The organism is Ferdinandcohnia sp. FSL W7-1320 (genome assembly GCF_038050315.1).
GTDB lineage: Bacteria > Bacillota > Bacilli > Bacillales > Bacillaceae_L > Ferdinandcohnia > Ferdinandcohnia aciditolerans.
The window spans coordinates 1-115,343 of sequence record NZ_JBBPAM010000001.1; the positions used below are offsets into that span (position 1 = coordinate 1).

A 115,343-nucleotide genomic window follows, 5' to 3' on the forward strand; every position below is an offset into this window, starting at 1 on the left:
ATGCTCAATCAAAAATACACATTTGATACATTTGTAATAGGCTCTGGAAATCGCTTTGCACATGCTGCATCCTTAGCAGTTGCAGAAGCACCAGCAAAAGCATATAACCCACTCTTCTTATATGGTGGTGTTGGATTAGGTAAAACTCATTTAATGCATTCAATTGGTCATTATGTTCAAGAGCACAACCCAAATGCAAAGGTTGTCTACTTATCATCTGAGAAATTTACGAATGAGTTCATAAACTCTATAAGGGATAACAAAGCGGTTGAATTTAGAAATAAATACAGAAATGTCGACATCTTACTTATAGATGATATTCAGTTTTTAGCTGGAAAAGAATCAACTCAAGAAGAATTTTTCCATACGTTCAATACCTTGCATGAGGAAAGTAAGCAAATTGTCATTTCTAGTGACAGACCGCCTAAGGAGATTCCTACTTTAGAAGATCGTCTTCGTTCACGCTTTGAATGGGGATTAATTACCGATATTACTCCACCTGACCTTGAAACAAGAATTGCAATTCTACGCAAAAAAGCCAAGGCAGAGGGACTTGATATTCCAAATGAAGTTATGCTATATATCGCGAACCAAATCAACACGAACATTCGTGAGCTTGAAGGTGCGCTTATTCGTATCGTTGCATATTCTTCTTTAATAAATAAAGATATAAATGCAGACCTTGCTGCAGAAGCTTTAAAGGATATCATTCCAAGTTCTAGACCGAAAGTAATTACAATTTTTGAGATTCAAAAGGTTGTTGGGCAGCATTATAGTGTAAAACTTGAGGATTTCAAGGCGAAAAAGCGAACTAAATCCATTGCATTCCCTCGTCAAATTGCGATGTATTTATCAAGGGAATTAACAGATTCCTCACTGCCTAAAATTGGAGAAGAGTTTGGAGGCCGTGACCATACAACAGTCATTCATGCTCATGAAAAAATCACAAAACTATTAAATACAGACACTCAATTACAAAAACAAATAAATGAAATCATTACACAATTAAAGGGCTAATGTACATTGATGGTTTCATCTTTTTAATTTGGACAAGTACTTGTAACGTGAATACTGTGAATAACTTCTTTGTTGTTGCGCACAGTCTGTCCACATGTGGATAGACTGTTTTCATTTGTTTCTTTCCAGTTATCCACATATTCACAGGACCTACTAGTACTTCTACGATTTTTCTTTTAAAAAATAAATATATATAAACTAAAAGTGTATTCACACGAAATCAAAAATAGAACTATCTTTAGGAGGATTTTTGATGAAATTTATTATTCAAAGAGACCATCTTGTTCAAAGTGTACAAGATGTAATGAAAGCTGTATCTTCTCGAACAACCATTCCGATCTTAACAGGGATTAAAATAGTTGCAACAAATGAAGGAGTAACACTTACAGGTAGTGATTCCGATGTCTCCATAGAATCTTTTATTCCTAATGAAGAAGCTGGAGATGAAATTGTTGAAATTAAAGAAACTGGAAGTATTGTTTTACAAGCTCGTTTCTTCAGTGAAATTGTTAAAAAACTTCCTAAGGATACAGTAGAAATCGAGGTTCATTCAAATTTATTAACTATTATTCGTTCCGGAAAAGCGGAATTTAACTTAAACGGACTTGATGCTGAAGAATATCCACAGTTGCCTCAAATTGAAGGAAACCAAGGATTTAAAATTCCTGCTGATTTACTAAAAAACATGATTCGACAAACCGTATTTGCTGTTTCCACTTCTGAAACTCGTCCTATCTTAACAGGTGTAAATTGGAAGGTTGAAAATAACACTCTCAATTGTATTGCTACAGATAGTCATCGTCTTGCAATGAGAACAGCACATATTGAAACAGAAAATGATGGATCCTATAGTGCAGTCATTCCAGGTAAAAGTTTAAATGAATTAAGTAAAATTCTTGATGACACTACAGATTTAGTTGATATTGTCATTACCGAAAACCAAGTTCTTTTTAAAACAAAACATCTTTTATTCTTCTCTCGTTTATTAGATGGCAGCTATCCAGATACGACTAGACTAATCCCTACAGAAAGTAAAACTGAAGTCGTACTAGCGACGAAAGAATTTTTACAATCGATTGATCGTGCCTCTCTACTAGCAAGAGAAGCAAATAATAATGTCGTTAAATTTACAACTTTACCTGATGGAGTGGTCGAAATATCGTCCATATCCCCTGAAATTGGGAAAGTAAATGAAGAAATTCAAAGTAAATCCATTGAAGGTGAAGAATTAAAGATTTCTTTTAGTGCAAAATATATGATGGATGCATTGAAAGCATTGGAAAGTTCTGAAATTCGTATTAGCTTCACAGGCGCAATGAGACCGTTCTATATCAAAGCACTTGATGACGATACAGTCTTTCATTTGATTCTCCCAGTGCGTACTTATTAAGAAACGAATGAACTACTAGGTCGTAAAAACCTAGTAGTTTTCTTTTCTAGTTGGATTTTCTTTAGTAAAATAAAAAGAAAGAAGGCGAAAAGATGGCGAAAGAAATACAAGTTTCGACAGACTTTATTACATTGGGACAGTTTTTAAAGCTAGCCGATATCATCCAGTCAGGTGGAATGGCAAAATGGTTTCTTGGTGAACATGAAGTCTATGTAAATGGAGAGCTAGAGAATCGCCGCGGTAAAAAGCTAGTAAATAAGGATGTAGTAGACATTCCTGGCTTTGGAACGTTTGTCATATCAAATGCTTAAGCTGCGGGGGATTGCCCTCGCGCTTGTGCGCAAAGGGTGAGTCCATTTGTTCATAGAAGAAATAGAACTGACGAATTATCGTAATTATGAAAAATTATCCATATTATTTGAAGATAAAGTTAATGTTATCTTAGGTGAAAATGCACAGGGCAAGACAAATGTGATGGAATCTATCTATGTTTTAGCGATGGCAAAATCACATCGGACCTCAAATGATAAAGAATTGATTCGCTGGGATGAAGAATATGCTAAAATAGAGGGTAGGGTTCAAAAACGGAACGGCCCCTTATCCTTGCAGCTCGTTATCTCTAAAAAGGGCAAAAAAGCAAAAAGTAATCATTTGGAACAGCAAAAGCTAAGCCAATATGTTGGAAATATGAACGTGGTTATGTTTGCCCCAGAAGATCTAAATCTTGTAAAGGGGAGCCCACAGATAAGAAGACGATTTATTGATATGGAAATTGGGCAAGTATCTGCAGTGTATTTGCATGACCTAAGTCAATATCAAAAAATCCTCCACCAGCGGAACCACTACCTAAAGCAGCTTCAAACAAAGAGACAACATGATCAAACCATGCTTGATGTTTTAACTTCACAATTAATTCAAGCGGCCGTTAAAATTGTTAAAAAACGATTTGAATTCCTTATTTTATTACAAAAGTGGGCTGAGCCTATTCATCATGGAATCAGTAGAGGACTAGAACGGCTTCAAATTGAATATAAACCTTCAATTGAGGTATTAGAAACAGCAGATTTGTCGAAAATGGTAGATGTATATGACGAAAAATTTGCTAAAATAAAAGAGAGGGAAATTGAAAGAGGCGTTACATTAGCGGGGCCACATCGGGATGACCTTGCATTTTTTGTGAATGGAAAGGATGTTCAAACATTCGGATCCCAGGGCCAGCAACGTACGACCGCCCTATCATTAAAGCTTGCAGAAATAGAATTAATTCATTCAGAAATTGGGGAGTACCCGATTTTATTATTAGATGATGTTCTATCGGAACTGGATGATTTTAGACAGTCGCATTTATTAAATACAATTCAAGGCAAGGTACAAACCTTCGTTACAACAACGAGCGTTGAAGGGATCAATCATGAAACGTTAGAGCAGGCTGCGACCTATGAAGTGTCTGCAGGACTCATAAAAAAGCTTAAATGAGGTGATGAGTTTGTTCATACATTTGGGAGACAATGTAATGGTTCGTTCATCAGATGTGATTACGATATTAGATCGACAGCTTTTAAAATCCTCCTCTATCGTTAATGAATTTTTAGATGTACAAAAAGACAGAGTGGTAGAATTGTCTAATGGGAATACAAAATCAGTCGTAGTTACTGTTGATAAAGTTTATTATTCACCTTTATCCTCTAGTACATTAAAAAAACGATCACAACATGTTTCCGATTTTGAAACAATTTTAGATGAAATATAAGCATAATAGTAACTCAAAACTTGTTCTTTTTTCGTTAATATAAAGTGTAGGTGATATTGGTGGCAATGGAAGAAAAAGAATTGCAACAACAAGAATATGATGAGAATCAAATACAGGTATTAGAAGGTTTAGAGGCAGTAAGAAAGCGCCCTGGTATGTATATTGGTTCAACTTCTGGAAAAGGTCTGCACCATTTAGTATGGGAAATTGTCGACAATAGTATTGATGAAGCATTGGCTGGTTATTGTGACGAGATTAATGTCATCATCGAAGAAGATAATAGTATCACTGTAATAGACAACGGACGTGGAATTCCGGTTGGTATCCATGAAAAAATGGGTCGTCCTGCGGTTGAAGTAATCATGACTGTCCTTCATGCAGGAGGAAAATTTGACGGCGGTGGGTACAAGGTTTCAGGTGGCTTACACGGGGTTGGTGCATCGGTTGTTAACGCACTTTCAACAAACTTAGAAGTAGAAGTTCACCGTGATGGCAAGGTTCACCGAATTGAATTTGAACGTGGCCATGTTTCATCTGAACTAAAAGTGATAGGTGAAACGGATCATACTGGTACAATTACACACTTTAAGCCGGATGGTGAAATCTTTACTGAAACGCTTGAGTATGATTTTGATATACTTGCGACTCGCCTTCGCGAACTCGCCTTCTTAACAAGAGGCGTTAAAATTACGATCGAGGACAAACGGGAAGAGAATAAACGTAAAGAATACCATTACGAAGGTGGAATCAAGTCATACGTTGAGCACCTCAACCGTACAAAAGAAGTAATTCATGAAGAACCTGTTTTCGTCGAAGGGGAAAAAGAAGGAATTTCAATCGAAATTGCCCTTCAATACAATGATAGTTATACAAGCAATATTTATTCATTCGCAAATAATATCCACACATATGAAGGTGGAACACATGAATCTGGTTTTAAAACGGCATTAACACGGATTATCAATGATTATGCACGTAAAAATAATATATTCAAAGATAATGATGCAAATTTAACTGGAGATGATGTTCGTGAAGGGCTAACCGCGATCATTTCTGTTAAGCATCCAGATCCACAATTTGAGGGGCAAACAAAGACAAAGCTCGGAAATAGTGAAGCAAGGACAGTGACTGAATCTGTCTTCTCAGAGAAATTTGAGGCTTTTCTATTAGAAAATCCGTCAGTTGCTCGTAAAGTTGTCGAAAAAGGAACAATGGCGGCTAGAGCACGAATGGCTGCGAAAAAGGCACGTGAATTAACAAGAAGGAAAAGTGCACTAGAGGTTTCAAGCTTACCAGGAAAACTTGCTGATTGTTCATCGAAGGACCCTTCCATTAGTGAGCTTTACATTGTTGAGGGTGATTCAGCGGGTGGTTCTGCAAAACAAGGTCGTGATCGTCATTTCCAGGCGATTCTTCCACTTAGAGGAAAGATTCTTAACGTTGAGAAAGCAAGACTTGATCGAATTCTATCCAATAACGAGGTACGTTCAATGATCACTGCATTAGGAACGGGTATTGGAGAAGATTTTGATATCACAAAGGCCCGTTATCATAAAGTCGTCATCATGACAGATGCAGATGTAGACGGTGCACATATTCGGACTTTATTATTAACGTTCTTTTATCGATTTATGCGCAAGATTATCGAACATGGATTTATCTATATAGCACAACCGCCATTATATAAAATCCAACAAGGTAAACGTGTTGAATACGCATATAACGACCGCGAGCTAGAGAAATATTTAGCAGAATTGCCAAGTAATCCAAAACCTGGTATCCAACGATATAAAGGTCTTGGTGAAATGAATCCTGAACAGCTTTGGGAAACCACAATGGACCCTAACAACCGAACAATGCTTCAGGTTACCCTTCAGGATGCAATTGATGCTGATGAAACATTCGAAATGCTAATGGGTGACAAGGTTGAACCTAGACGTAATTTCATTGAAGAGAATGCACAGTACGTGAAAAACTTGGATGTTTAACGATATTTTACAGGATAGTTTTGAAACCTAGCTCTAGGCATTTATCGTCCCGAGTCTTAAGCCTTAATGCTTATGCTTGTTTTCGATAAATGGATGCCTTGCGCTTTTCGTTACTATCCTGTGTTTTAGTTATTTATTTGAATGGGTTAAAATAAGAATCCAAATTTATTTTATACCCCTGATAAAGGGAGGTTTCTTTTTATGTCTGAAAATCAAAACTCGCATATTCACGAGATAAATATTAGCCATGAAATGAGAACATCATTTCTAGATTATGCGATGAGCGTTATTGTGTCACGTGCCCTACCAGATGTTCGTGATGGTCTAAAGCCAGTTCACCGTAGAATTTTGTATGCCATGAACGACTTAGGGATGACATCTGATAAAGCCTATAAGAAATCTGCTCGTATCGTAGGTGAAGTAATAGGTAAATACCACCCACACGGTGACTCTGCAGTTTACGATACGATGGTTCGAATGGCACAGGATTTTAACTTTCGCTATATGCTTGTTGATGGCCATGGAAACTTTGGTTCAGTAGATGGTGATGCGGCAGCAGCGATGCGTTATACGGAAGCACGTATGTCCAAAATATCAATGGAACTTCTGCGTGATATTAATAAGGATACGATTGATTATCAAGATAACTATGATGGTTCAGAAAAAGAACCAGCTGTTCTTCCTGCTCGTTTCCCTAACCTTTTAGTCAATGGTGCAGCGGGAATTGCAGTAGGTATGGCAACGAATGTTCCACCACATCAATTAGGTGAAGTTATTGATGGTGTTCTAGCAGTAAGTAAGGATCCCGAGATAACCATTGCTGAGTTAATGGATATCATACCTGGACCGGACTTCCCTACAGCTGGACATATTCTAGGTAGAAGCGGAATTAGAAAAGCTTATGAAACTGGAAAAGGCTCCATTACCTTACGTGCAAAAGTTGAAATTGAAGAGATGAAGAATGGCAAGGAAGTTATCCTTGTAACAGAACTTCCTTACCAAGTAAATAAAGCTAAATTAATCGAAAAAATTGCAGAATTAGTTCGTGATAAAAAGATTGACGGCATAACAGACCTTCGTGATGAATCAGACCGAAATGGTATGAGAATCGTGATGGAAGTTAGAAGAGATGCAAATGCGAATGTTCTTTTAAATAATTTATATAAACATACTGCATTGCAAACGACTTTTGGAATCAACATGCTAGCACTAGTGAATGGACATCCAAGAGTCCTAAACTTAAAGCAATGCTTACAATATTACTTAGACCATCAAGTTGTTGTAATTAAACGCAGAACAGCATTCGAACTTCGAAAAGCTGAAGCAAGAGCCCATATTTTAGAAGGTTTACGAATTGCGTTGGATCATATTGATGAAATTATTACGTTAATTCGTGGCTCACAAAATACGGATATCGCTCGTGAAGGCTTAATGACAAGATTTAACTTATCTGAAAAACAAGCACAAGCGATCTTAGATATGCGTTTACAACGTTTAACAGGTTTAGAACGTGACAAAATTGAAGCAGAATATCAAGAGCTTGTTGCACTAATTGCAGAATTAAAGGCAATTTTGGCGGATGAGGAAAAAGTTCTAGAAATTATTCGTGAAGAGCTATTAGAAGTGAAAGAACGTTTTAATGATAAAAGACGTACTGAAATTCTAGCAGGCGGGCTTGAAATGATTGAAGATGAAGACTTAATTCCTAGAGAGAATATCATTATTACTCTCACAAACAAAGGATATATTAAGCGTCTTCCAGTTTCAACATACCGAAGTCAAAAGCGTGGAGGCCGAGGCATTCAAGGAATGGGAACAAATGAAGATGACTTCGTCGAACATCTTCTATCAACATCAACCCATGATACAATCCTATTCTTCACAAATAAGGGAAAGGTCTATCGTTTAAAAGGCTATGAAATTCCTGAATTCAGTAGGACAGCAAAAGGAATTCCAATTATTAACCTACTAGAAATCGATAAAGAAGAATGGATTAATGCCATTATTCCTGTATCTGAACTAGTTGATGATTGGTTCCTGTTCTTTACAACAAGAAAGGGTATTTCAAAACGCACTCCATTATCTTCATTTGCAAATATTCGTAAGGGTGGATTAATAGCTGTTGGCTTGCATGAAGGTGACGAACTTATTTCTGTCCGACTAACCGACGGATCGAAAGACATTATCATTGGTACAAAGGATGGTATGCTCATTCGTTTCCCTGAATCAGACGTAAGATCTATGGGTCGTACGGCTGCAGGTGTTAAAGGTATTAACATTTCTGAAGGTGACGAAGTAGTAGGAATGGAAATACTAGAAGACAATCTAGATGTCTTAATTGTTACTGAACATGGTTATGGAAAGCGTACACCAGCAGGTGAGTACCGCATCCAAAGCCGTGGTGGTAAGGGGCTCAAAACTGTTAATATTACCGAAAAGAACGGTAAAGTAATCGCGGTAAAAGCTGTTACAGAAGAGAATGACCTTATGCTTATCACGGCTGCGGGTGTCTTAATTAGAATGTCAATCAATGATATTTCACAAATTGGCCGTACAACCCAAGGTGTTAAGCTCATTCGTCTAGACGAAAATGAACATGTAGCAACTGTTGCAGTTGTAGAAAAAGAAGAAGTAGAGGAACTTGAAGATGAATCAGTAGAGGCTGTAGAAGAGACAGTCACTGATGAACAACCAAGTAACGAAGAGGAAACTGAATAAACTTTATGAAAAGAGAAATGCTGCAAGTGCAGTATTTCTCTTTTTTTGGTAAAATGGTACCAGTATTCAACGAAAGATGAGGGCGAATTAAAATGCGTGTAAGGACAAGCCAGTTACAAGAAGGATGCATTGTCTCAGATGACATTTTTTCTTTAACAAATACACCGATTATTCCTAAAAACACAGTATTAACAAATGAACATATACAAGTACTTCACGTATTCTTGGTTCAAGATGTACAAGTTGAAGCATTTTTGATCAATGGTGAGCCTTTCACTCCTACTGAAATAGTAGAAGAAGTAGAAGTTGTAAAAAAGGAAAGCTCGATTGCGGAGGATTATCTCAAATCTGTAGGAGAATATAAACAATTGTTTCAAAGCTGGCAAGCGGGGGCTCTCTTGGATATCACTAAAGTACGTCAAATTATACTCCCCCTCTTTAAAAGAATACTAGAACAACCAAAAGAAATATTCTCATTATATAAATATATAACCCGAGATGACTATATGTACCATCATGCTGTCACAGTAGGAGTGCTCTCTGGATATCTGGGAAAAAGGTTGGAATTCAATATTGTTGATTGCTATCATCTAGCCATTGCGGGATTACTTAGTGACTGCGGAATGTCTAAAATTGATCCAAAAATTCTAACAAAGGCTACGTCACTTACTTATGGAGAGTATAAAGAGGTAAAAAAACACCCTTTATATAGCTACCGAATCATTGAAAAGATCCCACTTATAAAAGATAGTGTTAAATTAGCAGTTCTCCAACACCATGAACGGATTGATGGAACAGGCTACCTACTCGGGGTTACCGGGGAGAGACTGCATCCATTTGGAAAGATTGTTGCAGTAGCTGATGTGTACTCGGCCATGACCTCAGAAAGACCTTACAGTAACCGCCAGTCTCCTTTTGAAGTCCTTGAAGAGATGAGAAGGGAATCGTTCGGTAAACTAGATTTAAATGTAGTAGAAGCCTTAACAAATAGTGTCGGAATTATATCAATAGGAACAAAAGTAAAACTCTCAAATGGGCAAACTGGAGAAATTGTGTTTATTGATAAATCCCAGCCCACTAGACCCTTACTAAAAATTGAAGAAAATGAATTTTTGGATTTAAAAGTGGTTCGTGAAGTTAATGTAGAGGAAATTATCTAATCACTTCCAAATTCGGAGGTTTTATTTTTGCTGAATAGGAAGTAGAAAAACATTTTTCATTAAATACTTGATTAAAAAGCCTTTTGCATTTATACTAGTAAAAGTCTTATCCCTTCAACATTATTATTTTAAAAAAGTAATTGACTTTAATAATGATAATGTGATATATTAATAAAGTCGCTTCGGGGCGACAAACAAGTTCTTTGAAAACTAAACATAATACAAGCGTCAACGTTTAATTCTAAAGTAACAAACTATTGAGCAATCAATACTCTTATTGGAGAGTTTGATCCTGGCTCAGGATGAACGCTGGCGGCGTGCCTAATACATGCAAGTCGAGCGAACCAGAGGGAGCTTGCTCCCAAAGGTTAGCGGCGGACGGGTGAGTAACACGTGGGCAACCTGCCTATAAGACTGGGATAACTTCGGGAAACCGGAGCTAATACCGGATAACATATGAGACCACATGGTCTCATATTGAAAGATGGCTTTTAGCTATCACTTATAGATGGGCCCGCGGCGCATTAGCTAGTTGGTGAGGTAATGGCTCACCAAGGCAACGATGCGTAGCCGACCTGAGAGGGTGATCGGCCACACTGGGACTGAGACACGGCCCAGACTCCTACGGGAGGCAGCAGTAGGGAATCTTCCGCAATGGACGAAAGTCTGACGGAGCAACGCCGCGTGAGCGAAGAAGGTCTTCGGATCGTAAAGCTCTGTTGTTAGGGAAGAACAAGTACCGTTCGAATAGGGCGGTACCTTGACGGTACCTAACCAGAAAGCCACGGCTAACTACGTGCCAGCAGCCGCGGTAATACGTAGGTGGCAAGCGTTATCCGGAATTATTGGGCGTAAAGCGCGCGCAGGCGGTCCTTTAAGTCTGATGTGAAAGCCCACGGCTCAACCGTGGAGGGTCATTGGAAACTGGGGGACTTGAGTGCAGAAGAGGAGAGCGGAATTCCACGTGTAGCGGTGAAATGCGTAGAGATGTGGAGGAACACCAGTGGCGAAGGCGGCTCTCTGGTCTGTAACTGACGCTGAGGCGCGAAAGCGTGGGGAGCGAACAGGATTAGATACCCTGGTAGTCCACGCCGTAAACGATGAGTGCTAAGTGTTAGAGGGTTTCCGCCCTTTAGTGCTGCAGCAAACGCATTAAGCACTCCGCCTGGGGAGTACGGTCGCAAGACTGAAACTCAAAGGAATTGACGGGGGCCCGCACAAGCGGTGGAGCATGTGGTTTAATTCGAAGCAACGCGAAGAACCTTACCAGGTCTTGACATCCTTATGCCATCTCTAGAGATAGAGCTTTCCCTTCGGGGACATAAGTGACAGGTGGTGCATGGTTGTCGTCAGCTCGTGTCGTGAGATGTTGGGTTAAGTCCCGCAACGAGCGCAACCCTTGATCTTAGTTGCCAGCATTCAGTTGGGCACTCTAAGGTGACTGCCGGTGACAAACCGGAGGAAGGTGGGGATGACGTCAAATCATCATGCCCCTTATGACCTGGGCTACACACGTGCTACAATGGATGGTACAAAGGGCAGCGAAACCGCGAGGTTAAGCAAATCCCATAAAACCATTCTCAGTTCGGATTGCAGGCTGCAACTCGCCTGCATGAAGCCGGAATCGCTAGTAATCGCGGATCAGCATGCCGCGGTGAATACGTTCCCGGGCCTTGTACACACCGCCCGTCACACCACGAGAGTTTGTAACACCCGAAGTCGGTGGGGTAACCGCAAGGAGCCAGCCGCCTAAGGTGGGACAGATGATTGGGGTGAAGTCGTAACAAGGTAGCCGTATCGGAAGGTGCGGCTGGATCACCTCCTTTCTAAGGAAACTGAAGTTCTACGAACTTCATAAAAAGACGCTTTGTATTGTGTTTAGTTTTGAGAGAACTAACTTTTCTCATAATCTAATATGAATGGGCCTATAGCTCAGCTGGTTAGAGCGCACGCCTGATAAGCGTGAGGTCGATGGTTCGAGTCCATTTAGGCCCACCATTCATTCTATATATCCCTTGGGGCCTTAGCTCAGCTGGGAGAGCGCCTGCTTTGCACGCAGGAGGTCAGCGGTTCGATCCCGCTAGGCTCCACCATTTATTTGCCGACGGTTTTTTTGTTTGCAAATATTTATTTTGCGCTTGTGTCTGCAAGATTAATCGAAGATGATTGATTCCTTAGCGCAAAGCTGCATGAAGATTACTCACTGATGTAAATCACGATGTGATTCAAGTCAGTAGCTTCGTTCCTTGAAAACTAGATAACGTAACAAAACATTCATTGAAGTAGTAAAAGTTCTTATAACTTTAGGCGCGTGAGAAGCGAGAAGTTCAAGGAACCGATTGAGGAAGCACCGGAACGTACTTAAAGGTACGTGAGGATGCTGACGAATGAGGTGACGAAGAAATTCGAAGCTTATCAAAGCCGAATAGGTTAAGTTATGAAGGGCGCACGGTGGATGCCTTGGCACTAGGAGCCGATGAAGGACGGTACTAACACCGATATGCTTCGGGGAGCTGTAAGTAAGCATTGATCCGAAGATTTCCGAATGGGGAAACCCACTGCTCGTAATGGGGCAGTATCCTTACCTGAATACATAGGGTAAGAGAAGGTAGACCCGGGGAACTGAAACATCTTAGTACCCGGAGGAAGAGAAAGCAAACGCGATTTCCTGAGTAGCGGCGAGCGAAACGGAAGATAGCCCAAACCAAGAGGCTTGCCTCTTGGGGTTGTAGGACACTCTATACGGAGTTACAAAAGAGCGAAGTAGACGAAGCGACCTGGAAAGGTCCGTCAGAGAAGGTAACAACCCTGTAGTCGAAACTTCGTTCTCTCTTGAGTGGATCCTGAGTACGGCGGGACACGAGAAATCCCGTCGGAAGCTGGGAGGACCATCTCCCAAGGCTAAATACTCCCTAGTGACCGATAGTGAACCAGTACCGTGAGGGAAAGGTGAAAAGCACCCCGGGAGGGGAGTGAAATAGAACCTGAAACCGTGTGCCTACAAGTAGTCAAAGCACATTTATGTGTGATGGCGTGCCTTTTGTAGAATGAACCGGCGAGTTACGATCCCGTGCAAGGTTAAGTTGAAGAGACGGAGCCGCAGCGAAAGCGAGTCTGAATAGGGCGAAATAGTACGTGGTCGTAGACCCGAAACCAGGTGATCTACCCATGTCCAGGGTGAAGTTCAGGTAACACTGAATGGAGGCCCGAACCCACGCACGTTGAAAAGTGCGGGGATGAGGTGTGGGTAGCGGAGAAATTCCAATCGAACTTGGAGATAGCTGGTTCTCTCCGAAATAGCTTTAGGGCTAGCCTCGAGTATAGAGTCTTGGAGGTAGAGCACTGATTGGACTAGGGGCCCTCATCGGGTTACCGAATTCAGTCAAACTCCGAATGCCAAAGACTTGATTCTCGGGAGTCAGACTGCGAGTGATAAGATCCGTAGTCAAGAGGGAAACAGCCCAGACCACCAGCTAAGGTCCCAAAGTATACGTTAAGTGGAAAAGGATGTGGAGTTGCTTAGACAACCAGGATGTTGGCTTAGAAGCAGCCACCATTTAAAGAGTGCGTAATAGCTCACTGGTCGAGTGACTCTGCGCCGAAAATGTACCGGGGCTAAACGTATCACCGAAGCTGTGGATTGTTCTTACGAACAATGGTAGGAGAGCGTTCTAAGTGCCGTGAAGTCAGACCGTGAGGACTGGTGGAGCGCTTAGAAGTGAGAATGCCGGTATGAGTAGCGAAAGATGGGTGAGAATCCCATCCACCGAATGCCTAAGGTTTCCTGAGGAAGGCTCGTCCGCTCAGGGTTAGTCGGGACCTAAGCCGAGGCTGAAAAGCGTAGGCGATGGACAACAGGTTGATATTCCTGTACCACCTCTTTACCGTTTGAGCGATGGAGGGACGCAGGAGGATAGGGTAAGCGCACTGTTGGATATGTGCGTCCAAGCAGTTAGACTGGTAAGTAGGCAAATCCGCTTACCGTAAGGTTGAGCTGTGATGGCGAGGGAAATATAGTACCGAAGTTCCTGATTCCACACTGCCAAGAAAAGCTTCTAGCGAGGTAAATGGTGCCCGTACCGCAAACCGACACAGGTAGGCGAGGAGAGAATCCTAAGGTGATCGAGAGAACTCTCGTTAAGGAACTCGGCAAAATGACCCCGTAACTTCGGGAGAAGGGGTGCTTTTTAGGGTGCATAGCCCTGAAGAGCCGCAGTGAATAGGCCCAGGCGACTGTTTAGCAAAAACACAGGTCTCTGCGAAGCCGCAAGGCGAAGTATAGGGGCTGACACCTGCCCGGTGCTGGAAGGTTAAGAGGAGGGGTTAGCGCAAGCGAAGCTCTGAATCGAAGCCCCAGTAAACGGCGGCCGTAACTATAACGGTCCTAAGGTAGCGAAATTCCTTGTCAGGTAAGTTCTGACCCGCACGAAAGGTGTAACGATCTGGGCACTGTCTCAACGAGAGACTCGGTGAAATTATAGTACCTGTGAAGATGCAGGTTACCCGCGACAGGACGGAAAGACCCCGTGGAGCTTTACTGCAGCCTGATATTGAATTTTGGTACAGCTTGTACAGGATAGGTAGGAGCCTTGGAAGCCGGAGCGCCAGCTTCGGTGGAGGCATCGGTGGGATACTACCCTGGCTGTATTGAAATTCTAACCCGAAGGCCTTATCGGCCTTGGAGACAGTGTCAGGTGGGCAGTTTGACTGGGGCGGTCGCCTCCTAAAAAGTAACGGAGGCGCCCAAAGGTTCCCTCAGAATGGTTGGAAATCATTCGTAGAGTGTAAAGGCACAAGGGAGCTTGACTGCGAGACCTACAAGTCGAGCAGGGACGAAAGTCGGGCTTAGTGATCCGGTGGTTCCGCATGGAAGGGCCATCGCTCAACGGATAAAAGCTACCCCGGGGATAACAGGCTTATCTCCCCCAAGAGTCCACATCGACGGGGAGGTTTGGCACCTCGATGTCGGCTCATCGCATCCTGGGGCTGTAGTCGGTCCCAAGGGTTGGGCTGTTCGCCCATTAAAGCGGTACGCGAGCTGGGTTCAGAACGTCGTGAGACAGTTCGGTCCCTATCCGTCGTGGGCGTAGGAAATTTGAGAGGAGCTGTCCTTAGTACGAGAGGACCGGGATGGACACACCGCTGGTGTACCAGTTGTTCTGCCAAGGGCATAGCTGGGTAGCTATGTGTGGAAGGGATAAGTGCTGAAAGCATCTAAGCATGAAGCCCCCCTCAAGATGAGATTTCCCATAGTGTTAAACTAGTAAGATCCCTCGAAGATGACGAGGTTGATAGGTCAGAGGTGGAAGCATGGTGACATGTGCAGCTGACTGATACTAATCGATCGAGGACTTAACCAAAATACTTCGATGATGAATGAAAATACGTTATCTAGTTTTGAAGGAATGAATCCTTCAACATAGTCTAGTGGCGATAGCGAAGAGGTCACACCCGTTCCCATACCGAACACGGAAGTTAAGCTCTTCAGCGCCGATGGTAGTTGGGACTTTGTCCCTGTGAGAGTAGGACGTCGCTAGGCAAACGAAAGATCAACTGTTATGGTTGGTCTTTTTTGTTTTTTCAAAACCGAAAGGTTTTGTGGAGTAAAAGAAGCTATTTACAGAAATAAAGACTATAAAATTAAATAGGTCGGGTTTCGAGGAGCAAAGAGTTCAAGGAAGAAGGGAGCGACAACCGGAATGTACTATGTACATGAGGATTGGAGTGAGCGCAGCTGACGCAGAAATCTGCCGCTCATCGGAAGCCGACCACCGAACACGGAAGTTAAGCTCTTGCGCCGATGGTAGTTGGGGCATTGCCCCTGTGAGAGTAGGACGTCGCTAGGCAATTAAAAGATCAACCGTTATGGTTGGTCTTTTTTGTTTTTTCAAAACCGAAAGGTTTATGGTGTTAAAGGCACTTTTGACGGGAATAAGAATAAAAAAACAGGATAGGTCGGATTTCGAGGAGCAAAGAGTTCAAGGAAGCAAGGGAGCGACAACCGGAATGTACTATGTACATGAGGATTGGAGTGAGTGCAGCTGACGCAGAAATCTGCCGCTCATCGGAAGCCGACCACCGAACACGGAAGTTAAGCTCTTGCGCCGATGGTAGTTGGGGCATTGCCCCTGTGAGAGTAGGACGTCGCTAGGCAAACGAAAGATCAACCATTATGGTTGGTCTTTTTTTATTTTTCAAAACCGAGAGGTTTTGTGGTGTAAAAGAAGTTTTTACGGAAATAAGGCTATCAATTAGAATAAGTCGGATTTCGAGGAGCAAAGAGTTCAAGGAAGCAAGGGAGCGACAACCGGAATGTACTATGTACATGAGGATTGGAGTGAGTGCAGCTGACGCAGAAATCTGCCGCTCATCGGAAGCCGACCACCGAACACGGAAGTTAAGCTCTTGCGCCGATGGTAGTTGGGACTTTGTCCCTGTGAGAGTAGGACGTCGCTAGGCAAACGAAAGATCAACCGTTATGGTTGGTCTTTTTTGTTTTTTCAAAACCCCAAGGTTTTGTGGTGTAAAAGAATAGGAATATAAAATAGAATAGGTCGCCTTTCGAGGAGGAAAGGTTCGAGGATGCAAGGGAGCGACAACCAGAATGTTCTTTGTAGAAGTTGAAGCAGCTGATGCACAAAATCTGACACTCTTTAGAAGCTGACCACCGAATAATGAAGGTAAGACCTTGCACCGGTGGTAGCTGGGAAATTTTCTTTGTGAGGGTCTAAGACCAACCAGTGTGGTTGGTCTTTTTGTGCTTTAAAGATTAATTTTAGTACAGTTGATATAGGGACATAAGTGTTAATCGTGTAACCCAGAAGGTTGGAAAGTGATAATGATTTAATGGAAAGACATTAAAGCCCCTACACCCCATCAATTTTTTCCTTTAAAAACAAATAAAGCAAAAAGGGAACTTTATCTGCGGATATCGCAAGGAACTGTCTGATAAATGGATAGTCGTTACTAGAGTATGAATGAAGCAGTTCACTCCACCACTCAGTCTCATATCTAGATATCATACTTAAATTATAGAGGAGTAAGTAATGTGTCATGATTTCAGGAAAAAATGATAGAAGCTCCCTTTCTTTTGGCAGATAGTAGCTGTCTTCATATAGATGATATAGAAGCGGTGAACTTGCCAGTGGTAGAAGATAATTATCCTTTTTAATTTGTAATGTTATTGGCCCGCAGTCTTTTCCTTCTGTTGGTTCTTTAATAAGAGTTGTTGAAAATGGCAGTGTGTTTTCAATAAAATCTACAAATCTCCGTGAGGTCATATGATAGCTGTCTAAAGCTTCAGTTGGGATTGATAATATATTCTGAGTTGTGATTGGTGTTTCAATATATAAGCTTTGTTGAAAATGCAGAGTAAATAAATTTTGTAATTCGGGAATCCTTTTAAATAACTGCTCCATTGTAAACTTTTCACCTTCCATTTGTTTCACATGAAACATACGTTCAGAAAAGTGAGAAAATAATCCGTTTTTTTGCACCTTTACTTCATCATGAAAAAACTCGTAGCTCTGTTTTTTTCGTTTTCTAGTTGAAACTCCATGTGCAAGTACCGAAGTTGATTCTGGGTACTGGGGATCAACAGTTAGTAAACATGCTTTTAACAATTGTACCATTCCATAAAAGAGAAGAACCGGCTTAATGGATAATGGAGCATTTTGGGATAATTGGTAGTAATTTTGACCATGTTCTAAATAATAGATAAACGGGTAACTGTTTTCATAGCTCTTTTTATCTGCGTCTGTAACTGCCGCTTTTTCATAGCATTTTTGTAGTAAGTGTTGTGTTGTATTTGCTGCATGAAGTGCATTAAATGATTGCCAAATAAAACGATAATCAAACAAATTACTAACCTCCAATAAAAACAAAGAAGTACAAAATATGGGTGAAAAGAGATAATAAAAAACTCTGAATTATTAAATATATCGTTCGATTCTTGACAGTAGTTTACCCAGTTGTTAATCTACTAATAATATTTTGCAATCGAAGGGGGATTTATTACATGTGGGAAACAAAGTTTGCCAAAGAAGGATTAACATTTGATGATGTATTGCTATTACCTGCTAAGTCAGAGGTACTACCTAAGGATGTAAATCTTAGGGTTGCGTTAACAGAAACACTTAAGTTAAATATCCCGATTGTTAGTGCGGGTATGGACACAGTAACAGAGCATGAAATGGCTATTGCAATGGCCCGTCAAGGCGGACTAGGGATCATTCATAAGAATATGTCTGTTGAGCAACAGGCTGAGCAGGTTGATAAAGTTAAACGTTCAGAAAGTGGCGTAATCACAGATCCATTTTTCTTAACTCCTAGTCATCAAGTATTTGATGCTGAACATTTAATGGGAAAATATCGTATTTCAGGTGTTCCAATTGTAAACAACCCACAAGAGCAAATCTTGGTTGGAATTATTACCAATCGTGACCTTCGTTTTATTCAAGACTATTCTATTCAAATTTCAGATGTAATGACAAAGGAAAATCTCGTGACTGCTCCTGTTGGTACAACTTTAGAACAGGCAGAAAAACTTCTACAGAAATATAAAATTGAAAAGCTTCCACTCGTTGATGAAGGTGGAGTATTAAAAGGACTTATTACAATAAAGGATATTGAAAAAGTAATTGAGTTCCCGAATTCAGCAAAGGATGCGCAGGGGCGTCTATTAGTAGGAGCCGCTGTTGGGGTAACAACAGATACAATGCTTCGGGTTGAAAAGCTAGTTAAAGCTGGAGTTGATGCAATTGTTGTTGATACAGCACACGGCCATTCAGCAGGAGTACTTGAAACAGTTAAAACAATTAGAGACGCATATCCAAAACTAAATATTATTGCTGGTAACGTAGCAACAGCAGAAGCAACACGTGCACTTATAGAAGCAGGCGCTAGCGTTGTGAAAGTAGGAATAGGGCCTGGTTCTATTTGTACAACTCGTGTTGTAGCAGGTGTTGGTGTTCCTCAAATAACAGCTGTTTACGATTGTGCAACAGAAGCAAGAAAACATGGAGTTTCGATTATTGCTGATGGCGGTATTAAATATTCTGGTGACATCGTTAAAGCATTAGCTGCGGGTGGACATGTCGTAATGCTAGGAAGCTTACTTGCAGGTGTATCTGAAAGCCCAGGGGAAACGGAGATCTTCCAAGGCCGTCGCTTTAAAGTATATCGTGGCATGGGCTCTGTTGCGGCAATGGAAAAAGGAAGTAAGGACCGTTATTTCCAGGAGGATGCGAAAAAGTTTGTTCCTGAAGGTATTGAAGGTCGTCTTCCATACAAAGGCCCACTAACAGACACAATATATCAATTAATTGGTGGTATTCGTTCTGGTATGGGTTACTGCGGCACAAAGAATTTAGAAGAGTTAAGAGAGAATGCACAATTCATTAAAATGACAGGTGCTGGATTACGTGAAAGTCATCCACATGATGTACAGATCACAAAGGAAGCACCGAACTACTCTACTCTCTAAGGTAAATTTAGACAGAACATAATCCATTGGTAGGATTTTTATATTGTGGTAGATAGAGTCATGTACTCTATCTATTTTTTTTGAAGCTGGTATGTTAAAATGTCTTTTGTGCGTATTATGAAAGTGGAGGTTTAAAACGTGAAAAAACAAACACAAAAAAGATTGATTATAAGTATTTTAGCAGTCTTTTTGCTAACGCTTTTTGTAGGACAAATACCTCCTGCAAAAGCAGCACCTGCTCTTGATATAAATGTAAAAAATGCGATATTAATTGATGCAGATACAGGTAAAATACTATATGAAAAAAGTGCCGATCAAGCGGCCCCAATTGCAAGTATGGTAAAAATGATGACTGAGTACCTGATAATGGAGGCTATCTCTGAAGGTAGAATATCTTGGGATCAAACTACTCAAATTAGCCAATATGCATATGATATATCTGCAAATAATAACTTTTCAGGTGTTGGCTTACGATTAAATCACGATTATACGGTTGAGGAACTTTATAAAGCAATGGCGATTTATTCTGATAATGCAACAACCATTACATTAGCAGAACTATTAGCCGGTACTGAAGGCGAATTCGTGAAACTTATGAATAAAAAGGCTGAAGAACTAGGTCTTCCAAACTATGAGTTTGTAAATAGTACAGGATTATCAAATTCAATGCTAGGTGATAATTATCCTGAAGGAACGAGTCCAGATGGGGATAATATGTTATCCGCAGAGTCTGTGGCTTTATTAGCCTACTCACTATTACGTGATTATCCAGAAGTATTGGAGATTTCAAGTATCCCACAATTGGAATTTTATGATGAGAAACTGGATAACTGGAACTGGATGTTGAAACACGATCCAAAGGTATCCCCATATCTTGCAGATTTCTATTATGAGGGAATGGATGGGTTAAAAACAGGTACAACACCAGCAGCTGGTTATTGCTTTACAGGAACTGCTGAACGTAACGGAAAAAGATTAATTTCAGTCGTGATGGGAGCAACAAGCGAACCAGAACGTTTCAAAGAGACTCGTAAACTATTAGATTATGGTTTTAATAATTTTGAACAAATTGAAGTTTACCCTGAAGGATATCAATTAAAGGGTAATAAAGAATTAAAGGTAGTCAAAGGAAAAGAAAAGAAAGTAAAAATTTCAACTAAAGCACCAGTAAAATTATTAGTTAAAAAGGGTGTAGATAAGTCAGCATTTAAAGCAGAATATGTATTTGATGACAAGGTTGTTTCTAAGGATAAAGAAATAACAGCGCCTTTTAAAGAAGGAACAAAAGTGGGCCATATGAATGTATCCTATGATGGTGATGACTTAGGCTATATTACCGCAAATGGTGATGATAAATTACAGGTACCACTTGTGACAGATACAGGTGTTGAAAAGACAAACTGGTTCGTGCTCATGATGAGAGGAATTGGTGGATTCTTTGGTGATATTTGGTCAAGTGTGGCAAACACTGTTAAGGGCTGGTTCTAATATAAAGGTCTCCTTCTCTGTAGAAGGAGGCCTTTTTGTTTCCATATTATACTATTTTGGTATAATTACTAGGAAAGTAGAAAATTATGAGTTAGAATATTCTTAGTTTATTTTCTATTGGGCATTCACTATACTTAAAAATATGATATGATTATGCCTATAAAATTAGATAACGAATCATTGGAGGAATCGTAATGGCAAATACAGGAACAGATCGAGTAAAACGTGGTATGGCTGAAATGCAAAAGGGCGGCGTAATTATGGACGTTGTCAATGCAGAACAAGCTAAAATTGCAGAAGAAGCAGGCGCTGTAGCAGTAATGGCTTTAGAGCGAGTACCTGCTGATATTCGAGCGGCTGGTGGAGTTGCTAGAATGGCGGACCCTACAATAGTCGAGCAAGTAATGGGTGCTGTTACTATTCCAGTTATGGCTAAAGCTCGTATTGGTCATATTGTAGAAGCTAGAGTATTAGAAGCTCTTGGCGTTGACTACATTGATGAGAGTGAAGTATTAACTCCAGCTGATGAAGAGTTCCACTTAAATAAACGTGATTTCACAGTTCCATTTGTTTGTGGCTGCCGTGACTTAGGCGAAGCAACTCGCCGAATTGCAGAAGGTGCATCTATGCTTCGTACAAAAGGTGAGCCTGGAACAGGAAATATTGTAGAAGCTGTTCGTCATATGAGAAAAGTGAATGCTCAAATTCGTAAAGTTGTTGGCATGAGTGAAGATGAGCTTATGACAGAAGCAAAAAATCTAGGAGCACCATTTGAATTATTGCTTCAAATCAAACAAGAAGGTCGCCTTCCAGTTGTTAACTTTGCAGCAGGTGGTGTAGCAACTCCAGCTGACGCAGCACTTATGATGCAACTTGGAGCAGATGGAGTATTTGTTGGATCTGGTATTTTCAAATCAGATAATCCTGCAAAATTTGCTCGTGCGATTGTAGAAGCTACTACACATTATCAAGATTATGAATTAATTGCACACCTTTCTAAAGGATTAGGAAATGCTATGAAAGGTATTGAAATTTCATCATTATTACCAGAACAACGTATGCAAGAAAGAGGCTGGTAAGTAAGAGGGTGTTCAGACGTGGTTAAAATCGGGGTATTAGGACTTCAAGGGGCTGTCAGAGAACATGTTCGTTCTGTAGAAGCCTCTGGAGCGGAAGCAGTCGTTGTAAAAAAAGTTGAACAACTTGAAGAAATTGACGGATTAATTATCCCTGGCGGGGAAAGTACTACAATGCGCCGATTAATTGATAAATATGAGTTTATGGAGCCACTTCGCTCATTTGCTGAGCAAGGTAAGCCGATGTTTGGAACATGTGCAGGGCTCATTCTACTTGCGAAGCAGCTTGTTGACTATAAGGAGTCACATCTTGGACTTATGGATATTAAAGTTGAGAGAAACTCATTTGGCCGTCAGCGTGAGAGCTTTGAGGCGGAGCTTATGATTCCTGGAATCGCTGAAGACTTTGTCGGAGTATTTATTCGCGCACCACATATTGTGGAAGCAGGAGAAAATGTCGAAATTCTTGCAAAGCATAATGGTAGAATAGTTGCAGCCCGTGAAGGACAATATTTAGGCTGCTCCTTCCATCCAGAATTAACAGATGATCACCGCTTTACAGCGTATTTTGTAAAAATGGTCGAAGAATCAAAAGCAAAAAACCTTGTATAAACAATTAAAACATGGTAAAACTTTATATAAATAATATAAAATGTGAAATCTATGATAGGAACTAGTAGCTCGTCTTTTTTCCTAAGAGAGTCGGTGGTTGGTGTGAACCGATGAAAAAAGCCTGTGAATCCATCCTTGAGTGAAATACTGAACGCATCATTCAAGTAGGTATTTTCGGTAAATCCGTTATCTTTTTCAAGAGGGGGATACTTGTATCCTCAACTAGGGTGGTAACGCGGGTTAACTCTCGTCCCTTTTTTAGGGGCGGGAGTTTTTTGTTTGCCGTAACTGCCGATAAGCGGCGTATTTCTGCGTTGGCTTGGTTCTCTGGTCCTCAAGTAGGTTAGCTACGCTCCGGTCCTCGAACCTGCGCCGCCTTGAAATACTTGCTTTTCGACAGTCACGAATGGTTACACATTGTTACTATAACTCATAGATTTTAGGAGGTTTAAGAGATGTTAGATATTAAATTTTTACGAAGCCATTTTGATGAAGTGAAGGAGAGACTCAAGTATCGTGGTGAGGATTTAACAGACCTGGGGCGTTTTGAGGAGTTAGATAAAAAGCGCCGCGAGCTCATTTTGAAGACCGAGGAGTTAAAAAGCCGTAGAAATGAAGTGTCAGGTCAAATCGCTGTTTTGAAACGAGAGAAAAAAGATGCAGATGCTCTCATTTTAGAAATGCGTGAGGTTGGTGATAAGGTCAAAGAATTAGATACGGAATTACGAGATGTGGAAGGACAATTAGAGCATCTAATGTTATCCATTCCGAATTTACCACATGAAAGTGTGCCAATTGGTGAATCTGAGGATGATAACGTTGAAATCCGTAAATGGGGAGAGCTCCCTGAGTTTGGATTTGAACCAAAGCCACATTGGGAAATTGCTGATCAACTTGAAATTTTAGACTTTGAACGTGCAGGAAAAGTAACAGGTAGCCGTTTTGTATTTTATAAGGGGCTTGGGGCAACACTTGAAAGAGCATTATTTAATTTTATGTTAGACCTACATGTAGAGGAACATGGATATGAAGAGGTTATTCCTCCATACCTAGTCAATCGTGCAAGCATGACAGGTACAGGACAGCTTCCAAAGTTTGAAGAAGATGCATTCCTCATTGAAAATGAGGATTACTTCTTAATTCCGACTGCCGAGGTTCCAGTTACAAACCTACACCGTGATGAGATTATAGGCGGAGAAGAGTTACCAATTAAATATGCGGCGTTTAGTGCTTGCTTCCGCTCTGAAGCTGGTTCAGCGGGAAGAGATACAAGAGGGTTGATCCGCCAGCATCAGTTTAATAAGGTAGAACTAGTGAAGTTTGTAAAACCAGAAGATTCTTATCAAGAATTAGAAAGTTTAACAGCAAATGCTGAAAAGGTACTTCAGTTACTAGGTCTTCCATATCGTGTCCTAAGCATGTGTAGTGCAGATTTAGGATTTACTGCAGCAAAAAAATATGACATTGAAGTGTGGATTCCAAGCTACGGAACATACCGTGAAATTTCTTCTTGTAGTAATTTTGAGGCATTCCAGGCAAGACGAGCCAATATTCGTTTCCGTCGTGATCGAGATTCAAAACCTGAGCACGTTCATACATTGAATGGTTCTGGGCTTGCAATTGGTCGAACAGTTGCGGCAATCCTAGAGAATTATCAACAAGAAGACGGTACAGTCATCATTCCGGAAGTATTACGTCCTTATATGAGAAATAAAGAAGTAATTGGTCCTAAGTAATCGATTAAAATATTGGCCAGGATTTTACCACTTTCCTGGCCTTATAAAAAAAGATAAAGATATTGTTGACATATAATTTAAAACTATGGTATATTATTTCTTGTCGATACGGAGGAATACCCAAGTCCGGCTGAAGGGATCGGTCTTGAAAACCGACAGGGGTGTTAAAGCCCGCGGGGGTTCGAATCCCTCTTCCTCCGCCATAATTTTTAAATAATACTAGCGCATAAAGTATTGGAGATGAACTCGTTGCTATTACAGTAACGAGTTTTTTGCTATTTACAAATAATTTATCAATAAAGAACCCCTTTTGAGTGATTATCTCAAAAGGGGTATTGTCGTTCTAGCTTTTTAAAAGTTCGGTTTGTCTGATAAACTTTGAGATTTTCTCGATAATTAGTTCGACTGAACCTTCATCTTGTAAAATATCGTATTCATTGATATTTAATCGAAGAACAGGGCAAGCAGTAAAATTATTGATCCATTTCTCATAACGTCCGTGCATTTCTTCCCAATAGGAAATAGGAGTTTGTTGCTCCATCGGTCTGCCGCGTTCTTGGATTCGATTAATGATATCATCAAGGCTGCCTTCAAGATAAATTAATAAATTCGGATGTGGGAAATAGGGTGTCATTACCATCGCATCAAAAAGGTTAGTATATGTCTCATAATCGACAGGCGCCATGGTTCCTTTTTCATAATGCATTCTCGCGAATATGCCTGTGTCCTCATAGATAGAACGATCTTGGACAAATCCTCCGCCATATTCAAAGATTTTCTTTTGCTCTTTAAAACGTTCTGCAAGGAAATAGATTTGAAGGTGGAAGCTCCATCTCTCAAAGTCTGCATAAAATCGATCTAAATATGGATTCGTATCCACTTTCTCAAAGGAGGTCCTAAATCCAAGTGCATTTGCAAGTGCATTTGTCATCGTAGACTTTCCAACACCAACTGTACCTGCAATGGTGATCACTGCATTACTAGGGATATCATATTTATTACGCAAATTCATTCTGTCTTACTCCTTTTTCAAGAATGGTGTCTTCTATTTTTGATAGGATTTGTTCAAGATCCTGTTTATTCTGTACAAAGTCTAGCTTGTCTCCGTTAAATCGTATAACAGGAATATTTGGGTGTGTCTTTTCGAACTTTGCCATTGATTGCTCATAATCAAGGCTTAATTGACTAAGATATGCTGGGTCAATACCTTTTTCGATGTCTCGACCACGCATCTTAATCCGTTCTAATAAAGTATCGAGGCTAGCGTGTAAATAGATGACGACATTCGGTACTGGCATATCAGCGGTTAGAATTTCATAAATCTGTAAGTATTTTTGAAATTGCTGAGTTTTCAATGTCCGCTCAGCGAAGATTAGGTTTTTGAATATATGATAATCCGCAACAACCGGTTGATTTTTTTGAAGGTAATTTTGATTTATGTCTTCAAGTTGTTTGTATCGGTTACAAAGGAAAAACATTTCTGTTTGAAAACTCCATTCATCAATATTCGTATAAAATTTACCCAAGAATGGATTTTCATCGACTATCTCTTTCAATAAGGCAAATTCGAATTGCTCTGAAATAGCCTTAGCGAGAGAGGTCTTCCCAACTCCGATCGGACCCTCTACTGTAATAAAGGGAATCCTACTACCCATCTCGTGTCCCCCTTTTTATATCAATCAAATGACAGATAAGCATTATTTTATCACAGGAAGATAGATGTTTGTTATTAATTGTCGAAAAAACAGACTGGGAAATATTATAGTTTTCTTATTGTGCACTAAATAGAAAAAGGAACTCGAAAAATCGAGTTCCTTTAAATGATGTCATCGTTTTACGACATTGAAATTATCTGTGATCAACAGCCAATTTTGAGGGAACGGTAGCCCCAGCTTCCAATAGCTGATTCCTCGTAGATTCAATTCTTTAATCAAATCAAACTTTGCCTGAATGCTTCTAGCATCCTCAAACCAAACCTTATGTTGCTTTCCAGCCGAGTCCGTATAATCAAAGTGAGGAGCTTGTGCCTTCGTATCGTATTGGATTGGTACATTATGTTGCTTTGCGAGTTCAATTGCTCGCTGTGGGCTTACTGCCTTTGCATATTCGCCCCCTTGCACAAAAGGCAATGTCCAATCATAGCCATAGAGGTTTTGCCCCATCATTATTTTTGACGCTGGCATCTCAGTGATGGCATATTCAAGAACCTCTCGAACAGGACCAATTGGTGATACTGCCATTGGTGGTCCGCCACTATATCCCCATTCATACGTCATGATGACAACAAAGTCCACGATTTCACCGTGTGCTTTATAATCGTGTGCTTCGTACCAAGCGCCCTTTTGTTCTGCACTTGTTTTAGGAGCTAGTGCAGTGGATAGTAGCCAGCCTTCTTGGCTAAAGCGCTGTTTTGCTTTACGCAAGAAGTTGTTATAGGCTTCGCGGTCTTCTGGTCGTAAAAACTCCATATCAAAATGAATATCACGGAACCCATATTTTTTTGCTGTTTCTACGATTGTATCTAACAGCTTATTTTGGACATTTTGGTCGTTAAGCACAATACGACCTAGTTCATTGCTAAATTGTCCTTCTTCTAAATTCGCTACGACCATCATAAGGGTTACGTTATTTGCACTTGCAATGCTTGGCAAATTGTTCAATGGTGGTTCTTTTAGAGTGCCATCTCGTTGGATTTGAAAGTTAAATGGGGCTAAGTATGTTAAGTATGGAGCTGCTTGTCGTGAACTTCTTTCAAGAGCGGGACTTACTGAAGTTCCTGATGGTTCCACATAAGCATTGGTTTCTACATTTCGTTTTGGGCGTGCAGGAATATAGAGTCTAAGACCTACATTTAATGGACGATTCGGTGGTATTTGGTTGATTTGTGCTAATTGCTGATAATTAAGTCCAAATTTATTTGCAATTGACCAGAGGCTATCGCCTGGTTGGACCCAGTAAAATTGTCCAACAATAGGAATAACGAGTGCCTGGCCAATCGCAAGATTACCGGGGTCTGGAATTTGGTTTGCACGAACGATTTCATCTACTGTAGTGCTGTACGCTTGAGCGATTCCAAATAAGGACTGACCTCGCTCTACAACATGAATTTGCATGTTTGACCTCCTCATTCTACAATCTAGGTAACACACCTTTATTACTCTATGAGAGAATAAGAAAGATGATGCTTGGATAAAATGTTTAACTTTATTTAGTCGGGGTCATACTCCGACTAAATAAAGTTAAAGCCTACGGTGGATGCCACAGATTTTCAAGGGTAACTTTTCTAAGATCAAAGACTAAGTACGCCACTTCCTGTGGCAACGTCTTTGTGACCGACCTCGTGTGGGCCTAAAAAATCTGGGCGCAAATACGCCAAGGCGCATTTGATTTATCTAGTGAGGGAGTATTTACTTTGATGAAATCTGACGAATATTATATGAAATTGGCGATTGAAGAAGCAAAAAAAGCAGCTGATATAGATGAAGTGCCTATTGGTGCTGTTCTTGTTATAAATGATGAAGTTATTGCAAAAGCCCATAACCTTCGTGAAACACAGCAACGTTCAATTGCCCATGCAGAACTATTGGCACTTGATGAAGCCTGTCGACGTTCAGGCACTTGGAGATTAGAGGATTCTACCTTGTATGTCACTCTTGAGCCCTGTGCAATGTGCTCGGGGGCTATCGTGCTATCGCGGGTAAAACGGGTCGTTTACGGGGCGAGTGATCCTAAGGGAGGATGTGCGGGAACCTTAATGAACCTGTTACAGGAACAACGATTTAATCATCAAACTGAGGTCGTTTCAGGTATTTGTGAGGAAGAATGCAGCGAACTCCTAAGTTCATTTTTTAGACAGCTTCGAAAGAGAAAAAAAGATGAAAAGAATCGCACTACTGGTTCTACTTGAAAAAACTTACAGTTTGAATACGTTGATTTTTTTTGACTGAGCCTTTATACTAAGAATGTGTCACAAAGACACCTAACAATTTGGTATCAATTTTGCCGTGCTAAGCGGGGAGGTAGCGGTGCCCTGTACTCGCAATCCGCTCTAGCGAGGCCGAATCCCTTCATAGAGGGTAGTTATTGTAGGGTCTGCCTCAAGTAAGTGGTGTTGACGTCTGGGTCCTACGCAATGGGAACCCGTGAATCCTGTCAGGTCCGGAAGGAAGCAGCAGTAAGCGGATTCTCCCATGTGCCGTAGGGTTGCCTGGACCGAGCTAACTGCTTGAGTAACGCCTGGGGTAACTATTCGACGGAAGGTGCACGGCAGTTATACTACATAAAACAACTCACTCATTCGGGTGGGTTTTTTTATTGTCTAGTTCAAGGCTCCATCGGCGCTCTGGGCTAAGTCAATTGCTTCGGAAGGTTGCGCTCGTCTTATGCTTGGCACCTAAAGTTGAGCTTCTTGAACTGTTCTTGTTTTTTCTAGATTTTTTCAGTGAATGATATAATCACTTTGTACAGAATATTCACTTCCTGTATAATAGGAAGTGGACAAAGAGAAGGAGGGGCAATATCAATGGCATATCAAGCATTATACCGTGTCTTTCGGCCACAAACCTTTCATGACGTGGTCGGACAAGAACATATAACCCAAACATTAAAGAATGCCCTTCTTCAAGAAAAATTTTCTCATGCTTACCTTTTCTCAGGACCAAGGGGAACAGGAAAAACGAGTGCTGCGAAAATCTTTGCAAAAGCCGTTAACTGTGAGCGTTCTCCAGTAGCTGAGCCTTGTAATGAGTGTGCCGCATGTCGGGGAATTACCGACGGCTCAATTTCTGATGTGATTGAAATTGATGCTGCATCAAACAATGGTGTCGATGAAATTAGAGATATTCGCGATAAAGTGAAGTATGCTCCCAGTGCAGTACGCTACAAGGTATATATCATTGATGAAGTACATATGCTTTCAATTGGTGCGTTTAACGCCTTGTTAAAAACATTGGAGGAACCACCAAGACATGTCATTTTCATTTTAGCAACAACCGAACCACATAAAATTCCACTTACGATCATCTCCAGATGTCAACGCTTTGATTTTCGTCGGATTACAACTCAAGCAATCGTAGGGAGAATGAAAACGATCATATCTGAACAAAACGTGACAGTGGATGATCAAGCTCTTTATGTAATCGCAAGAGCTGCTGAAGGTGGAATGCGGGATGCGTTAAGTTTATTGGACCAAGCGATTTCCTTCAGCGACGAAGAGGTAAAACTTGAAGATGTTCTCACGATAACCGGAGCTGTTTCACAATCGCTGCTCACGAATGTGGTTAGGGCGACACACGACCGAGATGTCCGAACAGCTTTGAAGACGCTCGATGAAATGATGGACCTTGGGAAAGACCCAATGAGATTTATCGAAGATTTAATCTTCTATTATAGGGACATGCTTTTATATCAAACAGCACCCCAATTAGAAGAAGTGATGGAGCGGGTATTAGTTGATGAAGATTTTTCGGACCTTGCAAAAAATATCCCTAATCATGAAATTTACGAAACCATGGATATTTTAAACCAAGCCCAGCAGGAGATGAAGTGGACGAACCATCCGCGAATTTTTCTAGAGGTAGCACTCGTAAAGCTTACTCAAATGGATAAACAACATTCATTTGAGTCATTGCCACAAATTGAAGGCTTAATGAATAAAATAAATATGTTAGAATCTGAACTTGCATCAATTAAGGAAAAGGGTGTAACAGCCCAACCACAAGATGCAAAGCCTGCTGAAAAACGTCCACAAAAAACATCTAGAAATGGTTACAGAACCCCAGTGGGAAGAATAAATGAGGTTTTAAAGAGTGCAACTAGACAGAATCTTGATTTATTAAAAGGAAAATGGGGCGATATGCTTGATCAACTTCGAAGTCAAAACAAAGTGTCTCATGCAGCCCTTTTAATTGAAAGTGAACCAGTTGCAGCTTCTTCAAATGCGTTTGTGTTAAAGTTTAAATATGAAATCCATTGTAAAATGGCATCTGAAAACACAGAAGTAAAAGAAAATCTCGAAAACATACTTACCACATTAACCGGAAATAGGTTTGAAATGATTGGTGTACCCGATGATGAATGGGGTAAAATTAGAGAAGAGTTTATCCGTGGGCAAAAAACCGATGATGATCAAGGGCCTGAGGAAACCGAGGACCCTCTTATTGCAGAAGCGATGAAGATTGTTGGTGCAGAGCTCATTGAAATAAAGGAATAATAAACATATAGGAGGAATGTAACATGATGCGTGGTGGCGGAATGGGTAATATGCAAAAAATGATGAAACAAATGCAAAAAATGCAAAAGGATATGGCAAAGGCACAGGAAGAACTTGCTGAAAAGGTGGTAGAAGGTACTGCTGGTGGTGGTATGGTCACTGTAAAAGCAAATGGCCAAAAAGAAATTATTGACGTTATCATTAAAGAAGAAGTGGTAGACCCTGATGATATCGAAATGCTACAGGACCTTGTTTTAGCAGCAACAAATGATGCCCTTAAAAAGATCGAAGACCTAACAAATGAAACAATGGGTCAATTTACTAAAGGAATGAACCTTCCATTCTAATCGGTTGAAAGGACTTAGATAGATATGCATTATCCTGAACCAATATCTAAGCTAATAGATAGCTTTATGAAATTGCCAGGTATCGGCCCAAAAACGGCCGTGCGTCTGGCTTTTTTTGTACTAAGTATGAAAGAGGATGTCGTGCTTGATTTTGCTAAAGCGCTTGTCAATGCAAAGCGAAATCTCACATATTGCTCAAATTGCGGGCATATAACAGATAGAGACCCTTGTTACATTTGTGAAGATGAACGTCGCGACAAAACAGTGATCTGTGTCCTACAGGATCCGAAAGATGTAATCGCAATGGAAAAAATGAAAGAATACAACGGTCTTTATCATGTCTTACATGGGGCAATCTCCCCAATGGATGGTATTGGTCCAGAAGATATTAAAATTCCTGAATTACTGAAAAGACTTCAGGATGACACGGTACAAGAAATTATTTTAGCGACTAATCCGAACATTGAAGGGGAAGCTACAGCTATGTATATTTCTCGTTTACTAAAACCAACGGGTATTAAAATTACAAGAATTGCTCATGGCTTACCAGTTGGTGGAGATTTAGAATATGCTGATGAAGTAACACTATCAAAGGCACTTGAAGGTCGCCGGGAATTATAGGAGGTCTTTTATGCTTTTTAAAAAGAAGGGAAAGCTTCGAAAAGAATATAATCAAGAGCTCTTTAGTCAGTTAGAAATGGCAAAGAAGGAATGGATGAGACAGAAAAATCTTATCGAAAAAAGTGTTGAACCTTCTGATGATGTTTTAAGTGAACTTAAAGTCGCAGAAACCAAATACTTCTTTTTACTAAGAGAAGCAAAAAGGCGAAAAGTATTTCTATAAAAATAAATCCTATCAAGGAAGTAAGACTTTCTCTGATGGGATTTTTTATTATGAATAGAAACATTAAATAAAAATAGGACAAGAGGTTCTTAAAACTCCCCACTCACATAGAATAATAGTACAAGTTGTGAGAAGGAGTGAAGTCTGATTGGAACCAAAGTTTGTTATAGCCATACTTGGAGGATTAATTGTACTTGTTCTTTTAATAGGAGCACCTCTTAAGCCAATTCGGCTAGTGGGACAAGTATTCGTTAAAATCCTAATCGGCGCATTGTTTCTATTTTTCTTAAATGCATTTGGACAATCATTTGATCTGCATGTACCAATAAATCTAGTGACTTCTGCAGTATCTGGTCTACTCGGTCTCCCAGGCTTAGCGGCACTTGTAATTATAGATTTATTTATAGTAGGATAAAAAAACAAATGGAGTCTCATTTGTTTTTTTATTGTTTAAATTTGATGGCAGATTATAAAATAGTGGAATGGTAAGAAAACGAAAATTATTTCAATATAATTTGTTGACTTTTAGTTGAATTGGGTATATATTTATATCTCTCACAGGGAATACCTTAAAATAAGAAAAAACGTAAAAAATATGTTGACTTATTTTTGTGAGGATGTTATATTAATAAAGTCGCTTCTGAGAGGCGAAACAAAAGTCCTTTGAAAACTGAACACAATACAAGCGTCAACGTTTAATTCAAAAGTAACAAACTATTGAGCAATCAATACTCTTATTGGAGAGTTTGATCCTGGCTCAGGATGAACGCTGGCGGCGTGCCTAATACATGCAAGTCGAGCGAACTTTTGGGAGCTTGCTCCCAAAAGTTAGCGGCGGACGGGTGAGTAACACGTGGGCAACCTGCCTATAAGACTGGGATAACTTCGGGAAACCGGAGCTAATACCGGATAACATATGAGACCACATGGTCTCATATTGAAAGATGGCTTTTAGCTATCACTTATAGATGGGCCCGCGGCGCATTAGCTAGTTGGTGAGGTAATGGCTCACCAAGGCGACGATGCGTAGCCGACCTGAGAGGGTGATCGGCCACACTGGGACTGAGACACGGCCCAGACTCCTACGGGAGGCAGCAGTAGGGAATCTTCCGCAATGGACGAAAGTCTGACGGAGCAACGCCGCGTGAGCGAAGAAGGTCTTCGGATCGTAAAGCTCTGTTGTTAGGGAAGAACAAGTACCGTTCGAATAGGGCGGTACCTTGACGGTACCTAACCAGAAAGCCACGGCTAACTACGTGCCAGCAGCCGCGGTAATACGTAGGTGGCAAGCGTTATCCGGAATTATTGGGCGTAAAGCGCGCGCAGGCGGTCCTTTAAGTCTGATGTGAAAGCCCACGGCTCAACCGTGGAGGGTCATTGGAAACTGGGGGACTTGAGTGCAGAAGAGGAGAGCGGAATTCCACGTGTAGCGGTGAAATGCGTAGAGATGTGGAGGAACACCAGTGGCGAAGGCGGCTCTCTGGTCTGTAACTGACGCTGAGGCGCGAAAGCGTGGGGAGCGAACAGGATTAGATACCCTGGTAGTCCACGCCGTAAACGATGAGTGCTAAGTGTTAGAGGGTTTCCGCCCTTTAGTGCTGCAGCAAACGCATTAAGCACTCCGCCTGGGGAGTACGGTCGCAAGACTGAAACTCAAAGGAATTGACGGGGGCCCGCACAAGCGGTGGAGCATGTGGTTTAATTCGAAGCAACGCGAAGAACCTTACCAGGTCTTGACATCCTTATGCCATCTCTAGAGATAGAGCTTTCCCTTCGGGGACATAAGTGACAGGTGGTGCATGGTTGTCGTCAGCTCGTGTCGTGAGATGTTGGGTTAAGTCCCGCAACGAGCGCAACCCTTGATCTTAGTTGCCAGCATTCAGTTGGGCACTCTAAGGTGACTGCCGGTGACAAACCGGAGGAAGGTGGGGATGACGTCAAATCATCATGCCCCTTATGACCTGGGCTACACACGTGCTACAATGGATGGTACAAAGGGCAGCGAAACCGTGAGGTTAAGCAAATCCCATAAAACCATTCTCAGTTCGGATTGCAGGCTGCAACTCGCCTGCATGAAGCCGGAATCGCTAGTAATCGCGGATCAGCATGCCGCGGTGAATACGTTCCCGGGCCTTGTACACACCGCCCGTCACACCACGAGAGTTTGTAACACCCGAAGTCGGTGGGGTAACCGCAAGGAGCCAGCCGCCTAAGGTGGGACAGATGATTGGGGTGAAGTCGTAACAAGGTAGCCGTATCGGAAGGTGCGGCTGGATCACCTCCTTTCTAAGGAAACTGAAGTTCTACGAACTTCATAAAAAGACGTTTTGTATTGTGGTCAGTTTTGAGAGTGCTTTTTTGTGCTTTCAATATTGCACTTGCGTCTGCTAGGTTAATCGAAGATGATTGATTCCTCAGCGCAAAGCTGCATGAAGATTACTCACTGATGTTTAATCACGATGTGATTGAAGTCAGTAGCTTCGTTCCTTGAAAACTAGATAACGTAACAAAACATTCATTGAAGTAGTAAAAGTTCTTTAAAACTTGAAGGTGAACGAGAAGCGAGAAGAAATTCGAAGCTTATCAAAGCCGAATAGGTTAAGTTATGAAGGGCGCACGGTGGATGCCTTGGCACTAGGAGCCGATGAAGGACGGTACTAACACCGATATGCTTCGGGGAGCTGTAAGTAAGCATTGATCCGAAGATTTCCGAATGGGGAAACCCACTGCTCGTAATGGGGCAGTATCCTTACCTGAATACATAGGGTAAGAGAAGGTAGACCCGGGGAACTGAAACATCTTAGTACCCGGAGGAAGAGAAAGCAAACGCGATTTCCTGAGTAGCGGCGAGCGAAACGGAAGATAGCCCAAACCAAGAGGCTTGCCTCTTGGGGTTGTAGGACACTCTATACGGAGTTACAAAAGAGCGAAGTAGACGAAGCGACCTGGAAAGGTCCGTCAGAGAAGGTAACAACCCTGTAGTCGAAACTTCGTTCTCTCTTGAGTGGATCCTGAGTACGGCGGGACACGAGAAATCCCGTCGGAAGCTGGGAGGACCATCTCCCAAGGCTAAATACTCCCTAGTGACCGATAGTGAACCAGTACCGTGAGGGAAAGGTGAAAAGCACCCCGGGAGGGGAGTGAAATAGAACCTGAAACCGTGTGCCTACAAGTAGTCAAAGCACATTTATGTGTGATGGCGTGCCTTTTGTAGAATGAACCGGCGAGTTACGATCCCGTGCAAGGTTAAGTTGAAGAGACGGAGCCGCAGCGAAAGCGAGTCTGAATAGGGCGAAATAGTACGTGGTCGTAGACCCGAAACCAGGTGATCTACCCATGTCCAGGGTGAAGTTCAGGTAACACTGAATGGAGGCCCGAACCCACGCACGTTGAAAAGTGCGGGGATGAGGTGTGGGTAGCGGAGAAATTCCAATCGAACTTGGAGATAGCTGGTTCTCTCCGAAATAGCTTTAGGGCTAGCCTCGAGTATAGAGTCTTGGAGGTAGAGCACTGATTGGACTAGGGGCCCTCATCGGGTTACCGAATTCAGTCAAACTCCGAATGCCAAAGACTTGATTCTCGGGAGTCAGACTGCGAGTGATAAGATCCGTAGTCAAGAGGGAAACAGCCCAGACCACCAGCTAAGGTCCCAAAGTATACGTTAAGTGGAAAAGGATGTGGAGTTGCTTAGACAACCAGGATGTTGGCTTAGAAGCAGCCACCATTTAAAGAGTGCGTAATAGCTCACTGGTCGAGTGACTCTGCGCCGAAAATGTACCGGGGCTAAACGTATCACCGAAGCTGTGGATTGTTCTTACGAACAATGGTAGGAGAGCGTTCTAAGTGCCGTGAAGTCAGACCGTGAGGACTGGTGGAGCGCTTAGAAGTGAGAATGCCGGTATGAGTAGCGAAAGATGGGTGAGAATCCCATCCACCGAATGCCTAAGGTTTCCTGAGGAAGGCTCGTCCGCTCAGGGTTAGTCGGGACCTAAGCCGAGGCTGAAAAGCGTAGGCGATGGACAACAGGTTGATATTCCTGTACCACCTCTTTACCGTTTGAGCGATGGAGGGACGCAGGAGGATAGGGTAAGCGCACTGTTGGATATGTGCGTCCAAGCAGTTAGACTGGTAAGTAGGCAAATCCGCTTACCGTAAGGTTGAGCTGTGATGGCGAGGGAAATATAGTACCGAAGTTCCTGATTCCACACTGCCAAGAAAAGCTTCTAGCGAGGTAAATGGTGCCCGTACCGCAAACCGACACAGGTAGGCGAGGAGAGAATCCTAAGGTGATCGAGAGAACTCTCGTTAAGGAACTCGGCAAAATGACCCCGTAACTTCGGGAGAAGGGGTGCTTTTTAGGGTGCATAGCCCTGAAGAGCCGCAGTGAATAGGCCCAGGCGACTGTTTAGCAAAAACACAGGTCTCTGCGAAGCCGCAAGGCGAAGTATAGGGGCTGACACCTGCCCGGTGCTGGAAGGTTAAGAGGAGGGGTTAGCGCAAGCGAAGCTCTGAATCGAAGCCCCAGTAAACGGCGGCCGTAACTATAACGGTCCTAAGGTAGCGAAATTCCTTGTCAGGTAAGTTCTGACCCGCACGAAAGGTGTAACGATCTGGGCACTGTCTCAACGAGAGACTCGGTGAAATTATAGTACCTGTGAAGATGCAGGTTACCCGCGACAGGACGGAAAGACCCCGTGGAGCTTTACTGCAGCCTGATATTGAATTTTGGTACAGCTTGTACAGGATAGGTAGGAGCCTTGGAAGCCGGAGCGCCAGCTTCGGTGGAGGCATCGGTGGGATACTACCCTGGCTGTATTGAAATTCTAACCCGAAGGCCTTATCGGCCTTGGAGACAGTGTCAGGTGGGCAGTTTGACTGGGGCGGTCGCCTCCTAAAAAGTAACGGAGGCGCCCAAAGGTTCCCTCAGAATGGTTGGAAATCATTCGTAGAGTGTAAAGGCACAAGGGAGCTTGACTGCGAGACCTACAAGTCGAGCAGGGACGAAAGTCGGGCTTAGTGATCCGGTGGTTCCGCATGGAAGGGCCATCGCTCAACGGATAAAAGCTACCCCGGGGATAACAGGCTTATCTCCCCCAAGAGTCCACATCGACGGGGAGGTTTGGCACCTCGATGTCGGCTCATCGCATCCTGGGGCTGTAGTCGGTCCCAAGGGTTGGGCTGTTCGCCCATTAAAGCGGTACGCGAGCTGGGTTCAGAACGTCGTGAGACAGTTCGGTCCCTATCCGTCGTGGGCGTAGGAAATTTGAGAGGAGCTGTCCTTAGTACGAGAGGACCGGGATGGACACACCGCTGGTGTACCAGTTGTTCTGCCAAGGGCATAGCTGGGTAGCTATGTGTGGAAGGGATAAGTGCTGAAAGCATCTAAGCATGAAGCCCCCCTCAAGATGAGATTTCCCATAGTGTTAAACTAGTAAGATCCCTCGAAGATGACGAGGTTGATAGGTCAGAGGTGGAAGCATGGTGACATGTGCAGCTGACTGATACTAATCGATCGAGGACTTAACCAAATCACTTCTAAAAATGAATGCACGTACGTTATCTAGTTTTGAAGGAATGAATCCTTCATATAGTCTAGTGGCGATAGCGAAGAGGTCACACCCGTTCCCCATACCGAACACGGAAGTTAAGCTCTTCAGCGCCGATGGTAGTTGGGACTTTGTCCCTGTGAGAGTAGGACGTCGCTAGGCACCTAAAGATCAGCCGTTATGGTTGGTCTTTTTTTTTCAAAACCGAAAGGTTTTATGGTGTTAAAGACGCTTTTGACGGGAATAAGAATAAAAAATAGAATAGGTCGGGTTTCGAGGAGCAAAGAGTTCAAGGAAGCAAGGGAGCGGCAACCGGAATGTACTATGTACATGAGGATTGGAGTGAGCGCAGCTGACGCAGAAATCTGCCGCTCATCGGCAGCCGACCACCGAACACGGAAGTTAAGCTCTTGCGCCGATGGTAGTTGGGACTTTGTCCCTGTGAGAGTAGGACGTCGCTAGGCAAACGAAAGATCAACCATTACGGTTGGTCTTTTTTTGTTTTGCGGTTGATGCGTGCCAGTTTTAAAGTAGAAATGTACAGAAAGAGGTACACAACTGGGCGAAATTAGGAGAAGTCGAACTAGCAGACACCAGAAAGAGGTACGCAACTGGATAAAATTAGGTAAATCCAAACCAGCAAACATGAAAAATAAGTTCGTAATTGTAAAAAATTAGTTAAATGCATACCAGTAAGTATTGTAATGATAATTGTAAATGTCAATATGAGGAGTTCCTAAACCACAAATACTGAAAATGAGCCAAGGACTGATCCGTACCGCGTTCTTATAGGATTTCAACAGGGTCAGTGGAGAACTCATTTTTAGAATGCAATTCAAATTTTTTAAACTAAGACATACACAAACTAGCTGCCTTTCTTCATAGATTACTAAATAAATTAAATTGTAACTGTTCGTTATTTTTATAATTGTGTATACATTTTAGTACATCCGGACAAAATAGGAAGTATGGAGGTGGAGGCAGTGAGTACACTCGAAAATAGGAAGCATTATGGGGAAACGTGTATTATATGTGAGCAAGAGAAAAAGAGAGGCATACACCTTTATACAAGATTCATTTGTTTGGATTGCGAGCAAGACATTATTCGTACGGAAACAAATGATCCAAAGTATCAATTTTACTTAGACCGGCTAAAAAAGGTTTCGACACCTGAGATATATTCATAGTTTTAATGTGTCTTGCAAGCTTGTAAAATAGGTGAGAACTAATTTGCTAGGCACATGTAATGACAACAGATAACTTGGAATTGGCTTTTGCGTTAGGTGCAATCCCAAGTTCTTGCTTAGGACCTAGTGGTATAGGTCCCTTTTTTGTTTTATAATAAGTAAATTACATAAGAAAGGTCTCAATAATTATGAATCAACAACAAACACCATTGTTTGATGCCTTAGATCGCCATGCGAGAAGAAAGCCTCAATCGATGCATGTTCCAGGACATAAATATGGACAAGTATTCACGAATAAGGGATATTCCTATTTTCATAAAGTGTTAGAAATTGATGCGACAGAACTAACAGGGCTTGATGACCTACATCATCCGGAAGGTGCCATTTTAGAAAGTGAAGCATTATTAGCTGATTTATATGGAGTGGAGAAAAGCTATTTTTTAGTAAATGGTTCTACCGTAGGAAATCTAGCAATGATCCTTGCAGCATGTTCACCCAAGGATACTGTATTAGTTCAGAGAAATTCACATAAGTCCATTTTGAACGGCTTAAAAATGGCAGGAGTTCAGCCTGTTTTTGCTCATCCTACATATGACGATGAAGTTCAAGTTGCCTCATTTATTTCCTTTAATACGGTAAAAGAAGCATTTAGAGGGTTTCCGAATATAAAAGCTGTTATTTTAACCAGTCCTAATTATTATGGAATGGTGAATCAAACTGAACTATCCCAGATTATTTGTTTTGCCCATGAAAAAGGGGCGGTAGTTATGATTGATGAAGCACATGGTGCTCATTTTATGTTAGAAGGGTTTCCTTCATCGGCAATATCTCTAGGGGCTGACATCGTGGTGCATTCGGCACACAAGACTCTTCCGGCGATGACAATGGGATCTTACCTACACGTGAATAGTGAGATGATTAATCATGGAGAGGTAGAAACGTATCTTCAACTATTGCAGTCGAGCAGCCCATCTTATCCAATTATGGCATCGCTCGATCTTGCGAGGCATTATCTTGCATTACAAAAAAAGAATGGTTCGAATAAGAACATTAAACAAATCAAAGCGTTCAGTCAAAGGCTAGAGGAGATTCTGCAAATAAAAGTCGTGACTTCAGCCAATCCAGATGTCGAAACAGATTTGTTAAAGCTAACACTGCGATCTCAATGTGAGCTTAATGGATATGAACTACAAAGTGCTTTTGAAGAAGAAGGCCTCTTTACGGAAATGGCTGACCCAAACAATGTCTTGCTTGTGTTGCCATTATCAGAGGCATTTGATGCAGAAGGTGCCATCTTAAAAATAAGAAATGCTGTACAGACGTATCCAACGATTAAAAGGAACTTTATCGACTTACATCATGAAACGGAGACAATTTCTACCCTTGCCCTTTGCTATAATGAAATTAAAGGGTACAATAAAAAGGTTGTTTCCTTTCAAGATGCACATGGAAACATTTCCGGAGAAATGATTATACCGTATCCACCTGGAATACCAGTCCTTATGGAAGGTGAACGTATCACTCATCGTCACATTGAAATCCTAAATACCTATATTGAGGCTGGTTCACATTTCCAAGGTGGAGATATGAAAGAAAAATATATAAAGATATTAGATATGTAAGGGGCTTGAATAGAAGTGGCAGGTTATTTTATTACGTTTGAAGGGCCTGAGGGTGCAGGTAAGACAACTGTATTAGGAATCCTCCAGGAGGAGTTTACTCGAAAAGGGTATGATGTTATTTCTACTAGAGAACCAGGTGGAATTGATATAGCAGAGCAAATCCGTTCCGTTATATTAGACAAAAATAATACAAAAATGGATGGACGCACAGAGGCACTTTTATATGCAGCTTCGCGTCGCCAACATTTAGTGGAGAAGGTCATTCCTGCATTAGAACAAGGAAAAATTGTTTTATGTGACCGCTTTGTGGATAGTTCACTAGCTTATCAAGGGTATGCACGAGGTCTTGGAATCGATGAAGTTTTATCTATTAATGAATTTGCTATTAATGGGTTGATGCCGTCATTAACTCTTTTCTTTGATATAAAACCTGAAAAAGGGTTAACAAGAATTGGAAAGAATGATGAAAGGGAAGTTAATCGGCTTGACCTTGAGAATCTTTCCTTCCACCAAAAGGTTTATGATGGTTATTTAAAGGTTGCAGCCCGTTTTAAGGACCGCTTTTCTACCATTAATGCTGAGAATTCAATTGATGTTGTGTCAAGGGAAGCATTTGAAATTATTGAAAAGCATTTGAATTACAAGTAAAGCTATGAATTGCCTCAAAAGTCTGATGACTTTTGAGGTTTTTGTTTTCGTTCTGGCTATACTTGTTATAGAATAAAGACAACATGGATATTCGCACAAATAGTTACCAAATTTCGTAATATGAAGGAACAAGTAAAAGTGATAAAATAAAGGGAGGCTAAACGATGAAGCTAGTCGTTGCAGTTGTGCAGGATAAAGACAGCAACCGTTTGTCACAAGCATTAGTCGAACATAATTTCCGAGCAACAAAGCTTGCTACAACAGGTGGTTTTCTAAAATCAGGTAATACTACGTTCCTTGTGGGAACGGAGGACATCCGTGTAAATAAATTATTAGATATTATTAAGGATAATTGCAAACATCGGGAGCAAATGATTGCCCCTGTTTCACCAATGGGTGGAAATGCAGATTCCTTTGTTCCGTTTCCTGTGAAAGTCGAGGTAGGTGGAGCAACAGTATTTGTGTTGCCGATTGATGAATTTCACCAATTTTAAGTAGGTGTATTTTAGTTCATGAAAATAAACCAGGATTATCGTGTAAACATGGATAAAAATCATCCAAACCAATCCAATAAGGTTTCGGGAAATGTGAACTTTAGTAAATTTGTCCAACAGGAAGGTAATAAACTTCAAATGGAGCAATTGACGAAGCTCCTTTCTCAAATTGACATGGCGGGAGAACGGCTCTCTCGCTCTCAAACCTTTCAGGATTTGGCTTCCTATAAATCTCTTGTAAAGCGTTTTATCCATGAGGCAGTTGAATATGGAATGGATATAAAGCAATCCCATAGTTGGAATTTTAATGGACAAGGGAGAACGCATAAACTTGTTGAGGAAATTGATAGGGAACTATTGGATTTAACGGAACAAATGGTTGACCAGGAGAGAGGATCAATCGACATTCTGGGGAAAGTTGGATTTATAAAGGGATTATTAATCAACTTGTATACGTAATTGAAAGAGTGATGTATGATGGAAAAAACATGGGAACAACTTCAGGAATATCAGCCACTAGTCTTAAAGATGGTTGAAAATAGTCTCAAGAAGAACAGAGTGGCCCATGCTTATTTATTTGAGGGGAGCCGAGGTACAGGTAAAAAGGAAGTCGGCTTTCTTTTGGCAAAAAGTCTTTTCTGTCAGCATCCTGTTGAGTACAAACCTTGTAATGAATGTACAAATTGCCGTAGAATTTCATCGGGCAACCATCCCGATGTTCATGTCATCGAGCCAGATGGTCTATCAATTAAAAAGTGGCAAATTCAAGCGTTGCAAGAAGAGTTTTCAAAAACGGGTGTGGAATCAAACCGTAAAGTTTATGTAATTAACCATGCTGATAAAATGACAACAAATGCTGCAAATAGTTTGCTAAAATTCCTTGAAGAGCCGACAAGTCAAACAGTGGCCATTTTGCTAACCGAGCAAATCCATCGAATTTTAAATACGATTCTATCTAGATGCCAGATATTATCATTTCGGCCTCTTGCTCCAAAGGTGATTTCTGAGCGACTCATTGATGAAGGGATCTCTCCTACTATGGCTACCCTTGTTGCTCATACAACGAATAATTTGGAAGAAGCACGTGAGTTAAGCACGGATGCTTGGTTTGGACAGTCCCGTTCAATAGTGTTACAATTATATGAAGTAATCAATACAAGGCCAACCCATGCTTTCTTTTTATTGCAGGACCAATGGTTACCTCACTTTAAAGAGAAAGAGCAGTTAAGCTTTGGTTTAGATATATTATTGCTTATTTATAAAGATTTATTATATATACAGTTGGGTGATGAAGAGAAGCTTATCTTTCATGACCAGATTACTAGCTTTAAACAATATGCACTCCAGACGTCTACTAGACGTGTAAGTGATCAGATAGCAACGGTTTTAGAGGCGAAGCGTCGTCTATACACCAACATGAACCCACATTTATTAATGGAACAATTGGTAATAAAGTTACAGGAGGGATATAAGCTTGTATGATGTAGTTGGTGTACGCTTTAAAAAAGCGGGAAAAATATATTACTTTGACCCAAATGGTTTTACAATCCCTGACGGTGAATACGTGATTGTAGAAACGGTCAGAGGAATTGAGTTTGGCAAAGTTGTCATAAATAAAAAACAAGTCGATGAAAATGACATCGTACTTCCATTAAAAAAGGTCATCCGTATTGCGGATTCTAAGGATAAATTAATTGTAGAGGAAAATAAGCAAGCAGCAACAGAGGCGTATAATGTGTGTCAAGGAAAGGTAGTTGAACACAGCCTTGATATGAAGCTTGTTGATGTTGAATATACGTTTGATAGAAATAAAGTGATCTTCTATTTCACGGCAGATGGACGAGTGGATTTCCGGGAGTTAGTGAAAGATTTAGCGGCAATCTTCCGTACGAGAATCGAATTAAGGCAAATAGGGGTACGTGATGAAGCCAAGATGCTTGGTGGAATTGGTCCATGCGGAAGAATGCTTTGTTGCTCGACCTTCTTAGGGGATTTTGAGCCTGTTTCAATTAAAATGGCGAAAGACCAAAATCTGTCGCTGAACCCTACTAAAATATCAGGTTTGTGCGGTCGATTAATGTGCTGTTTAAAATACGAGAACGATGAGTATGAAAGTGCAAAAGAACAGCTTCCAGACCTTGGCGAGATGATTGAAACAACTAGTGGTAAAGCGAAGGTTGTCGGGCTCAATATTTTGGAACGAGTACTACAGCTGGAATTAGTAGGTCGTGAACGTGTTGTTGAATATACGTGGGAGGAACTACTAAAAGAAGGAGCGATTTCGATTCAAGCCACAGAATAACGAGGTGGAATGCGTGGACAAAAAAGATATTTTTGAATCTGTTAGTAGTATGGAGAAACAAATTGGTAATCTGTATACTCAACTAGGAGAATTGAAAGAACATCTTGGGCAATTACTTGAAGAGAATCATAATTTAAAAATGGAGAATGATCTTTTACGTCGTCGACTTGATCAATCCATTTCAAAGAAAAAAGAAGAAAAAGCTGACAAAGCTTTACAAGAAGCAAAGCAGGTTGATATTGGTGAGGGATATGATAACTTAGCAAGACTTTATCAGGAAGGTTTCCATATTTGTAATGTTCATTATGGAAGTGTCCGTACTGAGGGTGACTGTTTATTTTGTCTCTCCTTTTTAAATAAGAAGTAGGTCCTTTCCTAAATAGGAGAGGGCTTTTTCATTTTTAAACAATACGTTTATAATAGTAGATAGATAATCATAGGGAAGGAAACAGAATGCAATGGTTCAATTATATGACGATGAGCGCTTAGATCATTTATTAGCGGAAAACTTGAGAATCATCCAAAGCCCCTCTGTATTTGCTTTTTCATTGGATACAGTACTTCTGGCGCGATTTGTGTATGTTCCAATTCAAAAAGGAAAAATCATTGATTTATGTACAGGCAATGGAGTTATTCCACTACTTCTCAGTAGACGATCAAAAGCAGAAGTTACAGGTGTTGAAATTCAAGAGCGTATATATGACATGGCCAAAAGAAATATTGAATACAATAAGCTTTCTACTCAACTATCGGTTATTCACGGTGACATTAAGGACATGCCTAATCAGCTAGGTCGTGGTAAGTTCGATGTGGTAACCTGCAACCCGCCTTATTTTCCAACACCAAAGGCGGATGAAATGAATCAAAATGAATACCTTAAGATTGCTCGCCATGAAATTTATTGCACATTAGAGGATGTGGTTCGTGTTAGTAGCGAATTGGTTAAGCAAGGAGGTAAGGTTGCATTCGTCCATCGACCAGGTAGATTAATGGATATTCTCACCTTAATGAGACAATACCGAATCGAGCCAAAGCGCTTGCAATTTGTTTATCCGAGACTTGGTAAAGAAGCAAATACGATCTTGGTTGAAGGGATTAAGTTCGGAAAAGCAGACCTAAAAATTTTACCGCCTCTATATGTATACGATGAACAGAATGAGTATACAAAAGAGATAAGGAAGATTCTCTATGGGGACGAATAATCATTATTTCTATGTCGTCGAGTGCAAGGATGGAAGCTTCTATGCAGGTTATACAACAGATGTTGAGGAACGTTTAAAAAAGCACAACGAAGGTAAAGGGGCCAAATATACAAGAGGAAGAGGTCCCATTACCCTATTATTTTCTCAGGAATTTGAAACGAAGGAAGAAGCAATGCGTGCTGAATATAGATTTAAACGACTGAAGCGGCCTGAGAAAGAACGGTTGCTTGCAATGGAAAGTGGGGAGCGATATGTGGCAGCAAAAGAGCTTTCAACCAAATTATGAATATGGAACTTTATATCTCGTTCCGACCCCGATTGGGAACTTGGAAGATATGACTTTTCGGGCGATTAAAACGTTGAAAGAATCAGCAGTTATTGCGGCAGAGGATACAAGGCAAACAAGAAAACTTTGCAATCACTTTGAGATTGAAACACCAGTTATCAGTTATCATGAACATAATAAAAAGGTGAGTGGTGAAAAGATTCTTTCCTTCTTGCGTGATGGCAAAGATGTGGCGATTGTAAGTGATGCCGGGATGCCGACAATTTCTGACCCGGGCTATGAACTAGTTGTTGAAGCCGTTAAGGAGAAGATGTATGTTGTTCCTTTACCTGGTGCAAATGCGGCATTAACATCACTGATAGCCTCGGGACTTGGTACACAACCCTTTTATTTTTATGGTTTTTTAGACCGTAATAAGAAGATGAAACGAAAGCAACTGGAGAGTATCGTACATATCCAAGCGACACTGCTTTTTTATGAAGCTCCACATCGATTAAAAGAAACACTAAAGATTATGAGGGAGATACTTGGAAATCGTAAAGTAACAGTTTCTCGTGAATTAACCAAGAAATTTGAGGAGTTTATTCGTGGTGATTTAGACGAAATTCTTACCTGGTCAGAAGAGGATACCGTTCGCGGTGAGTTTTGTCTTGTTGTAGAAGGAGCACAGCAAGGTGAAGAAGAGGCTTTGGATGCTTGGTGGGAAGAGCTAACAGTCGAACATCATGTTAATCATTATGTTGAGACTGAGTCAATGACAACAAAAGAAGCGATTAAACAAGTTGCAAAAGATCGAAATCAGCAAAAGAGAGAAATTTATCAAGAATACCATGGTCTATAGAATAGAAAAAAGCTTCTCAATACGAGAAGCTTTTCGTCTATCATTTATTATTTTACAACTGTTAGATTGTTTTGAAGCTCTTTAAGGATTTGTTCTGCACCTTCACGGCTAAGAACAATCTTGCCATTAGCAAGTGTAAAATTATCATCTGAAATTTCACCAGTTACTTGACAAGTCATATTGGGCTTGTATTTCTTTAAGATAATTCTGTCATCGTCAACATAAATTTCTAACGCATCTTTTTCTGCGATGTCTAATGTACGACGAAGTTCGATAGGAATAACCACACGACCTAATTCATCAACTTTACGAACAATACCTGTAGATTTCATTTCTTTTTTCTCCTCTCAATATTTTTATTTATTTATCTCTCTATATCGTCAATTTTCGACAAATTGATTTCTAGATAATAATATCAAGATTTCCATTTAACGTCAATCACTTTTAACTACAATTCTTTTAAAATATGTATAATAATGGTACATGTGTCCTATAACATCAAGCTTTTATAGAAATGCCAATCTTATTAATCTACTTTTTTATGAATAAATACTGTACTATAATAAAGGGAAAAATGGTAATTCGATTCGACTAAATTCGACAAGATTCACGTTATTTTTGTCGAAAAAAGGTTCTATTTCGTATTTGTCGAATCGTTTCCTATTTCATTCGCTTGCATATTCTATTTTGATACAGAAATTTGGCATTTCTTTTTTCTTCAAGGGGCAGGGGCTACAGGCGCTTGCGCTTTTCTCGTGCTTTAGGTATATTTTGAAGATATAATAGGAATAGATGAATAGTATGTCTACACGTGTACTTGATAAGAGGAGGTTTAACAATGGCACAAGAAAATAAAACATTTTATTTAACTACACCCATTTATTATCCAAGTGGAAAATTACATATTGGTCACGCATATACAACTGTAGCGGCAGATGCTATGGCTAGATATAAAAGACTACGTGGATATGATGTCATGTTTTTAACAGGAACTGACGAGCACGGTCAAAAAATCCAACGTTCTGCAGCTGAAAAAGGTGTTACACCACAAGCGTATGTTGATGAGATTGTGTCAGGTATCCAAGAATTATGGCAAAAACTTGAGATTTCTTATGATGATTTTATTCGTACTACAGAAGATCGCCATAAAAAGGTTGTCGAAAAGATTTTTGACCAACTTGTTAAACAGGGCGATATCTATCTTGACAAATACGAAGGATGGTATTGTACACCATGTGAATCTTTCTTTACAGAAAGACAATTAGCAGATGGAAATTGCCCTGACTGCGGACGTCCAGTTGAAAAGGTAAAGGAAGAATCCTATTTCTTCAAAATGAGTAAATATGTAGATCGCCTGCTTCAGTATTATGAAGAGAATCCGGAGTTTATCCAACCTGAGTCCCGTAAAAATGAAATGATTAATAACTTTATTAAGCCTGGTCTTGAGGATTTGGCTGTATCAAGAACAACGTTTGATTGGGGTATTAAAGTACCAGGAGATCCAAAGCACGTTATCTATGTATGGATTGATGCATTATCGAACTATATCACAGCATTAGGTTATGGTACTGACGATGATACTAAATATCAAAAATACTGGCCAGCTGATGTTCATTTAGTAGGTAAAGAGATTGTTCGTTTCCATACGATTTACTGGCCAATTATGCTAATGGCATTAGACCTTCCTCTACCGAAAAAGGTATTTGCCCATGGTTGGTTATTAATGAAAGATGGAAAAATGTCGAAATCAAAAGGAAATGTCGTTGACCCGGTTACATTAATTGACCGTTATGGGCTGGACTCACTTCGTTATTATTTACTTCGTGAGGTTCCTTTTGGTGCTGATGGTGTATTTACACCTGAAGGTTTTGTAGAACGAATCAATTTTGACTTGGCAAATGACTTAGGAAACTTACTTAACCGTACTGTTGCAATGATTGGACGGTATTTTGATGGTACCATTCCAACTTATCAGGGTAATCATTCAGAATATGATACGCAGCTAGCGAATTTTGCGGTGGACACTGTTTCTAAATATGAAGAAGCGATGGAGAAAATGGAGTTTTCTGTTGCGCTTACAGCTCTATGGCAGTTCATTAGCCGAACAAATAAGTATATTGATGAAACTCAGCCTTGGGTTGTTGCAAAGGATGAAGCGAAAAAGGATGAACTAGGTTCAATTATGAGTCATTTAGCAGAATCGCTTCGTTTTGCAGCAATTATGCTTGAGCCGTTCTTAATCAAAACTCCAGGTGAGATTTTTACACAACTCGGAATGAAGGAAGAAGCATTAAAAACATGGGAAAGCCTAACTGAGTTCGGAATTAAAACAGAAGGACTTCAGGTTACTAAGGGTGAGCCTATTTTCCCACGATTAGAAATTGCCGACGAAGTAGAATATATAAAAGCTAAAATGCAGGGTGGTACGAAAAAAGAAGAGCCTGTACAAGAAGTGGAACAAGCCGATGAAATCACAATTGATGATTTTATGAAGGTCGAACTACGTGTTGCAGAGGTGCTTCAAGTGGAGCCTGTAAAAAAGGCTGATAAGCTATTAAAACTTCAATTAGACTTAGGTTTTGAAAAGCGTCAGGTTGTTTCTGGCATTGCACAATATTATACTCCTGAGGAATTAGTAGGTAAGAAGGTAATTTGTGTAACAAATCTTAAACCTGTAAAATTACGTGGAGAATTATCACAAGGTATGATTTTAGCAGGGTCAGTTGATGGGAAGCTATCAGTTGCCACGATTGATCAAAGCCTACCAAATGGAGCTAAAGTAAAATAACAAAAGGGGACAGATAGCTTCTGTCCTTTTTACATATTGAAAAAGGAGTTTTATCTATGTTAATTGATACACATGCTCATTTAAATGCGATACAGTATCAAGAAGATTTAGAAGAAGTAATTGAAAGAGCACAAAGTGAAGGTGTTGAAATAATTGTAGTTGTTGGGTTTGACCGTGAAACGATTACAAGAGCAATAGAATTAGCGGATACTTATGAGTTTATTTACGCAACAGTTGGGTGGCACCCAGTGGATGCAATTGATATGACAGATGAAGATCTTAAATGGATTGAGGAGCTTTGTTCCCATCCAAAAGTCGTAGCGTTAGGTGAAATGGGTCTTGATTACTATTGGGACAAGTCCCCAAAAGAAATTCAAAAGGAAGTCTTTCGTAAGCAAATTGCACTAGCAAAGAAGGTAAAGCTACCCATTATTATTCATAATCGTGAGGCAACTGCCGACATTATTGAAATCCTAGAAGAAGAGAAAGCAAGTGAGGTCGGCGGCATTATGCACTGTTTTACTGGTAGTGTTGAAGTTGCAAAACAATGTATGGATATGAACTTTTACATTTCATTTGGTGGACCCGTTACCTTTAAAAATGCAAAAAAACCAAAAGAGGTAGCAACTGAAATTCCATTAGATCGTCTACTAATTGAAACGGATTGCCCTTATTTAACACCACATCCTTTTCGAGGAAAACGAAATGAACCAAGCTATGTGAAATATGTAGCAGAGCAAATTGCGGAACTAAAAGGGGTTACTTTTGAGGAAATTGCCCAAATAACATCCGACAATGCGAAGCGATTTTTCGGCATAAAACGATAGCAAATTTTGTCAAAAAATAGGATAGCTTGTCCAACAATAAGTTAATTAGAAAAAGTTCTACATGTCTCCTTTGTCTCATATATATCTTTGTCGACAACTAATTCTTCCTTTTTAAAAATTCTTCTTGCATAATATTTAGTACGGTGAATGAAAAAAGGGGTGGGGTTGACAGAATATAATATCCTTTATATAATCCACTGAGAGAAGGAGGCGTTTTTCATTTGCTTAAAAACATGAAAAAACTGTTTTCCGAGTCAAAGCACAAAAAGAGATTAATAGTCTCGATAAGTAGTTTTATAGTCTTAGTAGGTGCCGGCACAGGTTATGCTACATATGAAACTACAAAGGATACAGTTACACTATCATTAAATGGAAATGAGCAAGTTATAAGGACGCACGCAAACACGGTTGCAGAAGTTCTACAAGATTTAGAGATAGATGTCTCGAAACATGACGAGCTTTCACCTTCAATGGATACGGCAATCAAGGACAATTTGAAAGTGACATGGCAAGAGGCTATTCCGGTTGAGCTTGTAGTTGATAACCAACCACAAAAGGTCTGGACAACAGTCAAAACCGTGGGAGATCTTTTCAAAGACACTAAGGTAGAAATAACAGAACACGATAAAGTCAATCCAAGTATAGATACAAAGTTAAAAGAAGATATGAAGGTGGAAGTTGAAAAAGCATTTCAACTCACTTTAAATGACGGCGGTACAGAATCAAAGGTTTGGTCCACTTCGACTACTGTCGCTGACTTTTTAAAAGGTCAAAATGTTACACTAAATGAATTGGATCGAGTAGAACCAGGAATGGAAGCACAGATTACAGCAAATAGTGTCGTCAATGTCGTACGAGTAGAAAAAGTCACCGATGTAGTGGAAGAATCAGTTGCCTTTGCGGTTGTTAAGAAAAAAGACAACAGCCTTGATAAGGGCAAGCAAAAGGTAGTAAATCCTGGCCAAGATGGTAAGGTTGCAAAACACTACGAAGTCGTTCTTGAAAATGGTAAAGAAGTTTCAAGAGATCTTATCAAAACAGAAACCTTACAAGATAGTAAGGATAAAGTTGTAGCAGTCGGTACACGTGAAATTGTTCAACAGGTTTCCCGTGGTAAAGCTAATGTTTCAAAAGAATTCTATGTTTCATCTACAGCGTATACTGCGTATTGTAGTGGTTGCTCAGGAACAACTGCCACAGGAATTAACCTTCGTTCAAATCCAAATGTCAAGGTTATTGCGGTTGACCCTAGTGTCATTCCTTTAGGTACAAAAGTGTATGTAGAAGGATATGGCTATGCAGTAGCTGCTGACAAGGGAACCGATATTAAAGGTTATAAGATTGATGTCTTTTTCTCGGAAAAATCTCAAGCTTTTCGTTGGGGCCAACGAAAGGTGAAAATTCAAATACTAAATTAACTTGCATTGAACAGAGGAATATTCCTCTGTTTTTTTATGTCCGGTTCCAGTGCCTAGCCCTCTAGGTCACAAGCCAATCCATCAAGAAGGTCAAAGAGCAACCTTCTCGCTGACTTGTCTTGTGCTTGTTGGGGCTGACCAAGGCACTGGAACACTTCTTTTTATGTCTATGTCTTTTTTGTTATAATTATGTAATATTTGTATCTATAATGTTAGACGAAATAAATCGAGAAAGGTTTCAATAAAAATGAAAATAAAAGAAATAATTGTTGTGGAAGGCAAAGATGATACCGTAGCAATCAAAAGAGCGGTTGATGCTGATACAATCGAGACAAACGGTTCAGCTGTTAATCAAGATGTTCTAGAAACCATTAAACACGCTCAACAAGTAAGAGGAGTGATCGTGTTTACAGATCCAGACTACCCAGGGGAGAGAATCCGCAAAATTGTGGCGAATGCTGTTCCTGGATGTAAGCATGCTTTTTTGCCAAAGAAAGAGGCACTTGCGAAGTCAGGTAAAAAGATTGGGGTCGAGCATGCTACCCCAGAAGCGATTAGAAAGGCCTTAGAAGAGGTTAAACAAGAGCGGGAGGACTTTGACTCTGATATCGACTTAGACGCTCTGATAGAGGCAGGATTGATTGGAGGCAGTAAGGCGAAGGAACGAAGAGAAAAGCTAGGCGTCCTTTTGAAAATTGGTTATACTAACGGAAAACAGCTATATAAACGCCTGCAAATGTTCCAAATCACAAAAGTGGCATTTGATGAGGCTGTCGAAAAAGTACTACAGGGGGAAAGGCAAAGTGATTAAAGATATCGCCACACCTATAAGAACAAGAGCAATTTTAGAAAAGCATGGGTTTTCATTTAAGAAAAGCTTAGGACAAAACTTTTTGATTGACACAAATATTCTCCACCGCATAGTCGACCACGCTGAAATTACAGAGGAAACAGGAGCAATCGAAATTGGACCAGGAATTGGAGCATTAACTGAACAGCTTGCTAAGCGAGCAAAAAAAGTGGTCGCATTTGAAATAGATGGTCGACTTTTGCCAATATTAGCAGATACGTTATCTCCATATCCAAATGTTGAGATTATCCATGAGGATGTATTAAAAGCAGATGTGCAGTCTGTCATTCATGAAAAAATGCAGGGAACTAGCGATATTATGGTAGTTGCCAACCTCCCTTATTATGTAACGACGCCTATCATTATGAAGCTTTTAACAGAAAACATCCCATTAAGAGGCATTGTTGTAATGCTGCAAAAAGAAGTAGCAGATCGGATTTCAGCTGTACCCGGTACAAAGGATTATAACTCATTATCAATTGCCATCCAGTATTATACCACCGCTGAAACTGTCATGACGGTACCAAGAACCGTGTTTGTTCCACAACCCAATGTAGACTCTGCCGTGATTCGTTTAATCAAAAGGAAGGAACCTGCAGTAAAGGTTGAAAATGAACCCTTCTTTTTTGATGTGGTTCGTGCTTCATTTGGACAAAGAAGAAAGACAATCTTAAATAATTTAACCTCAAATCTTCCAAACGGGAAGGCTTTAAAAGAAGTAATTGAAGGGTGTTTAGCCACTTCAAATATCGATCCAAAACGTCGCGGAGAAACATTATCAATCGAAGAATTCGGGCACTTGAGTAATGAATTGTATAAGAACTTAGACAAAGGGCCTACTGAATAGTTAACGTATTCCGATTCAAGGAGCAAAACAGTAAACTACAATACATTTCTAGCGTGAATTCACATACGAATTCACGCTTTAACTTTTTTGAGAACAACAGTTGCTGCTGAAGTACGGCAAAACCTTTTAATTAAATGGAGTTACTTGACTTTGGACACACCTGCGCAGATCATGCCTAGCGTCGTCCGAAGATGACTAAACTTCGGACACGCTCGCGAAGAAATTACCTTGTGCAGTCCGAAGATAGCAAAACTTCAGACTCACTTGTGCAAAAATTGCCTAGCGTTGTCCGAAGATACCTCAACTTCAGACAAAGCCCAGCAGAAATTACTTAGCGTAGTCCGAAGATACCAAAACTTCGGACACACATGAGCAAAAATTGCCTAGCGTTGTCCGAAGATGCCTCAACTTCAGACACACTCTTGTGGAAATTGCCTGGCGTTGTCCGAAGATACCTCAACTTCGGACGCACCTCAGCAGAAGTTACCTTGAGCTGTCCGAAGTTACCAAAACTTCGGACACACCTCAGCAGAAATTGTCTAGCGTTGTCCGAAGATACCTCAACTTCGGACACATTTGCGCAGCTTATGCCCTCTGTTGTCCGAAGATGTCTAAAATTCAGACACACCCTTGTGGAAATTGCCTAGCGTTGTCCGAAGATACCTCAACTTCGGACACAGCCCAGCAGAAATTACCTAGCGCAGTCCGAAGATACCTCAACTTCAGACGCACCTCAGCAGAAGTTACCTTGAGCTGTCCGAAGATGCCTCAACTTCAGCCACAGCCCAGCCGAAATTGCCTAGCGTAGTCCGAAGATACCTCAACTTCAGACACAGCCCAGCAGAAATTGCCTTGGGCAGTCCGAAGATGCCTCAACTTCAGACACAGCCCAGCAGAAATTACTTTGTGCAGTCCGAAGTTACCTAAACTTCGGACACACTTGCGCAGCTTATGCCCTCTGTTGTCCGAAGATACCCAAACATCGACCACACCCCAACAGAAATGGCCTTCCATTGTCAGCAATACTTTATTACCTGGTAGTTTTTTGATTAAAATTTATTTGACATTAATCAAATGCGGGCGGATATGATAATTAAACTGTTAGTAATTCAAAATGGAATACGTTACTTAATAGTAAGCCCTTTGTCTTTTTTAGGTTGTTCCACTTTCTTTCCTCTCACCACTTTTGCCTATTCTGCATAGGCTAACCAGTAGGTATCTCATAAGCGCAAATTACCTCGAAGTTGGAGTGGTTGAGGATGGAAATAAAAGTTGGTGATATTGTTGCAAGGAAATCATATCACTTTGACCTTTTGTTTAAAGTAACAGAAATTGCACATGATCAAACAGTTTATTTATATGGTGAAGATGTAAGGTTGATTGCAGATGCTCCATACGATGATTTAGTTCTAGTCGATGAGAACGAAAGACAGAAGAGACAGCGGACTGATCGAGAAAAAGTGGATCATTCCTATCGCCTTTTTCGACAAGATTATCAGTTAATTAGGCAAAAAAATGAATATCTTGCTACAGGTGGTTATTCAAGTGATACAGAGTTTTTTCAAATTCCAGGAAGAGTCCTGCATATTGATGGTGACCCCAATTACTTAAAAAAGTGCCTAGCGTTATATGAGAAGATAGGTGTTCCTGTATATGGAGTACATTGTCATGAAAAGGAAATGCCAGATAAGATTGATGAGTTACTTGATAAATATAGACCTGACATACTTGTGATAACTGGGCATGATGCATTTTCAAAGTCGAAGGGAAAGGTTACTGAACTAAAGGCATATCGGCATTCTCGCCATTTTGCTCAAACGGTTCGACAGGCAAGAAAACGAGTTCCGCATTTAGATCAACTTGTTATTTTTGCAGGTGCATGCCAGTCCCACTTCGAGTCTTTGATAAGAGCGGGTGCAAATTATGCAAGTTCACCTTCAAGAGTCAATATTCATGCGCTAGACCCTGTATATATCGTTGCAAAGATTTGTTTTACACCATTTGATGAAAGAATTAATGTATGGGATGTCCTACGAAATACATTAACAGGAGAAAAGGGCCTTGGAGGGATTGAAACGAAGGGTGTATTACGCACGGGTATGCCTTACCAAAAATTAGTGGATGAAGAAGAAGGGGATCTCTAACGTGTTACGCTAGAGATTCTCTTTGGTATTTTATTACATATATAACGATTGAAAAATATGTCGATGAAAGAAATCTTGATTTTTATACATATTAGCTACACTTTTGAACATACTATCGGTTGTGCACTAAGAAAAATGTAGGAAAATATATATTGACAAGTATTTTGTATCATTGTTATAATTTTAGTTTTGTTTGACGTTTTAAGATTTATTTGGTATACTTAAAATAGTGAGGTGGAGTGAAATGGGAAAAACTTTGCTTGATATCAAAAGGTCTTTAGATACAAATTTAGGCAAGAGGCTTACTTTAAAGGCGAACGGTGGTCGTAGAAAGACAATCGAGCGCTCGGGAGTACTCGCTGAAACGTACCCCTCTGTATTTGTAATTGAACTAGACCAGGACGAGAACTCGTTTGAGCGAGTATCATACAGCTATGCTGATATCCTTACAGAAACCGTTCAATTAACATTCTTTGATGAGACATCTGGGAACATTGCTATAAGTGGGCAGTAGACATTGTGTTTGCTGCTTTTTATTTTGTTTAAAAACGTGGTACTTTTTTAATGTCTAGCTTTAGGCGCCATTGGCTCTTTGGTCTAAGCAAATTGCTATTGAAGGTAAAGTACACCTTCTGTTAGAGATTTGCTTATGCTTGTTGCCGAAGTGCGGGCGCCTTTTTGCTTTTCTAAAAAAAGAGCCACGTTTTTTGTTTAAAAAAGAATTAATAGGATAAATTGTTACTATAATTATCCCTTGTTTTTCTAATACTAAGGTTGTCGTAGCTAGAAAGGGGTTGTAGTTATTGGGAAGACGTAGAGGAATTATGTCGGAAACCTTTAAAGAGGAGTTAGCAAAAGAACTTGGTTTTTATGACACTGTAAAAAATGAAGGTTGGGGTGCAATTCGTTCACGTGATGCCGGTAATATGGTAAAACGGGCAATTGAAATTGGGCAACAACAGCTTGCTAATAAGGGGAAAAACCAGTAAAACAGTTTCTTGAACTACGACGCCGGAGCAGATTCGCTTCGGCTTTCTTTATATAAGAATAAGGTCATTATGAACGATTTACATAAAAAACCGTGCAGACAGCACGACATCACTGTTTTACGTTGTTTACTTTATGGTACAATGTCAATATTGAATTTTACGTTTAAAGCAGGTGTTTTCATGAAATTATTAGTTAAGGCCCCGGCAAAGATCAATTTAGCGCTCGATGTATTACATAAGCGCCAGGATGGTTATCATGAGGTGCGGATGATCATGACTACTATCGATCTATCGGACAGGCTTGAATTATCCGATTATGAGGGGGATGAAATTAAGGTCGTTTCCCATAATCGTTTTGTACCGGATGACAGCCGTAACCTAGCTTATCAGGCTGCAAGCTTACTGAAAAAGCGATACGGAGTAAAAAAGGGCGTCGTTATTTCGATTACAAAATCAATACCAGTGGCTGCAGGGCTCGCTGGTGGAAGCAGTGATGCAGCCGCAACGTTAAGGGGACTAAATAAATTTTGGAACCTTGGTCTGAGTTTAGACGAACTAGCATCGATTGGAGCTGAAATTGGCTCAGATGTGTCCTTTTGTGTTTATGGTGGGACTGCCCTTGCGACTGGCAGAGGTGAAATTATAACCGAATTACCTGCACCCCCACATTGTTGGATCATATTAGCAAAACCAACAATAGGGGTCTCAACAGCAGATGTCTATCGGAACCTTTCAATTGATCAAATCAATCATCCAGACGTGGATGGGATGATTCGAGCAATTGAAATGAAGGACTTTGGCGGGATTTGTGATCGTGTCGGAAATGTATTAGAGGATGTAACTCTTAAGCTCCATCCGGAAGTAGCAAACATAAAGGAGCAAATGAAACGGTTCGGTGCGGATGCAGTATTAATGAGTGGAAGTGGACCTACTGTTTTTGGACTTGTTCAAAGAGAATCTAGAATGCAGCGGATTTATAATGGATTGCGTGGCTTTTGTGACCAGGTTTATGCAGTTAGATTGCTTGGTGAGCGAAATAAGGTTGAATAAAAACGTATATTAATGGTATATTATCTATAAAATATTCGGTTTTTGGAGGCAGCCATGAAATTTAGACGGAGTAGTAGACTTGTTGATATGACAAATCACTTGCTTTTACATCCACAGCACCTTGTTTCTCTCTCTTATTTTGCTGAAAAATATGATTCTGCTAAATCCTCAATTAGTGAAGATCTAGCTATTATCAAGCAAACGTTTGAGCAGCAAGGAATTGGAACATTAATTACAGTAGCAGGAGCTGCTGGAGGAGTAAAATTTATTCCAATGGTCGGGGAAGATGAAGCGAGTGAGGTTGTTGAGGAACTTTGTAAGGTAATAGCAAATCCAGATAGGCTTCTTCCGGGTGGTTATTTGTATCTTACTGATATACTAGGAGACCCGAGAATTGTTAATAAAATCGGGAAAATCTTTGCTTCTATTTATTCCAATCATGAGATTGATATTGTTATGACTGTTGCAACAAAGGGGATACCATTGGCATATGCAGTTGCATCATATCTAGACGTTCCCGTTGTCATTGTAAGACATGACAATCGAGTGACTGAAGGCTCTACTGTAAGTATTAATTACGTATCCGGATCTACAAAGCGGATACAGACAATGGTACTAGCTAAGCGGAGTTTGAAGGAAGGAGCAAATGTCCTAATTATCGACGACTTTATGAAAGCTGGCGGAACTGTAAATGGAATGGTTAGTATCCTTGAAGAGTTCAATGCAAACGTTAAAGGGATCGGTGTCCTAGTTGAATCTGAAGGTGTAGAAGAAAGACTAGTGGATGAGTACATATCCTTAGTAAAACTTACAGATGTTGATGTGAAAGAAAAACAAATTAAAGTTGCTGTTGGAAATTATGAATCATACTTACGACAAGTAGAAATTGAAGATGAGATGGGGGAAGAAGAATGAGGCAGGTACAAACGAATCAAGCACCCGCTGCAATTGGACCATATTCACAAGGAATCATTGTCAATAATATGTTTTTTAGTTCTGGGCAAATTCCTCTAACACCAACTGGTGAACTTGTTAGTGGAGGAATTAAAGAACAAACGGTACAGGTTTTTAAGAATCTGCAAGCTGTTTTAGCTGAAGCGGGCGCATCTCTTGAAACAGTTGTTAAAGCTACTGTATTTATTAAAAATATGGATGACTTTGCAGAACTAAATGAAATTTATGGGGAATTCTTTGCCGGGCATAAACCAGCCCGCTCTACTGTTGAAGTGGCAAGACTTCCTAAAGATGTTTTAGTAGAAATTGAGGTAATCGCACTCGTAAAATAATAGCGTTATTCACTAACATTCTGTTCATTCACAAAAAAGTATGAATCTTTTTAAAAAAATATTTGATATTTAGCAGGAGATTCCGATTTTTCGTTGAATATGAATAACTAAGTTTTTATATAGTCAAAAAGGTGGTGAACAGAATGGAAGTGACAGACGTTAGATTACGCCGCGTTAATACTGAAGGTAGAATGAGAGCGATTGCATCAATTACGTTAGACCATGAATTTGTTGTACATGACATTCGTGTAATCGATGGAAACAATGGTTTATTTGTTGCAATGCCAAGTAAACGTACTCCAGATGGTGAGTTTCGCGATATCGCTCATCCAATTAACTCAAGTACTCGTGGAAAGATTCAAGATGCTGTACTAGCTGAGTATCACCGTTTAGGTGAAGTAGAGGTTGAGTTTGAAGAAGCGGGCGCATCATAAAATAAAAAATTATTACATCAAAGAGCCTACATATACATAGGCTCTTTTTCTTTCCCTCCTTATCCCCAATAAACTTTTTCCAGTTAAAAAAACATGTACTTTCGTTAGTTTTCTTGAAAATGGTCTCTTTTTAAGATATATTCGAAATGGATAAAAAGGTTTAACATTTTGCAATTGAGGTTTGCATAATGCTAAAGCCTCTGGCGGAGATATGCGATTTCAAAGAAAAATTTTCAGGCGTGCTCGAAAATTTTGGTCGCAATTTCACCGAGGCGAATTTGATTAGGTTAATTGGAGGCCTGAACATGACAAAAAGATACGGCGTAATTTTGGCCGCTGGGCAAGGAACACGTATGAAGTCTAAGCTTTACAAGGTACTGCATCCTGTATGTGGAAAACCAATGGTACAGCATGTAGTAGATCAACTTTCAACATTATCCTTACAAAAACTCGTGACAATAGTTGGACACGGAGCAGAAACTGTAAAAGCACAAATTGGAGATAAAAGCGAATATGCCCTTCAAGCTGAGCAATTAGGCACAGCGCACGCTGTTATGCAGGCAACAGACCACTTAGCAAATGAAAAGGGAGTAACATTAGTCGTTTGTGGAGATACTCCGCTTATAACAGCAGAAACGATGGAGGCGTTATTAAAACAGCATGAAGATGCTGGCGCTAAGGCAACAATCCTAACAGCTGTGGCTTCGGAGCCAACAGGTTATGGGAGAATTGTCCGTAATGCAGAAGGACATGTGGAGCGTATCGTAGAACATAAAGATGCAACAGATGAAGAACGAACAATTACCGAAATCAATACGGGTACATATTGTTTCGATAACGAAGCACTATTTGAAGCGCTTTCAAATGTATCCAATGACAATGTACAGGGCGAATATTATCTTCCAGATGTCATTGAAATTCTGAAAAGTAAGGGCGAAATTGTATCTGCATTCCAAACAGCATCATTCGAGGAGACACTTGGAGTGAATGATCGTTATGCCTTATCTCAGGCAGAAACGTTAATGAAACAAAGAATCAATAAACAGCACATGATGAATGGTGTTACCATCATCGATCCGGATAATACGTACATTTCATCAGATGCCAAAATCGGTTCAGACACTGTTTTACATCCCGGTACTATGATTATTGGCGATGTTGAAATTGGTTCGGATTGTGAGATTGGTCCAAATTCAGAAATAAAGAATTGTAAGATTGGTGATCGTACTGTGATCCGACATTCAGTTGCACATGATAGTAGTATTGGAAATGATGTAGCAATCGGACCGTTTGCGCATATCCGTCCAGCATCTCAAATTAGTGACAAAGTAAAAGTTGGAAACTTTGTTGAGCTAAAAAAGGCTGTTTTTGGTGAAGGAAGTAAAGCATCTCACTTAAGCTATATTGGAGATGCGGAGGTTGGCACAAATGTAAATATTGGTTGCGGCTCTATCACTGTCAACTATGACGGAAAAAATAAATTCTTAACAAAAATCGAAGACAATGCATTTATTGGATGTAATTCAAATTTAGTGGCTCCAGTGACAGTTGGCGAAGGAGCATACGTTGCGGCTGGCTCAACAATAACAAGTGAAGTCCCTAGCAACGCACTTTCAATAGCTAGAGCTCGCCAAGTTAATAAAGAAAATTATGTAGAGATCTTAAATCAAAAGAAAAATTCCTAATGGAGGTCAGTAAGATCATGCCTAATGAATACCGTGACTCAAGTTTAAAGGTATTTTCGTTGAATTCGAATGCACCTTTGGCTGAAGAAATTGCTAAGTCAATTGGTGTTGAGCTTGGGAAGTGCTCTGTAACACGTTTTAGCGATGGAGAAATTCAAATTAACATTGAAGAAAGTATTCGTGGATGCGATGTTTTTGTTATTCAATCAACGAGTGCTCCTGTAAATGAACATATCATGGAAGTATTAATTATGATTGATGCACTTAGACGTGCTTCCGCAAAGACTATAAATATTGTCATGCCTTATTACGGGTATGCAAGACAAGACCGAAAAGCACGTGCACGTGAGCCAATTACAGCAAAGTTAATTGCAAATCTGTTAGAAACAGCAGGTGCAGATCGTGTAATTACGTTAGATCTTCATGCACCGCAAATCCAAGGCTTTTTTGATATCTTGATTGACCACCTAATGGGCGTGCCAATTCTTTCTGATTATTTCAAAGCCAAGAATCTTGAAGATATTGTTATTGTATCTCCAGATCATGGTGGGGTTACACGTACACGTAAAATGGCGGATCGTTTAAAGGCTCCTATCGCGATTATAGATAAGCGTCGCCCAAGGCCAAATGTGGCAGAAGTGATGAATATTGTTGGTAACATTGAGGGGAAAACGGCAATATTGATTGATGATATTATTGACACAGCAGGGACAATTACGTTAGCTGCAAATGCACTTGTCGAGAATGGTGCTTCTGAAGTATATGCATGTTGTACACACCCTGTATTATCAGGACCAGCAATTGAACGTATTCAAAATTCAAAAATCAAAGAATTGATTGTAACCAATACGATTCTATTGCCAGAAGAGAAACAAATCAGTAAGATCAAGCAGCTTTCTGTAGCTCCACTAATCGGTGAAGCAATCGTACGTGTTCACGAGCAACAATCAGTAAGCACATTATTTGATTAAGAAAGCTTCCTTTCTTTTTAAAAAGAAGGTTTACTTCATCATCTTTAGGGGAAATTTAGTAATATGACTAAATCTTCCAAGGATGGTGTATAGAATGTCTGTAGTTTTAGAAGCGACAGAACGAGTAAAGGATAAAAATTCTACATTAACAAAGATTAGACAAGCGGGAAACATCCCGGCAGTCTTAAATGGGCCGAATCAAAGTCAACCCATTTACGTAAATAGTGCAGACTTTTTAAAAACGATTCGCACCACTGGTCGTAATGGAATTATCAAACTTGCAATTCAAAATAACCAGCATTCTGTTATGCTACAAGAAGTTCAAACAGACCCAATTAAAAGTGAAATCATTCATGCAGATTTCCAAATCGTAAACATGTCAACAGAAGTTACCGTTGACGTGAATATTAATTTAGTTGGGGAAGCGTCTGGAGTGAAGGATGGCGGAGTGCTTCAGCAGTCCATCCATTCAGTGTCCATTTCTGCACTTCCAACAGATATTCCGCAAACAATTGATGTGGATGTGTCAAACGTAGAGGTTGGCGATGTTGTTACGTTAGAGGACATTGATACAAAAGGTAAATTTACAATTAACCAAGATACTTCACAGGTCGTGGCTTCTGTTCTTGCACCACGACAGGAAGAAGAGATTAGCACAGGAGAAGAACAAGAACCTGGCGAACCTGAAAACCTAGAGGGTAGAGAAACTAACGAATCTGAAGAAGGCTAAAGAAAAAGGTTGGACGTGACCAAAACGGTTACGTCCTTTTGCGACATCCAGTTCCAGGCGCCATCAGCTCGAGGTCATAAGACAATCACATCTGAAGGTAAAAGGCACCTTCTGCCAGCGCTTGTCTTATGCTTGTCGCCGATAGATGGGCGCCTTTTACTTTTGAATTAACAAGGTGGGGGAAAAAATGAAGTTGATAGTAGGGTTGGGAAATCCCGGTAGGCAATACGAGGAGACAAGACATAACGTTGGGTTTAAGGTTATTGATGAGCTTTCTAATCAATTACATATACCGCTGGATAAGGCAAAATTCAACGGAGTATTTGGTCAAGGCATGGTGAATGGGGAGAAGGTTATTCTTTTAAAGCCTCTCACATATATGAATTTATCGGGAGAAAGTATCAGGCCACTCATGGATTATTATGATATTCTAGTTGAAGATATACTTGTTGTATATGACGAGCTTGACTTACCAGTAGGAAAAATTAGGTTGCGCGAAAAAGGAAGTGCAGGGGGCCATAATGGAATGAAATCCATTATTCAGCACCTGAGCACTCAGGAATTTAAGCGTATTCGAATTGGAATCAATCGCCCTACAAACGGCATGAAGATAGCTGATTATGTCTTAGGTCGTTTTCCAGCTGAGGATTTGCAGGATATTCAAGATGCAATCCAAAAGTCCGCTGAAGCTGCAGAAAAATGGGTGTCAACATCATTTTTACAAGTAATGAACGAATTTAATGCAAAGTAGTGTAGTATGATAAGGTAAGAGGCAGTGAATAAAGAATCCCAACGCGGTTTATACTAGAAAGTGTAAACTATGGTCGTATCCGTAAAAAGGAGGATTCTTATGTCACTACACTACCATTGTCGACATTGTGGTGTGAAGGTTGGAAGTATTGATAACCTATCCCTACATAGTGAGAGTCTTGGATTTCATCAATTAACTGACCAAGAACGACAAGAGATGATATCTTACCAATCAAATGGCGACATTCATGTAAAAACAATATGTGAAGATTGTCAGGAAGCGTTGCAACGGAATCCTGATTTTCATCAATATGAATCATTTATTCAATAAGAGGAAAAGCTTTGGCCTTCGCAACCAAAGCGTTTTTCTATTTATGTAAAAAGGCGCGAAGCTCCATTTTACGAGATTCACATCCAATGAATGAATCTATTTAAGCACGAGTTACTACTATACACGTAAAAACTTCGAGAGGGGGTTTCCGAGTTGCTTAAGGGACTACAACAATATGTTGGGAATAATGATGAGTTAAAATCAATTATAAATGGAATTGAAGGAGGCTTGCGTGAGCAATTAATAGCCGGTATATCTGGTTCAGCTCGAACTGTGTTTGCGGCAGCTCTCTATAGACAAACAAATCGACCGATATTGGTCGTTACCCATAATTTGTTTCAGGCACAGAAAATTTATGAGGATTTAAACGGTCTTTTAGAAGAAGACGAGGTTTTTCTATATCCTGTGAATGAATTAATTGCATCAGAAATAGGAATTGCAAGCCCCGAGTTAAAAGGCCAGCGTATTGAGGCTCTAAATTATTGGAGTCATCAATCAAAGGGTGTCATAGTTGCTCCAATAGCAGGTTTAAAGAGACTCCTTCCACCTAAGAAACTATGGAATGAAAGTCAGCTGACATTTACGGTTGGACATGATATAGAAGTGGAGTCTATTTTAGAAAAACTGGTTGAGATGGGATATGAACGTGTGTCAATGGTATCAGCACCCGGGGAATACAGCGTAAGAGGTGGAATTCTCGATATCTATCCCTTAACAGAAGAAAATCCTGTACGTATTGAGTTATTTGATACAGAGGTAGATTCCATTCGCACATTCTCACTAGAGGATCAACGATCACAGGCGAAAATTGACTCAATCACTATTGGACCTGCTACCGAAATTTTATTAACACCTAAGCACTTAGATAAAGGCGTACATGCATTAGAAGAAGGACTAGCAAAAAGCCTTAAAAAGGTTAAAGATGAGAAAGCAAAAAAACTGTTATTAGAGAACATTTCCTACGAACTTGAACAGATGAGAAGTGGTCAAATTTTGCAGAAAATGTTCAAATATCTATCTCTTGTCTATGATACGCCTGCTAGTTTACTAGACTATTTACCTGCAAATGGTCTCGTACTTTTAGATGAAATTAGTAGAGTTCAGGAGATGGCTGATAGTCTTGATAAAGAAGAAGCTGAGTGGGTAACAAGTCTTTTATCGCAAGGGGAGATTATTCATAACATTACCTTGTCTCACCAATTTACAAAGCTTATACATCAGTCAACTAATCCTTTGGTTTATCTATCTCTTTTTCTAAGGCATGTACCACATACAAGCCCACAGAACATTTTAAATATGTCCTGCAAACAGATGCAAAACTTCCATGGCCAGATGCATGTCCTTAAAGCAGAATTGGAACGATGGCAGAAGGGTAAATATACAGTTATTTTCCTTGGTTCAAATGAGGACCGAGTGAAAAAGCTGGAACAGGTCCTGTCAGATTATGAAATCGATGTACTTACAAGTAAGAGTGATGGAGATATTTTACTAGGAAAAGCACAAATCTTGCTTGGGGATTTACAAGACGGCTTTGAATTACCGTTGCAACGAATCGCAGTTATCACTGAGGAAGAGCTTTTTAAGAAGAAAATGCAAAAAACAAAACGAAAGCAAAAGCTTTCAAATGCCGAGCGGATAAAAAGCTATTCAGAATTACAGGTTGGCGACCATGTTGTTCATGTAAATCATGGTATCGGAAAGTATTTAGGCATTGAAACCTTAGAGATTAATGGAATCCACAAGGATTATTTGCATATTCGCTATCAAGGTGATGACAAACTCTATGTACCTGTTGACCAAATTGAACAGGTGCAAAAATATGTAGCTTCAGAAGGTAAAGATCCGAAGATTTACAAATTAGGTGGAACTGATTGGAAACGTGTAAAGAAAAAGGTTGAATCCTCTGTTCAGGATATAGCAGATGACTTAATAAAGTTGTATGCCGAGCGAGAGGCAAGTAAGGGATATGCATTTTCTCCTGATGGAGAAATGCAAAGAGAATTTGAGGCGTCATTCCCATATCAAGAAACAGAAGATCAGTTAAGATCGATTCAGGAAATTAAGAAGGATATGGAACGTGAACGTCCGATGGACCGCCTTCTCTGTGGAGATGTGGGTTATGGAAAGACGGAGGTTGCCATTCGCGCTGCATTCAAGGCTATTATGGATGGAAAACAGGTTGCTTTTTTAGTTCCGACCACAATCTTGGCACAACAGCACTACGAAACAATCCGCGAAAGGTTCCAGGACTTCCCTATAACAATTGGCCAATTGAGTCGATTCCGTTCAAAGAAACAACAAACGGAAGTAACAAAAGGGCTAAAGGTTGGGACAGTTGACATCGTTGTCGGAACACATCGCCTATTGTCTAAAGATATTACGTATAAAGACCTTGGGCTATTAATTATCGATGAAGAACAACGTTTTGGTGTTACACACAAGGAAAAAATCAAAAAGTTAAAAGCGAATATTGATGTGCTTACTTTAACGGCAACACCAATCCCGAGAACGCTTCACATGTCCATGCTTGGAGTCCGTGATTTGTCCGTTATCGAAACGCCACCTGAGAATCGTTTTCCTGTTCAAACATATGTTGTGGAATACAATGGTGAACTTATAAGGGAAGCGATTGAACGGGAAATGGCAAGGGATGGTCAAGTTTACTTCTTATATAATCGGGTTGAGGATATTGAGCGTAAGGCGGAAGAAATCTCGATGCTAGTTCCTGATGCAAGGATTGCATATGCTCATGGAAGAATGACTGAGAACGAACTCGAAGCAGTGATATTAAATTTCCTTGACGGTCAATATGATGTTTTAGTAACAACAACCATTATCGAAACAGGTGTTGATATTCCAAATGTGAACACATTGATTGTTCAGGATGCAGACCGGATGGGACTCTCGCAACTTTATCAGCTAAGAGGGCGTGTTGGGCGTTCGAATCGTGTTGCCTATGCTTACTTTACATACCGAAAGGATAAGGTGTTGAACGAAGTTGCAGAAAAGCGATTACAAGCGATTAAAGAATTTACAGAGCTTGGTTCAGGCTTCAAAATTGCAATGAGAGACCTTTCTATTCGTGGTGCAGGTAATATTTTGGGAGCGCAGCAGCACGGATTTATTGATTCAGTTGGATTTGACCTTTATTCACAAATGTTGAAAGAGGCAATTGAGGAACGTAAAGGTGATACAACTACTGTAAAACCAGCTAATGTGGAAATTGATGTTGAGGTAGATGCGTATATCCCGGATGCGTACATTTCTGATGGCCGCCAAAAAATAGATATGTATAAGCGATTTAGAGGCATCACGGAGATGGAGGATGTCGAAGAATTGCAAGAGGAAATGATTGACCGATTTGGTGAATATCCAGAACAGGTAGAATACCTATTTAAGATTGCCAGAATAAAGGTATTTGCTTTGGAAGAGCAGGTTATTTCCATAAAACAAGCTAAGCAGGAAATTACCATTCTGCTCTCAGAAGAGGCAAGCAGTCAAATTGATGGCGGGAAGATTTTTAAATTAGGAAATACATTTGGCCGTATGATTAGCCTTGGAATGGAAGGCAGTAAATTAAAGATTGTTATCCAAACAAAGGGAATTGAGGCTAACCAATGGCTAGGCATTATTCATGATATGGTCAAAGGATTACAAGATGTCAAAAAGGAAAATGTGAATGCAGTTTAATTCAGGTGACATAGATGAAATTCTAACGAATAGAACCAAAGTCTGAGTTGCCTATAGTTCTTGTGTATGGTTATTTTTTCCTCTATCGAAAAATCACATTCATCGTGAATAGAACTCTGTTGGTGTAAGATACTAAACTCAACAACAAATGGTGATTTATTCAAATCTATACAAATTGTACATCAATCACCACTATTCTTTAATCATCAGATGAAAGTGAGGCATCATAAGAATGAAGGCAACTGGTATTGTTCGTCGAATTGATGATTTAGGTCGAGTAGTTATCCCGAAAGAGATCCGTAGAACGCTACGTATTAGAGAGGGAGACCCATTAGAGATTTTTGTTGATCGTGATGGAGAGGTCATTTTAAAGAAATATTCTCCGATTAGTGAACTAAGCGATTTTGCAAAGGAGTATGCGGAAGCACTTTTTGATAGCTTAGGACACCAAGTACTTATTTGTGACCGTGATGCATTTATTGCGGTTGCAGGAGGCTCCAAGAAAGAATACTTAAATAAAAACATAAGCGAACTCATTGAAAAGTCGATGGAAGACAGAACTTCTATTTTAGAAACAGAAGAGCGCCAAGTATCCATCGTTGAGGGTGCTGACGAAACAATCTCATCTTATACGATTGGTCCGATTATTGCAAATGGAGACCCAATTGGTGCTGTTGTCATATTATCAAAAGAAAAAGCACTCGGAGAAGTAGAACAAAAAGCCGTCGAAACGGCAGCCGGGTTCCTTGCGAGACAAATGGAACAGTAATAAAAAACGAATGTTTGATCCATGGAAAAGGTAGCTAATATAGCTGCCTTTTCTTCCGTTAAGGGTAATGTCTGGGGAAGTATGTTATAATACACTGGAAATTATTTAACTTTATTCAGTCGGACTGAATAAAGTTTATGCTCCGGCGGATGCCACAGATTTTTAAATGAAACTTTTCGAGCATAAGATCAAAGACTAAATGCGCCACTTCCTGTGGCAACGTCTTTGTGACCCACCTCGTGTGGGCCTAAAAATCTGGGCGCAAATACGCCAAGGCGCATTTGATTAGGAAGGAGATGGGCGATGAGCGTCCAATCCGAAGAGAGATCAAAGCGAGTTTGGGAAGGTGCTTTCATTCTTACCATAGCCGGTTTGATCACCAAGATACTTAGTGCTGGTTACCGTATCCCGTATCAAAATATCGCAGGGGATATTGGCTTTTATATTTATCAACAGGCATATCCGATCTACGGGATTGTCCTTGTTTTTTCTACATATGGATTTCCAGTGATTATATCAAAGCTTCTAGCGGAAAAATTAGAACAAGATGATGAAGTCTCTGTCATAAAAATACTATATATCACTCTATTTACGTTATTAGGATTGGGAGTACTATTATTTAGTTTTTTATACTGGGGTGCTGAAGTCGTTGCAGGTTGGATGGGTGACAAAAAACTCACACCACTAATAAAAGTGATTTCATTTTCATTTTTACTCTTGCCTTTTATCTCTGTCTTTCGTGGCTTTTTTCAAGGTCATAAAAATATGATACCAACCGCAGTTTCACAAGTAACTGAACAATCAATTCGTGTCGTAACGATTTTGTTCATGTCATTTCTACTTTTGGATTATGGGTATGGAGCATATGTGGCTGGAGCGGGAGCGATATTTGGTTCGATAACTGGAGGCTTTGCAGCTCTTTCAGTTCTCTTGTTTTACTTACTTAAAAGAAAAAAGAGCCATCAGATGAGACCTTTTTCAAACGCTTCGATAAAAACGATAGAAATTATCAAAATCCTTTTCACACAGGGGATGACAATTTGCATTAGTGCTTTGTTACTGATTCTTTTTCAGTTGGTTGATTCTTTCACTGTATACTCTTTTTTGATTTCAGGGGGAGTAGAGGAGGAAGCAGCAAAACAAGCAAAAGGAATTTATGACCGCGGACAACCACTCCTTCAGCTTGGAACTGTGGTAGCAACATCATTAGCATTATCGCTTGTCCCATTAATTGCAAGTGCAAAGGCTAGAAACGACCTAGCTTTTATTGAAGCAAAGGTTGATTTTACATTTCGTCTAAGTATAGTTGTTGGAGTTGGGGCTTCAGTAGGTCTTGCATGTGTCCTTGAACCCACAAATATCATGTTATTTCGTAATGACCTGGGAACAAACATACTCACGATTATCGGTTTATCTATTTTATTTACAACATTATCCCAATCGATTACGGCTATTTTACAAGGGCTGGGCCATCCATTCTTACCGGCAATCGTGGTCATTATTGGAATGTTAGTAAAATGGATTTTCAACCTGTTATTAATTCCAGGATACGGAACAGTTGGAGCAGCTGTTGCAACCTTCATTGCCTTTGGAGGGACATCTGTCCTACATATGTCGATTATTAAAAGAAAACTCCCCGGTGCCTTACAAAATTGGTCCTTTCTTTATCGTGTCTTATTTGCAATGATTGCCATGGGGCTAGTTATTTTTTGCTATCGATGGAGTTTGCATAAGGTGTTTCCAATAGGCGGGGAAAGTCGCATGTTTGCTAGCTTCGAGGCATTAACCTCTGTAATTATTGGAGGAGTAACCTATCTGTTTTTTATTATAAGAGGGAGTGTATTTTCAGAAGAAGAACTTTCGGAAGTCCCGATTGGATCCAAAGGAACCTTCCTTATTAGGCTAATTAAAGGGTCGTGATTAAAAAGGAGGATGAAGAGGACTGCGTCGACAAAAACGCCACGTCCTCATGTCTTGTCGACACTAGCACGTCCTGTGCGTCGAAATTTCAAGGCGACGCGAGCTCCCGAGGACCGGAGCGTATGCAGTAAATACGTGAGGACCGGAGAAGCAAGACAACGCAGAAATTCGATGTGTCATATTCACCGCACTTTTTAACATCTACTTAAAGGAGGAAAGAGAGCATGATATCAGTTATTGGCCTAGGTGCTGGAGACCTATCACAGCTTCCATTAGGCATTTATCGTAAACTTTCGGCTGCTGAACATTTGTATCTTCGAACGAAGGAGCATCCTGTTATAAAGGAATTAGAAGCTGAGGGAATTAGGTATCACTCCTTTGACGACATTTATGAAAAACATGAGCAATTCGAGGATGTATATGATGAAATAGTCGACATACTAAGGAATGAAGCGAAAACAAAGGAAATTGTTTATGCTGTGCCCGGGCACCCGATGGTAGCAGAGAAGACGACTCAGCTTTTACTTGAGGATCAAAATCTTCAAGTAAAAATTGAGGGGGGCCAAAGCTTTATCGATCCTTTATTGGCTTCATTAAGAATTGATCCAATTGAAGGTTTTCAATTCATTGATGCTTTGTCTTTTGAAAAAGATGAATTACAGCTATCACAGCATATTATTATTTGTCAGGTCTATGATCAATACATAGCTTCAAATGTTAAATTAACACTAATGGAGCAATTACCTGATGAATATGAAGTTTATATTGTAACAGCAGCGGGTAGTAAGGACGAAAAAATCACTAAAGTCCCTCTATATGAATTGGATCGAGGAGTAGAGGTGAACAATCTGACAAGCGTTTATGTCCCTCCAGTTCAAGAAGTAGAATCTCTCTATCATGATTTCCGGACTTTCAGAAGAATTATTGCTGCATTACGAGGTCCTGGGGGATGCCCGTGGGATCAAAAACAAACTCATCAATCGTTAAAGAAATATTTACTAGAAGAGGTTTACGAGGTACTTGATGCAATTGATTGTGAAGATGATGATCATTTAGCAGAGGAACTAGGAGATGTACTTCTCCAAGTGGCACTGCATGCCCAAATTGGTGAGGATGAAGGCATGTTTTCAATTGATGATGTCATTCGTGGAATTTCCGAAAAGATGATTAGAAGGCATCCACATGTATTTGGTGATGTAACGGCAGAAACTGCAGATGAAGTTGTGACAAACTGGGAGCAAATCAAACAATTGGAAAAAGGTAGTAATAAGGAAGAAAAGTCCATCTTTGATGAGATCACAAAGGGATTGCCTGGATTAATGAAAGCTGTCGAATATCAAAAAAAGGCAGCGAAGGTAGGGTTTGATTGGGATGCTGTTGAACCAATGTGGGACAAGGTTTTTGAAGAAATAAAAGAATACAAGGTAGCAGTAGAAGAAAAACAAAAAGGAGATGCCATTCAAGAATTCGGAGATATCCTTTTTGCTTTAGCTAATATAGCAAGATTTTATAAATTTGATCCAGAAGAAGCAATTGCCATGACAAATCAAAAGTTCGTAAGACGTTTTCAATTTATAGAAACAGAACTAAGAAAACAAGGGCTAAAGATAGAAGAACAAACCCTTGAAGAACTTGATGCAATCTGGGAAAAAGCAAAACAAGCAGGACTGTAACTTTATTTAGCAGAAGTTACATTCTAGTATGGAACCAATGTTAATAAAGTTACAAAATTTTGGGAACGTCAAATAATGACTAAATAAATTTATAAGCCTCCGGCGGATGCCATGATTTTTCAAAGGAAGTTTTTCGAGCAGTAAGATTAAAGACTAAAAACGCCATGTCCTGTGGCAACGTCTTTATGAACCACTTCCTGTGGGCCTAAAAATCAGGCGCAAATACGCCAAGGCGCATTTGATTAGAGGAAAGAGGTGAAATCATGCGTTTGGATAAATTCTTAAAAGTTTCTCGACTAATCAAACGACGCACGTTAGCAAAAGAGGTTGCAGACCAAGGCAGAATCCTCATTAATGGAATAGCTGCAAAGGCAAGTAGCAATGTGAAAATAGGTGATGAGTTAACAATCCGTTTTGGTCAGAAAATAGTAACTGTGAAAATCGAAGATCTACAAGAAACAACAAAAAAAGAAGATGCAAATAAGCTTTATTCCATCGTGAAAGAGGAAAAAGTAGAAGCGTAAACATTTGATAATCTACCTAAGGCTTGTTCTAAACTCACCCACATTCTCATACATTTTACTATTAAACAAGTGGTTATTTTGATCACTTAAGTATGAATGTGGGGGTTAGAAGATGAACCAATACTACGATGGAACGCCGCCTAATAAAGGAACTGTGCAAGAACATGATGTGATTATGAGAAGTCGTAAGCTTCTTGACATAACAGGTGTAAAGCAAGTGGAAAGCTTTGATAATGAAGAATTTTTACTTGAGACTGTTATGGGTTTCCTAGCAATTCGTGGCCAAAACCTGCAAATGAAGAATCTAGATGTGGAAAAAGGTATTGTATCAATCAAAGGAAGAGTCTATGACATTAGTTATTTGGACGATCATTCGACGGAGAAGGCTAAAGGATTCTTTGGCAAGTTATTTAGATGACCCTGTCAACCCAGTTCTATACATTGCTTGCAATGATTTGTATGGGAGGTTGGCTAGGGGCCTCTCTTGATACGTACCAACGTTTTTTAAATCGTTCAAGACGAAAGTATTTCTTTGTTTTTATCAATGACATTTTATTTTGGATTGTACAAGGCCTATTGTTCTTTTATACACTTTTACTAGTAAATGAGGGTGAACTGCGATTTTATGTGTTTATTGCGATATTATGTGGATTTGCAGCTTATCAAAGTTTAATAAAGTCATTTTATGTTAAGGCACTAGAACACATCATACAAGCCTTCATACGTCTTTATGAGTTCTTACTCCGTATGGGCGAATTCCTTATCATTCGACCAATTAAAATGTTGTATCAACTCATTATCGTGATTCTGCTGGGTATCTTGAATATTTTACTCGTTCTCGGGAAAATTCTTCTAAAAACCTGTTGGATATTAATCAAAATCTGTTTTGCACCAATCAAGTGGATTGGAATTATCATCTGGAGGCTGATGCCGTCGGCCGTTACGAAAAATGTAGAAAAGATTTTTTGGAAATGTGCAGGATTTTTAAAAAAGGTAGAGAATATCAAACCTATACTGATAAAATGGTGGAAGAAGATTAGGAAACAATAGGAGGCATTCTCTACAATGAGTGCAGTTCGAAAGAAAAACGTAACACAATTACAATCAACATATATGGAAAAATATAAACAGCAAGAAGAAGCCCTTCAAGTGAAACGAAAAGGCTTGATTAGAAGATTGATTGCATTTGCGCTCTTAGTTGCAATCATTTCTTATGGGCTTGTTTCAATGGTTCTGTCACAACATAAGACGATGAATGAAAAAGTTGCTGAGAAGGAAAAACTACAAGAACAACTCACCGCACTAAAAGATGAGCAGGTACTTCTTGAAGAGGAAATCGTAAAACTCAACAATGATGAGTATATCGAAAAAATAATCCGCAGGGATTATTTTCTATCTAAGGAAGGTGAAATTATTTTTAAAGTGGGAGATGGGTCTTAGTCTTATTGACACTCGTTTTTTATATTATGTATAATGTATATAAATGATTTTGTTCAAATTTAAGGAGGAGCATTTTTTTTATGTCAATCGAAGTAGGCAGCAAGGTTCAAGGGAAGGTAACAGGAATTACGAATTTTGGAGCGTTTGTGGAGCTGCCAGAAGGCTCAACTGGTCTTGTCCATATTAGTGAAGTCGCTGACAATTATGTTAAAGACATTAATGAGCATTTAAAAGTTGGTGACCAAGTAGAGGTCAAGGTAATAAACGTTGAGAAAGATGGAAAGATTGGATTATCTATTAAAAAAGCTAAAGAGAATCCGAATCCACAATCACAGCGTCCACGTCACAATGGTCCACGTAATAACCGAAATGACCAACGTAATAACAATAAAACTGAAAGCTTTGAACAAAAAATGAATCGCTTTCTAAAAGACAGTGAAGATCGTCTATCTTCCTTAAAGCGTAACACCGAGTCAAAACGAGGTGGACGTGGAGCGAGAAGAGGATAACCTGCTGCTGTAGCTCTATATATAAATTTAAAAGCACCCAATTTGGGTGCTTTTTGTATGCCTTTTTTAGGAAACGGGTTGTTTTATCAGGAATGCAGTTATTACAACATAATAACAAAAAAACAGTGTGAAAATCTCACACTGTTTCAGATGACCCGTACGGGATTCGAACCCGTGTTACCGCCGTGAAAGGGCGGTGTCTTAACCGCTTGACCAACGGGCCTAATTATTATGGTAGCGGCGGAGGGGATCGAACCCCCGACCTCACGGGTATGAACCGTACGCTCTAGCCAGCTGAGCTACACCGCCATAGGATAAATGAGTACTGAATTAGTATATTTTCTAAAAGAGTTAATATGTTCCTTCCTCTTCAAGTAAATTCGAAGATGATTGATGCGTCGGAACAACTCGTAGATGATTCATGGAAGTTTTGCTCGTCGCTCTAGCCAGCTGAGCTACACCGCCATAGGATAAATGAGTGCAAAAATTTATAAAATACCTGAGTTCGACAAACTCTGTCTCAAACTCTAGTAAGTAAGCACAAGTTATATAATACCTTCTGTCTATTCATTCGTCAATATTTTTTGTATTGAAGAAAAATAATACAAAAATTCGCACAATACAAACGATATTCTATGAAATTCTCCGCAAACGGATTAAATTACACTCCTATAATTCGTCATATGACATTTATTTTGTAGGAATACTGGACAAGCAGTCGAATGATTTTTCCGTTTGCTCCTGTTGTTTTGACAAAATACGTATTTCATCAACTGTATAATAACAGACAACTATTAAATACGGGGAGTGTTTGTAAATGGAAAGAATAGAGAGGAATTTAAGTGCGCCCATTACAGATGTAGCCATTGAAAAAACGCAGGACACTGTGTCTAAATGGTTTCAGCGTTTTCAAGCCAAACTTATAAATCTATTTCTACTAAAAGGGCTTTTACTAGTAGTTGTCGGGTTTTTATTAGGACGAGCTCTTATCCTGAATGAATTAACCCCCTTCGCATTACCCTTTTTCGCAGCAGTCTTTATGATGAAAAAAGGGAAGGCAGGAATAGCGATGGCAGCTGTTGTCGCGGGATCGTTTACCCTTTCGGCTGATGTGACTATTTTCACATTTTTATCCATAGCCTTTTTTCTTGTAATCTATAAGGTTCTTCAGAGGTTTAAGGTTGATTTGATTAAAGCGTTGCCAACACTTGTGTTAATTTCATCGGCAATCACTAAGGCGGGAATTCTTTATCTTACACAAGGTGCAATCACAATACATGATGGGGTAATGATCGGTGTTGGCTCGGGTCTAGCCTTTATATTAACCTTAATATTTCTGCAAAGCGTACCATTATTAACAGAGAAACGAAGGAGACAATCGTTTAAAACGGAAGAAGTTATTTGTTTAATTATTTTAATTGCCTCTGTGTTAACAGGAACAATGGGCTGGCTCGTATACGAGATGTCCATTTCAAATATCCTTTCTAGGTATGTCGTCCTTTTGTTTGCATTTGTAGCAGGAGCGACCATTGGATCCACTGTTGGGGTTGTAACGGGTCTAATTTTAAGTCTAGCTAATGTGACGAGCTTGTATCAAATGAGTCTTCTCGCTTTTTCAGGTTTGCTAGGTGGCCTCTTAAAAGAAGGAAAAAAAGCTGGAGTGGCACTTGGATTAATTGTAGGAACACTCTTAATTGGCCTTTACGGAGAAGGTGCGAGTCAAATTATTCCTACTTTATATGAATCTGGTGTAGCAATTCTTTTATTTTTACTGACGCCTAAAGGTTTAATAAGTAAAGTGGCAAAGAATATTCCAGGCACACCGGAGCATAGTGCAGAACAGCAGCAATACCTTCGTAAAATTCGTGATGTAACAGCTCATCGCGTTTCGCAATTTTCAACTGTGTTTGAAGCTTTATCTAATAGTTTTTCAGAATACGGATATCCCGTTGAAGATGAGGATAAGGACCGTGAAGTCGATCTGTTTCTAAGCAATGTAACAGAAAAAACGTGCCAATCGTGTTTCAAAAAGGAGGCGTGCTGGTCCAAGAACTTTAATAAAACATATGATTACATGAAAGATATTATGCATGGTTGTGAAACAAATTCTCTCATGTATAATCACAAACTTACGAGAGACTGGGAAAAGCATTGTGTACGATCGAAAAAAGTAATTGAAGCGGTCGAACAGGAATTTACGTATTATCAAGCAAATCAAAAGCTTAAGAAACAAGTAAAGGAGAGTAGAAAACTAGTAGCCGATCAATTATTAGGTGTGTCTCAGGTAATGAGTGATTTTGCCAAGGAGATTCAACGCGAGGGTGAAAACCATCATTTGTTAGAGGAGCAAATACTTGATGCCTTACAATCATTTGGAATTCAAATAGGCCATGTAGAGATTTATAGTGTGGAGCAAGGAAATGTAGATATCGAATTAAGTATTCCATATTGCAATGGAAGTGGGGAGTGTGAAAAGTTAATTGCACCAATGCTATCCGATATTCTTGAAGAAACAATTCTCGTAAAAAGGGAGGAATGCTCAGCTTATCCAAACGGATTTTGTCACGTAACCCTAGGCTCGGCAAAAGCCTATGTCATTGATACAGGTGCTGCCCATGCTGCCAAGGGTGGAGGACTTGTATCGGGCGACAGTTATTCAACAATTGAATTAGGAGTTGGAAAGCATGCGGTAGCCATCAGTGATGGAATGGGCAATGGAGAGCGTGCCCATTACGAAAGCAATGAAACTTTGGAGTTATTAAAGAAAATCCTCCAATCTGGTATTGAAGAGAAAGTTGCGATTAAATCAGTCAACTCCATACTCTCATTACGAACAACAGATGAAATATTCTCAACGCTAGATTTAGCGGTTATTGATCTTCAAGACGCAAGTGCAAAGTTCTTAAAAATCGGCTCGACGCCAAGTTATATAAAGAGAGGAGACAAAATTAGTAAAATACAGGCAAGTAATCTACCAATGGGAATCATTGAGGACTTTGAAGTGGAGGTAGTTGATGAACAATTAAAGGCTGGTGACCTTTTAATCATGATGAGCGATGGCATTTTTGAAGGTCCAAAGCATGTCGAAAATCATGATATGTGGATGAAACGTAAAATAAAAGAAATCCAAACGAATGACCCGCAAGAGATTGCAGATTTAATTATGGAGGAGGTTATCCGCACTAGATCGGGGCAAATTGAAGATGATATGACAATTGTTGTGACAAAGATAAAACATAATACACCAAAATGGGCAGCCATCCCAGCGTATGCGTACCAGAAAACAAAGAGCAAGGCGATTTGATTCTATCGAAAGGGGTTTAAAAGACTATTATTTTGTCCATCCTGTTACTAACTTTAAATCAGTTGGAGGGGATGGAACGTGCAAAAAGGCACATTGAAGCAAATTCTATTAATTACGGATGGTTGTTCAAACCAAGGGGAAGATCCGATTGCAATGGCTGCTCTTGCTAGAGAGCAGGGAATTACGATTAATGTTATTGGGGTAGTAGAGCAGGATACGATTGATGAACAAGGAATGCAGGAAATAGAAGGTATGGCAACTGCTGGTGGAGGCGTAAGCCAAATCGTTTATTCCACTCAGTTATCACAAACTGTTCAAATGGTGACAAAGCAAGCGATGACCCAAACCCTACAAGGGGTGGTCAACAAGGAGCTTCAGCAAATCCTTGGATCGAAGACATCAATGGAGGACCTTCCGCCAGAGAAACGTGGAGAAGTAATGGAGGTAGTTGATGAGCTTGGTGAAACGGTTGATTTAGAGGTTTTAGTTTTAGTGGATACGAGTGCAAGTATGAAGCACAAGTTGCCAACAGTAAAAGAAGCCTTACTGGATCTCTCGATTAGTCTAAATTCGAGAATGGGAGACAATCAATTTTCTGTGTTTGTATTTCCTGGGAAAAAAGTCGAAGTCGAAAGGGTATTAGATTGGACGCCAAGACTAGAATCTTTATCTAGTATTTTTCCAAAGCTAACAACCGGTGGAATCACGCCAACTGGTCCAGCAATTCGTGAAGCACTTACCCACTTCAAGAAAAAAAGATCATTAAGGAGCTTGTTGTCTCGTGATGATGAACAATACTACGAAGAGTCAGGTATGTAAGGTTTCCCCTGGTACTGTTATCACTGGAAAATGGCATAAAAAATCATATCGTATTGTGAGACCTTTAGGACAAGGTGCCAATGGTATTGTCTATTTAGCGGAAAGTATGAATGGCCCTGTGGCTTTAAAAATAAGTGAAAATGGCGTAACAATTACGTCAGAGGTGAATGTACTTAAACACTTTTCAAAGGTCCAAGGCTCTGCCCTTGGACCTTCTTTTATAGATGTTGATGATTGGATAAGACCGGGTGTCACCAGCCCAATCTCCTTTTATGTAATGGAATATATTCGAGGAGAAAGTTTTTTGTCTTTCATTGAAAAAAGAGGAAAAGAATGGACGGGAATCCTATGTTTGCAGTTACTAGCTGATTTAGACCGTCTCCATCAAGAAGGGTGGGTATTTGGCGACTTAAAACCGGATAATCTCCTTGTTGCTGGAAACCCGCCTAAAATAAGATGTATCGACGTTGGTGGAACAACTGTGCAAGGTAGAGCTATTAAGGAGTTTACCGAATTTTTTGACCGTGGATATTGGGGAGCGGGCTCGAGAAAAGCAGAACCTTCCTATGATTTATTTGCAGTTGCAATGATTATCATTAATACAGCCTATCCAAACCGGTTTACAAGAACAGACCAACCTGTAAACCAACTTAAATCTATTATTGCAAATACGGAGTCTCTACGAAAAATAGATACGGCCCTTTATCAAGCGATAGACGGAAAATATCTGCGCGCTCAAGACATGAGAAAAGATCTAGTTATGAAGTTAAGCCAAGCTAGTAAGGGGCATGCTTCTGTTCAAAAAACACGGGCAGCAAGAAAGCCACAAACGAAGACTATACCAACAAGAAGTAATCATTCTAATCCAAATCTATCGAGGGTGAATAAACAACCGAAGCCAAAAAAACAAAAGGGCGGCGTTCTTGAAACGGTATTATTGCTTCTCTTTGTATCACTGGGATATCTACTTTATCTGTATGGACAAGTTCTGTAAAATTGCTTTGGAAAGTGATACGATAAATGTATTCTTTAGTTCCGTAAAAAGGATTGGTCCGACAATGATTGAAAAAGTAAACCAGTTTATTGAGAAACATGAATTAATAAAGAAGGAATCCACAATAATAGTAGGGGTATCCGGTGGCCCGGATTCCCTTGCTTTACTGCATTATTTGTATCATCATCAAAAGGGCTCATATTCAACACTTATTGCTGCCCATGTTGACCACATGTTCAGAGGGAAAGAATCAGAGGAGGATTTACTGTTCGTAAAGGGATTTTGTGAGGAGTATAAAATTCCTTTTGAATCAATCCAATTCGATGTCACATCCTATAAAAAGAAACACAGTTTAAGTTCCCAGGTAGCTGCCAGAGAAATAAGGTATCATTTTTTTGATGAAATTATGAGAAAATATAAAGCAGATCATTTAGCACTTGGACATCATGGGGATGATCAAATTGAAACGATTCTAATGAGATTGGTAAGAGGCAGTAAAGGAATCGGGTATGCGGGTATACAAATAAACCGCCCCTTTTCATGCGGAACGATTATTCGTCCATTTTTAGCAGTAACAAGAACTGAAATTGAAGAGTATTGCCTCAAAATGAATCTTATTCCAAGACGCGATCCCTCTAATGAAAAAGACGACTATGTACGAAATCGATTTAGACATCATGTTCTTCCATTTTTAAAACAGGAAAATTCTGCGGTACATGAGCATTTTTTGCGATTTAGTCAATACATTACAGAGGATAATCAGGTTTTAGATGAATTAACAAGTGAGAAAATGAATAAAGTAATGAAAAGGAATGAAGGTAACGAAATAGAGATTGAAATATCTACCTTTTTAGCAATGCCAAAATCTTTACAAAGAAGAGGGATTCAACTAATATTAAACTATCTCTACAAAGAACTTCCTCCTTCTCTTTCTGCCATACATATCGACAATTTGTTAACTTTCTTGGAGAGTAGCCATCCATCCGGAGAATTGCATTTTCCTTCGGGGTTACGAATTGTAAAATCTTATGATAGTTGTACATATACTTATACGGATTATAAGGATAACGTAAGCCCCTATCGATTCCAGATTGATTCACCTGGGCTTTATAAACTTGAAGATGGTAGTGAGATAAAGAGTCAAGTGTGGAGGAACTATCCTAGAGGCTTGGTCGGAAATGACTGTTTCGTCGTCGATCCAGACAAAATCCAATTGCCCATTTATGTCCGTACGAGAAAAAACGGAGATAAAATGACGCTAAAAGGAATGAATGGTTCTAAAAAAGTGAAGGATATCTTCATCGATGAAAAAATACCCCTTCACCGGCGTAATTTCTGGCCGATAGTCGAGGATGAACAAGGAGAGATTTTGTGGCTTCCAGGATTGAAAAAGTCATCACATGAAGCAACATGTAAAACAAAATCACACTATATCGTACTACAATACACGCAATGATTTTAGGGGGCTTTAACGAATGAAGCAGGATATTGAGAAGGTTTTATTTTCCGAGGAAGAATTACAGCAAAAAATTAAAGAATTAGGTAATACTTTAACAGAGGACTATAAGGATAAATTTCCTTTAGCAATTGGAATACTAAAAGGAGCTATGCCTTTTATGGGCGATCTGTTAAAGAGGGTAGATACACACTTAGAAATGGATTTTATGGATGTGTCAAGCTACGGAAACTCAACCGTATCTTCTGGAGAGGTAAAAATCATCAAGGACTTGGATACTTCTGTAGAGGGAAGAGATATTCTAGTAATTGAAGATATTATCGATAGTGGTTTAACACTAAGTTATATCGTTGAATTATTCCGTTATCGCAAGGCAAAATCCATTAAAATTGTTACACTTTTGGATAAGCCTACTGGAAGAAAGGCTGATATTAATGCAGACTATGTTGGATTTATCGTTCCTGATGAGTTTGTTGTTGGTTACGGTCTCGACTATGCTGAGAAGTACCGTAATCTGCCGTACATCGGAGTTTTAAAACCTGAGGTCTATTCAAAATAAGTTTTTTGGAAAAACTGACCCTTTTTTGAAACCTATTGGCAGGTTAAACGTAAATCATTTGAATAGCAATTATTATCTATGATACTATTTACTATAGTTTGTTCACCGCGGGAGGAGGTAAGGGATGAATCGGATTTTTAGAAATGTCATATTCTATTTACTCATATTTTTAGTCATAATCGGAGTGGTTAGCTTCTTCCAAGGAGCCAATGGCCAGCCTGAAGTGATGAAATATGGAAAGTTTGTTGAACATCTCGAAACAGGAGATGTAAAAAATATCACGGTACAACCCGAAAGAGGCGTCTTTGAAGTAAGAGGCCAATTAAATGGCTACAAAGAGGATCAATATTTTGTAACAAATATTATCGGAAGCCAAAAAGAAGTAGATCGGATTTATGAAGCGGCGAAGAACGCAGACGTAGATATACTTAAAGCGAAGGAAACAAGCGGCTGGGTAACCTTCTTTACGTCGATTATCCCATTTGTTATCATCTTTATTTTATTCTTCTTCCTACTTAACCAAGCCCAAGGCGGCGGCAGTAGGGTTATGAACTTCGGTAAGAGTAAAGCGAAGCTATATAGCGAAGAAAAGAAAAAGGTTAGATTTAAAGATGTTGCAGGAGCGGACGAAGAGAAGCAAGAGCTTATTGAAGTAGTTGAGTTTTTGAAAGACCCTCGGAAATTTGCTGATCTAGGTGCAAGAATTCCAAAAGGGATCCTTCTTGTTGGACCTCCTGGAACAGGTAAAACATTGCTTGCCCGTGCTGCTGCTGGTGAAGCGGGAGTTCCATTCTTCTCAATCAGTGGTTCAGATTTCGTTGAAATGTTCGTAGGGGTTGGTGCTTCACGTGTACGTGACTTATTTGAAAATGCTAAGAAAAATGCGCCATGTATCATTTTTATAGATGAAATTGACGCAGTTGGACGTCAGCGTGGTGCTGGTCTTGGTGGCGGTCATGATGAGCGTGAGCAAACTTTAAACCAATTGCTAGTTGAGATGGACGGATTCGGTGCAAACGAAGGTATCATCATCGTTGCAGCAACAAACCGCCCAGATATTCTAGACCCTGCCCTTCTACGTCCAGGACGTTTTGATCGTCAAATCACAGTTGACCGTCCGGATGTTAAAGGAAGAGAAGCAGTTTTACGAGTTCATGCTCGTAATAAGCCTTTTGATGAATCGGTTGATCTAAAAGCTATCGCTGCAAGAACTCCAGGATTCTCAGGTGCAGACCTAGAAAACTTACTTAATGAAGCAGCACTCGTTGCCGCTCGACAAAATAAGAAGAAAATTGATATGGCAGATCTTGATGAAGCGTCAGACCGCGTAATTGCGGGTCCAGCGAAAAAGAACCGTGTCATTTCGAAAAAAGAACGCAATATCGTGGCGTTCCACGAAGCGGGACATACCGTTATTGGAATGGTGCTTGATGAAGCGGATATGGTTCACAAGGTAACGATTGTGCCTCGTGGTCAAGCCGGCGGTTATGCAGTAATGCTTCCTAAGGAAGATCGTTACTTCATGACAAAACCTGAACTGTTAGATAAAATCACTGGTCTATTAGGTGGTCGTGTAGCAGAAGAAATTACATTTGGAGAAGTGAGTACAGGTGCTCATAATGACTTCCAACGTGCTACAGGTATTGCTCGTAAAATGGTTACCGAATATGGAATGAGTGAAAAATTAGGTCCTCTTCAATTTGGTCAAGCGCAGGGTGGTCAAGTGTTCTTAGGACGCGATATCCACAATGAGCAAAACTATAGTGATGCTATTGCACACGAAATTGATCTTGAAATTCAACGCTTTATTAAGGAAAGCTACGAGAAAGCTCGCAAGATCCTTACAGAAAATCAAGATAAACTTAAGCTTATCGCAGAGACATTACTTGAGGTTGAAACATTAGATGCTGCCCAAATCAAGAGCTTATTCGAAGAGGGTAAATTACCTGACCGACCAGTAGCGATTGAAGGAACAGACAAACCAAAAGAAGATGTAAAAGTTACAATTAACTCTAAAAAAGATAATGACGTAACTGAAGGCGAGAACAAGAATAAAGAAGAATAACGTAAGAGGTGTCTACAACAAAATGTAGACACCTTTTTGGTTTCGAGCAAACCCCCGACTGAGTAAAGTTAATTGTGGAATACTAAAAAGCAGGTGTGGTATGATGTTTGCAAAGTCATACGTTATATGTTGGGGGTACTTCATGATTTTCGTTTTTGATGTGGGAAACACGAATATGGTTTTAGGGGTATTTGAAAATAATGTATTAAAACATCATTGGAGAATTGAAACAAGCCGGAACAAAACAGAAGATGAATATGGACTTGTTATCAAGTCATTATTAGAACATGAAGGATTAACCTTCAAAGATATTAAGGGCATTATCATGTCCTCTGTCGTTCCGCCAATTATGTTTGCTCTGGAACGAATGTGCCTAAAGTATTTTGGTATAAAGCCTATGGTGGTTGGACCAGGTATTAAAACAGGCCTAAATATAAAATATGATAACCCGAGGGAAGTGGGTGCTGATAGGATCGTCAATGCTGTTGCAGGCATTCATTTATATGGAAGTCCACTCATCATTGTTGATTTCGGTACAGCCACAACTTACTGCTACATAAATGAGAAGAAGCAATATATGGGTGGAGCGATTGCGCCAGGAATTGCCATTTCAACAGAGGCTTTATATTCAAGAGCTGCTAAGTTGCCAAGAATTGAAATAGCCCGTCCGGAAGGTGTGATTGGAAGAAACACGGTGAGTGCGATGCAAGCAGGTATATTATTTGGTTACGTTGGTCAGGTTGAAGGTATAGTAGCTCGTATCAAAGCACAGGCGATTGAAAAACCAAAAGTAATTGCGACTGGTGGACTCGCTGCACTAATCGATGCTGAATCACATGCGATTGATGAGGTTGACCCATTTTTAACATTAAAAGGCTTGCAGCTTATCTATCAACGTAATATGGAAGCAAAAAGCTGACAACATCAACGAACAACATGAAAAGGAGAAAAACAATGAGTGATTATTTGATTAAGGCATTAGCCTATGATGGACAGGTTCGCGCATATGCGATAGATTCAACAGATACAGTTGCTGAGGCTCAAAGACGCCATTACACATGGCCGACTGCGTCTGCTGCACTTGGAAGAACGATGACTGCAGGTGTTATGTTAGGAGCCACCCTAAAGGGGGAAGTCAAGCTAACAATCAAAGTTGAGGGTGGAGGACCAATCGGAATTATCCTTGTCGATACAAATGCAAAAGGTGAAGTAAGAGGATATGTAACAAATCCACAAACGCATTTTGACTTAAATGAGCATGGGAAACTGGATGTAAGAAGAGCTGTAGGAACAGATGGCACTTTAACAGTTGTTAAGGATGTAGGCATGAGGGAACAATTTTCAGGTCAAGTTCCAATAGTATCAGGAGAATTAGGAGAGGACTTTACCTATTATCTTGTTACTTCAGAGCAGACTCCTTCATCTGTTGGAGTAGGGGTTTTAGTGAACCCAGATAATTCAATTTTAGCTGCTGGAGGTTTCCTCATTCAGCTTATGCCGGGTACTGATGAGGTTACAATATCTCGAATTGAAAAAAGATTACAAGAAATAGAACCAATCTCAAAAATGATTGAAAAGGGACTTACACCAGAGGACATCTTAGCAGAGATTATTGGCAAGGAACACCTTAAAATTCTTGAAAAGATGCCAGTGTCCTTTGTCTGCCCTTGCTCTAAAGAACGAATTGAACGTGCAATTATTAGCCTTGGCACAGATGAAATCGAGGCAATGATTGAAGAAGATGGTAAAGCAGAGGCACAATGTCATTTTTGTAATGAAAAGTATCATTTTTCAAAAGATGAGTTAATAGAATTAAAAAACCAGGCAAAGTAAGGTAATGGGAGATGGGAAGATGAATCGAAAGATATTGTGGTCAATTATTGCTGCTCTCGTTATCACTAACTGTTTGTCGATTGTATACTTTGCAGCAGCTAAGCCAGATGAAAAAACGATTAAGGCTTCAAAACCTGTTGTCGCTAGTGGGGAAGAAGAGGTGGTTGCGACAATTGGGGATACAACCATAACAAGACAACAATGGTTACATGAACTTGAAGGGCGATATGGAAAACAAATTTTAGAAGAAATGATTGATGAAGAAGTTGTTCGTCAGATGGCCGAAAAGCATGAGATTACTTTATCTGAAGATGCTGTTGATCGTGAATTAACGTTAATAAAGACGATGTATAATACGATTGATCATGAGAAAATAAATGACGAGCACTGGAAGGAACAAATCGAGTTAAGCATTTTATTAGAAGAACTTTTAACGAAGGATGCTGTTATTTCAGAAAACGAAATGAAACATTTCTATAAGGAAAACAAGCATCTATATGAAATTCCAAAGTCATACCACCTTTCCCATATTGTTGTGAAAACAAAGAAATCGGCGGAACAGGTTCGGGATGAACTAGAAAATGGTTCTAGCTTTTCAGCACTAGCAATGGAAAAATCGATTGATGAGTTTTCAGCAAATCGGGGTGGGGAACTCGGATATGTAAATGCAGAAAATGGATATGCACCAGATAACTATTTGGAAGTTGCTGAGAGCTTGAAGCCGAATGAGTGGAGTGAACCGATCAAAGTAGAGGATGGTTATGCAGTGGTTATTCTTCATGAGGTCATTGATGCTGTAACCTATTCCTATGAGGATGTAAAGGATCAAATTAAGCGCCAAATCGCAATAGACCAAATGAATGGAACGATTTCAGTAGAGCCATTTTGGAAAGAACTTGATGTGAAGTGGTTCTATGAAAAACAACAGTAATTTTCAGAAAAAATTCACAAAACGCAAGCCGCAAATTCATTGACTTTTATGGGCGTAGTTGGTAAATTGTAGATAAAACCAATAAAAATAGTAGGGATTGAGGGTGGAATCATGACAAGAGTAGCAAATTCAATCTATGAGTTAATCGGTCAAACACCAGTTGTAAAGCTTAACCATTTAGTTGATGAAGATAGTGCTGATGTTTATGTGAAGCTTGAGTTCTTTAACCCAGGTAGCAGTGTAAAAGATAGAATTGCTTTAGCGATGATTGAAGCAGCAGAGAAAAAAGGGGAATTAAAACCTGGTGACACAATTATTGAGCCAACTAGTGGAAACACGGGTATCGGTTTAGCGATGGTAGCAGCTGCTAAAGGTTTAAAGGCAATCCTAGTAATGCCTGATACAATGAGTATGGAGCGTCGTAACCTCTTACGTGCATACGGAGCGGAGCTCGTTTTAACACCAGGTTCTGAAGGGATGAGAGGTGCTGTTAACAAGGCTGAAGAGCTTGTTAAAGAACATGGCTATTTCATGGCACAACAGTTTGATAATGAAGCAAACCCTGAAATTCACCGTTTAACGACTGGTAAAGAAATTGTTGAGCAGATGGGTGACCAATTAGATGCGTTTGTATCTGGTATTGGTACAGGTGGAACTATTACTGGAGCAGGTGTGGTATTAAAAGAGAAATATCCTAACATCCATATTGTTGCAGTAGAACCAGCTGACTCTGCAATTCTATCTGGTGGAAAACCAGGTCCTCACAAAATCCAGGGAATAGGTGCAAACTTTGTACCGAGCGTTCTAAACACTGAGATTTATGATGAAGTATTTACCGTTAAAAATGAAGAAGCAATCGAATATGCACGTCGTACAGGTCAAGAGGAAGGATTCCTTGTAGGTATCTCTTCTGGAGCTGCTATCTTTGCTGCACTTCAAGTTGCGAAAAAATTAGGTAAAGGCAAGAAAGTACTTGCGGTCGTCCCAGATAATGGTGAGCGTTACTTAAGTACAGTTCTTTATCAATTTGATGAGCAATAATTCAACATACAAAAGAGTCTTATCCTCATAGGATAAGACTCTTTTTTCAATTCAATGGTGTACCAGTAATCGTATATCATGTAAAATATAAAAATAGACGATCTATAGATGCAAGCATAGAGCTGAGTGAAGTAGAGATTAAAAAATATGAGTATGAGGTGAGCTAAGATGATCGTAATGATTGATAATTATGACTCGTTTACATTTAATTTAGTGCAGTATGTGGGAGAATTAGGAGAAGAGATTATCGTCAAAAGAAATGATGAAACCACAGTCCAGGAAATAGAGGAGTTATCCCCCGATTTAATCATGATATCCCCCGGGCCTTGTACACCGAATGAGGCAGGGATAAGTCTAGAGACAATCTCTTATTTTGCAGGGCGTATCCCGATTTTTGGTGTTTGCCTTGGTCATCAATCAATTGCCCAAGCATTTGGTGGAGATGTAATTAAAGCCCAAAGGCTTATGCATGGGAAAACATCAGAAATGATACATGACGGTAAAACCATTTTTTCAGGACTTGATCAGCCTTTTACAGCTACTCGATATCATTCTCTAATCGTAAAAAAGGAAACCCTTCCTGCGTGTTTTGAAATATCAGCTGAAACAGCAGATGGTGAAATCATGGCCATCCGTCACAAGGAGTATCCAATCGAGGGTGTCCAATTTCATCCAGAGTCCATTATGACTAATGCTGGGAAGCAACTGATTGAAAATGTAGTTAAACAATTCATCAGTAATAAAAGTGAAGTAGGATCAAACTAAAAATCAGAGTGCCTGTTATTAGTACATATATCTATTACATTTTCAGAGACAGGCCTATATTGTATAAACGAATAACAAAGGAGTTTGAGAAATGGACCAAAGCAGAACGAGCAGACCAACACTAACATGTGGTCCTTATCAATTAGACTTTTCGAAAAAAACGATGATTATGGGAATTCTAAATATCACACCTGATTCATTTTCAGATGGTGGCTCCTATATTGACCTAGACGCGGCAATCCGTCACGCCAAAGAAATGGTCGAGAATGGTGCAGATATTATTGATGTTGGTGGTGAATCGACAAGGCCTGGACATGAAAGAATCTCTGATGAAGAAGAGATTGCTAGAGTGGTGCCAGTCATTAAGGCGTTAGTAAAGGAAGTTCACGTACCGATTTCGATTGATACCTATAAGTCTGAGGTAGCGAAGCAGGCAATTGAAGCAGGAGCGCACATTATTAATGATATTTGGGGTGCAAAAGCAGATCCTAAAATGGCAGAAGTGGCAGCAACCTATCAAGTGCCGATAATTCTCATGCATAACCGTGACAATAAAAACTATAAGAGTCTTATTGATGATATGATCGTTGATTTAAAAGAAAGTATTGAGATTGTGAGAGCTGCGGGTGTAAAGGATGAGAAGATTATCTTAGACCCAGGAGTAGGTTTTGCGAAAACCTTTGAAGGGAATATTGAAACGATTCGTCACCTGGACCGGTTTTCTGACCTAGGTTTTCCAATACTATTAGGAACGTCAAGGAAGTCTTTTATTGGAAAAATATTTGATTTGCCACCAAAGGAACGCGATGAAGCAACTGGCGCAACGACTTGCCTTGGTATCCAAAAGGGCTGCGATATTGTCCGTGTACACAATGTGATAGTGAATGCTAGACTTGCTAAAATGATGGATGTCCTTGTTGGTAAAGGAGAATAACAAAAATGGATAAGATCTATGTGAACCAAATGCAATTTTATGGTTATCATGGTGTTTTCACGGAAGAAACAAAGCTAGGCCAACGCTTCTTCGTGGACCTCATGGTAGAAGTGGATGTTAAACAAGCGGGTGAAACGGATAATTTAAATTACTCCGTTCATTATGGGGAGCTTTACAATCTATGTAAGGAGATTGTTGAAGGTAAGCCGTACAAATTGCTTGAGGCAGTAGCTGAAAAAATGACTACCGACATTTTAGCCCATTTTCCATTGGTCTCTAGCTGTACAATAAAAGTAATCAAGCCTGACCCACCAATACCAGGACAGCTTCAGTCAGTAGCGGTAGAGATCACAAGGAGTCGACAATAGTGAGTAATACAGCTTATATCGCCTTAGGTACAAATATAGGTAACCGGGAATCCTATTTACATTCAGCTTTACAAGCGATTCAAGAAAAAGATATCGATATTATCGGTTTTTCTTCAATTTATGAAACAGATCCCGTTGGTTATGAAGATCAAGACCGATTTTTAAATATGGTAATTAAAGTAAATACTGATTTACAACCATTGGATTTGCTAGAAGTTTTGCAGAGTATAGAGCATGAATCTGGTAGGGAAAGGAAAATAAGGTGGGGGCCTCGAACACTCGACCTTGACATTTTGCTGTTTAATCAAGAAAATATTGAAACAGAGCGTCTTATTGTCCCTCATCCCCGAATGACAGAGCGAGCTTTTGTTCTGGTACCATTAGCTGAAATAGACCAGAATTTAGAAATTCCAACAGTAACAAAGCCAATATCCTTACTACTAGACGAATTACAAGACAGAGAAGGTGTGCGTATATGGAAGCGGAGAAATGGGGAAGACGTATTCGTGCTTTTCGAAAATTAAAAGGGTATACCCAAGAGAGTTTGGCAAAAGACCTCGGGGTATCGGTGTCTCTTGTTGGAGAAGTAGAGCGGGGAACGCGAATGCCTAGTAAGATATTTTTACAAGAGGTTGCAGATATATTAAAAGTACCACTTGATGATTTACGTCCAAAAGAGGTTGATTAAATAGTATCAAAAATAGAAGGAGGGAGGGTTACCGTGTTAAAAATAGGCAATATCGAAATGAAGAACCAAGTTGTTCTTGCGCCGATGGCTGGGGTGTGTAACTCTGCGTTCCGTCTAACCGTTAAGGAATTTGGTGCAGGATTAGTTTGTGCAGAAATGGTAAGTGATAAAGCTATTCTCTATAAAAATGCGAGAACAATGGGGATGCTTTATATAGATGAACGTGAAAAGCCACTTAGCCTTCAAATTTTTGGAGGAGAAAAAGAAACATTAGTTGAAGCGGCAAAGTTTGTTGATAGAAACACAACTGCGGATATTATTGATATTAACATGGGATGCCCTGTACCAAAAATTACGAAATGTGATGCAGGGGCAAAGTGGCTATTAGATCCTAATAAGATTTATGAGATGGTTTCAGCGGTAGTTGATGCAGTTGACAAACCGGTTACTGTAAAAATGCGAATGGGCTGGGATGAAGACCATATTTTTGCGATTCAAAATGCTCAAGCGGTAGAACGTGCTGGCGGTCAAGCAGTAGCCGTGCATGGAAGAACTCGTGTTCAAATGTACGAAGGGTTTGCGAACTGGGATATTATTAAACAAGTAAAAGAATCAGTAAATATCCCCGTTATCGGAAATGGTGATGTTAAAACACCACAGGATGCGAGACGTATGCTTGACGAAACAGGATGTGACGGTGTAATGATTGGCCGTGCAGCGCTTGGAAACCCATGGATGATTTATCAAACAGTCAAATATTTAGAAACTGGTGAATTAACTGAAGAGCCAAGTGTAAGGAAAAAAATCGATGTATCAATTCTTCATTTAGATCGTTTAATTAACCTAAAGAATGAAAACGTTGCGGTAAGGGAATTCAGAAAACATGCTGCGTGGTATCTAAAAGGAATCCGCGGAAATGCAATAGTGCGTAATGACGTTAACAATTGCAATACACGAAATGAATTAGTGGCCGTTTTACAAAACTTCGTGGAAGAAGTAGAAAAAAAGCAAGAAAACAATGCTAAGGTTGTTTGACATCAATAGTTCCCTACACTATAATACCCGTAAGCAACCCACTGCCAGTTAATTACTGGCAGTTTTTCTGCTTTACGTTTATATTGGAATAGGACAAGTTATATATTTACGGTTTTTCATAGATGAGTGACAAAATAGGAGTTGATGGAAATGAATCATGAGGAATTAAATGACCAATTGATTGTCAGAAGAGAAAAGCTACATACATTGCGTGAAAAGGGAGTAGACCCTTTCGGAAAGAGATTTGAAAGAACTCACAGCACACGTGAGTTAATCGATTTATATGATGGTTTTACTAAAGAGCAATTAGATGAAAAAGAAATCACTGTTACAATTGCCGGCCGTATCATGACAAAGCGTGGTAAAGGGAAGGCTGGATTTACTCATATCCAAGATCTAACTAGTCAAATCCAGCTATATGTACGTCTAGATGCAGTTGGGGAAGAACAATATGAGATATTTAATATTGCTGACCTAGGAGATATTGTCGGAGTAACGGGTACAGTCTTCAAAACAAAAGTAGGGGAACTTTCTATAAAAGTAACTTCATTTGAGCTTTTATCAAAAGCATTACGTCCTCTACCAGATAAGTTCCATGGACTAAAGGACGTAGAGCAGCGCTATCGTCAACGCTATTTAGACTTAATCATGAGCCCGGAAAGCAAAGAAACGTTTATTACACGCAGTAAAATCATCCGAGCAATGAGACGCTATCTGGACGACCATGGTTATCTGGAAGTTGAAACACCAATGATGCATTCAATCCCAGGTGGAGCATCGGCGAAACCGTTCATTACTCATCATAATGCGTTAGATATCCCATTATATATGCGTATTGCGATTGAGTTACACCTAAAGCGCCTTATTGTTGGTGGTTTAGAAAAAGTATATGAAATCGGTCGTGTTTTCCGAAATGAAGGTGTATCAACTCGCCATAACCCTGAATTCACAATGATTGAGCTTTATGAAGCTTATGCAGACTATAAAGACATCATGAGTTTAACGGAAAACTTAGTCGCTCATATTGCACAAGAGGTATTAGGAACAACGACTGTAACCTATGGTGAATATGAGATTGACTTAAAGCCAGAGTGGAAACGACTCCACATGGTAGATGCCATTAAAGAATATGTAGGCGTAGATTTCTGGAAGGAAATGAGTGTAGAAGAAGCAAGACAGCTTGCTAAGGAACATAATGTTGAAATCAATGACAATATGCAGTACGGTCATATTGTTAATGAATTCTTTGAACAAAAAATTGAAGAGAAACTCATTCAACCAACATTCATTTATGGACATCCAGTAGAGATTTCGCCATTAGCGAAAAAGAATCCTGAAGATCCTAGATTCACAGATCGTTTCGAGCTATTCATTGTTGCTAGAGAACATGCTAATGCTTTCACAGAATTAAATGATCCGATTGATCAACGTCAAAGATTTGAAGCTCAGCTGAAAGAAAGAGAACAAGGAAATGACGAAGCACATATGATGGATGAAGATTTTGTAGAAGCATTAGAATATGGATTACCTCCAACAGGTGGATTAGGAATAGGAATAGATAGACTCGTTATGCTTTTAACTAATTCTCCTTCAATTAGGGATGTATTACTATTCCCACAAATGCGCAATAAATAATATGAGTAATAGAGTGGGTTTCCACTCTATTTTTTTATAGATTTACTCAAAAAACTTTTTTAGTATAATTTTTTTATTAAAAATGCTTGCCTTAATAGTTTAGAGGTGGTATATTATAAATCTGCCGCCGAGATGCGGTGATGAAATAAAAAAAATAAAAAAGTTATTGACTATCAAAATAATAAATGATATTATTATAAAGTTGCTTCAAGAGAGCAACGATAGCGAAACTTACGAAAGTTCTTTGAAAACTGAACACAATACAAGCGTCAACGTTTAATTCTAAAGTAACAAACTATTGAGCAATCAATACTCTTATTGGAGAGTTTGATCCTGGCTCAGGATGAACGCTGGCGGCGTGCCTAATACATGCAAGTCGAGCGAACTTTTGGGAGCTTGCTCCCAAAAGTTAGCGGCGGACGGGTGAGTAACACGTGGGCAACCTGCCTATAAGACTGGGATAACTTCGGGAAACCGGAGCTAATACCGGATAACATATGAGACCACATGGTCTCATATTGAAAGATGGCTTTTAGCTATCACTTATAGATGGGCCCGCGGCGCATTAGCTAGTTGGTGAGGTAATGGCTCACCAAGGCAACGATGCGTAGCCGACCTGAGAGGGTGATCGGCCACACTGGGACTGAGACACGGCCCAGACTCCTACGGGAGGCAGCAGTAGGGAATCTTCCGCAATGGACGAAAGTCTGACGGAGCAACGCCGCGTGAGCGAAGAAGGTCTTCGGATCGTAAAGCTCTGTTGTTAGGGAAGAACAAGTACCGTTCGAATAGGGCGGTACCTTGACGGTACCTAACCAGAAAGCCACGGCTAACTACGTGCCAGCAGCCGCGGTAATACGTAGGTGGCAAGCGTTATCCGGAATTATTGGGCGTAAAGCGCGCGCAGGCGGTCCTTTAAGTCTGATGTGAAAGCCCACGGCTCAACCGTGGAGGGTCATTGGAAACTGGGGGACTTGAGTGCAGAAGAGGAGAGCGGAATTCCACGTGTAGCGGTGAAATGCGTAGAGATGTGGAGGAACACCAGTGGCGAAGGCGGCTCTCTGGTCTGTAACTGACGCTGAGGCGCGAAAGCGTGGGGAGCGAACAGGATTAGATACCCTGGTAGTCCACGCCGTAAACGATGAGTGCTAAGTGTTAGAGGGTTTCCGCCCTTTAGTGCTGCAGCAAACGCATTAAGCACTCCGCCTGGGGAGTACGGTCGCAAGACTGAAACTCAAAGGAATTGACGGGGGCCCGCACAAGCGGTGGAGCATGTGGTTTAATTCGAAGCAACGCGAAGAACCTTACCAGGTCTTGACATCCCGTGACAACTCTAGAGATAGGGCTTTCCCCTTCGGGGGACACGGTGACAGGTGGTGCATGGTTGTCGTCAGCTCGTGTCGTGAGATGTTGGGTTAAGTCCCGCAACGAGCGCAACCCTTGATCTTAGTTGCCAGCATTCAGTTGGGCACTCTAAGGTGACTGCCGGTGACAAACCGGAGGAAGGTGGGGATGACGTCAAATCATCATGCCCCTTATGACCTGGGCTACACACGTGCTACAATGGATGGTACAAAGGGCAGCGAAACCGCGAGGTTAAGCCAATCCCATAAAACCATTCTCAGTTCGGATTGCAGGCTGCAACTCGCCTGCATGAAGCCGGAATCGCTAGTAATCGCGGATCAGCATGCCGCGGTGAATACGTTCCCGGGCCTTGTACACACCGCCCGTCACACCACGAGAGTTTGTAACACCCGAAGTCGGTGGGGTAACCGCAAGGAGCCAGCCGCCTAAGGTGGGACAGATGATTGGGGTGAAGTCGTAACAAGGTAGCCGTATCGGAAGGTGCGGCTGGATCACCTCCTTTCTAAGGAAACTGAAGTTCTACGAACTTCATAAAAAGACGCTTTGTATTGTGGTCAGTTTTGAGAGTGCTTTTTTGTGCTTTCAATATTGCACTTGCGTCTGCTAGGTTAATCGAAGATGATTGATTCCTCAGCGCAAAGCTGCATGAAGATTACTCACTGATGTTTAATCACGATGTGATTGAAGTCGGTAGCTTCGTTCCTTGAAAACTAGATAACGTAACAAAACATTCATTGAAGTAAAGTTCTTTAAAACTTGAAGGCGCACGAGAAGCAAGAAGTTCGAGGCGATGAGTTTTCGAGCAGCGGAGTGCACTTTAGGGTGCATGAGCAGCAGAGAAAGCGAGTCAACGAAGAAATTCGCAGCTTATCGAAGCCGAATAGGTTAAGTTATGAAGGGCGCACGGTGGATGCCTTGGCACTAGGAGCCGATGAAGGACGGTACTAACACCGATATGCTTCGGGGAGCTGTAAGTAAGCATTGATCCGAAGATTTCCGAATGGGGAAACCCACTGCTCGTAATGGGGCAGTATCCTTACCTGAATACATAGGGTAAGAGAAGGTAGACCCGGGGAACTGAAACATCTTAGTACCCGGAGGAAGAGAAAGCAAACGCGATTTCCTGAGTAGCGGCGAGCGAAACGGAAGATAGCCCAAACCAAGAGGCTTGCCTCTTGGGGTTGTAGGACACTCTATACGGAGTTACAAAAGAGCGAAGTAGACGAAGTGACCTGGAAAGGTCCGTCAGAGAAGGTAACAACCCTGTAGTCGAAACTTCGTTCTCTCTTGAGTGGATCCTGAGTACGGCGGGACACGAGAAATCCCGTCGGAAGCTGGGAGGACCATCTCCCAAGGCTAAATACTCCCTAGTGACCGATAGTGAACCAGTACCGTGAGGGAAAGGTGAAAAGCACCCCGGGAGGGGAGTGAAATAGAACCTGAAACCGTGTGCCTACAAGTAGTCAAAGCACATTTATGTGTGATGGCGTGCCTTTTGTAGAATGAACCGGCGAGTTACGATCCCGTGCAAGGTTAAGTTGAAGAGACGGAGCCGCAGCGAAAGCGAGTCTGAATAGGGCGAAATAGTACGTGGTCGTAGACCCGAAACCAGGTGATCTACCCATGTCCAGGGTGAAGTTCAGGTAACACTGAATGGAGGCCCGAACCCACGCACGTTGAAAAGTGCGGGGATGAGGTGTGGGTAGCGGAGAAATTCCAATCGAACTTGGAGATAGCTGGTTCTCTCCGAAATAGCTTTAGGGCTAGCCTCGAGTATAGAGTCTTGGAGGTAGAGCACTGATTGGACTAGGGGCCCTCATCGGGTTACCGAATTCAGTCAAACTCCGAATGCCAAAGACTTGATTCTCGGGAGTCAGACTGCGAGTGATAAGATCCGTAGTCAAGAGGGAAACAGCCCAGACCACCAGCTAAGGTCCCAAAGTATACGTTAAGTGGAAAAGGATGTGGAGTTGCTTAGACAACCAGGATGTTGGCTTAGAAGCAGCCACCATTTAAAGAGTGCGTAATAGCTCACTGGTCGAGTGACTCTGCGCCGAAAATGTACCGGGGCTAAACGTATCACCGAAGCTGTGGATTGTTCTTACGAACAATGGTAGGAGAGCGTTCTAAGTGCCGTGAAGTCAGACCGTGAGGACTGGTGGAGCGCTTAGAAGTGAGAATGCCGGTATGAGTAGCGAAAGATGGGTGAGAATCCCATCCACCGAATGCCTAAGGTTTCCTGAGGAAGGCTCGTCCGCTCAGGGTTAGTCGGGACCTAAGCCGAGGCTGAAAAGCGTAGGCGATGGACAACAGGTTGATATTCCTGTACCACCTCTTTACCGTTTGAGCGATGGAGGGACGCAGGAGGATAGGGTAAGCGCACTGTTGGATATGTGCGTCCAAGCAGTTAGACTGGTAAGTAGGCAAATCCGCTTACCGTAAGGTTGAGCTGTGATGGCGAGGGAAATATAGTACCGAAGTTCCTGATTCCACACTGCCAAGAAAAGCTTCTAGCGAGGTAAATGGTGCCCGTACCGCAAACCGACACAGGTAGGCGAGGAGAGAATCCTAAGGTGATCGAGAGAACTCTCGTTAAGGAACTCGGCAAAATGACCCCGTAACTTCGGGAGAAGGGGTGCTTTTTAGGGTGCATAGCCCTGAAGAGCCGCAGTGAATAGGCCCAGGCGACTGTTTAGCAAAAACACAGGTCTCTGCGAAGCCGCAAGGCGAAGTATAGGGGCTGACACCTGCCCGGTGCTGGAAGGTTAAGAGGAGGGGTTAGCGCAAGCGAAGCTCTGAATCGAAGCCCCAGTAAACGGCGGCCGTAACTATAACGGTCCTAAGGTAGCGAAATTCCTTGTCAGGTAAGTTCTGACCCGCACGAAAGGTGTAACGATCTGGGCACTGTCTCAACGAGAGACTCGGTGAAATTATAGTACCTGTGAAGATGCAGGTTACCCGCGACAGGACGGAAAGACCCCGTGGAGCTTTACTGCAGCCTGATATTGAATTTTGGTACAGCTTGTACAGGATAGGTAGGAGCCTTGGAAGCCGGAGCGCCAGCTTCGGTGGAGGCATCGGTGGGATACTACCCTGGCTGTATTGAAATTCTAACCCGAAGGCCTTATCGGCCTTGGAGACAGTGTCAGGTGGGCAGTTTGACTGGGGCGGTCGCCTCCTAAAAAGTAACGGAGGCGCCCAAAGGTTCCCTCAGAATGGTTGGAAATCATTCGTAGAGTGTAAAGGCACAAGGGAGCTTGACTGCGAGACCTACAAGTCGAGCAGGGACGAAAGTCGGGCTTAGTGATCCGGTGGTTCCGCATGGAAGGGCCATCGCTCAACGGATAAAAGCTACCCCGGGGATAACAGGCTTATCTCCCCCAAGAGTCCACATCGACGGGGAGGTTTGGCACCTCGATGTCGGCTCATCGCATCCTGGGGCTGTAGTCGGTCCCAAGGGTTGGGCTGTTCGCCCATTAAAGCGGTACGCGAGCTGGGTTCAGAACGTCGTGAGACAGTTCGGTCCCTATCCGTCGTGGGCGTAGGAAATTTGAGAGGAGCTGTCCTTAGTACGAGAGGACCGGGATGGACACACCGCTGGTGTACCAGTTGTTCTGCCAAGGGCATAGCTGGGTAGCTATGTGTGGAAGGGATAAGTGCTGAAAGCATCTAAGCATGAAGCCCCCCTCAAGATGAGATTTCCCATAGTGTTAAACTAGTAAGATCCCTCGAAGATGACGAGGTTGATAGGTCAGAGGTGGAAGCATGGTGACATGTGCAGCTGACTGATACTAATCGATCGAGGACTTAACCAAAATACTTCGAAGATGAATGTAAGTACGTTATCTAGTTTTGAAGGAATGAATTTCCTCTTGATTTATCTCGAAAAGAGATTATAATAGGAAATGTTCTTTTAATAGTCTAGTGACGATGGCGAGAAGGTCACACCCGTTCCCATGCCGAACACGGAAGTTAAGCTTCTCAGCGCCGATGGTAGTTGGGGCATTGCCCCTGTGAGAGTAGGACGTCGCTAGGCTAGAAATTGGAGGATTAGCTCAGCTGGGAGAGCACCTGCCTTACAAGCAGGGGGTCGGCGGTTCGATCCCGTCATCCTCCACCATTTTCAAATTGTACAAATTTTATTATGTACGAGCCATTAGCTCAGTTGGTAGAGCATCTGACTTTTAATCAGAGGGTCGAAGGTTCGAGTCCTTCATGGCTCACCATTTAAATTAAATATGCGGGTGTGGCGGAATTGGCAGACGCGCTAGACTTAGGATCTAGTGTCTTTGACGTGGGGGTTCGAGTCCCTTCACCCGCATTATGCGGAAGTAGTTCAGTGGTAGAACACCACCTTGCCAAGGTGGGGGTCGCGGGTTCGAATCCCGTCTTCCGCTCCATGGCATTACTTGCCGGGGTGGCGGAACTGGCAGACGCACAGGACTTAAAATCCTGCGGTAGGTGACTACCGTACCGGTTCGATTCCGGTCCTCGGCACCACTTTAATAAATTATGCGCCCGTAGCTCAATTGGATAGAGCGTCTGACTACGGATCAGAAGGCTATGGGTTCGACTCCTTTCGGGCGCGCCATAACGGGAAGTAGCTCAGCTTGGTAGAGCACTTGGTTTGGGACCAAGGGGTCGCAGGTTCGAATCCTGTCTTCCCGACCATTATAAATCACGGGGCCTTAGCTCAGCTGGGAGAGCGCCTGCTTTGCACGCAGGAGGTCAGCGGTTCGATCCCGCTAGGCTCCACCAAAGTTCTTTGAAAACTGAACACAATACAAGCGTCAACGTTTAATTCTAAAGTAACAAACTATTGAGCAATCAATACTCTTATTGGAGAGTTTGATCCTGGCTCAGGATGAACGCTGGCGGCGTGCCTAATACATGCAAGTCGAGCGAACTTTTGGGAGCTTGCTCCCAAAAGTTAGCGGCGGACGGGTGAGTAACACGTGGGCAACCTGCCTATAAGACTGGGATAACTTCGGGAAACCGGAGCTAATACCGGATAACATATGAGACCACATGGTCTCATATTGAAAGATGGCTTTTAGCTATCACTTATAGATGGGCCCGCGGCGCATTAGCTAGTTGGTGAGGTAATGGCTCACCAAGGCGACGATGCGTAGCCGACCTGAGAGGGTGATCGGCCACACTGGGACTGAGACACGGCCCAGACTCCTACGGGAGGCAGCAGTAGGGAATCTTCCGCAATGGACGAAAGTCTGACGGAGCAACGCCGCGTGAGCGAAGAAGGTCTTCGGATCGTAAAGCTCTGTTGTTAGGGAAGAACAAGTACCGTTCGAATAGGGCGGTACCTTGACGGTACCTAACCAGAAAGCCACGGCTAACTACGTGCCAGCAGCCGCGGTAATACGTAGGTGGCAAGCGTTATCCGGAATTATTGGGCGTAAAGCGCGCGCAGGCGGTCCTTTAAGTCTGATGTGAAAGCCCACGGCTCAACCGTGGAGGGTCATTGGAAACTGGGGGACTTGAGTGCAGAAGAGGAGAGCGGAATTCCACGTGTAGCGGTGAAATGCGTAGAGATGTGGAGGAACACCAGTGGCGAAGGCGGCTCTCTGGTCTGTAACTGACGCTGAGGCGCGAAAGCGTGGGGAGCGAACAGGATTAGATACCCTGGTAGTCCACGCCGTAAACGATGAGTGCTAAGTGTTAGAGGGTTTCCGCCCTTTAGTGCTGCAGCAAACGCATTAAGCACTCCGCCTGGGGAGTACGGTCGCAAGACTGAAACTCAAAGGAATTGACGGGGGCCCGCACAAGCGGTGGAGCATGTGGTTTAATTCGAAGCAACGCGAAGAACCTTACCAGGTCTTGACATCCTTATGCCATCTCTAGAGATAGAGCTTTCCCTTCGGGGACATAAGTGACAGGTGGTGCATGGTTGTCGTCAGCTCGTGTCGTGAGATGTTGGGTTAAGTCCCGCAACGAGCGCAACCCTTGATCTTAGTTGCCAGCATTCAGTTGGGCACTCTAAGGTGACTGCCGGTGACAAACCGGAGGAAGGTGGGGATGACGTCAAATCATCATGCCCCTTATGACCTGGGCTACACACGTGCTACAATGGATGGTACAAAGGGCAGCGAAACCGCGAGGTTAAGCCAATCCCATAAAACCATTCTCAGTTCGGATTGCAGGCTGCAACTCGCCTGCATGAAGCCGGAATCGCTAGTAATCGCGGATCAGCATGCCGCGGTGAATACGTTCCCGGGCCTTGTACACACCGCCCGTCACACCACGAGAGTTTGTAACACCCGAAGTCGGTGGGGTAACCGCAAGGAGCCAGCCGCCTAAGGTGGGACAGATGATTGGGGTGAAGTCGTAACAAGGTAGCCGTATCGGAAGGTGCGGCTGGATCACCTCCTTTCTAAGGAAACTGAAGTTCTACGAACTTCATAAAAAGACGTTTTGTATTGTGGTCAGTTTTGAGAGTGCTTTTTTGTGCTTTCAATATTGCACTTGCGTCTGCTAGGTTAATCGAAGATGATTGATTCCTCAGCGCAAAGCTGCATGAAGATTACTCACTGATGTTTAATCACGATGTGATTGAAGTCGGTAGCTTCGTTCCTTGAAAACTAGATAACGTAACAAAACATTCATTGAAGTAGTAAAAGTTCTTATAACTTTAGGCGCATGAGAAGCGAGAAGTTCAAGGCGATGAGTTTTCAAGCAGCGGAGGAAGCGAGTCAACGAAGAAATTCGCAGCTTATCGAGGCCGAAATAGGTTAAGTTATGAAGGGCGCACGGTGGATGCCTTGGCACTAGGAGCCGATGAAGGACGGTACTAACACCGATATGCTTCGGGGAGCTGTAAGTAAGCATTGATCCGAAGATTTCCGAATGGGGAAACCCACTGCTCGTAATGGGGCAGTATCCTTACCTGAATACATAGGGTAAGAGAAGGTAGACCCGGGGAACTGAAACATCTTAGTACCCGGAGGAAGAGAAAGCAAACGCGATTTCCTGAGTAGCGGCGAGCGAAACGGAAGATAGCCCAAACCAAGAGGCTTGCCTCTTGGGGTTGTAGGACACTCTATACGGAGTTACAAAAGAGCGAAGTAGACGAAGCGACCTGGAAAGGTCCGTCAGAGAAGGTAACAACCCTGTAGTCGAAACTTCGTTCTCTCTTGAGTGGATCCTGAGTACGGCGGGACACGAGAAATCCCGTCGGAAGCTGGGAGGACCATCTCCCAAGGCTAAATACTCCCTAGTGACCGATAGTGAACCAGTACCGTGAGGGAAAGGTGAAAAGCACCCCGGGAGGGGAGTGAAATAGAACCTGAAACCGTGTGCCTACAAGTAGTCAAAGCACATTTATGTGTGATGGCGTGCCTTTTGTAGAATGAACCGGCGAGTTACGATCCCGTGCAAGGTTAAGTTGAAGAGACGGAGCCGCAGCGAAAGCGAGTCTGAATAGGGCGAAATAGTACGTGGTCGTAGACCCGAAACCAGGTGATCTACCCATGTCCAGGGTGAAGTTCAGGTAACACTGAATGGAGGCCCGAACCCACGCACGTTGAAAAGTGCGGGGATGAGGTGTGGGTAGCGGAGAAATTCCAATCGAACTTGGAGATAGCTGGTTCTCTCCGAAATAGCTTTAGGGCTAGCCTCGAGTATAGAGTCTTGGAGGTAGAGCACTGATTGGACTAGGGGCCCTCATCGGGTTACCGAATTCAGTCAAACTCCGAATGCCAAAGACTTGATTCTCGGGAGTCAGACTGCGAGTGATAAGATCCGTAGTCAAGAGGGAAACAGCCCAGACCACCAGCTAAGGTCCCAAAGTATACGTTAAGTGGAAAAGGATGTGGAGTTGCTTAGACAACCAGGATGTTGGCTTAGAAGCAGCCACCATTTAAAGAGTGCGTAATAGCTCACTGGTCGAGTGACTCTGCGCCGAAAATGTACCGGGGCTAAACGTATCACCGAAGCTGTGGATTGTTCTTACGAACAATGGTAGGAGAGCGTTCTAAGTGCCGTGAAGTCAGACCGTGAGGACTGGTGGAGCGCTTAGAAGTGAGAATGCCGGTATGAGTAGCGAAAGATGGGTGAGAATCCCATCCACCGAATGCCTAAGGTTTCCTGAGGAAGGCTCGTCCGCTCAGGGTTAGTCGGGACCTAAGCCGAGGCTGAAAAGCGTAGGCGATGGACAACAGGTTGATATTCCTGTACCACCTCTTTACCGTTTGAGCGATGGAGGGACGCAGGAGGATAGGGTAAGCGCACTGTTGGATATGTGCGTCCAAGCAGTTAGACTGGTAAGTAGGCAAATCCGCTTACCGTAAGGTTGAGCTGTGATGGCGAGGGAAATATAGTACCGAAGTTCCTGATTCCACACTGCCAAGAAAAGCTTCTAGCGAGGTAAATGGTGCCCGTACCGCAAACCGACACAGGTAGGCGAGGAGAGAATCCTAAGGTGATCGAGAGAACTCTCGTTAAGGAACTCGGCAAAATGACCCCGTAACTTCGGGAGAAGGGGTGCTTTTTAGGGTGCATAGCCCTGAAGAGCCGCAGTGAATAGGCCCAGGCGACTGTTTAGCAAAAACACAGGTCTCTGCGAAGCCGCAAGGCGAAGTATAGGGGCTGACACCTGCCCGGTGCTGGAAGGTTAAGAGGAGGGGTTAGCGCAAGCGAAGCTCTGAATCGAAGCCCCAGTAAACGGCGGCCGTAACTATAACGGTCCTAAGGTAGCGAAATTCCTTGTCAGGTAAGTTCTGACCCGCACGAAAGGTGTAACGATCTGGGCACTGTCTCAACGAGAGACTCGGTGAAATTATAGTACCTGTGAAGATGCAGGTTACCCGCGACAGGACGGAAAGACCCCGTGGAGCTTTACTGCAGCCTGATATTGAATTTTGGTACAGCTTGTACAGGATAGGTAGGAGCCTTGGAAGCCGGAGCGCCAGCTTCGGTGGAGGCATCGGTGGGATACTACCCTGGCTGTATTGAAATTCTAACCCGAAGGCCTTATCGGCCTTGGAGACAGTGTCAGGTGGGCAGTTTGACTGGGGCGGTCGCCTCCTAAAAAGTAACGGAGGCGCCCAAAGGTTCCCTCAGAATGGTTGGAAATCATTCGTAGAGTGTAAAGGCACAAGGGAGCTTGACTGCGAGACCTACAAGTCGAGCAGGGACGAAAGTCGGGCTTAGTGATCCGGTGGTTCCGCATGGAAGGGCCATCGCTCAACGGATAAAAGCTACCCCGGGGATAACAGGCTTATCTCCCCCAAGAGTCCACATCGACGGGGAGGTTTGGCACCTCGATGTCGGCTCATCGCATCCTGGGGCTGTAGTCGGTCCCAAGGGTTGGGCTGTTCGCCCATTAAAGCGGTACGCGAGCTGGGTTCAGAACGTCGTGAGACAGTTCGGTCCCTATCCGTCGTGGGCGTAGGAAATTTGAGAGGAGCTGTCCTTAGTACGAGAGGACCGGGATGGACACACCGCTGGTGTACCAGTTGTTCTGCCAAGGGCATAGCTGGGTAGCTATGTGTGGAAGGGATAAGTGCTGAAAGCATCTAAGCATGAAGCCCCCCTCAAGATGAGATTTCCCATAGTGTTAAACTAGTAAGATCCCTCGAAGATGACGAGGTTGATAGGTCAGAGGTGGAAGCATGGTGACATGTGCAGCTGACTGATACTAATCGATCGAGGACTTAACCAAAATACTTTGAAGATGAATGCACGTACGTTATCTAGTTTTGAAGGAATGAATCCTTCAACATAGTCTAGTGGCGATAGCGAAGAGGTCACACCCGTTCCCATACCGAACACGGAAGTTAAGCTCTTCAGCGCCGATGGTAGTTGGGGCATTGCCCCTGTGAGAGTAGGACGTCGCTAGGCAATTAAAAGATCAACCGTTATGGTTGGTCTTTTTTTATTTTTCAAAACCGAGAGGTTTTGTGGTGTAAAAGAAGTTTTTACGGAAATAAGGCTATCAATTAGAATAAGTCGGATTTCGAGGAGCAAAGAGTTCAAGGAAGCAAGGGAACGACAACCGGAATGTACTATGTACATGAGGATTGGAGTGAGCGCAGCTGACGCAGAAATCTGCCGCTCATCGGAAGCCGACCACCGAACACGGAAGTTAAGCTCATGCGCCGATGGTAGTTGGGACTTTGTCCCTGTGAGAGTAGGACGTCGCTAGGCAATTAAGAGATCAACCGTTATGGTTGGTCTTTTTTTGTGCATAGAAAAATAGTAAAGAAACCGGTACATTAATGGTATATCGCAAACGGCCTAAACGGTATATCAACATATCGAGAAACAACAAATAGTATAACGAAAATGGCTTAATCGGTATATTGCCATATCGCAAAACGATAAGTGCTATACCGCAAATGGCTTATTCGGTATATCGCCATATTGAGAAACGATAATTGTTATACCGCAAACGGCCTAAACGATACATCACCAGGTCGCAAAACGATAAATGGTATATCGCAATCAGCATATAAACGATACACCAACAGTACGGATGAGCCTCTTTTGATTTACTTTAAACATACTATACCAATATATCTCACAGAATCCCCATAACCGCCCGTTTTCAATCTTACCCCCCATAAACCATGTTAAATTTTACATACTAATGAATATCAATAATTTATATCAGTTTGTTTATGATAAAAATGTCATAGTTATAAGTATTAATTACTATTCTAAAAAAATGGGTCCTAAGAAATCATAATTTAATTGATGAATCGTATAATTATAAAACACTAAATTTTTTCTTGTTTAAAAAAGGGGATTTAGGTTGCCTATCGAATACCTATACCTAATAAAAGGTTTTTGCATATACATAAAAAGGGAGGATGTAACATGATTGATTTTATTGCATCGTTCCAAACAGAAGAATTTTTAACGATGTCGATACGGATTTTTTTAGCCGCGTTATTATGCGGGTTAGTCGGCTTGGAAAGAGAGGTACATAAGCACCCTGCTGGGTTTCGTACCCATTTGCTAGTTGGGGTCGGCTCCTGTTTAATGATGTTAATGTCAATTTACGGGTTCCAGCCTTATTTAGAAATGAGTACAAACGTACGTTTTGATCCAGCCCGGATTCCTTCCTATGTGATAAGTGGTATTGGATTTTTGGGTGCCGGTACTATTCTTGTAAGGGATGCAACGGTTCGGGGGTTAACAACTGCTGCCTCCATTTGGGTGGTTGCCGGTCTTGGGTTAATTATCGGATTAGGCATGTATGCTCCTGCCATATTAACAACAATCGTTGTTTTACTGAGTCTAATTTTCCTTAATCGATTTGAGGAATTCTTCTTTAAATCCAGAAAAAGAAAAGTTGTTCATATCATTATCAATGAAGATATTTCATCATTTTCTGCAATCTTACAACTATTTAAAGATAATGGTTACCGGGTAAGGGATTTTAACATTAAGTACTCGAAGGATAAAATTAATAATAATTGCCAGTACACGATTGATGTTGAGGTCGGAAGTAAAAACGAACGTTTGCGATTGTATGAAGAATTGTCAAAACAAGAAATGGTGCAAAAAATTTTCTGATTTGGTGTTTAGAGGGGTACTAAATTTGGAAAGTATAGGATAGTAAATGCCTTGAAAATGATTGCCTAAATAATTTTGACGTTCGATTTGAAAAGCGAAACAGTTGAAAAATTAGTGCGGTCATTTTATATTATAGTTATAGTCAAATATAGTCAAAGTCAAGGTGAGGTGTGGTCATAATGAGGAATATATCTGATATCATCGAACAATATCTTAAAAGTGTTCTTGATACAAGTGATCGAGCTATTGTTGAAATAAAAAGAAGTGAGATTGCCGATAAATTTGAATGTGTCCCATCTCAAATTAACTATGTAATAAATACACGATTTACTTTAGAGAGAGGCTATTTAGTTGAAAGTAAACGAGGTGGTGGGGGTTATATTCGTATTATGAAGGTAAAAACGAATAATGATTCTCAGTTGATTAATCAACTCGTTCGCCTTATAGACAAACGGATTTCTCAAACGAGTGCAGAAGATGTCATTTTGCGTTTAATTGAGGAGGAAGTAATCTCGAAAAGAGAGGCGAAGATCATGCTAAGTGTAATTGATCGTTCCGTCTTGTTTATTGAGCTTCCTCATCGGGATGAGTTGAGAGCACGCATGCTAAAGGCAATGCTAACATCCCTCATGTATAGATAATAAGTTAAAGCCACCGGCGAATGCCACGATTTCTTAAAGGTAATTTTTCGAGCATAGGATTAAAGACTAAGAACGCCACATCCTGTGGCAACGTCTTTGTGACCCACTTCATGTGGGCCTAAAAAAATCGGGCACAAATACGCCAAGGCGCATTTGATTAAGTAGGAAGGTGCTTACCATGATATGCCAAGAATGCAATCAACGTCCTGCCACATTACATTTTACAAAGATTATTAACGGTGAAAAGACAGAGGTTCATATATGTGAACATTGTGCTCAAGAAAAAAGTGAGATGTTTATGTTTCCAGGCACATCTGGCTTTTCAATAGATAACTTATTAGCAGGACTTCTACAATTTGAACCACTTGCAGGTTCAAAGCAAAATGCTTTTCAACAAAATGAGATTTTACAATGTAGTAACTGTAAAATGACTTTTCAACAATTTGCAAAGGTAGGTCGGTTTGGCTGCTCGCATTGCTATCCAACCTTTGAAAAACAACTTACCCCAATCTTAAAACGTCTGCATAGTGGTAATACACATCATACAGGGAAAATACCAAAACGAATCGGAGGCTCCTTCCATATCCGGAAAGAGATTGAACAATTAAAGCATAAGATGCAGGAGTATATTTCCCTAGAGGAATTTGAAAAGGCTGCAGAAGTTCGTGACCACGTAAGGGCTTTAGAGAAAAAGCTAGGTGGTTACAAAGAGGGGGAGGTATAATCAATGTCACTTGAACATTTTATCAATCAAGCCTTAAGCTCTTGGATGAGTCAAGAAGGGCCGGATTCGGATATTGTCTTAAGTTCAAGGATCAGGCTTGCTCGAAATTTGAAAAATGTCCCCTTTTCAACGGTGTATTCAAATGAAGAAGCTCAACAAATTGTGGAAGTCTTCCAAAAGGGCTTTTCAGGGAAGAGTTTTCCTTCAATTGGAGAAATGGAATTATTAAAAATGATGGAGCTCCAACCAATTGAAAAGAGGGTACTTGTTGAAAAACATTTGATTAGTCCACATTTAGCTGAGGACTCTACGTATGGAGCTTGTCTTTTATCTGAAAATGAAGAAATTAGCATTATGATTAATGAAGAAGACCATATTCGAATACAATGTTTATTCCCAGGGTTACAATTATCGGAAGCTTTACGGGTTGCAAACAACCTGGATGATTGGATTGAAGAGCATGTCGATTACGCGTTTGATGAAACAAGAGGTTATTTAACCAGCTGCCCGACGAATGTAGGGACTGGGATACGTGCATCTGTGATGATGCATCTGCCAGCACTTATCTTAACTCATCAAATGAGTAGAATTATCCCGGCAATCAATCAACTTGGCCTTGTTGTAAGAGGAATATATGGTGAAGGCAGTGAGGCGTTAGGAAATATTTTTCAAATTTCAAACCAAATTACGCTTGGAAAGACGGAAGAAGATATTGTTGAAGATTTAGAGAGTGTTGTTGCTCAGTTGATTGCGCAAGAACGTTCTGCACGAGAAGCTTTGGTAAAAACCTCTAATATTCAGTTGGAGGACCGAGTATTCCGTTCCTATGGGGTTTTAGCTAATAGTCGGATCATTGAATCGAAGGAAGCAGCTAAATGTTTATCAGATGTCCGATTAGGTATAGATCTTGGCTATATAAAAGATATATCAAGAAGTATCCTTAATGAACTCATGGTTTTAACACAACCTGGATTCCTACAATCATATGCTGGTGGGGCATTAAGGCCAAATGAAAGAGACGTTAAAAGAGCGTCTATCATTCGAGAAAGATTGAAGCTAGAAAATAATAAGACTACCGACATGGAGGGTGATGGGTTATGATGTTTGGCAGATTTACTGAGCGTGCACAGAAGGTATTGGCTTTAGCTCAAGAGGAAGCTGTGCGATTAGGGCATAACAATATTGGAACTGAACATGTATTATTAGGTCTTATTCGAGAAGGCGAAGGAATCGCTGCTAAGGCCTTACTTGCACTAGGATTAGGTCCCGAAAAAATTCAAAAAGAGGTCGAGGCTTTAATTGGCCGTGGTCAAGAGGGATCACAGACAATTCATTATACTCCGCGTGCGAAAAAGGTAATCGAGTTATCAATGGATGAGGCTCGGAAGCTTGGTCACTCTTATGTAGGTACAGAGCATATTCTACTGGGATTAATTCGTGAAGGGGAAGGCGTCGCTGCACGGGTATTAAACAATTTAGGAGTGAGCTTAAATAAAGCTCGTCAGCAGGTTCTACAGTTATTGGGAAGCAATGAGTCATCATCGGGGCATCATGGTGGAGGTTCTACAAATGCCAATACACCTACCCTAGATAGTTTAGCCCGTGATTTAACTGCGATTGCAAGAGAAGGCAGCCTAGATCCAGTTATTGGCCGTAGTAAAGAAATTCAACGTGTGATTGAGGTACTAAGCCGTCGTACGAAAAACAACCCAGTTCTAATCGGGGAGCCTGGTGTTGGTAAAACGGCAATTGCAGAAGGTTTAGCCCAGCAAATTATCAATAATGAGGTACCAGAAACGCTTCGTGATAAGCGAGTAATGACCCTTGATATGGGTACCGTGGTTGCGGGTACAAAATACCGTGGGGAATTTGAAGACCGCTTAAAAAAGGTAATGGATGAAATACGCCAAGCTGGTAATATCATTCTATTTATAGATGAACTTCATACCCTAATCGGAGCAGGTGGAGCAGAAGGAGCAATTGACGCGTCAAATATCCTAAAACCATCACTTGCTCGCGGTGAACTTCAATGTATTGGTGCTACCACATTAGACGAATACCGAAAGTATATCGAAAAGGATGCCGCGCTAGAGCGACGCTTCCAACCAATTCAAGTGGATGAACCAACTGTCGAAGAATCTATTTTAATTTTAAAAGGATTACGCGACCGTTATGAAGCGCATCATAGAGTATCAATCTCAGATGAGTCTATCATTCAGGCTGTTAAACTGTCAGATCGCTATATTTCAGACCGTTTTCTACCAGATAAAGCAATTGATTTGATTGATGAAGCTGGTTCAAAAGTTCGTCTTCGTTCCTATACTGCACCACCAAATTTAAAGGAGCTTGAACAAAAGCTTGAAGAGGTTCGCAAGGAAAAGGATGCGGCGGTTCAAAGTCAAGAGTTTGAAAAAGCTGCATCATTACGTGATTCCGAGCAACGTCTACGTGAACAGTTAGAAGAAACGAAGAAAAACTGGAAGGAAAAGCAGGGGCAAGAGAACTCTGAGGTTACTGTAGATGATATCGCAATGGTCGTATCAAGCTGGACCGGTGTCCCTGTATCTAGACTAGCACAAACTGAAGCGGATAAATTATTAAATATGGAAGAAATCCTTCACTCACGAGTAATCGGTCAGGAAGAGGCGGTTAAAGCTGTTTCCAAGGCAGTTAGACGTTCACGTGCAGGATTAAAAGATCCGAAGCGCCCAACGGGTTCATTTATTTTCCTTGGTCCAACGGGTGTAGGTAAGACAGAACTGGCTCGTGCTCTAGCTGAATCTATTTTCGGTGATGAAGATGCGATGATTCGTGTAGATATGTCTGAGTACATGGAGAAGCATTCCACATCTAGACTAGTGGGTTCACCTCCAGGGTATGTCGGCTATGAAGAGGGCGGCCAATTAACTGAAAAAGTGCGTAGAAAGCCATACTCTGTCATATTACTGGATGAAATTGAAAAGGCACATCCAGATGTATTCAATATTTTACTTCAAGTGCTTGAGGATGGACGTTTGACTGATTCAAAGGGGCGCACCGTTGATTTTAGAAATACGATTTTAATTATGACTTCAAACGTCGGAGCTAGCACATTAAAGCGTAACAAATATGTTGGCTTTGCCCTTGAAAGTGAAAAACAAGATTATAAAAACATGAAGGATAAGGTAATGGAGGAATTGAAGAAAGCGTTCCGCCCAGAATTCCTTAACCGTATTGACGAAATCATCGTCTTCCATTCACTAGAGAAGAAGCATCTGAAGGAAATTGTAACACTCATGTCAGATCAGTTAACGAAACGTCTAAAAGAGCAAGACTTTGAGCTTGAGTTAACAGAAGCGGCAAAAGACCGAATTGCTGAAGAAGGTTATGACCCTGATTATGGGGCACGCCCATTACGTCGTGCTATTCAAAAACAAATTGAAGACCGTTTGTCTGAAGAGTTATTACGCGGTAAAATAGAAAAAGGAAAGAAAATTGTAATGGACTTCAATAACGGAGAATTTGTGATTCAAACGAAAGAAGTCGAAGAAACTAAAGAAACAGTGAAATAACATGTAATTTGTAAAAGAGGTATACATTATCTAGTTTGTGTATACCTCTTTTTTCTAAATAATGCTTAGCTCTAGGCACCAACGGCTCAAGGATACAAGCTAATCGCTTCTAAAGGAAAAAAAGTCCTTCTTTCAGCGCTTATCTTTTGCTTGTCGCCGGTTAGAGGCGCCTTGTGCTTCTAATAAAGAAAGGATTAATGACGATGGCAAAAACAAAAACGAAATTCACCTGTCAATCCTGTGGCTATGAAACACCAAAATGGATGGGAAAATGTCCCGGATGTGGTTCATGGAATTCATTAGTCGAGGAAACTTTGCATAAGCCAGCTAGAAAAGGTGCTTTTACTCATTCAAGTCCCACAGTTCAGCGAAAGCCTTCACCAATCACTTCAATCGAGTCAGAAAATGAACCAAGAATGTATACAGAAAATAAAGAATTTAATCGCGTACTTGGTGGCGGGATCGTCAGGGGTTCACTTGTCCTAATTGGGGGAGACCCAGGTATAGGAAAGTCTACATTACTGCTACAAGTATCCTCTCAATTAGCCAAACAAGACAAGGTTTTATATATTTCCGGAGAAGAATCGGTCAAGCAAACTAAGCTACGATCTGATCGCCTAGGTGTTTCCTCTGATCAATTGTATGTCTTAGCGGAAACGGACCTCGAATTTATTTCCCAGACAATTTCTGAGCTTAAACCTTCTTTTGTAGTCATTGACTCCATTCAGACGATTTATCACTCTGATATTGCCTCTGCTCCTGGTAGTGTGTCACAGGTACGTGAATGTACAGCAGAGTTAATGCGAATAGCAAAAACAAATGGGATTGCTATTTTTATCGTTGGTCATGTTACGAAAGAGGGAAATATTGCAGGCCCACGTTTGTTGGAGCATATGGTGGATACTGTTCTTTACTTTGAAGGGGAACGTCATCATACATACCGTATTTTACGTGCAGTTAAAAACCGTTTTGGTTCAACCAATGAAATGGGTATATTTGAGATGAAAGAAACAGGCCTTGAAGAGGTGGCAAATCCATCTGAAATTTTTCTGGAAGAGCGTTCTGCAGGATCCGCAGGATCAACGGTTGTTGCATCAATGGAAGGGACACGACCCGTTCTCGTTGAAATTCAGGCTTTGATTTCACCAACTAGCTTTGGAAATCCACGACGAATGGCAACTGGGATTGACCATAACCGGGTTTCGTTATTAATGGCAGTATTAGAAAAAAGAGCTGGTTTTCTTTTACAAAACCAAGATGCTTATTTGAAGGTTGCGGGTGGAGTGAAATTAGATGAACCAGCAATTGACTTAGCTGTTGCTTTAAGTATTGCTTCAAGTTTCAGAGATCAAGCTACAAATCCGGCGGACGTTATTATAGGAGAGGTTGGACTAACCGGTGAGGTAAGAAGAGTTTCTCGTATTGAGCAGCGGGTCCAGGAAGCAGCAAAGCTTGGTTTCAAGCGAGTAATCCTTCCTGAACGTAATCTTGGTGGATGGACCATTCCAAAGGGCATTGAAGTTATCGGCGTAAGTGATATTAGGCAGGCTATTCAACATACACTAGGATAGTTTAAATTGTGCTATAAAAAATCGAGTGAAAATGAAACATCTTTGCTTCTTTTTACGTATAGTAAGTGTGAACAAATGGACATACCACTTTCCTGATGTGCAGCTTATGCTAAATATTTTTTTATAGGATCAGTAATAATTTTAGAAGGATATAAAAATAATATATAGGTATCGTTTACACGTCTATGTCATTCTGTTTACATTTTGAAAAAAGCTATTTATTGTAGGTTTCAATTATTATAAAGTGATTATAATGAATAGGAGGAGGTGAAGGAATGTTAAAACGTATTGTGCAGCTATTTTTTCTAATCGTCGGAGGTATGCTTGGGATAGTATATCTACCTGATTTACTTAAGCTGTTAAATATCGACAATATTCCATACTTAAATAACTCATATACGCTTGCGATTTTAGGTGCTATTATATTATTTATTATTACTTTTTGGTTAGTAGATTATATCGTAGGTCTAATTAAATGGCTTGAAGAGTCATTGATCAAAGCTCCTGTTACAGATGTGTTATTTGGAAGCCTAGGTTTAATTTCGGGGTTAATTGTTGCGTTTTTAATTGTGATTCCATTGGACCGTATTACATTTTCAGTTGTAAATGCAGTGCTTCCTATTTTCATAACCCTGCTTTTGGGATACTTAGGATTCCAGGTTGGTTTCAAAAAGCGGGATGAGCTTGTGAACTTATTCTCTATTAACCGTGCTGGGAAGAAAAAGGGCTTAGAGGACGAGGAAGTTAACCAACAGGCCAAAAAACTTAAAATTTTGGATACAAGCGTAATCATTGATGGACGTATTGCAGATATTTGCCAAACGGGATTTCTTGAAGGAACCATCGTCATTCCACGATTTGTTTTAGAGGAACTTCAGCATATTGCGGATTCTTCAGACGTGTTAAAGCGAAACCGTGGGAGAAGAGGTTTGGATATTTTAAACCGAATTCAAAAAGAACTATCAATTAAGGTAGATATTTATGAAGGTGACTTTGACGATATACAAGAGGTTGATAGTAAGTTAGTGAAACTTGCGAAATTAACGATGGGTGTAGTCGTGACAAATGACTTTAACCTTAACAAGGTTTGTGAGCTTCAGAATGTGGCAGTTTTGAACATTAATGACTTAGCAAATGCTGTGAAACCAGTTGTGTTACCGGGTGAAGAATTGAGTGTGCAGGTCATTAAGGATGGAAAAGAACATAATCAGGGTGTTGCTTACTTAGATGACGGCACAATGATTGTCGTTGAAGAAGGTCGCGATTATATCGGAAAACGCATTGATGTACTTGTAACGAGTGTTTTACAAACATCAGCGGGTCGAATGATTTTCGCAAAACCAAAGTTGCTTGAAAAAGCTTTATAATTGAATACTTAAACATCGATAGGGGCGCTACGTGGTGAATTATCAGGTTATAATTCCTGCTGCAGGTCAAGGAAAGAGAATGAATGCGGGAAAGAATAAACAATTCATCGAATTGCAATCAATACCAGTAATTATTCATACATTAAGAGTTTTTGAACAGGATCCAATGTGTTCAGGAATCATCTTAGTGATCAACAAGGATGAACAACTAACCTTTGAAGAATTGCTTCAAACATATAGAATTCAAAAGGTTGTTTCTTTAACCCAGGGTGGCAGTGAACGACAATATAGTGTCTATAATGGCTTACTAGCAGCAAAAAATACTGATATTGTGTTGGTTCATGATGGGGCCAGACCTTTTCTGAAACATGAGCATGTTCATGAGTTAGTAAGTGTGGCAGTGGAAAAGGGAGCGGCGGTCCTAGCAGTTCCCGTAAAGGATACAATCAAACGCGCCTCTAGTGATTTATATGTGGAAGAGACAGTTGAACGTTCTAGCTTGTGGGCAATCCAAACCCCACAAGCTTTTCATGTTTCTATCTTACAAGAGGCACATGAATTAGCTAGAAAAGAAGACTTTCTCGGTACAGATGAAGCGAGTCTCGTTGAAAGAATTCCGAAACAGGTTTATATTGTTAGAGGCGATTATTTAAATATTAAACTTACGACTCCAGATGATTTAATTTTTGCTGAAGCGATTTTACAAAACTGGAAAAGCTAAATTATTCCTGGAGTAAACAACTTAATAAAAAGGGGGAGAACCCATGTTTCGTATTGGGCAGGGCTTTGATGTTCACCAATTGGTTGAAGGACGCCCGTTAATTATAGGTGGAATTACAATCCCATATGAAAAGGGATTATTAGGCCATTCTGATGCAGATGTATTGTTACACACGGTATCTGATGCCTGTCTTGGTGCGATAGGTGAAGGGGACATAGGCAAGCACTTTCCTGATACAGACCCGAACTTTAAGGATGCTGATTCTGCAAAACTTCAACAGCATGTGTGGGAGCTGGTGAGGAAAAAAGGTTATAAGCTTGGAAATATCGATTGTACCATTATTGCTCAAAAACCTAAAATGGCACCGTATATTGAACAAATCAAAGGGCGAATTGCCGAATTGTTAGAAGCAGACCCTTCTCAGGTGAATGTAAAAGCCACAACAACCGAGAAATTAGGATTCGCGGGCCGTGGTGAAGGAATTGCAGCACAAGCTACAGTGCTATTGGTAAAGGAAGATAACTAATTCTTTGACAGTAAAAAAAGTGGTGTTAAAATATCTATGATACATAGGTCGTAACGGAGGGTACATAAATGTCAAATAACGTACGAGTGCGATATGCACCAAGTCCAACAGGACATTTACATATTGGAAATGCAAGAACGGCTTTATTTAATTATCTCTATGCTAGAAATCAAAATGGAAAATTTATTATCCGTATTGAAGATACAGATAAGAAGCGAAATATTGAAGGCGGAGAAGAGAGTCAGCTGAAATATTTAAAGTGGCTTGGCGTTGATTGGGACGAAGGACCCGATGTTGGTGGTGAGTATGGACCATACCGTCAATCAGAGCGAAATGAGATTTATGAAAAATATTATACAGAGTTATTAGATAAAGGACTCGCTTATAAATGCTATTGTACGGAAGAAGAAATTGAAAAAGAGCGTGAAGAACAAATAGAACGTGGCGAGACACCTCATTATTCGGGAAAATGTCGTCACTTAACCAAGGATCAGCAACAAGCTTTAGAAAATGAAGGAAGACAACCAAGTATTCGTATCATCATTCCTGAAGGAAAGGTATTCACGTTTCATGATATGGTTAAAGGTGAGATTTCTTTCGAATCTGAAGGCATGGGCGATTATGTAATCGTCAAAAAGGATGGAACACCTACTTATAATTTTGCCGTAGTTATTGATGATCACTTAATGGAAATTTCACATGTGTTACGTGGAGAAGACCATATTTCAAATACACCGAAGCAAATGGTGGTATATGAGGCATTTAATTGGAATATCCCAACCTTTGGGCATATGACATTGATTGTAAATGAAAGCCGTAAAAAGCTTAGTAAGCGTGATGAGTCGATTATTCAATTTATTGAACAGTATGAAGAACTCGGATATCTTCCTGAAGCTTTATTTAACTTCATCACTCTATTAGGGTGGTCACCGATTGGAGAAGAAGAGCTTCATACAAAAGAGGAATTTATTGAGATTTTTGATCCTGCACGTCTTTCAAAATCACCTGCTGTATTCGATACACAAAAGCTTACTTGGATGAACAACCAATATATGAAAAACATAGATCTAGATCGCTTAGTGGAACTATCATTGCCACACTTAATTAAAGCTGGTAGATTGAATGAGCCATTAAGTGACGTTGACAAGCAATGGGCACAAGATTTAATTGCACTTCATCAAGAAAAAATGAGCTACGGCGCCGAGATCGTTGAATTAACAGAGCTTTTCTTTAGAGATGAGTTAACGATTGAAGAGGATGCTAAGGAAGTTCTTGCGGGTGAAACAGTTCCTGAAGTTTTAAAGGCGTTTTTACAAGAGGTTGAAGGTCTTGAAACATTTG

The 115,343-nt window shown here is 40.9% G+C and carries 88 protein-coding genes, 13 tRNA genes, 12 rRNA genes, 1 other RNA gene and 1 other annotated feature (1 of these 115 running past the window's edge); of the genes, 107 read left to right on the plus strand and 7 right to left on the minus strand.

Features of this window, described 5'->3' with window-relative positions; genetic code table 11:
• From dnaA to rrf (NST91_RS00065), 13 genes are all read left to right on the plus strand, one after another.
• Nucleotides 1-1,017, plus strand: a 1,017-nt coding sequence (dnaA, locus tag NST91_RS00005) for a chromosomal replication initiator protein DnaA (protein ID WP_341329549.1), incomplete at its 5' end; no start/stop codon positions are given.
• Nucleotides 1,018-1,270: 253 nt separating this feature from the next.
• Nucleotides 1,271-2,407, plus strand: a complete 1,137-nt coding sequence (gene dnaN / locus NST91_RS00010; protein WP_341329550.1) for a DNA polymerase III subunit beta — start codon at nucleotides 1,271-1,273, stop codon at nucleotides 2,405-2,407.
• Between the two features lie 92 nt (nucleotides 2,408-2,499).
• Nucleotides 2,500-2,718: a S4 domain-containing protein YaaA gene (gene yaaA, locus NST91_RS00015; protein ID WP_341329551.1), complete on the plus strand. Its 219-nt coding sequence runs from the start codon at nucleotides 2,500-2,502 to the stop codon at nucleotides 2,716-2,718.
• Nucleotides 2,719-2,764: 46 nt separating this feature from the next.
• Complete coding sequence (gene recF / locus NST91_RS00020; protein ID WP_121448214.1) at nucleotides 2,765-3,883, plus strand: DNA replication/repair protein RecF; 1,119 nt, start codon at nucleotides 2,765-2,767, stop codon at nucleotides 3,881-3,883.
• A gap of 10 nt (nucleotides 3,884-3,893) precedes the next feature.
• The gene (gene remB / locus NST91_RS00025; protein WP_165918236.1) at nucleotides 3,894-4,157 is read left to right on the plus strand and encodes an extracellular matrix regulator RemB; all 264 of its coding nucleotides are present in this window, start codon (nucleotides 3,894-3,896) and stop codon (nucleotides 4,155-4,157) included.
• Between the two features lie 65 nt (nucleotides 4,158-4,222).
• Nucleotides 4,223-6,145 carry a DNA topoisomerase (ATP-hydrolyzing) subunit B gene (gene gyrB, locus NST91_RS00030; RefSeq protein WP_341333453.1) on the plus strand — a complete coding sequence of 641 codons (1,923 nt, stop codon included), beginning with the start codon at nucleotides 4,223-4,225 and terminating at the stop codon, nucleotides 6,143-6,145.
• 201 nt (nucleotides 6,146-6,346) lie between these two features.
• Nucleotides 6,347-8,863, plus strand: coding sequence for a DNA gyrase subunit A (gene gyrA, locus NST91_RS00035; RefSeq protein WP_341329552.1), 2,517 nt, complete (start codon nucleotides 6,347-6,349; stop codon nucleotides 8,861-8,863).
• A 92-nt stretch (nucleotides 8,864-8,955) separates the two neighbouring features.
• Nucleotides 8,956-10,023 carry an HD-GYP domain-containing protein gene (locus tag NST91_RS00040; protein ID WP_341329553.1) on the plus strand — a complete coding sequence of 356 codons (1,068 nt, stop codon included), beginning with the start codon at nucleotides 8,956-8,958 and terminating at the stop codon, nucleotides 10,021-10,023.
• 274 nt (nucleotides 10,024-10,297) lie between these two features.
• Nucleotides 10,298-11,849, plus strand: a 16S ribosomal RNA gene (locus NST91_RS00045).
• A gap of 95 nt (nucleotides 11,850-11,944) precedes the next feature.
• A tRNA-Ile gene (locus NST91_RS00050) sits at nucleotides 11,945-12,021 on the plus strand.
• A 19-nt stretch (nucleotides 12,022-12,040) separates the two neighbouring features.
• A tRNA-Ala gene (locus NST91_RS00055) sits at nucleotides 12,041-12,116 on the plus strand.
• 335 nt (nucleotides 12,117-12,451) lie between these two features.
• Nucleotides 12,452-15,383 (plus strand): 23S ribosomal RNA (locus tag NST91_RS00060).
• 63 nt (nucleotides 15,384-15,446) lie between these two features.
• Nucleotides 15,447-15,562: ribosomal RNA gene (rrf, locus tag NST91_RS00065) — 5S ribosomal RNA — on the plus strand.
• Together the 16S, 23S and 5S rRNA genes with 2 tRNA genes alongside form the textbook arrangement of a ribosomal RNA operon.
• Nucleotides 15,563-16,889: 1,327 nt before the next feature.
• Here the strand turns inward: rrf (NST91_RS00065) and NST91_RS00070 are convergent.
• Nucleotides 16,890-17,882, minus strand: coding sequence for a YaaC family protein (locus NST91_RS00070; RefSeq protein WP_341329554.1), 993 nt, complete (start codon nucleotides 17,880-17,882; stop codon nucleotides 16,890-16,892).
• Nucleotides 17,883-18,040: 158 nt separating this feature from the next.
• Between NST91_RS00070 and guaB the strand changes: the two genes are divergently transcribed.
• The 6 genes from guaB (at nucleotide 18,041) to NST91_RS00100 (ending at nucleotide 24,622) form a co-directional block, all read left to right on the plus strand.
• Nucleotides 18,041-19,507 (plus strand): IMP dehydrogenase, encoded by a 1,467-nt coding sequence (gene guaB / locus NST91_RS00075; protein WP_341329555.1) that lies wholly within the window; start codon nucleotides 18,041-18,043, stop codon nucleotides 19,505-19,507.
• Between the two features lie 138 nt (nucleotides 19,508-19,645).
• A complete protein-coding gene (locus tag NST91_RS00080; protein ID WP_341329556.1) occupies nucleotides 19,646-20,995 on the plus strand; it encodes a D-alanyl-D-alanine carboxypeptidase family protein in 1,350 nt (449 codons plus the stop codon).
• Between the two features lie 194 nt (nucleotides 20,996-21,189).
• Nucleotides 21,190-22,074 carry a pyridoxal 5'-phosphate synthase lyase subunit PdxS gene (pdxS, locus tag NST91_RS00085; RefSeq protein ID WP_099355770.1) on the plus strand — a complete coding sequence of 295 codons (885 nt, stop codon included), beginning with the start codon at nucleotides 21,190-21,192 and terminating at the stop codon, nucleotides 22,072-22,074.
• An 18-nt stretch (nucleotides 22,075-22,092) separates the two neighbouring features.
• A complete protein-coding gene (gene pdxT, locus NST91_RS00090; RefSeq protein ID WP_341329557.1) occupies nucleotides 22,093-22,683 on the plus strand; it encodes a pyridoxal 5'-phosphate synthase glutaminase subunit PdxT in 591 nt (196 codons plus the stop codon).
• Nucleotides 22,684-22,725: 42 nt separating this feature from the next.
• Nucleotides 22,726-22,941: a binding site (T-box leader), on the plus strand.
• A 197-nt stretch (nucleotides 22,942-23,138) separates the two neighbouring features.
• Complete coding sequence (serS, locus tag NST91_RS00095) at nucleotides 23,139-24,419, plus strand: serine--tRNA ligase (RefSeq protein ID WP_341329558.1); 1,281 nt, start codon at nucleotides 23,139-23,141, stop codon at nucleotides 24,417-24,419.
• Nucleotides 24,420-24,529: 110 nt separating this feature from the next.
• Nucleotides 24,530-24,622 (plus strand) — tRNA-Ser (locus NST91_RS00100).
• Nucleotides 24,623-24,762: 140 nt separating this feature from the next.
• On the opposite strand, the gene NST91_RS00105 is transcribed toward NST91_RS00100, so the two are convergent.
• From NST91_RS00105 to NST91_RS00115, 3 genes are all read right to left on the minus strand, one after another.
• Nucleotides 24,763-25,431 (minus strand): deoxynucleoside kinase, encoded by a 669-nt coding sequence (locus tag NST91_RS00105; RefSeq protein ID WP_341329559.1) that lies wholly within the window; start codon nucleotides 25,429-25,431, stop codon nucleotides 24,763-24,765.
• Complete coding sequence (locus tag NST91_RS00110) at nucleotides 25,418-26,074, minus strand: deoxynucleoside kinase (RefSeq protein ID WP_341329560.1); 657 nt, start codon at nucleotides 26,072-26,074, stop codon at nucleotides 25,418-25,420. Before NST91_RS00110 ends, NST91_RS00105 begins: the two co-directional genes overlap by 14 nt.
• 171 nt (nucleotides 26,075-26,245) lie before the next feature.
• On the minus strand, nucleotides 26,246-27,532 hold the full coding sequence (locus NST91_RS00115) for a LysM peptidoglycan-binding domain-containing protein (protein ID WP_341329561.1): 1,287 nt from the start codon (nucleotides 27,530-27,532) through the stop codon (nucleotides 26,246-26,248).
• 302 nt (nucleotides 27,533-27,834) lie between these two features.
• Here NST91_RS00115 and tadA point away from each other — a divergent pair, with 302 nt between their 5' ends.
• The 21 genes from tadA to rsmI all read left to right on the plus strand — a co-directional run bounded on the left by tadA (nucleotide 27,835) and on the right by rsmI (nucleotide 45,949).
• Nucleotides 27,835-28,326 carry a tRNA adenosine(34) deaminase TadA gene (gene tadA, locus NST91_RS00120; RefSeq protein WP_341333454.1) on the plus strand — a complete coding sequence of 164 codons (492 nt, stop codon included), beginning with the start codon at nucleotides 27,835-27,837 and terminating at the stop codon, nucleotides 28,324-28,326.
• Nucleotides 28,327-28,421: 95 nt separating this feature from the next.
• An RNA gene (gene ffs, locus NST91_RS00125) (signal recognition particle sRNA large type) lies at nucleotides 28,422-28,686 on the plus strand.
• 255 nt (nucleotides 28,687-28,941) lie between these two features.
• The gene (dnaX, locus tag NST91_RS00130; protein WP_341329562.1) at nucleotides 28,942-30,630 is read left to right on the plus strand and encodes a DNA polymerase III subunit gamma/tau; all 1,689 of its coding nucleotides are present in this window, start codon (nucleotides 28,942-28,944) and stop codon (nucleotides 30,628-30,630) included.
• A 26-nt stretch (nucleotides 30,631-30,656) separates the two neighbouring features.
• The gene (locus tag NST91_RS00135) at nucleotides 30,657-30,977 is read left to right on the plus strand and encodes a YbaB/EbfC family nucleoid-associated protein (protein WP_121449690.1); all 321 of its coding nucleotides are present in this window, start codon (nucleotides 30,657-30,659) and stop codon (nucleotides 30,975-30,977) included.
• Between the two features lie 24 nt (nucleotides 30,978-31,001).
• The gene (recR, locus tag NST91_RS00140; RefSeq protein WP_099355777.1) at nucleotides 31,002-31,598 is read left to right on the plus strand and encodes a recombination mediator RecR; all 597 of its coding nucleotides are present in this window, start codon (nucleotides 31,002-31,004) and stop codon (nucleotides 31,596-31,598) included.
• A 10-nt stretch (nucleotides 31,599-31,608) separates the two neighbouring features.
• Nucleotides 31,609-31,821, plus strand: coding sequence for a YaaL family protein (locus tag NST91_RS00145; protein WP_341329563.1), 213 nt, complete (start codon nucleotides 31,609-31,611; stop codon nucleotides 31,819-31,821).
• 148 nt (nucleotides 31,822-31,969) lie between these two features.
• On the plus strand, nucleotides 31,970-32,236 hold the full coding sequence (locus NST91_RS00150) for a pro-sigmaK processing inhibitor BofA family protein (RefSeq protein WP_099364853.1): 267 nt from the start codon (nucleotides 31,970-31,972) through the stop codon (nucleotides 32,234-32,236).
• 319 nt (nucleotides 32,237-32,555) lie between these two features.
• A 16S ribosomal RNA gene (locus NST91_RS00155) occupies nucleotides 32,556-34,107 on the plus strand.
• Between the two features lie 310 nt (nucleotides 34,108-34,417).
• Nucleotides 34,418-37,349: ribosomal RNA gene (locus NST91_RS00160) — 23S ribosomal RNA — on the plus strand.
• 63 nt (nucleotides 37,350-37,412) lie between these two features.
• Nucleotides 37,413-37,529, plus strand: a 5S ribosomal RNA gene (gene rrf / locus NST91_RS00165).
• Nucleotides 37,530-38,335: 806 nt separating this feature from the next.
• Nucleotides 38,336-38,554, plus strand: a complete 219-nt coding sequence (locus tag NST91_RS00170; RefSeq protein ID WP_207900039.1) for a sigma factor G inhibitor Gin — start codon at nucleotides 38,336-38,338, stop codon at nucleotides 38,552-38,554.
• Nucleotides 38,555-38,742: 188 nt separating this feature from the next.
• A complete protein-coding gene (locus tag NST91_RS00175; protein WP_341329564.1) occupies nucleotides 38,743-40,176 on the plus strand; it encodes an aminotransferase class I/II-fold pyridoxal phosphate-dependent enzyme in 1,434 nt (477 codons plus the stop codon).
• A gap of 15 nt (nucleotides 40,177-40,191) precedes the next feature.
• Nucleotides 40,192-40,824, plus strand: a complete 633-nt coding sequence (gene tmk, locus NST91_RS00180; RefSeq protein WP_341329565.1) for a dTMP kinase — start codon at nucleotides 40,192-40,194, stop codon at nucleotides 40,822-40,824.
• A gap of 164 nt (nucleotides 40,825-40,988) precedes the next feature.
• Complete coding sequence (gene darA, locus NST91_RS00185; protein WP_077620134.1) at nucleotides 40,989-41,318, plus strand: cyclic di-AMP receptor DarA; 330 nt, start codon at nucleotides 40,989-40,991, stop codon at nucleotides 41,316-41,318.
• Nucleotides 41,319-41,336: 18 nt separating this feature from the next.
• The gene (locus NST91_RS00190) at nucleotides 41,337-41,777 is read left to right on the plus strand and encodes a YaaR family protein (RefSeq protein WP_341329566.1); all 441 of its coding nucleotides are present in this window, start codon (nucleotides 41,337-41,339) and stop codon (nucleotides 41,775-41,777) included.
• An 18-nt stretch (nucleotides 41,778-41,795) separates the two neighbouring features.
• Nucleotides 41,796-42,800, plus strand: coding sequence for a DNA polymerase III subunit delta' (holB, locus tag NST91_RS00195; protein ID WP_341329567.1), 1,005 nt, complete (start codon nucleotides 41,796-41,798; stop codon nucleotides 42,798-42,800).
• A complete protein-coding gene (gene ricT, locus NST91_RS00200; RefSeq protein ID WP_099353536.1) occupies nucleotides 42,793-43,620 on the plus strand; it encodes a competence/sporulation regulator complex protein RicT in 828 nt (275 codons plus the stop codon). Before holB ends, ricT begins: the two co-directional genes overlap by 8 nt.
• Nucleotides 43,621-43,633: 13 nt before the next feature.
• Entirely contained in the window at nucleotides 43,634-43,987 is a 354-nt protein-coding gene (yabA, locus tag NST91_RS00205) for a DNA replication initiation control protein YabA (RefSeq protein ID WP_099353535.1), read from the plus strand.
• A gap of 91 nt (nucleotides 43,988-44,078) precedes the next feature.
• A complete protein-coding gene (locus NST91_RS00210; RefSeq protein WP_341329568.1) occupies nucleotides 44,079-44,822 on the plus strand; it encodes a tRNA1(Val) (adenine(37)-N6)-methyltransferase in 744 nt (247 codons plus the stop codon).
• Complete coding sequence (locus NST91_RS00215; protein WP_121449319.1) at nucleotides 44,809-45,108, plus strand: GIY-YIG nuclease family protein; 300 nt, start codon at nucleotides 44,809-44,811, stop codon at nucleotides 45,106-45,108. Before NST91_RS00210 ends, NST91_RS00215 begins: the two co-directional genes overlap by 14 nt.
• Entirely contained in the window at nucleotides 45,074-45,949 is an 876-nt protein-coding gene (gene rsmI / locus NST91_RS00220) for a 16S rRNA (cytidine(1402)-2'-O)-methyltransferase (RefSeq protein ID WP_341329569.1), read from the plus strand. The genes NST91_RS00215 and rsmI overlap by 35 nt, the downstream gene beginning before the upstream one ends.
• Before the next feature lie 47 nt (nucleotides 45,950-45,996).
• Here the strand turns inward: rsmI and abrB are convergent, their stop codons facing one another.
• On the minus strand, nucleotides 45,997-46,281 hold the full coding sequence (abrB, locus tag NST91_RS00225) for a transition state genes transcriptional regulator AbrB (protein WP_121449317.1): 285 nt from the start codon (nucleotides 46,279-46,281) through the stop codon (nucleotides 45,997-45,999).
• A gap of 506 nt (nucleotides 46,282-46,787) precedes the next feature.
• On the opposite strand from abrB, the gene metG reads away from it, so the two are divergent.
• From metG to NST91_RS00355, 26 genes are all read left to right on the plus strand, one after another.
• Nucleotides 46,788-48,737 (plus strand): methionine--tRNA ligase, encoded by a 1,950-nt coding sequence (gene metG, locus NST91_RS00230; RefSeq protein WP_341329570.1) that lies wholly within the window; start codon nucleotides 46,788-46,790, stop codon nucleotides 48,735-48,737.
• Nucleotides 48,738-48,793: 56 nt separating this feature from the next.
• Nucleotides 48,794-49,564: a TatD family hydrolase gene (locus NST91_RS00235; RefSeq protein ID WP_341329571.1), complete on the plus strand. Its 771-nt coding sequence runs from the start codon at nucleotides 48,794-48,796 to the stop codon at nucleotides 49,562-49,564.
• Between the two features lie 221 nt (nucleotides 49,565-49,785).
• On the plus strand, nucleotides 49,786-50,982 hold the full coding sequence (locus tag NST91_RS00240; RefSeq protein ID WP_341329572.1) for a resuscitation-promoting factor: 1,197 nt from the start codon (nucleotides 49,786-49,788) through the stop codon (nucleotides 50,980-50,982).
• 247 nt (nucleotides 50,983-51,229) lie between these two features.
• Entirely contained in the window at nucleotides 51,230-51,793 is a 564-nt protein-coding gene (gene rnmV / locus NST91_RS00245; protein ID WP_341329573.1) for a ribonuclease M5, read from the plus strand.
• Nucleotides 51,747-52,679 (plus strand): 16S rRNA (adenine(1518)-N(6)/adenine(1519)-N(6))-dimethyltransferase RsmA, encoded by a 933-nt coding sequence (rsmA, locus tag NST91_RS00250; RefSeq protein ID WP_440273524.1) that lies wholly within the window; start codon nucleotides 51,747-51,749, stop codon nucleotides 52,677-52,679. Before rnmV ends, rsmA begins: the two co-directional genes overlap by 47 nt.
• Before the next feature lie 1,259 nt (nucleotides 52,680-53,938).
• Nucleotides 53,939-54,823, plus strand: coding sequence for a sporulation peptidase YabG (yabG, locus tag NST91_RS00255; RefSeq protein ID WP_341329575.1), 885 nt, complete (start codon nucleotides 53,939-53,941; stop codon nucleotides 54,821-54,823).
• A gap of 244 nt (nucleotides 54,824-55,067) precedes the next feature.
• The gene (veg, locus tag NST91_RS00260) at nucleotides 55,068-55,337 is read left to right on the plus strand and encodes a biofilm formation stimulator Veg (RefSeq protein ID WP_077620147.1); all 270 of its coding nucleotides are present in this window, start codon (nucleotides 55,068-55,070) and stop codon (nucleotides 55,335-55,337) included.
• A gap of 289 nt (nucleotides 55,338-55,626) precedes the next feature.
• Nucleotides 55,627-55,812 (plus strand): small, acid-soluble spore protein, alpha/beta type, encoded by a 186-nt coding sequence (locus tag NST91_RS00265; RefSeq protein WP_121449310.1) that lies wholly within the window; start codon nucleotides 55,627-55,629, stop codon nucleotides 55,810-55,812.
• Between the two features lie 180 nt (nucleotides 55,813-55,992).
• The gene (gene ispE, locus NST91_RS00270) at nucleotides 55,993-56,862 is read left to right on the plus strand and encodes a 4-(cytidine 5'-diphospho)-2-C-methyl-D-erythritol kinase (protein WP_121449309.1); all 870 of its coding nucleotides are present in this window, start codon (nucleotides 55,993-55,995) and stop codon (nucleotides 56,860-56,862) included.
• A 54-nt stretch (nucleotides 56,863-56,916) separates the two neighbouring features.
• Nucleotides 56,917-57,777 carry a pur operon repressor gene (gene purR / locus NST91_RS00275; RefSeq protein ID WP_121449308.1) on the plus strand — a complete coding sequence of 287 codons (861 nt, stop codon included), beginning with the start codon at nucleotides 56,917-56,919 and terminating at the stop codon, nucleotides 57,775-57,777.
• The gene (locus NST91_RS00280) at nucleotides 57,774-58,148 is read left to right on the plus strand and encodes a Rid family detoxifying hydrolase (protein ID WP_121449307.1); all 375 of its coding nucleotides are present in this window, start codon (nucleotides 57,774-57,776) and stop codon (nucleotides 58,146-58,148) included. Before purR ends, NST91_RS00280 begins: the two co-directional genes overlap by 4 nt.
• A gap of 143 nt (nucleotides 58,149-58,291) precedes the next feature.
• A complete protein-coding gene (gene spoVG, locus NST91_RS00285; protein ID WP_010285377.1) occupies nucleotides 58,292-58,582 on the plus strand; it encodes a septation regulator SpoVG in 291 nt (96 codons plus the stop codon).
• 305 nt (nucleotides 58,583-58,887) lie between these two features.
• On the plus strand, nucleotides 58,888-60,267 hold the full coding sequence (gene glmU, locus NST91_RS00290) for a bifunctional UDP-N-acetylglucosamine diphosphorylase/glucosamine-1-phosphate N-acetyltransferase GlmU (protein WP_341329576.1): 1,380 nt from the start codon (nucleotides 58,888-58,890) through the stop codon (nucleotides 60,265-60,267).
• A 17-nt stretch (nucleotides 60,268-60,284) separates the two neighbouring features.
• Nucleotides 60,285-61,238: a ribose-phosphate diphosphokinase gene (locus NST91_RS00295; RefSeq protein ID WP_341329577.1), complete on the plus strand. Its 954-nt coding sequence runs from the start codon at nucleotides 60,285-60,287 to the stop codon at nucleotides 61,236-61,238.
• Nucleotides 61,239-61,332: 94 nt separating this feature from the next.
• A complete protein-coding gene (locus tag NST91_RS00300; protein ID WP_341329578.1) occupies nucleotides 61,333-61,968 on the plus strand; it encodes a 50S ribosomal protein L25/general stress protein Ctc in 636 nt (211 codons plus the stop codon).
• A gap of 187 nt (nucleotides 61,969-62,155) precedes the next feature.
• Nucleotides 62,156-62,719 carry an aminoacyl-tRNA hydrolase gene (pth, locus tag NST91_RS00305; RefSeq protein WP_341329579.1) on the plus strand — a complete coding sequence of 188 codons (564 nt, stop codon included), beginning with the start codon at nucleotides 62,156-62,158 and terminating at the stop codon, nucleotides 62,717-62,719.
• A gap of 99 nt (nucleotides 62,720-62,818) precedes the next feature.
• Nucleotides 62,819-63,049 carry an anti-sigma-F factor Fin gene (fin, locus tag NST91_RS00310; protein WP_121449302.1) on the plus strand — a complete coding sequence of 77 codons (231 nt, stop codon included), beginning with the start codon at nucleotides 62,819-62,821 and terminating at the stop codon, nucleotides 63,047-63,049.
• A gap of 153 nt (nucleotides 63,050-63,202) precedes the next feature.
• Complete coding sequence (gene mfd / locus NST91_RS00315) at nucleotides 63,203-66,739, plus strand: transcription-repair coupling factor (RefSeq protein ID WP_341329580.1); 3,537 nt, start codon at nucleotides 63,203-63,205, stop codon at nucleotides 66,737-66,739.
• Nucleotides 66,740-66,971: 232 nt separating this feature from the next.
• Entirely contained in the window at nucleotides 66,972-67,508 is a 537-nt protein-coding gene (spoVT, locus tag NST91_RS00320; RefSeq protein WP_099353514.1) for a stage V sporulation protein T, read from the plus strand.
• Nucleotides 67,509-67,811: 303 nt separating this feature from the next.
• Nucleotides 67,812-69,428 carry a putative polysaccharide biosynthesis protein gene (locus NST91_RS00325; protein ID WP_341329581.1) on the plus strand — a complete coding sequence of 539 codons (1,617 nt, stop codon included), beginning with the start codon at nucleotides 67,812-67,814 and terminating at the stop codon, nucleotides 69,426-69,428.
• A 224-nt stretch (nucleotides 69,429-69,652) separates the two neighbouring features.
• Complete coding sequence (yabN, locus tag NST91_RS00330) at nucleotides 69,653-71,101, plus strand: bifunctional methyltransferase/pyrophosphohydrolase YabN (RefSeq protein ID WP_341329582.1); 1,449 nt, start codon at nucleotides 69,653-69,655, stop codon at nucleotides 71,099-71,101.
• A 263-nt stretch (nucleotides 71,102-71,364) separates the two neighbouring features.
• A complete protein-coding gene (locus NST91_RS00335) occupies nucleotides 71,365-71,625 on the plus strand; it encodes a S4 domain-containing protein (protein ID WP_121449298.1) in 261 nt (86 codons plus the stop codon).
• A 112-nt stretch (nucleotides 71,626-71,737) separates the two neighbouring features.
• Entirely contained in the window at nucleotides 71,738-72,043 is a 306-nt protein-coding gene (yabP, locus tag NST91_RS00340) for a sporulation protein YabP (protein ID WP_341329583.1), read from the plus strand.
• Nucleotides 72,040-72,675 (plus strand): spore cortex biosynthesis protein YabQ, encoded by a 636-nt coding sequence (gene yabQ, locus NST91_RS00345; RefSeq protein ID WP_341329584.1) that lies wholly within the window; start codon nucleotides 72,040-72,042, stop codon nucleotides 72,673-72,675. The genes yabP and yabQ overlap by 4 nt, the downstream gene beginning before the upstream one ends.
• A 15-nt stretch (nucleotides 72,676-72,690) precedes the next feature.
• Nucleotides 72,691-73,065 carry an FtsB family cell division protein gene (locus NST91_RS00350; RefSeq protein ID WP_341329585.1) on the plus strand — a complete coding sequence of 125 codons (375 nt, stop codon included), beginning with the start codon at nucleotides 72,691-72,693 and terminating at the stop codon, nucleotides 73,063-73,065.
• An 80-nt stretch (nucleotides 73,066-73,145) separates the two neighbouring features.
• Nucleotides 73,146-73,574, plus strand: a complete 429-nt coding sequence (locus NST91_RS00355; protein ID WP_341329586.1) for a S1 domain-containing RNA-binding protein — start codon at nucleotides 73,146-73,148, stop codon at nucleotides 73,572-73,574.
• 151 nt (nucleotides 73,575-73,725) lie between these two features.
• Here the strand turns inward: NST91_RS00355 and NST91_RS00360 are convergent.
• Both NST91_RS00360 and NST91_RS00365 read right to left on the minus strand, forming a co-directional pair.
• Nucleotides 73,726-73,797 (minus strand) — tRNA-Glu (locus tag NST91_RS00360).
• Between the two features lie 9 nt (nucleotides 73,798-73,806).
• A tRNA-Met gene (locus tag NST91_RS00365) sits at nucleotides 73,807-73,883 on the minus strand.
• 508 nt (nucleotides 73,884-74,391) lie between these two features.
• On the opposite strand from NST91_RS00365, the gene spoIIE reads away from it, so the two are divergent.
• The 41 genes from spoIIE to gltX all read left to right on the plus strand — a co-directional run.
• Complete coding sequence (gene spoIIE, locus NST91_RS00370; RefSeq protein WP_341329587.1) at nucleotides 74,392-76,878, plus strand: stage II sporulation protein E; 2,487 nt, start codon at nucleotides 74,392-74,394, stop codon at nucleotides 76,876-76,878.
• Nucleotides 76,879-76,956: 78 nt separating this feature from the next.
• Nucleotides 76,957-77,697 (plus strand): vWA domain-containing protein, encoded by a 741-nt coding sequence (locus tag NST91_RS00375; protein WP_099353505.1) that lies wholly within the window; start codon nucleotides 76,957-76,959, stop codon nucleotides 77,695-77,697.
• Nucleotides 77,663-78,691, plus strand: coding sequence for a serine/threonine protein kinase PrkT (prkT, locus tag NST91_RS00380; protein WP_341333455.1), 1,029 nt, complete (start codon nucleotides 77,663-77,665; stop codon nucleotides 78,689-78,691). Before NST91_RS00375 ends, prkT begins: the two co-directional genes overlap by 35 nt.
• Nucleotides 78,692-78,755: 64 nt before the next feature.
• Entirely contained in the window at nucleotides 78,756-80,147 is a 1,392-nt protein-coding gene (gene tilS, locus NST91_RS00385) for a tRNA lysidine(34) synthetase TilS (protein WP_341329588.1), read from the plus strand.
• Nucleotides 80,148-80,166: 19 nt separating this feature from the next.
• Nucleotides 80,167-80,706 (plus strand): hypoxanthine phosphoribosyltransferase, encoded by a 540-nt coding sequence (hpt, locus tag NST91_RS00390; protein WP_121449289.1) that lies wholly within the window; start codon nucleotides 80,167-80,169, stop codon nucleotides 80,704-80,706.
• Between the two features lie 124 nt (nucleotides 80,707-80,830).
• The gene (gene ftsH, locus NST91_RS00395; RefSeq protein ID WP_341329589.1) at nucleotides 80,831-82,771 is read left to right on the plus strand and encodes an ATP-dependent zinc metalloprotease FtsH; all 1,941 of its coding nucleotides are present in this window, start codon (nucleotides 80,831-80,833) and stop codon (nucleotides 82,769-82,771) included.
• A 142-nt stretch (nucleotides 82,772-82,913) separates the two neighbouring features.
• The gene (locus tag NST91_RS00400; protein WP_341329590.1) at nucleotides 82,914-83,690 is read left to right on the plus strand and encodes a type III pantothenate kinase; all 777 of its coding nucleotides are present in this window, start codon (nucleotides 82,914-82,916) and stop codon (nucleotides 83,688-83,690) included.
• 35 nt (nucleotides 83,691-83,725) lie between these two features.
• A complete protein-coding gene (hslO, locus tag NST91_RS00405; protein ID WP_341329591.1) occupies nucleotides 83,726-84,604 on the plus strand; it encodes an Hsp33 family molecular chaperone HslO in 879 nt (292 codons plus the stop codon).
• Between the two features lie 19 nt (nucleotides 84,605-84,623).
• A complete protein-coding gene (locus NST91_RS00410; RefSeq protein WP_341329592.1) occupies nucleotides 84,624-85,535 on the plus strand; it encodes a peptidyl-prolyl cis-trans isomerase in 912 nt (303 codons plus the stop codon).
• A gap of 111 nt (nucleotides 85,536-85,646) precedes the next feature.
• Nucleotides 85,647-86,576 (plus strand): cysteine synthase A, encoded by a 930-nt coding sequence (gene cysK, locus NST91_RS00415; RefSeq protein ID WP_341329593.1) that lies wholly within the window; start codon nucleotides 85,647-85,649, stop codon nucleotides 86,574-86,576.
• A 168-nt stretch (nucleotides 86,577-86,744) separates the two neighbouring features.
• Complete coding sequence (pabA, locus tag NST91_RS00420; protein ID WP_341329594.1) at nucleotides 86,745-87,341, plus strand: aminodeoxychorismate/anthranilate synthase component II; 597 nt, start codon at nucleotides 86,745-86,747, stop codon at nucleotides 87,339-87,341.
• A 91-nt stretch (nucleotides 87,342-87,432) separates the two neighbouring features.
• A complete protein-coding gene (folP, locus tag NST91_RS00425) occupies nucleotides 87,433-88,275 on the plus strand; it encodes a dihydropteroate synthase (RefSeq protein WP_341329595.1) in 843 nt (280 codons plus the stop codon).
• Nucleotides 88,276-88,280: 5 nt separating this feature from the next.
• On the plus strand, nucleotides 88,281-88,643 hold the full coding sequence (folB, locus tag NST91_RS00430) for a dihydroneopterin aldolase (protein WP_341329596.1): 363 nt from the start codon (nucleotides 88,281-88,283) through the stop codon (nucleotides 88,641-88,643).
• Nucleotides 88,643-89,167 carry a 2-amino-4-hydroxy-6-hydroxymethyldihydropteridine diphosphokinase gene (gene folK / locus NST91_RS00435; RefSeq protein WP_341329597.1) on the plus strand — a complete coding sequence of 175 codons (525 nt, stop codon included), beginning with the start codon at nucleotides 88,643-88,645 and terminating at the stop codon, nucleotides 89,165-89,167. The genes folB and folK overlap by 1 nt, the downstream gene beginning before the upstream one ends.
• Nucleotides 89,119-89,331, plus strand: a complete 213-nt coding sequence (locus NST91_RS00440) for a helix-turn-helix domain-containing protein (protein WP_099353492.1) — start codon at nucleotides 89,119-89,121, stop codon at nucleotides 89,329-89,331. Before folK ends, NST91_RS00440 begins: the two co-directional genes overlap by 49 nt.
• A 33-nt stretch (nucleotides 89,332-89,364) precedes the next feature.
• A complete protein-coding gene (gene dusB, locus NST91_RS00445; RefSeq protein WP_341329598.1) occupies nucleotides 89,365-90,366 on the plus strand; it encodes a tRNA dihydrouridine synthase DusB in 1,002 nt (333 codons plus the stop codon).
• A gap of 144 nt (nucleotides 90,367-90,510) precedes the next feature.
• On the plus strand, nucleotides 90,511-92,001 hold the full coding sequence (gene lysS / locus NST91_RS00450) for a lysine--tRNA ligase (RefSeq protein WP_341329599.1): 1,491 nt from the start codon (nucleotides 90,511-90,513) through the stop codon (nucleotides 91,999-92,001).
• A gap of 315 nt (nucleotides 92,002-92,316) precedes the next feature.
• A 16S ribosomal RNA gene (locus NST91_RS00455) occupies nucleotides 92,317-93,868 on the plus strand.
• Between the two features lie 381 nt (nucleotides 93,869-94,249).
• A 23S ribosomal RNA gene (locus tag NST91_RS00460) occupies nucleotides 94,250-97,181 on the plus strand.
• Between the two features lie 105 nt (nucleotides 97,182-97,286).
• Nucleotides 97,287-97,402, plus strand: a 5S ribosomal RNA gene (gene rrf, locus NST91_RS00465).
• 8 nt (nucleotides 97,403-97,410) lie between these two features.
• A tRNA-Val gene (locus tag NST91_RS00470) sits at nucleotides 97,411-97,486 on the plus strand.
• A 30-nt stretch (nucleotides 97,487-97,516) separates the two neighbouring features.
• A tRNA-Lys gene (locus NST91_RS00475) sits at nucleotides 97,517-97,592 on the plus strand.
• Nucleotides 97,593-97,606: 14 nt separating this feature from the next.
• Nucleotides 97,607-97,687, plus strand: a tRNA-Leu gene (locus NST91_RS00480).
• A 4-nt stretch (nucleotides 97,688-97,691) separates the two neighbouring features.
• A tRNA-Gly gene (locus tag NST91_RS00485) sits at nucleotides 97,692-97,766 on the plus strand.
• Between the two features lie 11 nt (nucleotides 97,767-97,777).
• Nucleotides 97,778-97,866, plus strand: a tRNA-Leu gene (locus NST91_RS00490).
• 14 nt (nucleotides 97,867-97,880) lie between these two features.
• Nucleotides 97,881-97,957, plus strand: a tRNA-Arg gene (locus NST91_RS00495).
• Nucleotides 97,958-97,960: 3 nt separating this feature from the next.
• A tRNA-Pro gene (locus NST91_RS00500) sits at nucleotides 97,961-98,037 on the plus strand.
• An 11-nt stretch (nucleotides 98,038-98,048) separates the two neighbouring features.
• Nucleotides 98,049-98,124, plus strand: a tRNA-Ala gene (locus tag NST91_RS00505).
• A gap of 78 nt (nucleotides 98,125-98,202) precedes the next feature.
• Nucleotides 98,203-99,754 (plus strand): 16S ribosomal RNA (locus tag NST91_RS00510).
• Nucleotides 99,755-100,110: 356 nt separating this feature from the next.
• A 23S ribosomal RNA gene (locus tag NST91_RS00515) occupies nucleotides 100,111-103,042 on the plus strand.
• Nucleotides 103,043-103,105: 63 nt separating this feature from the next.
• A 5S ribosomal RNA gene (gene rrf, locus NST91_RS00520) occupies nucleotides 103,106-103,221 on the plus strand.
• A gap of 978 nt (nucleotides 103,222-104,199) precedes the next feature.
• Complete coding sequence (locus NST91_RS00525; protein WP_341329600.1) at nucleotides 104,200-104,901, plus strand: MgtC/SapB family protein; 702 nt, start codon at nucleotides 104,200-104,202, stop codon at nucleotides 104,899-104,901.
• Between the two features lie 179 nt (nucleotides 104,902-105,080).
• The gene (locus NST91_RS00530; protein ID WP_121448823.1) at nucleotides 105,081-105,542 is read left to right on the plus strand and encodes a CtsR family transcriptional regulator; all 462 of its coding nucleotides are present in this window, start codon (nucleotides 105,081-105,083) and stop codon (nucleotides 105,540-105,542) included.
• Between the two features lie 178 nt (nucleotides 105,543-105,720).
• Nucleotides 105,721-106,266: a protein-arginine kinase activator protein McsA gene (gene mcsA / locus NST91_RS00535; protein ID WP_341329601.1), complete on the plus strand. Its 546-nt coding sequence runs from the start codon at nucleotides 105,721-105,723 to the stop codon at nucleotides 106,264-106,266.
• Between the two features lie 3 nt (nucleotides 106,267-106,269).
• The gene (gene mcsB / locus NST91_RS00540) at nucleotides 106,270-107,367 is read left to right on the plus strand and encodes a protein-arginine kinase McsB (protein ID WP_341329602.1); all 1,098 of its coding nucleotides are present in this window, start codon (nucleotides 106,270-106,272) and stop codon (nucleotides 107,365-107,367) included.
• Nucleotides 107,364-109,817, plus strand: coding sequence for an ATP-dependent protease ATP-binding subunit ClpC (gene clpC / locus NST91_RS00545; protein ID WP_341329603.1), 2,454 nt, complete (start codon nucleotides 107,364-107,366; stop codon nucleotides 109,815-109,817). Before mcsB ends, clpC begins: the two co-directional genes overlap by 4 nt.
• A 203-nt stretch (nucleotides 109,818-110,020) precedes the next feature.
• Complete coding sequence (gene radA / locus NST91_RS00550) at nucleotides 110,021-111,388, plus strand: DNA repair protein RadA (protein ID WP_341329604.1); 1,368 nt, start codon at nucleotides 110,021-110,023, stop codon at nucleotides 111,386-111,388.
• A 275-nt stretch (nucleotides 111,389-111,663) separates the two neighbouring features.
• Entirely contained in the window at nucleotides 111,664-112,755 is a 1,092-nt protein-coding gene (locus NST91_RS00555) for a PIN domain-containing protein (RefSeq protein WP_121448819.1), read from the plus strand.
• 34 nt (nucleotides 112,756-112,789) lie between these two features.
• Nucleotides 112,790-113,476, plus strand: coding sequence for a 2-C-methyl-D-erythritol 4-phosphate cytidylyltransferase (gene ispD / locus NST91_RS00560; protein WP_341329605.1), 687 nt, complete (start codon nucleotides 112,790-112,792; stop codon nucleotides 113,474-113,476).
• Between the two features lie 43 nt (nucleotides 113,477-113,519).
• Complete coding sequence (gene ispF / locus NST91_RS00565; protein WP_341329606.1) at nucleotides 113,520-114,002, plus strand: 2-C-methyl-D-erythritol 2,4-cyclodiphosphate synthase; 483 nt, start codon at nucleotides 113,520-113,522, stop codon at nucleotides 114,000-114,002.
• 68 nt (nucleotides 114,003-114,070) lie between these two features.
• A protein-coding gene (gene gltX / locus NST91_RS00570) for a glutamate--tRNA ligase (RefSeq protein WP_341329607.1) crosses the window boundary here: on the plus strand, nucleotides 114,071-115,343 show its 5' portion. 185 nt of this gene lie beyond the right edge of the window; 1,273 of the gene's 1,458 nt are visible here — the first part of the coding sequence; its start codon is at nucleotides 114,071-114,073; the stop codon falls past the right edge of the window.

Excerpts from the sequence above, each read along its gene's own strand:
- dnaX (WP_341329562.1), top strand. The coding sequence starts at position 28,942 with ATGGCATATCAAGCATTATACCGTGTCTTTCGGCCACAAACCTTTCAT.
- NST91_RS00175 (WP_341329564.1), top strand. The coding sequence starts at position 38,743 with ATGAATCAACAACAAACACCATTGTTTGATGCCTTAGATCGCCATGCG.
- cysK (WP_341329593.1), top strand. The coding sequence starts at position 85,647 with ATGACAAGAGTAGCAAATTCAATCTATGAGTTAATCGGTCAAACACCA.
- holB (WP_341329567.1), top strand. The coding sequence starts at position 41,796 with ATGGAAAAAACATGGGAACAACTTCAGGAATATCAGCCACTAGTCTTA.
- yabG (WP_341329575.1), top strand. The coding sequence starts at position 53,939 with ATGGAAATAAAAGTTGGTGATATTGTTGCAAGGAAATCATATCACTTT.
- abrB (WP_121449317.1), bottom strand. The coding sequence starts at position 46,281 with ATGAAATCTACAGGTATTGTTCGTAAAGTTGATGAATTAGGTCGTGTG.
- recR (WP_099355777.1), top strand. The coding sequence starts at position 31,002 with ATGCATTATCCTGAACCAATATCTAAGCTAATAGATAGCTTTATGAAA.
- NST91_RS00145 (WP_341329563.1), top strand. The coding sequence starts at position 31,609 with ATGCTTTTTAAAAAGAAGGGAAAGCTTCGAAAAGAATATAATCAAGAG.
- folP (WP_341329595.1), top strand. The coding sequence starts at position 87,433 with ATGGACCAAAGCAGAACGAGCAGACCAACACTAACATGTGGTCCTTAT.
- NST91_RS00295 (WP_341329577.1), top strand. The coding sequence starts at position 60,285 with ATGCCTAATGAATACCGTGACTCAAGTTTAAAGGTATTTTCGTTGAAT.
- NST91_RS00280 (WP_121449307.1), top strand. The coding sequence starts at position 57,774 with ATGAGGCAGGTACAAACGAATCAAGCACCCGCTGCAATTGGACCATAT.
- prkT (WP_341333455.1), top strand. The coding sequence starts at position 77,663 with ATGATGAACAATACTACGAAGAGTCAGGTATGTAAGGTTTCCCCTGGT.
- rsmI (WP_341329569.1), top strand. The coding sequence starts at position 45,074 with ATGTGGCAGCAAAAGAGCTTTCAACCAAATTATGAATATGGAACTTTA.
- ispE (WP_121449309.1), top strand. The coding sequence starts at position 55,993 with ATGAAATTATTAGTTAAGGCCCCGGCAAAGATCAATTTAGCGCTCGAT.
- serS (WP_341329558.1), top strand. The coding sequence starts at position 23,139 with ATGTTAGATATTAAATTTTTACGAAGCCATTTTGATGAAGTGAAGGAG.
- NST91_RS00190 (WP_341329566.1), top strand. The coding sequence starts at position 41,337 with ATGAAAATAAACCAGGATTATCGTGTAAACATGGATAAAAATCATCCA.
- NST91_RS00530 (WP_121448823.1), top strand. The coding sequence starts at position 105,081 with ATGAGGAATATATCTGATATCATCGAACAATATCTTAAAAGTGTTCTT.
- NST91_RS00110 (WP_341329560.1), bottom strand. The coding sequence starts at position 26,074 with ATGGGTAGTAGGATTCCCTTTATTACAGTAGAGGGTCCGATCGGAGTT.
- NST91_RS00040 (WP_341329553.1), top strand. The coding sequence starts at position 8,956 with ATGCGTGTAAGGACAAGCCAGTTACAAGAAGGATGCATTGTCTCAGAT.
- pth (WP_341329579.1), top strand. The coding sequence starts at position 62,156 with ATGAAGTTGATAGTAGGGTTGGGAAATCCCGGTAGGCAATACGAGGAG.
- yabQ (WP_341329584.1), top strand. The coding sequence starts at position 72,040 with ATGACCCTGTCAACCCAGTTCTATACATTGCTTGCAATGATTTGTATG.
- NST91_RS00105 (WP_341329559.1), bottom strand. The coding sequence starts at position 25,431 with ATGAATTTGCGTAATAAATATGATATCCCTAGTAATGCAGTGATCACC.
- folB (WP_341329596.1), top strand. The coding sequence starts at position 88,281 with ATGGATAAGATCTATGTGAACCAAATGCAATTTTATGGTTATCATGGT.
- dnaN (WP_341329550.1), top strand. The coding sequence starts at position 1,271 with ATGAAATTTATTATTCAAAGAGACCATCTTGTTCAAAGTGTACAAGAT.
- ftsH (WP_341329589.1), top strand. The coding sequence starts at position 80,831 with ATGAATCGGATTTTTAGAAATGTCATATTCTATTTACTCATATTTTTA.
- NST91_RS00215 (WP_121449319.1), top strand. The coding sequence starts at position 44,809 with ATGGGGACGAATAATCATTATTTCTATGTCGTCGAGTGCAAGGATGGA.
- pdxS (WP_099355770.1), top strand. The coding sequence starts at position 21,190 with ATGGCAAATACAGGAACAGATCGAGTAAAACGTGGTATGGCTGAAATG.
- glmU (WP_341329576.1), top strand. The coding sequence starts at position 58,888 with ATGACAAAAAGATACGGCGTAATTTTGGCCGCTGGGCAAGGAACACGT.
- gyrA (WP_341329552.1), top strand. The coding sequence starts at position 6,347 with ATGTCTGAAAATCAAAACTCGCATATTCACGAGATAAATATTAGCCAT.
- veg (WP_077620147.1), top strand. The coding sequence starts at position 55,068 with ATGGGAAAAACTTTGCTTGATATCAAAAGGTCTTTAGATACAAATTTA.
- NST91_RS00400 (WP_341329590.1), top strand. The coding sequence starts at position 82,914 with ATGATTTTCGTTTTTGATGTGGGAAACACGAATATGGTTTTAGGGGTA.
- metG (WP_341329570.1), top strand. The coding sequence starts at position 46,788 with ATGGCACAAGAAAATAAAACATTTTATTTAACTACACCCATTTATTAT.
- NST91_RS00210 (WP_341329568.1), top strand. The coding sequence starts at position 44,079 with ATGGTTCAATTATATGACGATGAGCGCTTAGATCATTTATTAGCGGAA.
- tilS (WP_341329588.1), top strand. The coding sequence starts at position 78,756 with ATGATTGAAAAAGTAAACCAGTTTATTGAGAAACATGAATTAATAAAG.
- NST91_RS00525 (WP_341329600.1), top strand. The coding sequence starts at position 104,200 with ATGATTGATTTTATTGCATCGTTCCAAACAGAAGAATTTTTAACGATG.
- mcsB (WP_341329602.1), top strand. The coding sequence starts at position 106,270 with ATGTCACTTGAACATTTTATCAATCAAGCCTTAAGCTCTTGGATGAGT.
- ispF (WP_341329606.1), top strand. The coding sequence starts at position 113,520 with ATGTTTCGTATTGGGCAGGGCTTTGATGTTCACCAATTGGTTGAAGGA.
- lysS (WP_341329599.1), top strand. The coding sequence starts at position 90,511 with ATGGAAATGAATCATGAGGAATTAAATGACCAATTGATTGTCAGAAGA.
- NST91_RS00300 (WP_341329578.1), top strand. The coding sequence starts at position 61,333 with ATGTCTGTAGTTTTAGAAGCGACAGAACGAGTAAAGGATAAAAATTCT.
- NST91_RS00350 (WP_341329585.1), top strand. The coding sequence starts at position 72,691 with ATGAGTGCAGTTCGAAAGAAAAACGTAACACAATTACAATCAACATAT.
- radA (WP_341329604.1), top strand. The coding sequence starts at position 110,021 with ATGGCAAAAACAAAAACGAAATTCACCTGTCAATCCTGTGGCTATGAA.
- rnmV (WP_341329573.1), top strand. The coding sequence starts at position 51,230 with ATGAAAATAAAAGAAATAATTGTTGTGGAAGGCAAAGATGATACCGTA.
- guaB (WP_341329555.1), top strand. The coding sequence starts at position 18,041 with ATGTGGGAAACAAAGTTTGCCAAAGAAGGATTAACATTTGATGATGTA.
- spoVG (WP_010285377.1), top strand. The coding sequence starts at position 58,292 with ATGGAAGTGACAGACGTTAGATTACGCCGCGTTAATACTGAAGGTAGA.
- rsmA (WP_440273524.1), top strand. The coding sequence starts at position 51,747 with ATGAGGCTGTCGAAAAAGTACTACAGGGGGAAAGGCAAAGTGATTAAA.
- NST91_RS00170 (WP_207900039.1), top strand. The coding sequence starts at position 38,336 with ATGGAGGTGGAGGCAGTGAGTACACTCGAAAATAGGAAGCATTATGGG.
- NST91_RS00335 (WP_121449298.1), top strand. The coding sequence starts at position 71,365 with ATGCGTTTGGATAAATTCTTAAAAGTTTCTCGACTAATCAAACGACGC.
- NST91_RS00355 (WP_341329586.1), top strand. The coding sequence starts at position 73,146 with ATGTCAATCGAAGTAGGCAGCAAGGTTCAAGGGAAGGTAACAGGAATT.
- tadA (WP_341333454.1), top strand. The coding sequence starts at position 27,835 with ATGAAATCTGACGAATATTATATGAAATTGGCGATTGAAGAAGCAAAA.
- NST91_RS00235 (WP_341329571.1), top strand. The coding sequence starts at position 48,794 with ATGTTAATTGATACACATGCTCATTTAAATGCGATACAGTATCAAGAA.
- yabP (WP_341329583.1), top strand. The coding sequence starts at position 71,738 with ATGAACCAATACTACGATGGAACGCCGCCTAATAAAGGAACTGTGCAA.
- NST91_RS00135 (WP_121449690.1), top strand. The coding sequence starts at position 30,657 with ATGCGTGGTGGCGGAATGGGTAATATGCAAAAAATGATGAAACAAATG.
- spoVT (WP_099353514.1), top strand. The coding sequence starts at position 66,972 with ATGAAGGCAACTGGTATTGTTCGTCGAATTGATGATTTAGGTCGAGTA.
- hpt (WP_121449289.1), top strand. The coding sequence starts at position 80,167 with ATGAAGCAGGATATTGAGAAGGTTTTATTTTCCGAGGAAGAATTACAG.
- gyrB (WP_341333453.1), top strand. The coding sequence starts at position 4,223 with ATGGAAGAAAAAGAATTGCAACAACAAGAATATGATGAGAATCAAATA.
- NST91_RS00115 (WP_341329561.1), bottom strand. The coding sequence starts at position 27,532 with ATGCAAATTCATGTTGTAGAGCGAGGTCAGTCCTTATTTGGAATCGCT.
- yabN (WP_341329582.1), top strand. The coding sequence starts at position 69,653 with ATGATATCAGTTATTGGCCTAGGTGCTGGAGACCTATCACAGCTTCCA.
- purR (WP_121449308.1), top strand. The coding sequence starts at position 56,917 with ATGAAATTTAGACGGAGTAGTAGACTTGTTGATATGACAAATCACTTG.
- hslO (WP_341329591.1), top strand. The coding sequence starts at position 83,726 with ATGAGTGATTATTTGATTAAGGCATTAGCCTATGATGGACAGGTTCGC.
- darA (WP_077620134.1), top strand. The coding sequence starts at position 40,989 with ATGAAGCTAGTCGTTGCAGTTGTGCAGGATAAAGACAGCAACCGTTTG.
- clpC (WP_341329603.1), top strand. The coding sequence starts at position 107,364 with ATGATGTTTGGCAGATTTACTGAGCGTGCACAGAAGGTATTGGCTTTA.
- NST91_RS00555 (WP_121448819.1), top strand. The coding sequence starts at position 111,664 with ATGTTAAAACGTATTGTGCAGCTATTTTTTCTAATCGTCGGAGGTATG.
- yaaA (WP_341329551.1), top strand. The coding sequence starts at position 2,500 with ATGGCGAAAGAAATACAAGTTTCGACAGACTTTATTACATTGGGACAG.
- NST91_RS00325 (WP_341329581.1), top strand. The coding sequence starts at position 67,812 with ATGAGCGTCCAATCCGAAGAGAGATCAAAGCGAGTTTGGGAAGGTGCT.
- NST91_RS00440 (WP_099353492.1), top strand. The coding sequence starts at position 89,119 with ATGGAAGCGGAGAAATGGGGAAGACGTATTCGTGCTTTTCGAAAATTA.
- mcsA (WP_341329601.1), top strand. The coding sequence starts at position 105,721 with ATGATATGCCAAGAATGCAATCAACGTCCTGCCACATTACATTTTACA.
- spoIIE (WP_341329587.1), top strand. The coding sequence starts at position 74,392 with ATGGAAAGAATAGAGAGGAATTTAAGTGCGCCCATTACAGATGTAGCC.
- fin (WP_121449302.1), top strand. The coding sequence starts at position 62,819 with ATGTCACTACACTACCATTGTCGACATTGTGGTGTGAAGGTTGGAAGT.
- pabA (WP_341329594.1), top strand. The coding sequence starts at position 86,745 with ATGATCGTAATGATTGATAATTATGACTCGTTTACATTTAATTTAGTG.
- NST91_RS00410 (WP_341329592.1), top strand. The coding sequence starts at position 84,624 with ATGAATCGAAAGATATTGTGGTCAATTATTGCTGCTCTCGTTATCACT.